General features: G+C 71.2%; 103 protein-coding genes, 2 tRNA genes, 1 other RNA gene, 3 pseudogenes and 1 riboswitch (2 of these 110 running past the window's edge). Of the genes and pseudogenes, 37 read left to right on the top strand and 72 right to left on the bottom strand.

All coding sequences use genetic code 11. The features are described from left to right. On the top strand, positions 1-13 hold the end of the coding sequence (locus ACYQ8Q_RS17980; protein ID WP_460066135.1) for a very short patch repair endonuclease. The gene continues 458 nt to the left of window position 1, outside the view; 13 of the gene's 471 nt are visible here — the last part of the coding sequence; its start codon lies beyond the left edge, outside the window; it ends in the stop codon at positions 11-13. Between the two features lie 13 nt (positions 14-26). Here the strand turns inward: ACYQ8Q_RS17980 and ACYQ8Q_RS17985 are convergent, their stop codons facing one another. Next, complete coding sequence (locus ACYQ8Q_RS17985) at positions 27-1,079, bottom strand: DNA cytosine methyltransferase (RefSeq protein WP_460073365.1); 1,053 nt, start codon at positions 1,077-1,079, stop codon at positions 27-29. 170 nt (positions 1,080-1,249) lie between these two features. Here ACYQ8Q_RS17985 and ACYQ8Q_RS17990 point away from each other — a divergent pair, with 170 nt between their 5' ends. Further along, the gene (locus ACYQ8Q_RS17990; protein ID WP_460066138.1) at positions 1,250-1,999 is read left to right on the top strand and encodes an HNH endonuclease; all 750 of its coding nucleotides are present in this window, start codon (positions 1,250-1,252) and stop codon (positions 1,997-1,999) included. On the opposite strand, the gene ACYQ8Q_RS17995 is transcribed toward ACYQ8Q_RS17990, so the two are convergent. Next, complete coding sequence (locus tag ACYQ8Q_RS17995; RefSeq protein WP_460066140.1) at positions 1,996-2,628, bottom strand: ATP-binding protein; 633 nt, start codon at positions 2,626-2,628, stop codon at positions 1,996-1,998. The genes ACYQ8Q_RS17990 and ACYQ8Q_RS17995 overlap by 4 nt on opposite strands. A gap of 216 nt (positions 2,629-2,844) precedes the next feature. Here ACYQ8Q_RS17995 and ACYQ8Q_RS18000 point away from each other — a divergent pair, with 216 nt between their 5' ends. The 7 genes from ACYQ8Q_RS18000 to ACYQ8Q_RS18030 all read left to right on the top strand — a co-directional run bounded on the left by ACYQ8Q_RS18000 (position 2,845) and on the right by ACYQ8Q_RS18030 (position 8,316). Further along, complete coding sequence (locus ACYQ8Q_RS18000) at positions 2,845-3,690, top strand: helix-turn-helix domain-containing protein (protein WP_460066141.1); 846 nt, start codon at positions 2,845-2,847, stop codon at positions 3,688-3,690. Continuing rightward, positions 3,691-3,888: a DUF397 domain-containing protein gene (locus tag ACYQ8Q_RS18005; protein ID WP_460066142.1), complete on the top strand. Its 198-nt coding sequence runs from the start codon at positions 3,691-3,693 to the stop codon at positions 3,886-3,888. Positions 3,889-3,954: 66 nt separating this feature from the next. Then, positions 3,955-5,190, top strand: coding sequence for a helix-turn-helix domain-containing protein (locus ACYQ8Q_RS18010; RefSeq protein WP_460066144.1), 1,236 nt, complete (start codon positions 3,955-3,957; stop codon positions 5,188-5,190). A gap of 29 nt (positions 5,191-5,219) precedes the next feature. Then, positions 5,220-5,750 (top strand): flavoprotein, encoded by a 531-nt coding sequence (locus ACYQ8Q_RS18015; RefSeq protein ID WP_460066147.1) that lies wholly within the window; start codon positions 5,220-5,222, stop codon positions 5,748-5,750. 315 nt (positions 5,751-6,065) lie between these two features. Continuing rightward, the gene (locus ACYQ8Q_RS18020) at positions 6,066-6,233 is read left to right on the top strand and encodes a hypothetical protein (RefSeq protein ID WP_460066148.1); all 168 of its coding nucleotides are present in this window, start codon (positions 6,066-6,068) and stop codon (positions 6,231-6,233) included. Between the two features lie 95 nt (positions 6,234-6,328). After that, the gene (locus ACYQ8Q_RS18025; protein WP_460066149.1) at positions 6,329-7,525 is read left to right on the top strand and encodes a JmjC domain-containing protein; all 1,197 of its coding nucleotides are present in this window, start codon (positions 6,329-6,331) and stop codon (positions 7,523-7,525) included. Further along, positions 7,459-8,316 carry an aldo/keto reductase gene (locus tag ACYQ8Q_RS18030; protein WP_460066151.1) on the top strand — a complete coding sequence of 286 codons (858 nt, stop codon included), beginning with the start codon at positions 7,459-7,461 and terminating at the stop codon, positions 8,314-8,316. The genes ACYQ8Q_RS18025 and ACYQ8Q_RS18030 overlap by 67 nt, the downstream gene beginning before the upstream one ends. On the opposite strand, the gene ACYQ8Q_RS18035 is transcribed toward ACYQ8Q_RS18030, so the two are convergent. Together ACYQ8Q_RS18035 and ACYQ8Q_RS18040 are read right to left on the bottom strand one after the other, a co-directional pair. Then, positions 8,304-9,161, bottom strand: a complete 858-nt coding sequence (locus tag ACYQ8Q_RS18035) for a hypothetical protein (protein WP_460066154.1) — start codon at positions 9,159-9,161, stop codon at positions 8,304-8,306. The two genes, ACYQ8Q_RS18030 and ACYQ8Q_RS18035, sit on opposite strands and share 13 nt — an antisense overlap. 237 nt (positions 9,162-9,398) lie before the next feature. Further along, positions 9,399-9,818, bottom strand: coding sequence for a nuclear transport factor 2 family protein (locus ACYQ8Q_RS18040; protein ID WP_460066156.1), 420 nt, complete (start codon positions 9,816-9,818; stop codon positions 9,399-9,401). Between the two features lie 206 nt (positions 9,819-10,024). On the opposite strand from ACYQ8Q_RS18040, the pseudogene ACYQ8Q_RS18045 reads away from it, so the two are divergent. Next, positions 10,025-10,368: pseudogene (locus tag ACYQ8Q_RS18045) on the top strand (MerR family transcriptional regulator); the annotation flags it as partial. Positions 10,369-10,481: 113 nt separating this feature from the next. Here ACYQ8Q_RS18045 and ACYQ8Q_RS18050 read toward each other — a convergent pair. After that, complete coding sequence (locus ACYQ8Q_RS18050) at positions 10,482-11,684, bottom strand: serine hydrolase domain-containing protein (RefSeq protein WP_460073367.1); 1,203 nt, start codon at positions 11,682-11,684, stop codon at positions 10,482-10,484. 327 nt (positions 11,685-12,011) lie between these two features. On the opposite strand from ACYQ8Q_RS18050, the gene ACYQ8Q_RS18055 reads away from it, so the two are divergent. Continuing rightward, complete coding sequence (locus ACYQ8Q_RS18055; RefSeq protein WP_460066158.1) at positions 12,012-12,314, top strand: hypothetical protein; 303 nt, start codon at positions 12,012-12,014, stop codon at positions 12,312-12,314. Positions 12,315-12,334: 20 nt separating this feature from the next. Here the strand turns inward: ACYQ8Q_RS18055 and ACYQ8Q_RS18060 are convergent. The 3 genes and pseudogenes from ACYQ8Q_RS18060 to ACYQ8Q_RS18070 form a co-directional block, all read right to left on the bottom strand. Then, positions 12,335-12,465 (bottom strand): annotated as a pseudogene (locus ACYQ8Q_RS18060) (helix-turn-helix domain-containing protein). A 41-nt stretch (positions 12,466-12,506) separates the two neighbouring features. After that, positions 12,507-13,004: a DUF2975 domain-containing protein gene (locus tag ACYQ8Q_RS18065; protein ID WP_460066160.1), complete on the bottom strand. Its 498-nt coding sequence runs from the start codon at positions 13,002-13,004 to the stop codon at positions 12,507-12,509. Between the two features lie 52 nt (positions 13,005-13,056). Further along, positions 13,057-14,043, bottom strand: a complete 987-nt coding sequence (locus ACYQ8Q_RS18070; RefSeq protein WP_460066162.1) for a GlxA family transcriptional regulator — start codon at positions 14,041-14,043, stop codon at positions 13,057-13,059. Between the two features lie 154 nt (positions 14,044-14,197). Between ACYQ8Q_RS18070 and ACYQ8Q_RS18075 the strand changes: the two genes are divergently transcribed. Both ACYQ8Q_RS18075 and ACYQ8Q_RS18080 read left to right on the top strand, forming a co-directional pair. Further along, complete coding sequence (locus tag ACYQ8Q_RS18075; RefSeq protein WP_460066165.1) at positions 14,198-14,647, top strand: hypothetical protein; 450 nt, start codon at positions 14,198-14,200, stop codon at positions 14,645-14,647. Between the two features lie 45 nt (positions 14,648-14,692). After that, positions 14,693-16,162 (top strand): alginate lyase family protein, encoded by a 1,470-nt coding sequence (locus ACYQ8Q_RS18080; protein WP_460066168.1) that lies wholly within the window; start codon positions 14,693-14,695, stop codon positions 16,160-16,162. A gap of 23 nt (positions 16,163-16,185) precedes the next feature. Here the strand turns inward: ACYQ8Q_RS18080 and ACYQ8Q_RS18085 are convergent, their stop codons facing one another. Next, on the bottom strand, positions 16,186-17,496 hold the full coding sequence (locus ACYQ8Q_RS18085; RefSeq protein WP_460066171.1) for a DUF445 domain-containing protein: 1,311 nt from the start codon (positions 17,494-17,496) through the stop codon (positions 16,186-16,188). A gap of 183 nt (positions 17,497-17,679) precedes the next feature. Here ACYQ8Q_RS18085 and ACYQ8Q_RS18090 point away from each other — a divergent pair, with 183 nt between their 5' ends. Continuing rightward, on the top strand, positions 17,680-19,026 hold the full coding sequence (locus ACYQ8Q_RS18090; RefSeq protein WP_460066173.1) for an SGNH/GDSL hydrolase family protein: 1,347 nt from the start codon (positions 17,680-17,682) through the stop codon (positions 19,024-19,026). Between the two features lie 22 nt (positions 19,027-19,048). Here the strand turns inward: ACYQ8Q_RS18090 and ACYQ8Q_RS18095 are convergent, their stop codons facing one another. The 4 genes from ACYQ8Q_RS18095 to ACYQ8Q_RS18110 all read right to left on the bottom strand — a co-directional run bounded on the left by ACYQ8Q_RS18095 (position 19,049) and on the right by ACYQ8Q_RS18110 (position 22,432). Further along, positions 19,049-19,753, bottom strand: coding sequence for a DUF1707 SHOCT-like domain-containing protein (locus tag ACYQ8Q_RS18095; RefSeq protein WP_460066175.1), 705 nt, complete (start codon positions 19,751-19,753; stop codon positions 19,049-19,051). A gap of 9 nt (positions 19,754-19,762) precedes the next feature. Beyond that, positions 19,763-20,788 carry an ABC transporter ATP-binding protein gene (locus tag ACYQ8Q_RS18100; protein WP_460066177.1) on the bottom strand — a complete coding sequence of 342 codons (1,026 nt, stop codon included), beginning with the start codon at positions 20,786-20,788 and terminating at the stop codon, positions 19,763-19,765. A gap of 2 nt (positions 20,789-20,790) precedes the next feature. After that, on the bottom strand, positions 20,791-21,567 hold the full coding sequence (locus ACYQ8Q_RS18105) for an ABC transporter permease (RefSeq protein WP_460073369.1): 777 nt from the start codon (positions 21,565-21,567) through the stop codon (positions 20,791-20,793). 64 nt (positions 21,568-21,631) lie between these two features. Continuing rightward, the gene (locus ACYQ8Q_RS18110; protein WP_460073371.1) at positions 21,632-22,432 is read right to left on the bottom strand and encodes an ABC transporter permease; all 801 of its coding nucleotides are present in this window, start codon (positions 22,430-22,432) and stop codon (positions 21,632-21,634) included. 213 nt (positions 22,433-22,645) lie between these two features. Between ACYQ8Q_RS18110 and ACYQ8Q_RS18115 the strand changes: the two genes are divergently transcribed. Continuing rightward, positions 22,646-25,045: a transglycosylase domain-containing protein gene (locus ACYQ8Q_RS18115; RefSeq protein ID WP_460066179.1), complete on the top strand. Its 2,400-nt coding sequence runs from the start codon at positions 22,646-22,648 to the stop codon at positions 25,043-25,045. On the opposite strand, the gene ACYQ8Q_RS18120 is transcribed toward ACYQ8Q_RS18115, so the two are convergent. The 3 genes from ACYQ8Q_RS18120 to ACYQ8Q_RS18130 all read right to left on the bottom strand — a co-directional run bounded on the left by ACYQ8Q_RS18120 (position 25,042) and on the right by ACYQ8Q_RS18130 (position 26,274). Further along, a complete protein-coding gene (locus tag ACYQ8Q_RS18120) occupies positions 25,042-25,362 on the bottom strand; it encodes a DMT family transporter (RefSeq protein WP_460066181.1) in 321 nt (106 codons plus the stop codon). The two genes, ACYQ8Q_RS18115 and ACYQ8Q_RS18120, sit on opposite strands and share 4 nt — an antisense overlap. A gap of 36 nt (positions 25,363-25,398) precedes the next feature. Continuing rightward, a riboswitch (guanidine-III (ykkC-III) riboswitch) is annotated at positions 25,399-25,461 on the bottom strand. A 73-nt stretch (positions 25,462-25,534) separates the two neighbouring features. After that, positions 25,535-25,837: a GroES family chaperonin gene (locus ACYQ8Q_RS18125; protein WP_162252535.1), complete on the bottom strand. Its 303-nt coding sequence runs from the start codon at positions 25,835-25,837 to the stop codon at positions 25,535-25,537. Positions 25,838-25,944: 107 nt separating this feature from the next. Next, positions 25,945-26,274 carry a DUF3618 domain-containing protein gene (locus ACYQ8Q_RS18130; protein WP_460066182.1) on the bottom strand — a complete coding sequence of 110 codons (330 nt, stop codon included), beginning with the start codon at positions 26,272-26,274 and terminating at the stop codon, positions 25,945-25,947. A gap of 108 nt (positions 26,275-26,382) precedes the next feature. On the opposite strand from ACYQ8Q_RS18130, the gene bcp reads away from it, so the two are divergent. Together bcp and ACYQ8Q_RS18140 are read left to right on the top strand one after the other, a co-directional pair. Further along, entirely contained in the window at positions 26,383-26,850 is a 468-nt protein-coding gene (gene bcp, locus ACYQ8Q_RS18135) for a thioredoxin-dependent thiol peroxidase (protein ID WP_460066183.1), read from the top strand. A gap of 171 nt (positions 26,851-27,021) precedes the next feature. After that, positions 27,022-27,105: transfer RNA gene (locus tag ACYQ8Q_RS18140), tRNA-Leu, on the top strand. Between the two features lie 54 nt (positions 27,106-27,159). On the opposite strand, the gene rdgB is transcribed toward ACYQ8Q_RS18140, so the two are convergent. The 4 genes from rdgB to ACYQ8Q_RS18160 form a co-directional block, all read right to left on the bottom strand. Beyond that, positions 27,160-27,762, bottom strand: coding sequence for an RdgB/HAM1 family non-canonical purine NTP pyrophosphatase (rdgB, locus tag ACYQ8Q_RS18145; RefSeq protein ID WP_460066184.1), 603 nt, complete (start codon positions 27,760-27,762; stop codon positions 27,160-27,162). A gap of 33 nt (positions 27,763-27,795) precedes the next feature. Then, a complete protein-coding gene (locus ACYQ8Q_RS18150; RefSeq protein ID WP_460073374.1) occupies positions 27,796-28,209 on the bottom strand; it encodes a hypothetical protein in 414 nt (137 codons plus the stop codon). Positions 28,210-28,338: 129 nt separating this feature from the next. Then, the gene (gene rph / locus ACYQ8Q_RS18155) at positions 28,339-29,076 is read right to left on the bottom strand and encodes a ribonuclease PH (RefSeq protein ID WP_460066185.1); all 738 of its coding nucleotides are present in this window, start codon (positions 29,074-29,076) and stop codon (positions 28,339-28,341) included. 77 nt (positions 29,077-29,153) lie between these two features. Next, a complete protein-coding gene (locus tag ACYQ8Q_RS18160) occupies positions 29,154-29,387 on the bottom strand; it encodes a glucose PTS transporter subunit EIIB (RefSeq protein WP_067243776.1) in 234 nt (77 codons plus the stop codon). A 294-nt stretch (positions 29,388-29,681) separates the two neighbouring features. On the opposite strand from ACYQ8Q_RS18160, the gene ACYQ8Q_RS18165 reads away from it, so the two are divergent. Continuing rightward, positions 29,682-30,932: a PTS transporter subunit EIIC gene (locus ACYQ8Q_RS18165; protein WP_460066186.1), complete on the top strand. Its 1,251-nt coding sequence runs from the start codon at positions 29,682-29,684 to the stop codon at positions 30,930-30,932. Between the two features lie 107 nt (positions 30,933-31,039). Here ACYQ8Q_RS18165 and ACYQ8Q_RS18170 read toward each other — a convergent pair whose 3' ends face one another. From ACYQ8Q_RS18170 to ACYQ8Q_RS18200, 7 genes are all read right to left on the bottom strand, one after another. Then, positions 31,040-31,792: an MBL fold metallo-hydrolase gene (locus ACYQ8Q_RS18170; RefSeq protein ID WP_460066187.1), complete on the bottom strand. Its 753-nt coding sequence runs from the start codon at positions 31,790-31,792 to the stop codon at positions 31,040-31,042. Between the two features lie 242 nt (positions 31,793-32,034). After that, positions 32,035-32,505: a hypothetical protein gene (locus tag ACYQ8Q_RS18175; RefSeq protein WP_460066188.1), complete on the bottom strand. Its 471-nt coding sequence runs from the start codon at positions 32,503-32,505 to the stop codon at positions 32,035-32,037. Positions 32,506-32,612: 107 nt separating this feature from the next. Next, positions 32,613-34,661, bottom strand: a complete 2,049-nt coding sequence (locus ACYQ8Q_RS18180; protein WP_460066189.1) for a putative Ig domain-containing protein — start codon at positions 34,659-34,661, stop codon at positions 32,613-32,615. Between the two features lie 262 nt (positions 34,662-34,923). Then, positions 34,924-35,874 (bottom strand): PLP-dependent cysteine synthase family protein, encoded by a 951-nt coding sequence (locus ACYQ8Q_RS18185; RefSeq protein WP_358986315.1) that lies wholly within the window; start codon positions 35,872-35,874, stop codon positions 34,924-34,926. Positions 35,875-35,889: 15 nt separating this feature from the next. After that, entirely contained in the window at positions 35,890-36,168 is a 279-nt protein-coding gene (locus ACYQ8Q_RS18190) for a MoaD/ThiS family protein (protein ID WP_055638087.1), read from the bottom strand. A gap of 100 nt (positions 36,169-36,268) precedes the next feature. Continuing rightward, positions 36,269-36,364 carry a putative leader peptide gene (locus ACYQ8Q_RS18195; RefSeq protein WP_020132206.1) on the bottom strand — a complete coding sequence of 32 codons (96 nt, stop codon included), beginning with the start codon at positions 36,362-36,364 and terminating at the stop codon, positions 36,269-36,271. Between the two features lie 83 nt (positions 36,365-36,447). Then, the gene (locus ACYQ8Q_RS18200; protein ID WP_460073376.1) at positions 36,448-37,470 is read right to left on the bottom strand and encodes a LacI family DNA-binding transcriptional regulator; all 1,023 of its coding nucleotides are present in this window, start codon (positions 37,468-37,470) and stop codon (positions 36,448-36,450) included. Between the two features lie 107 nt (positions 37,471-37,577). Between ACYQ8Q_RS18200 and ACYQ8Q_RS18205 the strand changes: the two genes are divergently transcribed. Further along, a complete protein-coding gene (locus ACYQ8Q_RS18205) occupies positions 37,578-38,051 on the top strand; it encodes a hypothetical protein (protein ID WP_460066190.1) in 474 nt (157 codons plus the stop codon). Here ACYQ8Q_RS18205 and ACYQ8Q_RS18210 read toward each other — a convergent pair. The 4 genes from ACYQ8Q_RS18210 to clpS form a co-directional block, all read right to left on the bottom strand. Continuing rightward, positions 38,045-38,467, bottom strand: coding sequence for a M67 family metallopeptidase (locus ACYQ8Q_RS18210; RefSeq protein ID WP_055638084.1), 423 nt, complete (start codon positions 38,465-38,467; stop codon positions 38,045-38,047). The genes ACYQ8Q_RS18205 and ACYQ8Q_RS18210 overlap by 7 nt on opposite strands. 145 nt (positions 38,468-38,612) lie before the next feature. Then, entirely contained in the window at positions 38,613-40,052 is a 1,440-nt protein-coding gene (locus ACYQ8Q_RS18215; protein WP_460066191.1) for an amino acid permease, read from the bottom strand. A gap of 321 nt (positions 40,053-40,373) precedes the next feature. Continuing rightward, positions 40,374-40,982 carry a DUF2017 domain-containing protein gene (locus ACYQ8Q_RS18220; protein WP_460066192.1) on the bottom strand — a complete coding sequence of 203 codons (609 nt, stop codon included), beginning with the start codon at positions 40,980-40,982 and terminating at the stop codon, positions 40,374-40,376. 11 nt (positions 40,983-40,993) lie between these two features. Then, positions 40,994-41,311 (bottom strand): ATP-dependent Clp protease adapter ClpS, encoded by a 318-nt coding sequence (gene clpS / locus ACYQ8Q_RS18225; protein WP_358986298.1) that lies wholly within the window; start codon positions 41,309-41,311, stop codon positions 40,994-40,996. Positions 41,312-41,369: 58 nt separating this feature from the next. Here clpS and ACYQ8Q_RS18230 point away from each other — a divergent pair, with 58 nt between their 5' ends. Then, positions 41,370-42,707 carry a nicotinate phosphoribosyltransferase gene (locus ACYQ8Q_RS18230; protein WP_460066193.1) on the top strand — a complete coding sequence of 446 codons (1,338 nt, stop codon included), beginning with the start codon at positions 41,370-41,372 and terminating at the stop codon, positions 42,705-42,707. Positions 42,708-42,824: 117 nt separating this feature from the next. Then, positions 42,825-43,412 (top strand): isochorismatase family protein, encoded by a 588-nt coding sequence (locus ACYQ8Q_RS18235; RefSeq protein WP_460066194.1) that lies wholly within the window; start codon positions 42,825-42,827, stop codon positions 43,410-43,412. On the opposite strand, the gene ACYQ8Q_RS18240 is transcribed toward ACYQ8Q_RS18235, so the two are convergent. Further along, positions 43,409-43,741, bottom strand: coding sequence for a hypothetical protein (locus tag ACYQ8Q_RS18240; protein ID WP_460066195.1), 333 nt, complete (start codon positions 43,739-43,741; stop codon positions 43,409-43,411). The genes ACYQ8Q_RS18235 and ACYQ8Q_RS18240 overlap by 4 nt on opposite strands. A gap of 133 nt (positions 43,742-43,874) precedes the next feature. Beyond that, a complete protein-coding gene (locus ACYQ8Q_RS18245) occupies positions 43,875-46,220 on the bottom strand; it encodes an immune inhibitor A domain-containing protein (protein WP_460066197.1) in 2,346 nt (781 codons plus the stop codon). A 367-nt stretch (positions 46,221-46,587) separates the two neighbouring features. Between ACYQ8Q_RS18245 and ACYQ8Q_RS18250 the strand changes: the two genes are divergently transcribed. Further along, positions 46,588-46,884, top strand: coding sequence for a hypothetical protein (locus ACYQ8Q_RS18250; RefSeq protein WP_460066198.1), 297 nt, complete (start codon positions 46,588-46,590; stop codon positions 46,882-46,884). Positions 46,885-46,947: 63 nt separating this feature from the next. Here ACYQ8Q_RS18250 and ACYQ8Q_RS18255 read toward each other — a convergent pair whose 3' ends face one another. After that, a complete protein-coding gene (locus ACYQ8Q_RS18255; RefSeq protein WP_460066199.1) occupies positions 46,948-47,637 on the bottom strand; it encodes an RDD family protein in 690 nt (229 codons plus the stop codon). 81 nt (positions 47,638-47,718) lie between these two features. Next, a complete protein-coding gene (locus tag ACYQ8Q_RS18260) occupies positions 47,719-49,167 on the bottom strand; it encodes an RDD family protein (protein WP_460066200.1) in 1,449 nt (482 codons plus the stop codon). Positions 49,168-49,420: 253 nt separating this feature from the next. On the opposite strand from ACYQ8Q_RS18260, the gene ACYQ8Q_RS18265 reads away from it, so the two are divergent. Further along, on the top strand, positions 49,421-49,834 hold the full coding sequence (locus ACYQ8Q_RS18265) for an SsgA family sporulation/cell division regulator (protein ID WP_460066201.1): 414 nt from the start codon (positions 49,421-49,423) through the stop codon (positions 49,832-49,834). Between the two features lie 43 nt (positions 49,835-49,877). Here ACYQ8Q_RS18265 and ACYQ8Q_RS18270 read toward each other — a convergent pair whose 3' ends face one another. Then, the gene (locus ACYQ8Q_RS18270) at positions 49,878-51,284 is read right to left on the bottom strand and encodes an FAD-binding oxidoreductase (protein ID WP_460066204.1); all 1,407 of its coding nucleotides are present in this window, start codon (positions 51,282-51,284) and stop codon (positions 49,878-49,880) included. Between the two features lie 92 nt (positions 51,285-51,376). Here ACYQ8Q_RS18270 and ACYQ8Q_RS18275 point away from each other — a divergent pair, with 92 nt between their 5' ends. Beyond that, positions 51,377-52,783, top strand: coding sequence for a tetratricopeptide repeat protein (locus tag ACYQ8Q_RS18275; protein WP_460066206.1), 1,407 nt, complete (start codon positions 51,377-51,379; stop codon positions 52,781-52,783). 37 nt (positions 52,784-52,820) lie between these two features. On the opposite strand, the gene ACYQ8Q_RS18280 is transcribed toward ACYQ8Q_RS18275, so the two are convergent. Together ACYQ8Q_RS18280 and hppD are read right to left on the bottom strand one after the other, a co-directional pair. After that, the gene (locus ACYQ8Q_RS18280) at positions 52,821-53,675 is read right to left on the bottom strand and encodes a phage baseplate protein (protein WP_460066208.1); all 855 of its coding nucleotides are present in this window, start codon (positions 53,673-53,675) and stop codon (positions 52,821-52,823) included. Positions 53,676-53,714: 39 nt separating this feature from the next. Next, on the bottom strand, positions 53,715-54,860 hold the full coding sequence (hppD, locus tag ACYQ8Q_RS18285) for a 4-hydroxyphenylpyruvate dioxygenase (protein WP_460066210.1): 1,146 nt from the start codon (positions 54,858-54,860) through the stop codon (positions 53,715-53,717). A 122-nt stretch (positions 54,861-54,982) separates the two neighbouring features. Between hppD and ACYQ8Q_RS18290 the strand changes: the two genes are divergently transcribed. The 3 genes from ACYQ8Q_RS18290 (at position 54,983) to ACYQ8Q_RS18300 (ending at position 56,313) form a co-directional block, all read left to right on the top strand. Next, entirely contained in the window at positions 54,983-55,456 is a 474-nt protein-coding gene (locus ACYQ8Q_RS18290) for an Lrp/AsnC family transcriptional regulator (RefSeq protein ID WP_460066212.1), read from the top strand. A gap of 63 nt (positions 55,457-55,519) precedes the next feature. Then, on the top strand, positions 55,520-56,119 hold the full coding sequence (locus ACYQ8Q_RS18295) for an ArsR/SmtB family transcription factor (protein ID WP_460066213.1): 600 nt from the start codon (positions 55,520-55,522) through the stop codon (positions 56,117-56,119). Next, complete coding sequence (locus tag ACYQ8Q_RS18300; protein WP_460073378.1) at positions 56,119-56,313, top strand: hypothetical protein; 195 nt, start codon at positions 56,119-56,121, stop codon at positions 56,311-56,313. The genes ACYQ8Q_RS18295 and ACYQ8Q_RS18300 overlap by 1 nt, the downstream gene beginning before the upstream one ends. Here the strand turns inward: ACYQ8Q_RS18300 and ACYQ8Q_RS18305 are convergent. The 6 genes from ACYQ8Q_RS18305 to ACYQ8Q_RS18330 form a co-directional block, all read right to left on the bottom strand. Beyond that, the gene (locus ACYQ8Q_RS18305; RefSeq protein WP_460066215.1) at positions 56,303-57,094 is read right to left on the bottom strand and encodes a S16 family serine protease; all 792 of its coding nucleotides are present in this window, start codon (positions 57,092-57,094) and stop codon (positions 56,303-56,305) included. The genes ACYQ8Q_RS18300 and ACYQ8Q_RS18305 overlap by 11 nt on opposite strands. Positions 57,095-57,144: 50 nt before the next feature. Then, positions 57,145-57,786 (bottom strand): IclR family transcriptional regulator, encoded by a 642-nt coding sequence (locus ACYQ8Q_RS18310; RefSeq protein ID WP_460066216.1) that lies wholly within the window; start codon positions 57,784-57,786, stop codon positions 57,145-57,147. Between the two features lie 322 nt (positions 57,787-58,108). Further along, positions 58,109-59,911, bottom strand: coding sequence for a DEAD/DEAH box helicase (locus ACYQ8Q_RS18315; RefSeq protein ID WP_460066218.1), 1,803 nt, complete (start codon positions 59,909-59,911; stop codon positions 58,109-58,111). A 144-nt stretch (positions 59,912-60,055) separates the two neighbouring features. Then, entirely contained in the window at positions 60,056-60,457 is a 402-nt protein-coding gene (locus ACYQ8Q_RS18320; protein ID WP_460066220.1) for a type II toxin-antitoxin system death-on-curing family toxin, read from the bottom strand. Next, on the bottom strand, positions 60,454-60,729 hold the full coding sequence (locus tag ACYQ8Q_RS18325) for a hypothetical protein (RefSeq protein ID WP_460066222.1): 276 nt from the start codon (positions 60,727-60,729) through the stop codon (positions 60,454-60,456). The genes ACYQ8Q_RS18320 and ACYQ8Q_RS18325 overlap by 4 nt, the downstream gene beginning before the upstream one ends. 70 nt (positions 60,730-60,799) lie before the next feature. Beyond that, positions 60,800-62,296 (bottom strand): MFS transporter, encoded by a 1,497-nt coding sequence (locus ACYQ8Q_RS18330; protein ID WP_460066224.1) that lies wholly within the window; start codon positions 62,294-62,296, stop codon positions 60,800-60,802. Between the two features lie 207 nt (positions 62,297-62,503). Between ACYQ8Q_RS18330 and ACYQ8Q_RS18335 the strand changes: the two genes are divergently transcribed. Further along, positions 62,504-62,575 (top strand) — tRNA-Cys (locus tag ACYQ8Q_RS18335). A 516-nt stretch (positions 62,576-63,091) separates the two neighbouring features. Beyond that, positions 63,092-65,473, top strand: coding sequence for an endonuclease/exonuclease/phosphatase family protein (locus ACYQ8Q_RS18340; RefSeq protein WP_460073380.1), 2,382 nt, complete (start codon positions 63,092-63,094; stop codon positions 65,471-65,473). A gap of 30 nt (positions 65,474-65,503) precedes the next feature. On the opposite strand, the gene ACYQ8Q_RS18345 is transcribed toward ACYQ8Q_RS18340, so the two are convergent. From ACYQ8Q_RS18345 to ACYQ8Q_RS18380, 8 genes are all read right to left on the bottom strand, one after another. Then, positions 65,504-66,700, bottom strand: coding sequence for an SUKH-4 family immunity protein (locus ACYQ8Q_RS18345; protein WP_460066226.1), 1,197 nt, complete (start codon positions 66,698-66,700; stop codon positions 65,504-65,506). Between the two features lie 125 nt (positions 66,701-66,825). Continuing rightward, entirely contained in the window at positions 66,826-67,356 is a 531-nt protein-coding gene (locus ACYQ8Q_RS18350; RefSeq protein WP_460066227.1) for an AAA family ATPase, read from the bottom strand. Between the two features lie 123 nt (positions 67,357-67,479). Beyond that, entirely contained in the window at positions 67,480-69,789 is a 2,310-nt protein-coding gene (locus tag ACYQ8Q_RS18355) for a xanthine dehydrogenase family protein molybdopterin-binding subunit (protein WP_460066228.1), read from the bottom strand. Beyond that, positions 69,786-71,492, bottom strand: a complete 1,707-nt coding sequence (locus ACYQ8Q_RS18360) for a (2Fe-2S)-binding protein (RefSeq protein WP_460066230.1) — start codon at positions 71,490-71,492, stop codon at positions 69,786-69,788. The genes ACYQ8Q_RS18355 and ACYQ8Q_RS18360 overlap by 4 nt, the downstream gene beginning before the upstream one ends. After that, complete coding sequence (locus tag ACYQ8Q_RS18365; protein WP_460066231.1) at positions 71,489-72,382, bottom strand: FAD binding domain-containing protein; 894 nt, start codon at positions 72,380-72,382, stop codon at positions 71,489-71,491. Before ACYQ8Q_RS18365 ends, ACYQ8Q_RS18360 begins: the two co-directional genes overlap by 4 nt. 253 nt (positions 72,383-72,635) lie before the next feature. Continuing rightward, positions 72,636-74,294 (bottom strand): beta-N-acetylhexosaminidase, encoded by a 1,659-nt coding sequence (locus ACYQ8Q_RS18370; RefSeq protein ID WP_460066233.1) that lies wholly within the window; start codon positions 74,292-74,294, stop codon positions 72,636-72,638. Between the two features lie 513 nt (positions 74,295-74,807). Continuing rightward, positions 74,808-75,095 (bottom strand): DUF3039 domain-containing protein, encoded by a 288-nt coding sequence (locus ACYQ8Q_RS18375; RefSeq protein ID WP_358986208.1) that lies wholly within the window; start codon positions 75,093-75,095, stop codon positions 74,808-74,810. A gap of 29 nt (positions 75,096-75,124) precedes the next feature. Next, positions 75,125-75,697, bottom strand: a complete 573-nt coding sequence (locus tag ACYQ8Q_RS18380) for a YqgE/AlgH family protein (protein WP_358986206.1) — start codon at positions 75,695-75,697, stop codon at positions 75,125-75,127. Positions 75,698-75,987: 290 nt separating this feature from the next. Here ACYQ8Q_RS18380 and murA point away from each other — a divergent pair, with 290 nt between their 5' ends. Continuing rightward, the gene (gene murA / locus ACYQ8Q_RS18385) at positions 75,988-77,334 is read left to right on the top strand and encodes a UDP-N-acetylglucosamine 1-carboxyvinyltransferase (RefSeq protein ID WP_460066235.1); all 1,347 of its coding nucleotides are present in this window, start codon (positions 75,988-75,990) and stop codon (positions 77,332-77,334) included. 181 nt (positions 77,335-77,515) lie between these two features. Here the strand turns inward: murA and ACYQ8Q_RS18390 are convergent, their stop codons facing one another. The 12 genes from ACYQ8Q_RS18390 to ACYQ8Q_RS18445 form a co-directional block, all read right to left on the bottom strand. Beyond that, entirely contained in the window at positions 77,516-77,797 is a 282-nt protein-coding gene (locus ACYQ8Q_RS18390) for an HU family DNA-binding protein (protein ID WP_004000874.1), read from the bottom strand. A gap of 286 nt (positions 77,798-78,083) precedes the next feature. After that, the gene (locus tag ACYQ8Q_RS18395) at positions 78,084-79,502 is read right to left on the bottom strand and encodes a malic enzyme-like NAD(P)-binding protein (RefSeq protein WP_460066237.1); all 1,419 of its coding nucleotides are present in this window, start codon (positions 79,500-79,502) and stop codon (positions 78,084-78,086) included. A 318-nt stretch (positions 79,503-79,820) separates the two neighbouring features. Then, entirely contained in the window at positions 79,821-82,238 is a 2,418-nt protein-coding gene (locus ACYQ8Q_RS18400; protein WP_460066239.1) for a HelD family protein, read from the bottom strand. Between the two features lie 106 nt (positions 82,239-82,344). Further along, the gene (locus ACYQ8Q_RS18405) at positions 82,345-83,121 is read right to left on the bottom strand and encodes an anti-sigma factor family protein (protein ID WP_460066240.1); all 777 of its coding nucleotides are present in this window, start codon (positions 83,119-83,121) and stop codon (positions 82,345-82,347) included. A gap of 50 nt (positions 83,122-83,171) precedes the next feature. Continuing rightward, positions 83,172-83,693, bottom strand: a complete 522-nt coding sequence (locus ACYQ8Q_RS18410) for a sigma-70 family RNA polymerase sigma factor (protein WP_010039908.1) — start codon at positions 83,691-83,693, stop codon at positions 83,172-83,174. Between the two features lie 337 nt (positions 83,694-84,030). Then, the gene (locus tag ACYQ8Q_RS18415) at positions 84,031-84,651 is read right to left on the bottom strand and encodes a CGNR zinc finger domain-containing protein (protein WP_460066243.1); all 621 of its coding nucleotides are present in this window, start codon (positions 84,649-84,651) and stop codon (positions 84,031-84,033) included. Positions 84,652-84,783: 132 nt separating this feature from the next. Next, the gene (locus ACYQ8Q_RS18420) at positions 84,784-85,959 is read right to left on the bottom strand and encodes a uroporphyrinogen-III synthase (RefSeq protein ID WP_460066245.1); all 1,176 of its coding nucleotides are present in this window, start codon (positions 85,957-85,959) and stop codon (positions 84,784-84,786) included. Between the two features lie 109 nt (positions 85,960-86,068). Then, complete coding sequence (locus ACYQ8Q_RS18425) at positions 86,069-87,475, bottom strand: nitrate/nitrite transporter (protein ID WP_460066246.1); 1,407 nt, start codon at positions 87,473-87,475, stop codon at positions 86,069-86,071. Between the two features lie 120 nt (positions 87,476-87,595). Next, entirely contained in the window at positions 87,596-88,792 is a 1,197-nt protein-coding gene (locus ACYQ8Q_RS18430) for an acyltransferase family protein (protein ID WP_460066248.1), read from the bottom strand. Then, positions 88,789-90,954 (bottom strand): polysaccharide deacetylase family protein, encoded by a 2,166-nt coding sequence (locus tag ACYQ8Q_RS18435; RefSeq protein ID WP_460066251.1) that lies wholly within the window; start codon positions 90,952-90,954, stop codon positions 88,789-88,791. Before ACYQ8Q_RS18435 ends, ACYQ8Q_RS18430 begins: the two co-directional genes overlap by 4 nt. A gap of 514 nt (positions 90,955-91,468) precedes the next feature. Continuing rightward, positions 91,469-92,116, bottom strand: coding sequence for a hypothetical protein (locus tag ACYQ8Q_RS18440; protein ID WP_460066253.1), 648 nt, complete (start codon positions 92,114-92,116; stop codon positions 91,469-91,471). Between the two features lie 322 nt (positions 92,117-92,438). Further along, on the bottom strand, positions 92,439-93,416 hold the full coding sequence (locus ACYQ8Q_RS18445) for a LysR family transcriptional regulator (RefSeq protein WP_460066254.1): 978 nt from the start codon (positions 93,414-93,416) through the stop codon (positions 92,439-92,441). Between the two features lie 84 nt (positions 93,417-93,500). Here ACYQ8Q_RS18445 and ACYQ8Q_RS18450 point away from each other — a divergent pair, with 84 nt between their 5' ends. The 3 genes from ACYQ8Q_RS18450 (at position 93,501) to ACYQ8Q_RS18460 (ending at position 95,740) form a co-directional block, all read left to right on the top strand. Then, positions 93,501-94,778: an MFS transporter gene (locus ACYQ8Q_RS18450; RefSeq protein WP_460066256.1), complete on the top strand. Its 1,278-nt coding sequence runs from the start codon at positions 93,501-93,503 to the stop codon at positions 94,776-94,778. A gap of 77 nt (positions 94,779-94,855) precedes the next feature. Continuing rightward, entirely contained in the window at positions 94,856-95,278 is a 423-nt protein-coding gene (locus ACYQ8Q_RS18455) for a hypothetical protein (RefSeq protein WP_460066257.1), read from the top strand. A 3-nt stretch (positions 95,279-95,281) separates the two neighbouring features. Next, positions 95,282-95,740 carry a hypothetical protein gene (locus ACYQ8Q_RS18460; RefSeq protein WP_460066259.1) on the top strand — a complete coding sequence of 153 codons (459 nt, stop codon included), beginning with the start codon at positions 95,282-95,284 and terminating at the stop codon, positions 95,738-95,740. Positions 95,741-95,845: 105 nt separating this feature from the next. Here ACYQ8Q_RS18460 and ACYQ8Q_RS18465 read toward each other — a convergent pair whose 3' ends face one another. After that, positions 95,846-96,013 carry a hypothetical protein gene (locus ACYQ8Q_RS18465; RefSeq protein ID WP_460066260.1) on the bottom strand — a complete coding sequence of 56 codons (168 nt, stop codon included), beginning with the start codon at positions 96,011-96,013 and terminating at the stop codon, positions 95,846-95,848. Between the two features lie 74 nt (positions 96,014-96,087). On the opposite strand from ACYQ8Q_RS18465, the gene ACYQ8Q_RS18470 reads away from it, so the two are divergent. Further along, positions 96,088-96,528 carry an ATP-binding protein gene (locus ACYQ8Q_RS18470; RefSeq protein WP_460073383.1) on the top strand — a complete coding sequence of 147 codons (441 nt, stop codon included), beginning with the start codon at positions 96,088-96,090 and terminating at the stop codon, positions 96,526-96,528. A 37-nt stretch (positions 96,529-96,565) separates the two neighbouring features. Next, positions 96,566-97,453, top strand: a complete 888-nt coding sequence (locus ACYQ8Q_RS18475; RefSeq protein ID WP_460066261.1) for a hypothetical protein — start codon at positions 96,566-96,568, stop codon at positions 97,451-97,453. Positions 97,454-97,468: 15 nt separating this feature from the next. Here the strand turns inward: ACYQ8Q_RS18475 and ACYQ8Q_RS18480 are convergent. Next, positions 97,469-97,763, bottom strand: a pseudogene (locus tag ACYQ8Q_RS18480) (hypothetical protein); the annotation flags it as partial. Between the two features lie 67 nt (positions 97,764-97,830). After that, positions 97,831-98,181, bottom strand: coding sequence for a hypothetical protein (locus tag ACYQ8Q_RS18485; RefSeq protein WP_460066263.1), 351 nt, complete (start codon positions 98,179-98,181; stop codon positions 97,831-97,833). A gap of 374 nt (positions 98,182-98,555) precedes the next feature. Between ACYQ8Q_RS18485 and yicI the strand changes: the two genes are divergently transcribed. Together yicI and ACYQ8Q_RS18495 are read left to right on the top strand one after the other, a co-directional pair. Further along, positions 98,556-100,811: an alpha-xylosidase gene (gene yicI, locus ACYQ8Q_RS18490; protein WP_460066265.1), complete on the top strand. Its 2,256-nt coding sequence runs from the start codon at positions 98,556-98,558 to the stop codon at positions 100,809-100,811. Continuing rightward, positions 100,811-101,812 carry a LacI family DNA-binding transcriptional regulator gene (locus tag ACYQ8Q_RS18495; protein ID WP_460066267.1) on the top strand — a complete coding sequence of 334 codons (1,002 nt, stop codon included), beginning with the start codon at positions 100,811-100,813 and terminating at the stop codon, positions 101,810-101,812. The genes yicI and ACYQ8Q_RS18495 overlap by 1 nt, the downstream gene beginning before the upstream one ends. A gap of 3 nt (positions 101,813-101,815) precedes the next feature. On the opposite strand, the gene ACYQ8Q_RS18500 is transcribed toward ACYQ8Q_RS18495, so the two are convergent. From ACYQ8Q_RS18500 to ACYQ8Q_RS18520, 5 genes are all read right to left on the bottom strand, one after another. Continuing rightward, the gene (locus ACYQ8Q_RS18500) at positions 101,816-103,087 is read right to left on the bottom strand and encodes a hypothetical protein (protein ID WP_460066269.1); all 1,272 of its coding nucleotides are present in this window, start codon (positions 103,085-103,087) and stop codon (positions 101,816-101,818) included. A gap of 72 nt (positions 103,088-103,159) precedes the next feature. Next, complete coding sequence (locus ACYQ8Q_RS18505; RefSeq protein ID WP_460066270.1) at positions 103,160-108,115, bottom strand: ricin-type beta-trefoil lectin domain protein; 4,956 nt, start codon at positions 108,113-108,115, stop codon at positions 103,160-103,162. Between the two features lie 309 nt (positions 108,116-108,424). Beyond that, positions 108,425-108,819, bottom strand: a transfer-messenger RNA (tmRNA) gene (gene ssrA / locus ACYQ8Q_RS18510). A gap of 92 nt (positions 108,820-108,911) precedes the next feature. After that, positions 108,912-109,454, bottom strand: a complete 543-nt coding sequence (smpB, locus tag ACYQ8Q_RS18515) for an SsrA-binding protein SmpB (protein ID WP_460073385.1) — start codon at positions 109,452-109,454, stop codon at positions 108,912-108,914. Between the two features lie 80 nt (positions 109,455-109,534). After that, a protein-coding gene (locus ACYQ8Q_RS18520) for a S41 family peptidase (protein WP_460066273.1) crosses the window boundary here: on the bottom strand, positions 109,535-110,087 show its end. The gene runs 614 nt beyond the window's last position; 553 of the gene's 1,167 nt are visible here — the last part of the coding sequence; the start codon falls outside the window, past its right edge; its stop codon occupies positions 109,535-109,537.

Consider the following 110,087-nt stretch of genomic DNA (forward strand, 5'->3'; position numbering starts at 1 on the left):
GACCAAGCGCTGATCCAAGCCGCTGCTCAGCCTCTCTGTGCCTTCTCGGCGGCTTCGAACGCCGCGAAGATCTGTTCGCCTACAGCCTTGGCCACTGGCGGCGGGAACGCGTTCCCTACCTGCCGGTAAGCAGCCGTCTTACGACCGGAGAACTTCCAGTCGTCGTCAAAGCCCTGGATCAGGGCGGCCTGCGTCACTGTGAGCTTCGGGCCTGCGGCCGCGAATAGATCGCGTTCCACGTCTTTCATCTCGTGAGGCTCGTTGGCGACTCCCAGCCCGCACACACCTAGGTCAGCCCAGGCGCGCTTCGCGCGAGTTGGCCCGAGATCGGCGCCGCCGTGCTTCTTAGAACCACCGACAACGGTGGGAGCGACGCCCTCTAGCGCCCTCTCATACCACCGATTGAACGCCTGCTCGGCCCTGGGGTCAGCTGTGGCGTCGTACCGTGCACGCATGGAGTCATACAAGGCCTCCCCCACGCTGACCTGCTTGGATTCCGTCGGCTTCTTGTGCTCAAAGTGCTGCGCATACTCCGGCTTCATCGCAACCAGGATGGCCCGCGGACGCAGCTGCGGCACACCGTAATTTTTCGCTTCCAAGATGTCCCAGTAGCACTCCTCGTACCCCATGGACTCCAGACGCTTGATGATGTCCTGCCGGTACTCAGCGAACTTCGGATCTAGCAGGCCGCGCACGTTCTCGATCATCACGGCCTTGGGGTCGAGCTCATCGACAAGATCAAGCATCGTCGGGAAGAGATCACGTTCATCATCCCGCCCGAGCTGCTTGCCTGCAGCCGAAAACGGGGGGCAGGGCACCCCGCCTGCGAGAAGATCAAGCTCTCCGGGCTCCAGCCCCAGTTCTGCCGGATCAAAGCCTCTGAGGTCAGCCTCGATGACCTTGCAGCCGTCCCACTCTGAACTGCGCTCGATGTTCTTCTTCAGGGTTTGGCAGGCATCCTTGTCGATCTCGATCAGGGCAGTGTGCTTGAAGCCCGCGTTGTGCAAACCAACGGCCTGCCCGCCCGCCCCAGCGCAAATCTCCACTGAGGTGTACTTGAGCTCGTTCGTGCGGACCATGCGGGTCATGCCCCCTCCTTGCAGCCGTACAACGGCAGACACATCTTGCAATCCACCATCACTGAGGGTGACAGACCCCACTGACAACGCGACTCACCCAAGTGTGCAGTACACCCCCGGGTTCGATGAACGCACCCTCCGCCACACCGAACACTCATACGATATGGCTCATGCGGATACCCTCGTGGACTGAGGACGAGCTTCTGCTCGCCGGTGCGCTCGTCGTGAAGAACGGCTGGCGCGAGCTGCGCACCAACGACCCGGAGGTGCAGGAGCTGTCGGAGCTCCTCCGCTCGCTGCCGATCCATGAGGCGGACGTACTCTCCCTGCCCAGTTTCCGGTCCCCCGACAGCGTCAGCCGCAAGACCTCGGACTTTGCGAGCAACCACACGCACTACACCGGCAAGGCCACCCGGTGCGGCAAGCCCACGCTGCTCATGATCGACGCCTTCACTGAACGTGAGGCCGAGATGCTCCAGGCCGCCCGAGCCGTCGAAGACGGCATCAGTTCGGGTGAGCTCCATCTCATCCCCCCACAGCCCGACGAAGTCGACGAGATGGGGGCGAGTGCCATCGAGGGACGCCTTCTCGTCCGCTGGGCCCTCGCACGCGAGCGGAACCCGAAACTCCGCGCTCGGAAGATCGACCAGGTGCGGCGGCGCGGAGGACCTCTCCGGTGTGAGGTCTGCAACTTCGACTTCGCCCACACCTACGGAGAGCTGGGCGAGGGATACATCGAGGTGCACCACGTCACTCCCCTCCACATCTCTGGAACACGGGAGACCAAGCTCGACGACCTCGCATGCGTCTGTGCCAATTGCCACCGCATGTGTCACAGGTGCCGTCCCGGAGAATCCTGGCGCACCCCGGCCGCTCTGCGGGAGTGGATGCGCAAGTCCGCATCGGATGGCACCCACTAGGCCGCGTCCTCTTCGGCTTCGTAGTGCATCTGCGCACGGTCGAGGATGTCATCCGGGTCGAGGCCTCGGGCAGCGGTCCAGTGGAGCAGGTCTGCGATCAGCTCGACGGCTGGCTCGGCAAAGCCCGCGTCCCGCCCTCTCCTCTGCGGCGCGCCGCCCCTACCGTTGCCTTGATAGTTCTCAAGCGCAGCCGCGGCCCGCTCGATGCGCCGGCAGGCAGATCCCGTCTCCACCGCGATCTCACACCAGACCGCTTTCCCTGCCGCGGTCAGCGCTGTGCCCCAGTCAACAGCCAGTGACGCCAACAGGTGCAGGCCTCTGCCACACACGTCATCGCTGCCAGGCGTCCTCGCTGAAGGCGGTGTCCGGCTCTTGTCATGGACTTCGAGTCGGAGCCGCTCTCCTTTCCACTCAAGGATCAGGACTGCCGACACGCCTTCGCCGACGTGCTTGACGACATTGGTGGCCAGCTCCGTGACGAGCAGCTCGGCCTCGTCGACTGCGACCGGCATCCCCCATCGGCTCAGCTGCTTCGCGGCCGCTCTCCGAAGAAGACCCACTTCCGCCGGCACCGCTTCGAAAGGCAGAACGCAGCGGAGTCGGGGCTCGGTGACCTCATAACCGGACACGACTATTCCTCCCGCCCAGGCCACGCACGTGCTGCGCCTGCCGTATCCGTACGACTGCACTGCGTAGCGATCTGAGAGCGAGCATGGCACGGAGAAGTCTCGTTATGTAACTTCTCACGAGAATCCATCGAGTGAATCTGACGCCGCCTGGCACCTCGGCTGCCTAGCCTGGGGATCTCCGGGCCGCCGCCCGGCGGCCCATGGCTAAGGAGCCGCATGTCCGAACGGACCACAACCCGCCGTCGCCAACTGGGCGCGATGATGCGCAAGTTGCGCGCCCGCAGAGGGCTGACCCTGGAGGAGGCCGGGCAGCTCGTTGGCGTGTCGAAGGCGACGGTCAGCCGGTACGAAACCCAGGCCGGACCGGTCAAGTGGCTCGTCGTCGATGCGTTGTGCCGTGAGTACGGGGCAACCGATGCCGAGCGCAACGCTGTTGTCGGCATCGCCAAGAACGCTAAACAGCAAGGCTGGTGGAGTTCCTTCGCGGACTCCATCCCAGAAAGCATGAACTTGCTGCTCACGCTTGAGGACGAAGCTGTGCGCGAGAGTCACTTCGGCTGTGTCTACGTCCCTGGCCTTCTGCAGACGCGCGCGTACAGCACGGCGCTTCAGAAGGCCAACGAAGTACCCCTGGAGCAGCCGGAGATCGAGCGCCTAGTCGACATTCGTATGAAGCGGCAGGAGATTCTGATCCGTCCGAAGCCGCTGAGGCTGTGGGCGATCCTCGACGAGTCCGTGATCCGGCGCGTCGTCGGTTCACCTCAGATCATGCGGGAGCAGCTCGACCGGCTTCTCGAAGCGAACGAGTCTCCTCACATCACGCTTCAGGTACTGCCCTTCGCCAAGGGGGCCCACGCCGCGGCGCTGGGCAGCTTCGTCATCATCGGTGGCCCCGAGCCGGCGCTGGATGTGGTCTACGTCGACTTCCACACTGGTTCCCTCTTCCTGGAAAAGGACGAGGAACTGGAGCGATACAGACTTGCGTTCGAGTACCTCCAGGCGCAAGCGTTGGATATGGAAGCTTCCTCTGCCATGATCCACCGCGCCCGCAAGGAGCTGTGAATGTCCGCCGACCCTCAGCCCGTGTCAGAGCCCGTCTGGTTCAAGTCGTCGTACAGCGGCGGGAACGCGACCGAGTGTGTGGAGGCCGCGTTCGTTCCGACAGCTGTGCTTGTGAGGGATACGAAGACTCGGGGCAGTGGCTGCATATCGGTGTCGGATGACGCCTGGTCCCAGTTCGTCGACGCCTTGGGACAGTGATCCGCGGTGCTGAACCGGCTGTGACTCTGGGCAGGGCTCCTTCCAGCAACGAAGGAGAAGATACGAGTGCATGGGCTCGGCGATCATCTGACCATCGGTGAGCGCATCGCCTTCCACCGGCGACGCCGCGGCTACACCCAGCAGGTGCTGGCCGGACTGGTGGGCCGTAGCACCGACTGGCTGGCCAAGGCGGAGTCGGGTCGGCGCAAGCCTCCCCGGATCGACATGCTCGCCGAGTTGGCCCGTGTGCTCCGGGTACCGCTCGGTGACTTGCTTGGGAAGCCCGTGTTGGTGGAGGACGAACGGGAGCAGGATGACGTGCCCGCTGTCCGGGACGCGTTGATGAGCCCGCGGCGGCTGTCCCGGCTGCTGTTCGGGCCGGAGGCCGAGAGTCAGCTCCCGACACCGGGGCCGGTGGCACCTCGCGTCGAGGAGGCGTGGGACGACTACCAGGCCGGTCGGCTCGGCAAGGTCATCGCCGCCCTGCCCGGACTTCTTCAGACCGCCCACGGGCTTGAGGACCGGGCTGTTCGTTCCGCCACCGAGCGCACAGCTTCCTGGGCGGTCTCTGCGCGTGTCCATCACCTCGCGGCGACGACGCTCGCCAAGGCGGGAGAGTCCGACCTCTCGTGGCTCGCGGCCGAGAGGGCCATGAGGGCTGCGGACGAATCGGAGGATCCGCTCGTCCTGGCCTCCGCGGCACGGTCGGGCACTCATGCGCTGCTGGCCAACGGCCGGTACGACGACGCCCTTGAACTGGCGATGGCAGCATCGGGTTGGCTCTCCAGCCGAGTCGAGGAGAGCGATCCGGCCGCGCTGAGCCTGCTGGGCATGATCCACCTTCGGGCGGCCATCGCGGCGGCCCGGCACCAGGACCGTTCGACGGCCATGAGCCTGCTGAGGCGTGCCGGAGAGCTGGCCGACCGGCTCGGCTCCGACTCGAACCACTGGCACACCAGCTTCGGCCCTACGAACGTACTGCTGCACCGGCTGTCAGCGGAACTGGATCTCGACAACGTCTCCTACGTGGTGGAGCACGGTGACATAGACGTGGACCATGTGGCGGCGGAACGGAGCGTCTCGCACCGGATCGACTACGCCAGGGCGCTCTCACTGACCGGCCGCGTGGACGACGCCTTCATGCACCTGCGCACGGCCGAGTCCACATCGCCGCAGCTCGTGCGGAACAATCCTCGTGTCCGTGACACACTGCGCGACCTGATCAAGCAGGCTCCGGTCACGGGCGGCGCTCCCTCGTCGGAGCTGTTCGTGATGGCTCAACGATGCAGGGCGGTGCAGTGAACGTGGGCGAGAGCCGGGTCCTTGGAGTCGTGGGCACCGGCGCCGGCGGGGTGGAGACCTTGCGCAGCGGGCTCGTGGAGCCGGCTCTGGCACGGGGCTGGCGTGCGGCGGTGACCCTCACGCCGACGGCGGGCCGCTGGCTGCGTATGAGCGGCGAGGTCGACCTCCTGGAGCAGCTGACCGGTCTGCCCGTGCGGGACGAAGCCCGGCTGCCCGGCGACACGAGCCCACACCCGAGCGTGGACTGCTACGTCGTCGCCCCCGCGAGCGCCAACACGGTGGCCAAGCTCGCGACCGGCATCGCCGACAACCAGGCACTGACGCAGGTGGGGGAAGCGATCGGCACTCTCGGACTCCCCGTCGTGGTGTTTCCCAGGGTCAACGCGGCACATGTCCGCCACCCGGCCTGGAAACGGCACATCGCAACGCTGCGAGAAGCCGACGTGCACCTGGTCCACGGCCCGGATGTCTGGCCTCTTTACGAGCCGCGGGATGCGCCTGTGGGGCGTGAACTTCCTTGGACCGCCGTGCTCGACACTGTCGCACACCTTATCGGCTGACATGATGCACGACTTCTGAGCTGGGATGACGACGGACCCGGACATTTTGTCAGGGCTGGGGGTCCGTCAGGTAGCGAAGCTTTCCCTTGCCGGACCAACCCGTACACACAGGTCAGCCGTAAGCACGCGGCAACCGTCCATACGGGTGCTCGTAGATCCCGTAGTCGTCACAAGTCGCTCGGCCGAGCGCGGTCTCCGGCATGGCATCAGAGCACATCACCACCCAACGGCTGCGTCGCCCGACCCAGCCGAGTACCTCGTATGTCTTCGGCCTCGGCTTCGGCTTCGAGATGCCTGAACAGGAAGGAGCACAAGGTGGCAGAGAGCACGACGCCGCCGCAGGCCCGGAGCGGCCTTCTGGTGGCTGTGGAAGAGCTGGCAGCCGTCCACGACCGCTACGACAGCCTCCGGTCCGACAACGCCGGAAGTTCCGGCGACGCACCGTGGCCAGGCGGTGACGGCAACCTCCACGGCAGCGAGTAGCGCCGAACGGCAGGGGGCCCGCGCGGTCCGCCACGCCGGCCCCCTGCCGCACCGCGCCACGCAGTCGAACTCACAACGAGACTGAGGAGGAAGTGATGAAGCATCGGTTGATCGATGCCATTGAGACGGCGCTCGGTTGGAGCGGCGTGGATGATCTCGGCAAGAGCTTCGTGCGCGGAAGCACTGATGCCCCGGACCTGATGTCCCGCATCCTGACCCCGAACCGCCTGCTCGACATCGCCATGCGCAGGAGCCTGAACCGCCCGCAGTTCCGGGTCTTCCGTGAGGGCGAGGAGGTGCACCCGGCCGTCTATTTCACCGACAGCGTGAGTCCCAGGGGCCAGAGCATCCCGATGGTCAACATGCACAGCCTTGGCACGCTTCTCCGGGACGGCGCGACCGTGATCCTCGACCAGGCCAACGTCTTCGATCCGACGATGGAGGTCGCCTGCCGGGGTCTGCAGTGGTGGTCGCGTGAACGGGTGCAGGTCAACGCCTACCTGACCACGAACGAGGCATCCGGCTTCCCGCTTCACTGGGACGACCACGACGTGGTGATCGTCCAACTCGCCGGAGAGAAGGAGTGGGAGGTGCGCGGGACTTCCCGATCAGTGCCCATGTACCGCGACACCGACCCCAACAGCACGCCGAGCGAAGAGATCATCTGGTCCGGGGTCATGAAGACCGGCGACGTGATGCACATTCCGCGAGGTCACTGGCACCAGGCGACGCGCAACGGTCACGGGTCCGGCAAGAGCCTTCACGTCACGTTCGGCATCACCAAGCGCACGGGGGCGAGTTGGCTCGCCTGGTTGGGCGACTGGTGTCGCGAGAGCGAGGTGTTCCGACACGACCTCGAACCCCGGCACGGGGCTGACGACCGGGCCCTGACCGATGCTGCCGCCCAGCTGATCGTCGAGCGGCCTCCAGCCGAGTTCCTGGCCTCGTACGAGCAGGCGATGCCGCTTCCGAGGCAGGTGCCCTTCCTGGACGTCTTCGGAAGGCTCGACGCCGTGGTGTGCACCACGCACTTCCCTCCCCGGATCCAGGACAACGGCGAGACGGTCGATGTGTCGGCCTCCGGCAAGAAGCTCACGTTCAAGGCCAAGGCCCTGCCCTCGCTGCGGCTGCTCCTGAGCGGCCGTCCGGTCCATCTGGACCAGGCGGTACCAGCCGTCGGAGCCGAGGTGGTGGACGTCGCGGAAGTGCTGGTGAAGGAGGAGATGTGCGCGCCGCTGACCCCCGAGTTGTCCTCGGGTTACACCGGTCTCGTCACGACCGCCGACTCCTGACCGGCGCCCTGGACCTGGGCGTCACCGAGCTCGACACGAGCTCCAACTATCTCGGCTTCCTGTCGCATGAAACCTTGGCGAGGACAGCCGCGGATCTGCTGCCGAGGTTCACGGTCTCCACGAAGGTCGGCTACTTCCGGACGCCGCATGGGGCGGAACACTCACTCGACGCCCCTCGTCTGCGTACGGCCGTGGAGCAGGCCGCCCGGGACCTCGGGAGGGAGCCGGACCTGGTGTTCCTGCACAATCCTGAGCACTCGCTCCGACATCCTGACGGTCGTGGGAGGGACGCCTTGGCCCACGCGTGCGCCGCCCTGGAGGAGGCCACCGCGAGGGGGCTGTGCGGTGCCTGGGGTGTCGCCTCCTGGGATCCGTCACCGCTGTCGGGGCTGGTCGCGCCGGGCACACCGAGACCCTCCGTACTCATGGTCCGGGCCGGTCTGTTGGTCGGCGTCCGTACGCTCGTAGCCTCAGACGCTCTCGCCGCGGCCTGGGGCCTGCACGACAGCATGCTGTGGGGCATGAGTCCGTTCGGAGGCAGCACGAACGCGCCCGTATGGGACCGGGTCGACCCGCGGATCTTCCTGCGGGACGGTGACGGAGCCTCGCGTGTACAGGCGGTCTTTCGGGCTTCCTACCATGTCCCGCGGGTACGCGCGGTTGCCGTGGGAACCGATGAGCCGGCCCATCTGGGCGAACTCGTCAATGCTCTGGCCTGTGAGGTCGACGAGTGCGCGATCCGCGAATACCGGAAGCTTCTCTCAAGTCGGCAGCGTGTTCAGCCCGCCTGAAGCTCCGAGACGACCTGCTCCGCCATACGGCGGGCTGAGTCCAGACGTGGGTCTTCAGGATGCGCACCCGGGCCGAGGATCTTCGAGCAGGTGAAGAGGGTCATCAGCTTGCCGTCCCGGCTCTCGAAGTCGTGGCGCCGTGCGTGCAGTACGCGGTCGGCCAGGGCCGGGACGGCGAGGGAGCTTCCCCACAGGGTCGCGGAGTCCAGTCCTCGCGGGGCGTTCCCCCAGTCCTCCCAGTCGAAGAGGCAGAACGTCGGGGCGGTCATGTTGGCCCAGTTCAGATCGGCGTGCGCCGGTACCCACCGGTCGACGGTGGTGTCGAAGTCTCCGGTGAACGCGGTGCGGATGGTCTCCGTGACCAGGGTCTGAGTGATCGTGACGGTGTCCGGTGTTGCGACGCGGCCGGTGTGCTGCGCCGCGAGGGCGTCCAGCGAGTTGTTGAGCGCCCGCCACCAGGTGTGGGACAGCTTGGGGTCGTCACTCAACACGGCGGAGCCGATGGGGCTCCCGGGCAGGATTCCGGTCTCGTCCGCCCGCCACATCACAGGTTCATCCGGATCCTGCCAGACGACACAACCCCGCCATTCGGGTTGGGCGACTCCCTCCAGCCGTGCGGCGCACTCGGTTCCGTTCCAGCCCTGATCACCGATCTTGTCGATCACGCGGCGCTCCACCCGGATCCATGTGTCGCGGTCCGTCCGGGCTCCCACTGAGCGACGCTTGCGCACAACGGTGTTCAGGTCCAAGCGCGTCTGGAAGGAACGTCCGACGCGATCAAGGGTTTCGTCGACCGGTTGAACGCGGAGATCAACGGAGTGAACAGAGGCCACCGGGAGCGTCATGCCAGGACCGTAGCAGCAGGGCGAACTGTTGGCAGGAAACAGTAGATGAGCCCTCGTTCAACGGTAGGTACGGGTTTCTGCCATGCGCGATGGCGGTCCTGGCCCCCGCAGAGCCGCGTCTCGATCGGGTGCGGTTCCCCTGAAGGGAAGGGCTGAGTATGAGCGCCTTCCAGCCGCGAAATAACCGATTGATGCAAGGAGTCACGTAGGGCAAAATTCCCCGCTCAGCTGCCTTGATCATCCAAGTTTCGGCTTACCCGGTTCTCCGAGTGCTCTCGATATCAGATCGGTGTCGCAGTACTCGGTGAGTGCTTGCAGCATTCCGTCTTTGATGTGGCAAACCCAGCAGTACGTGTTGTGGTAGGGCTTCCCGTCGATGGTTGTGGCGCGGCCACGGCACTCCACCACCACGTATTCACCGGCGGCTATGAAACGTTGCGCCGTGTTGGTGTAAGTGTCTGCAAACTGGGCGAGCAGCGGACGGAAGAGTTCATTGAGGACAGCCTGTTTGCCCTCGTAGGTCCCGGACCACTTGGTCGTGCCGATGATCGTCCAGCGGAAGTCGTCGGCGAGGCTCTCGGCGAGGGGCCTACCGTCCCCTTCGGCCAGCCCTGCGCAGATGTGCTGCATCAGTCGCGTGTTCTCTGTCTCGCCCATGACTGCTCCGTCACCTCGCGCCTCAAGATCTGGCCTGCAATTCAACAGGCTGCGGTGCTGTTTCGGACCGTGATGGGCAGGCTCCTGGTCCGCGGGGCAGAGCACAGGGGCCCAGCCGCGAAGCCTCAAGGTGTCGGCGCCCTTGCGAGGCATGGCGCGTGCCAGGAACAGGTCCTCTTCGCCAGTGGCCGGGGAACGCCTGGCTGTTGCGGATCCGGCCCGCGACGCCACGAGCGTGGGAGCGGGCCGGGTGGTGCGGCCGGGGGGATCCGCGGACCGGGTACCGGGTACCGGGTCCGCGGCGACTCTGACGCCGACGCCGACGCCGACCTACGGGACGCCCGGCTGGCCCATCAGCTCAGGCTCGGCGGTCATCCGCTGGAGCAGATCGCGCCGTTGATCGCGCAGGTGCGGGCGGCCGACGGGCTGGAGCCGCCGGAGTCCGCCCTGCGCGGCTGGCACAGGCGGCCGGCACGGGCGGCTGGCCGCCTGCGGGCGGGCGCTGGTGGCCGGGGCCGCCGAGCTGGACGCCTACCTCCCGCGTGCTGGACGCCTACCTCCGCGCCCTGGACGCCTACCTCCGCGCGGGCGGCTCCGGGAGCTGATCAGCCTGACAGCCGCCCTCCCACCGCGCCCCCGCCAAAGACGCCGCCCGGGAGCGGATCAGCCTGACAGTGACCTTCCGACCGCCTCGACCAGGGACGCCGCCCGGGTGTCGGTCGGGTTCTCGGCGATGTGGTTCATGACGTAGCCGAAGGCGAGGTCGTGGTCCGGGTCGGCGAAGCCCAGGGAGCCGCCCCGGCCCGGGTGGCCGAACGCCCGCGGGCCGGTGAGGGGGACGCGGTCGGTGGGGAGCATGTAGCCGGAGGCGAAGCGCATCGGGAGCATGAGGACGCGGTCCTGGCCCGCGGCCTGTTCCTTCGTCGCCGCGGCGACCGTCTCGGGGGTGAGCAGGCGTACGCCGTCGACCTCGCCGATGAGGGCGGCGTACATGCGGGCCAGGCCGCGGGCGGTGCAGATGCCGTTGGAGGCGGGGATTTCCGCCGCCTGGACCTCGGGGGAGTTGAAGTCGATCTCCGGTGGGTCCGTGATCGCGAACGCCCTGTTGGCCAGGGAGTCCGGGTCGAGCATCGCGGCCACCGCGTCGCGGTACTCCTCCGGGATCGCCTCCAGGGGGATGGTGGAGAAGTCGGCTGTCGGCTGCTGATGGACCATGCGGGTCACCCGGGCGCGTTCCGTCTCCGGCAGGCCGACGAAGAAGTCCCGGTCCAGGCCCAGGGGGGCGGCGATCTCGTCGGCGAAGAAGCGGCCCGGGGTGCGGCCGGACACCCTGCGGATCACCTCGCCGACCAGCCAGCCGTAGGTGCGGCCGTGGTAGCCGTGGGCGGTGCCGGGGGTCCAGACGGGGCGCTGGGCGGCCAGGGCGGTGACCATCGGGTGCCAGGCGAGCGCGTCGGCCAGGGGCACCGGCCGGTCCAGCGCCGCCAGACCGGCCTGGTGGGACAGGAGCCACCGCACCGGGATGTCGGCCTTGCCGTGCGCGGCGAACTCCGGCCAGTACGCGGCCACCGGCGCGTCCAGGTCCAGCTCGCCGCGCTGGGCCAGCAGATGCGCGGCGGTCGCGGTCGCGCCCTTGGTCGCCGAGTAGACCAGCTGGAGCGTGTCCCGGGTCCAGGGGCGGTCGGTGACGGGGTCGGCGGTCCCGGCCCAGAGGTCCACCACCGGGCGGCCCCGGTGGTGGACGCACACCGCCGCGCCGATGTCGTCGTGCCGTTCGAAGTTCGCGGCGAACGCCTCGCGCACCGGTTCGAAACCGGGCGCGACCTCGCCCTGAATACCCTCGATCGTCGTCGTCATGCCGCCCATCCTGGCAGCGCGGGTCATGCGCGGTGGCTGGTTTTTCGGGGGGGGGGAGGGAGAAGGGAGGAGCGGCGGGCCTCGGGGGCGCTGTGAGCCACGCCACGGGAACCGGTCCTGCGGCCCGGAGAGGTACGAACGTGAGGCGTTCGCCGAGCTGTACGAGCTGTACGCCACGGCCGTCCATCACCATGCCCTGCGGCTGACCGGCGACTGGTCGGCGCCACCGATCCGGCCGCGCTGCTGAAGCCGGTCGAGGTCCGGGCGTACGCGTCGAGTGCGGGTGGTTAGCCTCGTAGCGAGAAAGCGAGAGACGCAGGACCGGAGGAGGCAGGTATGGCGAGGGTTCCCAGCTCGGTGATCGCGGCCGGCGGGCTCGTAGGTGGGTACGGGGTGGCCCGGTGGACGAAGAAGCGGCAGCTCGGCGGGGTGGTGCTGGCCGCCGCGGGCGCGGCCGCCGCGCAGCAGTGGCGGGAGCGGGCGGGCGGGAAGGCCGCGGGGGCGCTGGGCGCCGCGTATGTCGCCGCCTTCGCCGGGTCGCATCCGCTGGCGAAGAAGGTGGGCGCCTGGCCGGCCGTCCTCGGTGTGGCGGGTGCGGTCGCGCTGGCCTCGTGGGCGGTGGCGGACCGGCAGGGCTGAGCGGGGAAACCCTCAGGGGCTCAGATCGCGTCGAGGGTGGTGAAGCGGACCGCCTTGGCGCGGCCGTTCTTCCCTACGGCGACATGGGCGGGGTGATGCCGACGGCCTCGGCGAACTCGCCCACCGCCAGGCCGCGCCGGGCCGGCAGCAGGTCGAGGGAGAAGTCGAGGCCGAGGTCGACGACGGTCGCCGTCAGATGACCTCGGCGATCTCGGTCTGCAGGTCGGTCGCCTTGCGCAGCAGTCCGCGCATCACGACGACGAGCATCGCGAACGCCGCCCCCACGCCGACCGCCAGCGCCGCCGCCCCGAGCGCGCCGATCAGCTGCATGGCGCCGTCGGGGGCCGGGATGTCGGCGAAGGCCAGATGGCCGGTGACCCCGAGCGCGAGCAGGGTGGCGGCGACCGCGGCGCCGATGATGACGTCGACCCAGCGGAAGGCCCGCGCGGTGAAGATCGCGTCGCGTTCGATCATGCCGAGCAGCATCCACATCGCCACGAGCACGACCTGGACGCACACGATCCCGAGGATCGCCACCGTGGCGTAGGGCAGGGCGAAGGGCTCGTACGGCGGGAACCGGTCGACCTCGTCGGCCGCGGTACCGGGGATGACGACGATCTGACCGAAGAGGCCGCCCAGGAAGGCGGCGGCGATGCCGGCGCGCAGCGCGGCGACGAAGAGTCGATGCATGTATTGATTGTCGATCGAGACCTATCGATAATCAATAGCTTTCTATCGGAACTCAAGAGGCCGGATATACGTCCGCCTCCGCCTCTCCCGCACCCACCTGGAACGACCTGCGGTATCCCTGCGGGCTCGTGCCCACCACGCGGCGGAAGCGTTCCCGGAACGCCGTCGGGGAGCCGAAGCCCGCCTGGGCGGCGATCCGTTCGACCGGGTGGGCCGTCGTCTCCAGCAGGTACTGCGCGCGCCGCACCCGCGCCCGGTGCAGCCACTGCAACGGGGTCGTGCCGGTCTGTTCGCGGAAGCGGCGGTTGAGGGTACGGCTGCTCATGCCGGCCCGCTCCGCGATCTGCTCCAGCGTCAGGTCCCGCGCGCAGTGGTCCTCCAGCCAGGACAGCAGCGGCTCCAGGGTCGCCCCGGCGGGCGTCGGCGGCAGGTCGTGGACGATGAACTGCGCCTGGCCGCCCTCCCGTTCGAGCGGCATGACGGACATCCGGGCCGCGTGGGCGGCGACCGCCGAGCCGTAGTCCCTGCGGATCATGTGCAGACACATGTCCAGGGCGGCGGCAGCGCCCGCCGAGGTGAGGAACTGGCCGTTGTCGACATAGAGGACGTTCGGGTCGACGGTGACCCGCGGATAGCGGGCCGCCAGGTCCGCCGCGGCGATCCAGTGGGTCGTCGCGCGCAGGCCGTCCAGCAGACCGGTCGCGGCGAACAGGAACGCGCCCACACAGATCGAGGCGATCCGGGTGCCGTGCGCCGCCGCCTCGCGCAGCGCCTCCGCGACGCCCGGCGGCAGCGCCTGCGGCGGCTGCGCGACGCCCGGCAGCACGATCGTGTCCGCCTCCGCGAGCGCCTCCAGGCCGTACGGCGCGCGCACGGTGAACGCCCCCGCCCGCACCTCCCCGCCCGGCTCGGGCGAACAGACCCGCACCCGGTAGGCCTCGCGGCCGTCGGGCAGCCGGGCCCAGCCGAAGGTGTCGATCGGTGCGGACAGGTCGAAGGGGACGACCCCGTCCAGTGCCAGGACGACCACGGTGTGCATGGCGAGAGGGTAGGCCTACGACGGTCTCTCGCCAAAGGAGGGCCGGCACATCCCGCGATCCGCGTCATCCGATGGCGAGACGATGGCGAGAATCCGTTGGCCCCTGGCAGTCCCGCCACTTCTCCGTGATCACGGGGCCGCCTAGCGTCGGGCCGTGACCAAGTTCCTGCTCGCCGTCCATGTGCTCGCCGCGATCGTCGCCGTCGGTCCCGTCACCGTCGCCGCCAGCATGTTCCCGCCCGCCGCCCGCCGCTTCCTCGCGGCGCCCGACGACGCACGCGCGGGCTCGACCGTACGGCTGCTGCATCGCATCTGCCAGGTGTACGCGGCCGTCGGCATCGCCGTCCCCGTGTTCGGGTTCGCCACGGCGGGCGCGATGGGGGTGATGGGCGACGCCTGGCTGATCGCGTCGACCGTGCTGACCGTGCTGGCGGCCGGGGTGCTGCTCGTGCTCGTCCTGCCCCGGCAGGAGGTTCTGGCCGAGGGCGGGGGCGGGAGGGAGACCACCGTCCGGCTCGCCATGTTCACCGGGATATTCAACCTGCTGTGGGCGACGGTGACGGTGCTGATGATCGTACGACCGGGGTCGACGACCGGGGCGTAGGGCCGGTTTTCGTTATCCCGTGGTGGGCCGTCCGTCTCCTCGGGCATGCACCTGACTCGACCTCTCCAGATCAGCCGCCGCGGGATGCTGAAGGCCGCCGGGGCGGCCGCCGGGGCCACCGCCCTCGGTGTCACTGCCGCGCCCTCGGCGAGCGCCGCGGGCTACGCCCACCCCGGGCTGCTGCACACCCGTGCCGACCTGGAACGGATGGCCGCGAAGGTGAAGGCGGGCGCCGCGCCCTACACCGCCGGATACGCCAGACTGACCGCCAACGGGCGGGCGCAGAGCGGCTGGACGCCCCGCCCGCAGGCGACCGTGTACCGGGGAGCGGGCTCGCCGGAGAACTACGCGCTGCTCTACAAGGACCTCGCCGCCGCCTACCAGAACGGGTTGCGCTACCACGTCGGCGGCGACACCGCGCACGCCGACACCGCCGTCGCCATCCTCAACGCCTGGTCCGGGACGCTCACCTCGCTCGCGGGCTCCGCCGACCGGTTCCTGGCCGCCGGGCTGTACGGCTACCAGGCCGCCAACGCCGCCGAACTCGTCCGGGACCGGCCCGACTTCGAGCTCGAACGCTTCCAGAAGATGCTGCGGACGGTGTTCTCGCCGCTCAGCGAGAGCTTCCTGGTCGGGCACAACGACGCCGTCGTCACCAACTACTGGCCCAACTGGGACCTCACCGCCATGGCCTGTGTGCTCGCGACCGGGATCTTCTGCGACGACGGCGCGAAGGTCGAGCAGGCCGTGGAGTACTTCCAGCGCGGCGCCGGGCTCGGCTCCGTGAAGAACGCCATCCCCGTCGTCCACGAGGACGGCCTCGCCGAGTGGCTGGAGGCCGGCCGCGACCAGGGGCACGCGCTGCTCGGGGTGGGGCTGATGGGGACCGTGTGCGAGATGGCCTGGAACCAGGGCATCGACCTGTACGGGTACGACGACAGCCGGTTCCTCAAGGGCGCGCAGTACGTGGCCAAGTGGAGCCTGGGCGGGAAGGTCGGCTACACCGCCAACACCCGTCGCAAGGGGGCGGTGCACGGGTGGTCCGGGAGCGAGACCGCGTCCGCCGCGGCCGGGGTGGACCCGGCGATGACCCGGCCCATCTGGGCGATGATCGCCAACCACTACACCAAGCGGCGGGGCCTGTCGGCGCCCTATCTCACCCGGATCGCGGCGAAGGCGGCGCCCGAGGGCGGGGGCGGGGACTACGGGCCGAACAGCGGGGGCTACGACCAGCTCGGCTTCGGGACGCTGGCGTTCACGAGGGACAAGGTGAGCGGCGGCGCCTCCGGCGGGGCTTCGAGCAGCCCGGCGGCGTCCGCCTCCCCATCCGCGTCCGCCTCCCCATCCGCGTCCGCCTCCCCCGCCGGTGGGAAGAGCGCGCAGGGAAAGAGCGGTGACCTCGCCGCCACCGGGTCCGGGGACGTAGTCGGCTGGACCGCGGCCACCGGGATCACCGCTCTCGCCGGGGGACTGCTGCTGCTGCGCCGGCGCAACCGGAACACCACGGACAGCTGAGTCGGATCCCCCGGCCGGACGGCCTACGCCCCCAGTGCCCGTGCCACCGTGTAGATCAGCAGGCCCGCCAGGGAGCCCACCACCGTGCCGTTGATACGGATGAACTGGAGGTCGCGGCCGATGTTGGCCTCGATCTTGCGGGTGGTGTGCTCCGCGTCCCAGCCCGCCACCGTGTCGGTGATCAGGGAGGTGATCTCCTTGCGGTACGTCGTCACGACGTGCACCGCCGCCCCCTCCACCCAGCGGTCGACCTTCTCCTGCACCTTCGGCTCGGTGGCCATCCGCGCGCCCAGGGTGAGCAGCGAGGCCCGCACCCGCAGCCGCAGCTCGCTGCGCTCGTCCTCGGCCGCCGCGACGATCATGGAGCGTACGGCGGTCCAGGCGGACGCGATCAGGTCCTGGACCTCGCCGCGGCCCAGCACCTCGCCCTTGAGCCGCTCCACCCGCGCCCGGGTGTCCGTGTCGGACTGGAGGTCGGCGGCGAAGTCGCCGAGGAAGCGGTCCAGGGCGCCGCGGGCCGGGTGGGAGGGCATGTCCCGCATCTCGGCGCAGAAGCGCAGCAGCTCCTTGTAGACGCGCTCGCCGATCCGCTTGTCGACGAAGCGGGGCGTCCAGCCGGGGGCGCCGCCCTCCACCGCGTCCACCACCGAGTCGCCGTGCAGCACCAGCCACTCGTAGGCCCGCGCCACCACCAGGTCCACCGCGCGCCGGTGCCCGCCGTCCGCGACGATCTTCTCCAGCATCTTGCCCATGCCCGGAGCTATCTCCTGGGCGTCGGCCCGCCGGGTGATCGCCTCGCCGACCACCGCCTGGACGTCGGTGTCGCGCAGCACGGTCAGGGCGCCCCTGAGGGCGGTCGCCAGCTCGGCCGTGACCCGGTCCGCGTGCTCCGGCTCGGCCAGCCAGGAACCGAGCCGGGTGCCGATGCCGACGGCGCGCAGCCGCTGCCGTACGACGTCCTCGGAGAGGAAGTTCTCCCCGACGAACTCACCCAGCGAGACGCCCAGCTGGTCCTTCTTGTTCGGGATGATCGCCGTGTGCGGGATGGGCAGGCCCAGCGGATGCCGGAAGAGGGCGGTCACCGCGAACCAGTCGGCCAGCGCGCCCACCATGCCGGCCTCGGCCGCCGCCGCCACGTACCCCGCCCAGGGGCCGGCGCCCTCGTGGGACGCCCACTCCGCGAGGCCGTACACCACGGCGACGAACAGCAGCAGCCCGGCGGCGGTCAGTTTCATCCGCCGTACGCCGCGCCGCTTCTCCTCGTCGGCGGCGCTGAAGACGGTCATCGCGCGCGCCGGGGTCTTCCCGGTCGGTACCGCGTCCCTTGGCTCCATCGACTCCACCCGTTCCCCGTTCCCCGGTCCCCCGTGTCCCGCACGCAAATATTGTCCCTGCTTGACCGACTCCCGGAACGGAACAAGAGTTCCCGACGTCATTCGTACGGGGGATGTCGACGGTGACCTCCTGCGCTGTCCGCCGGAGCCGCACGCTCCCGCACCGAGGAGAACCAGACCCGCATGACCAGGCACAAGGGCTATGCGCTGCTGTGCGCGGTCGTCGCCCTCGTGGTGGCCCTGTCCGCCGCGATCTACGCGGTCGCCGCCGCCGACCACGGCCCCGGCCCGCGCACCGGCAGCGCCCTCGCCGTCCCGGCGTCGCCGCCCGGCGGCGCCGGGTCCGCCGCCCCCGCCTCGACCGGGGTGTGGGTCGGCACCTGGGGCGCCTCCCCCGTCGGCGGCGAGCCGGGCACCGGGACCACCGGCATGGCGGGCCGCACGGTCCGCAACATCGTGCACACCAGCGTCGGCGGCACCGGCGCCCGGGTCACGCTGTCCAACCTCTACGGCACCCGCCCGCTGACCGTCACCCACGCCACCCTCGCCGTCGCGGCCGGCGGACACGGCCCCGCGACGGCCCCCGGCACCCTGCGCCGGCTCACCTTCGGCGGCGCCGCCACGGTCACCGTCCCGCCCGGCGGCGAAACCGTCAGCGACGCGGTCGCCCTCGCCGTCCCGCACGACTCCGACGTCGTCGTCAGCACCTACTCCCCCACCTCCTCCGGACCGGTCACCTACCACCCGCACGCCCGGCAGACCAGCTATGTCGCCGACGGCGAGCACACCGGGGACGAGACCGGCGCCGCCTACACCGGCACCACCGTCCACTGGCGCTACCTCACCGCGCTCGACGTCCTCGACGCGGAGGCCGACGGCACCGTGGTCGCCCTCGGCGACTCCATCACCGACGGGGTGACGGCCACCGCCGACGCCGACCGGCGCTGGCCGGACGTCCTCGCCGACCGGCTGCGCACCGCCGCCCGCTCCGGCGCGGACACCCCCCGCTACGGCGTCGTCAACGAGGGCATCAGCGGCAACCGGGTCCTCGCCGACGACCCCCGCCGCGGCGCGAGCGGACCGCACCGGTTCGCCCGGGACGTCCTCGGCCGGCCGAACGTCAAGGTCGTGATCATCGACCTCGGCGTCAACGACATCCTCCGCGACCCGGGCCGCGCCGACCCCGACGCGATCGTGGCCGGACTGCGCACCCTCGTCGAGCGCGCCCACGCCCACGGCATCAAGGTCGTCGGCAGCACCCTCACCCCGTTCCACGGCCACCGCGGCTACAGCGCGGACCGCGAGGACGTCCGCCGGCTGGTCAACGACGCGATCCGCGAGGGCGGGGTGTACGACACGGTCGTCGACTTCGACAAGGCCCTGCGCGACCCGTACGACCCCCGCAGCCTGCGCCCGGAGTACGACTCGGGGGACCATCTGCACCCCAGCGACCTGGGCTACCGCACGATGGCCCGGACACTGGACCTGGCGGATCTGGGGGACTTGAAGGGCTCGGCCGTCAGGACCTAGGAGACGGTCGTGCCTCCCGGGCTCAGTGCCCCAAGTGCCGGTCGCGACGCCCCTCGCGCAGCTCCGCCCGGGCGGCCCTCCGCTCCAGCTTCGCCTGCTTGCGGGCCGCCCGGCTCAGCTTGCGCTCCACGCCGACACCGCCCCAGAACGCGAACCCGCTCACGATCACCCGGGGCGCCCCCGGCTCGCCCGGCACCCCCGTCTCCCGCTGGTCGAAGCCCCCCATGATCCCGATGCCCCGGACCACGACCTCCACCCCGGGCGGCACCACGATCTGGATCCCGCCCATGAGGGCGACACAGGTGATCTCGACCTCACCGGCCGCGAAGTCCGCCTCGCGCAGATCGATCTCCCCGCCGCCCCAGAAGGCGACCGCGGTGAACCGCCGGGGCACGATCCAGCGCCCCTTGCGCTGGAACCCCGACAGCACCGCGACGGCCCAGCTCGACGAACCCTCGCCGCCCACCGTCCGCCCGGCCCAACTTCCCTCCGGCACCGGCTCCTTGCGCAGCGAGACCGCGGGCGTGGTCCCGGCGCCGGCCGGCAGGTCCCGGGTGATCGGCGTCAACTCGCCGTACGTCCGCGCCCGGTACGTCTGCTCCAGCCGCTCCTCAAACTCCGCCATGTCCAGGCGCCCCTCGGCGAGGGCGTCCCGCAGGACCTCGGCGACCCGTTCGCGGTCGGCGTCCGATGCTCTCAGGTCCGGGACTGCGGCGTCGTCGGTCATGCCTGCAGCCTACGAGCTCTGGGCCCCCGGCACCACGGCCTCCCGTTCCCCATACATCCGTGCGATGACGGCCTCGATGTCGGGCTCCCGCACCGACAGGTCCACCAGCGGATACTCCGCCGCGATCCGCGCCACCAGCGGGGCCGCCGACGCCGACGCCGGGAACGCCAGCCACTGCCGGGGCCCCTCCACCTTCACCACCTGCGCGCCGACCACCTCGATCGGCGGCAGCTCCCGCTCCAGGTCCACCACCAGGGTCCGCTCGCTCTCCCCCGCCTCGTGCAGCCCGGCGAGCCCGCCGTCGTAGACCAGCCGCCCGTGGTCGATGACCATGACCCGCGAGCACAGCTGCTCGATGTCCTGGAGATCATGGGTGGTGAGCAGGACCGTCGTGCCGCGCTCGGTGTTCACCTCCCGCAGGAACTCCCGCACCCGCGCCTTGGAGACGACGTCCAGACCGATCGTCGGCTCGTCCAGGTAGAGCACGTCGGGGTCGTGCAGCAGAGCCGCCGCGATGTCGCCGCGCATCCGCTGGCCGAGCGAGAGCTGACGCACGGGGACGTCCAACAGGGCTTCCAGCTCCAGGAGTTCCACCAGCCGGTCGAGGTTCTCGCGGTAACGGACGTCCGGGATGCGGTACATGCGGTGCATCAGCCGGTAGGAGTCGATCAGGGGGAGGTCCCACCAGAGGGTCGTCCGCTGGCCGAACACCACCCCGATGCGGTGCGCCAGCCGGGTCCGCTCGCGGGACGGGTCGATGCCCGCCACCCGCAGCCGGCCGCCGCTCGGCACCAGGATGCCGGTCAGCATCTTGATCGTGGTCGACTTCCCCGCGCCGTTCGGCCCGATGTAGCCGACCATCTCCCCGCGCGCGACGGTGAACGAGATCGCGTCGACCGCCCGCACCCGCCGCACCTCCCGCTTCAGGAAGCCGGTCTTCTTCCGCACGTCGAAGACCTTCTCCACCCGGTCCAGTTCGATGAAAGCGTCCACCGTCGACCCGCCGTCCACCGCCAGCTCCCTGTCCACCGACACCCTCAACTCCCTGTGCTCCGATACGACCTGAGGCCTGCCCGCCACGCCAGCCCGGCCAGTACCCAGCACGCCACCGCCACCAGCGGCGGGGCGAACGCCGCCCACTGCGGCAGCCCCAGCGGATACGGCCGGTCCAGCACATAGGCGGCGGGCACCCAGTTGACGAAGGCCAGCGGGAACAGGAACGTCACCCCGCGCACCAGCTCCTTGCCGAACACCGTCGGCGGATACTGCAACAGCGTCTGGCCGCCGTACGTGAACGCGCTCTGCACCTCGGCGGCGTCCTGCGCCAGGAACTGGAACGACGCGCCCGCCACGAACACCGCGGAGAAGATCACCCCACCGCACACCACCGTCACCGGCAGCAGCACCGCCTTCGCCGCCGTCCAGTGCACGTCCAGGGCGAGCAGGGCGTACCCGAGGACCACGGCCCCCTGGGTGATCCGGCCCAGCCGGCGCAGCGCGAACCGGTCCGCGGCGACCTGCGCCAGCACCGGCGCCGGCCGCACCAGCAGCGTGTCCAGCGTGCCGTCGCGCACCCGGGTGCCCAGCCGGCCCGCCGACCCCATCACCAGGTCCGCGATCCCGAAGGAGGTCGCCGACAGCCCGTACAGCAGGGCGACCTCGGGCAGCGTGTAGCCGCCGAGGCTGTCCACCCGGGAGAACATCAGCAAGATCGCGACAAAGTCCAGCCCGGTCACCAGGGCCCCGCCGAGCGCCGTCATCACGAACGACGCCCGGTAGGCCATCGTGGAACGGATCCACATCCCGGCGATCATCCGGTAGGTCCGCAGCCCCTCCAGGACGGCCGCGGGCCGGCCCTGTTCGGCGAACCGCAGGTCCTCAGCCACCCTGCACCACCACCCGTCGCGTCGCCGCCGACTGCAGCAGCCGCCCCGCCGCCAGCAGCGCCACCGCCCAGGCCGCCTGGAAGGCGAACACCGGCAGCGGATCCGCCTCGCCCATCAGCACATCGGCGGGCATCTGCAGCTGCGCCGCCCACGGCAGCACCCGTACGGCCTCCCCCAGCACCCCCGGGAACGCGTTCAGCGGCAGCGTCATCCCCGAGCAGAAGATCCCCGTGACCATCAGCACCTGCAACGCGCCCGTGCCGTCCATCAGCCAGAACCCGCTCAGCGCCACCAGGAACCGGATCCCGAAACTGACGATCATCGCCAGCACCAGCGTGACCAGGAAGGCCAGCCAGGTCCCCGGATCACCCGGCAGCGCCGTGGGAAAGCACAACACCCCGAACATGAAAGGGATCACACCGCGCCCCAGCAGCTGGAACACCGCCCGCCCCATGTCGTTCGCCAGCCACCAGGCCTGGAGATCCGCCGGACGGTAGAGGTCGATCGCGATGTCACCCGTACGGATACGTTCCATGAGATCGATCTCGAAACCACCGCCCTGGATCGCCAGCGTCGCGTACAACGCCTGCCCCAGCCACACGAACGTCACCGCCTGGGCCTGGTCATAGCCCCCGAGGTGCGGCCGCTCGTCCCACAACGCCAGGTATGTGTAGACGAGGATCAGGCCGAAAACCGTGTTGGTGAACACCCCCGCGGCCGTGGCCGCCCGATAGGTCGCGTACCTTCTGAAACCCCCCGCTGCGACGGCCGCGTACAACCGCGCCGAACCCACGGCAACCTTCCTCCTCGCCCGCTCGTCCACCTCTACGACACCGAAGCGCAGGAGCCTAGCCCGCAGGCACAGTGACGTGCCACGCGTTTTCCGGCACAACGCGTGCCGATTGCCGGGAACGGAACGCTTGGTGCGAGAGTCTCCAACAGGGGGCACAGATGGCGTACGAGGCGTACGGGAACGTACGACGCGAAACAGGAGTCCGAGCAGCACATGAGCGACGAGCCGCAGCCGCAGCAGCCGACCGAGGGCTGGGCACCGAGTGAACAGCCGGGGGAGGCCAAGATGCCCAAGCGCCCCAAGCGCACCGGCTGGCGGCGGCTGATCCCCACCTGGCGGATGGTGCTCGCCACCTTCGTCCTGGGCGTGCTCCTGCTCGTCGGCCTGTTCTACCTGGGCTACTCCACGGTCAAGATCCCGCCGGCCAACGCGCTCGCCACCAAGCAGTCCAACGTCTACCTCTACGCGGACGGCAGCGAGATCGCCCGCGACGGCGAGATCAACCGCGAGAACGTCGACCTCTCACAGATCTCCAAGGACGCCCAGCACGCGATCCTCGCCGCCGAGGACCGCGACTTCTACACCGAGTCCGCGGTCGACCCCAAGGCCATGCTGCGGGCCGGCTGGAACACCGCGACCGGCAAGGGCAAGCAGTCCGGCTCCACGATCACCCAGCAGTACGTGAAGAACTACTACCTCGCGCAGGAGCAGACCGCCAAGCGCAAGGTGAAGGAGTTCTTCATCGCGATCAAGCTGGACCGCGAGAAGTCCAAGGACGAGATCCTCGAGGGCTACCTCAACACCAGCTACTTCGGCCGCAACGCGTACGGCATCGAGGCCGCCGCCAAGGCCTACTACGGCATCGACGCCTCCGGACTGACCCCCGAGCAGGGCGCGTACCTCGCCGCGCTGGTCAACGCGCCCAGCGAGTACGACGTGATCGCCCACCCCGAGAACAAGAAGGCCGCCGAGGCCCGCTGGAACTACGTCCTGGACGGCATGGTCACCAAGGGCTGGCTCGACGAGTCCAAGCGCGAGGGCATGAAGTTCCCCACGCCGAAGGAGACCTCGGGCGCCGCCACCGGCATGTCCGGTCAGCGCGGCTACCTCGTCAACGCCATCAAGGACTATCTGCTCGACAACAAGATCGTCACCTCGGACCAGCTCGACGCCGGCGGCTACCAGATCACCACCACCATCCAGAAGAAGAAGCAGAACGCCTTCGTCGACGCCGTCAACGACAAGCTGATGGACAAGCTCGACAAGAAGAACCGCAAGGTCGACACCTACGTCCGCGCGGGCGGCGCCGCCGTCGACCCCAGAACCGGCAAGATACTCGCCATGTACGGCGGCATCGACTACATCAAGCAGTACACCAACAACGCCACCCGCCAGGACTTCCAGGTCGGCTCCACCTTCAAGCCGTTCGTGTTCACCTCCGCCGTCGAGAACGACTCCACCACCCAGGACGGCCGCACGATCACCCCGAACACGGTGTACGACGGCACCAACAAGCGCCCCGTGCAGGGCTGGAGCGGCGGCAGCTACGCCCCCGAGAACGAGGACTACGTCAACTACGGCAACATCACCGTGCGCCAGGCCACGGACAAGTCCGTGAACTCCGTGTACGCGCAGATGGCCGTCGACGTCGGCCCGTCCAAGGTCAAGCAGACCGCGATCGCCCTGGGTCTGCCCACCGACACCCCCGACCTCCAGCCGTACCCGTCGATCGCGCTCGGCACCGCCACCGCGAGCGTCCTCGACATGGCCGAGGCGTACGCCACGCTCGCCAACCACGGCAAGCACGGCACGTACACGATCATCGAGAAGCTCACCAAGGACGGCAAGACGGTCGAGCTGCCCAAGCGCAAGACCACCCAGGCCGTCAGCCGCGAGGCCGCCGACACCACCACCTCCGTCCTGCAGAGCGTGGTCAACCAGGGCACCGCCACCGCCGCCCTCGCCGCCGGCCGCCCCGCCGCCGGCAAGACCGGCACCGCCGAGGAGGACCAGGCCGCCTGGTTCGCCGGGTACACCCCCGACCTCGCCACCGTCGTCGCGGTGATGGGCCAGGACCCCGAGACCGCCGCCCACAAGTCCCTCAAGGGCGCCATGGGCCTCGCCCGCATCAACGGCGGCGGCGCGCCCACCGAGATCTGGGCGCAGTTCACCAAGGAGGCGCTGAAGAACACCGAGGCCCACTCCTTCGACCTCGACCTCCAGCCCGGTTCCGCGGACACCGGTCTCCCCTCCGGCGCCTCCTCGCCGAGCGCCACCACCGGCAGCGACGACGCCACCCCCGGCGGCCAGGACACCCAGGGCCAGACGCAGGGCCAGACCCAGGGCCAGACCAGCGGCGGCACCACGGACGGCGGCTCGACCACCTCCGGCACGACCGACGGCGGCACGACCGACGGCAGTACCTCCACCGGCACGACCGACGGAGGGACCACCGACGCCGGCACCACCACCGGCACCGGCGACGCGGGCACCACCACCGGTACCGGGGACGCGGGCACCACCACGGGCACCGGCGACACCGGCACCCCGGGCTCACAGGGCACGACGACGGGGACGGGGACGCAGCTCACGACCCGCAGAGAGATCGACTAGTGCCCGCTGGTCGCCTTGAGGCCGATCACGGCGACCAGCAGCAGGGAGACGAAGAAGATCCGGGCGGCGGTGACGGGCTCCCCCAGCACCGCCATCCCGAGCACCGCCGCACCGGCCGCCCCGATCCCCACCCAGACGCCGTAGGCGGTGCCGATGGGCAGGGAACGGGCGGCGTACGACAGCAGCAGCATGCTGGCGACGATCCCGGCGCCGGTGAGCACACTGGGCACGAGCCGGGTGAAACCGTCGGTGTACTTCATACCGATCGACCAGCCGACTTCGAGCAGACCGGCGAGGACGAGCAGGACCCAGGCCATGGGGCACCTCCGAGACGCGAGCGTTCTGTCTTCACGGGTGCGTCGTCTTTTCTTCCGTCCCGGTACGGCGCGTCTCGTCGGGCGCCTTCAAAGCTAGCAAAGGAACGGCAAAAGGGGCTGGTGACGATGGTCACCAGCCCCTTTCGGCCAATCATTCAGAGGTACACCTCGTTCAGAGGTACAGGCCGGTCGTGTCCTCCGAGCCCTCGAACCGGTCCGCGGCCACCGCGTGCAGGTCGCGCTCGCGCATCAGGACGTAGGCCACGCCCCGCACCTCCACCTCGGCCCGGTCCTCCGGGTCGTACAGGACCCGGTCGCCCGGCTCCACGGTCCGTACGTTCTGCCCCACGGCGACGACCTCCGCCCACGCCAGACGCCGGCCCACCGCCGCCGTCGCGGGGATCAGGATCCCGCCGCCGGAACGCCGCTCACCCTCGCTGGTGTCCTGCCGTACGAGGACACGGTCGTGGAGCATCCGGATGGGAAGCTTGTCGTGCTGAGGACCGCTGTGGTCGCTTCTGTTACCGCTCACGACTCGAACCTACCTGCCTTCGCCGTACGGGAGGGCTACCGGGTGGCTCCTCACGCCTTCCGTCGTCGGCCGCTCAGCGCGAGCAGGCCGACCACACCGACCACGACGAGCGCCACCGGCACGACCCGCTCCAGACGCGGCGCGCCGTCCTCGTCCACGAACTGCGCCCTGACGTCCGTCACCACCCGGTTGACCTGGACGTAGGCCTTGCCGAGGGTGTGGTCCACGTTGGCGACGACCTTGGCCTTGGCGTCCCCGACGATGGTCTTGGGGTGCACCCGCACCCCGATCTCGTCCAGTGTCTCGGCCAGCTTCGCACGGCGGGCCCTGATGTCCGCCTCGATCTGCGCCGGGGTTCTGGTGTCCGACGTGTCCGCCACGGTGAGGCCTCCGAAGTCAGCCGATACGTTGTTGCCGATACCTGTTCTGGACAGTCTGTCAGCTCTGCCCGCGACCGCACTGTCAGGACCCCCGGTTACGCTGGACCGATGAGCGAGCGACTCCAGCCCGGGGACGTGGCCCCCGCCTTCACCCTCCCCGACGCCGACGGCAACGAGGTGTCCCTGTCGGACCACAAGGGCCGCAAGGTCATCGTGTACTTCTACCCGGCGGCCCTGACCCCCGGGTGCACCAAGCAGGCCTGCGACTTCACCGACAACCTCGACCTCCTGGCCGACGCCGGCTACGACGTCATCGGCATCTCCCCGGACAGCCCCGGGAAGCTCGGGAAGTTCCGCGAGAAGGAGTCCCTGAAGGTCACCCTCCTGGCCGACCCCGAGAAGACGGCACTCGACGCGTACGGGGCCTTCGGCGAGAAGAAGAACTACGGCAAGACCTACCTCGGCGTCATCCGCTCCACGATCGTGGTCGACGAGGAGGGCAAGGTCGCCCACGCCTTCTACAACGTCCGCGCGACGGGCCACGTGGCCAAGATCATCAAGGACTTGGGGATCTGAGCCCCCGCTTCTGCGGCCTGCGCCGGGGTGACCCCGGCGCAGGCCGCTTTACGTTTCGGACGTGACTGTCCGACAAACGGTTCGCTACCCCAACTGGCATGCGGTCACCAGTACCTGGTGCAGGGGAGGCAGAAGGCGGCAAGCAACTCCCGGTACGATGGCAGACGGCTGGCGGCGGTGGTGCAATGGCGACACAGCAGACTTAGGATCTGTGGCCCTTGATCGGGCTTGAGGGTTCGAATCCCTTCCGCCGCACCTGAACGGCCTGCGCATCGAAGGATCGATACGCAGGCCGTTTCCATGCGCGAGTCAGCCCAGCAGCTCCCGAACCACCGGCACCAACCCCCGGAACGCCTTCCCCCGGTGGCTGATCGCGTTCTTCTCCTCGGCCGTCAGTTGCGCGCAGGTGCGTGACTCGCCGTCCGGCTGGAGGATCGGGTCGTAGCCGAAGCCGTTCGTGCCGGTGGGGGTGTGGCGCAGGACGCCCCTCAGGCGGCCCTCGACCACCCTCTCCGTGCCGTCCGGCAGCGCGAGCGCCGCCGCGCAGGCGAAGTGGGCGCCGCGGTGTTCGTCGGCGATGTCGGAGAGCTGGGCCAGGAGGAGTTCCAGGTTGGCCTTGTCGTCGCCGTGGGTGCCGGACCAGCGGGCGGAGAAGATGCCCGGGGCGCCGTTCAGGACGTCCACGCAGAGGCCGGAGTCGTCGGCGACGGCAGGCAGGCCGGTGGCCCGGGCGAGGGCATGGGCCTTGAGGAGGGCGTTCTCGGCGAACGTCACGCCGGTTTCCTTGACGTCGGGGATCTCCGGGTAGGCGTCCGCGCCGACGAGGTCGTGCGGGAGACCTGCGTCGGCGAGGATCGACCTGAGTTCGGTGATCTTTCCGGCGTTGCGGGTGGCGAGGATCAGGCGGGTCATGTCCCCAGTATCCCGAGCCCCACCACCGGTTTGTTACGGCGTGCAGACCTTGGTCAGTTCGCCGGCCGCGTCGGTGACCGGGCTGAGGTCGGGGGTGGCGTCGCCGTTGTCCACCGCCGTGCGGACGTTCTTCACGGCCGTGCCGAGGTCGTCGACGGCCTTGTTGACGTCGGCGTTGTCCGTCTTGTCGCCGATCTGGTCGAGGTCGTTCTCGATGGAGGTGAGGGACTCGTCGAGCTGGGTCGGGTCGTTCGACGCGTTCTCCACGGCCTGCTGGAGGTCGGTGACGCTGTCGGCGATGGCGTCGGCGGTCTGGACGCAGTCCAGCGCCTTGTTGACGGCGTCGCAGCCGGTCACCGTGAAGCCCAGGGTGAGGGCGACGGCCGCGGCGCTCGCGGCGATGGCGGTACGGCGGCCTCGGCCCCGGTGTCGGCGGCTCGCGGACATGGCCATTGCTGTGGTCCTCCCCGTTGGTGCACTGCTGCACATCCCGGCGCCGCGTACGGCGCGTACTGGCCAAGACGCCGCGGCGCGCGGTGAGGTTGCCACCGCACGCCGTTCCGCTTGGTTTCCCCTTTACTTTTCGAGGACGGTATCAAGTGCCGCGCGCTGCAGGGCGGTCAATTCCTTGCAGCCGGAGACCGCGAGGTCCAGCAGGGAGTTGAGTTCCTCGCGGGCGAAGGGTTCGGCCTCGGCGGTGCCCTGGACCTCGACGAAGCGGCCGTCGCCGGTGCAGACGACGTTCATGTCGGTCTCGGCCTTGACGTCCTCCTCGTAGCGGAGGTCGAGGAGGGGGACGCCGCCGACGATGCCGACGGAGACGGCGGAGACCGTGCCGACGAGGGGCTGGCGCCCGGCCCGGATCAGCTTCTTGCCCTGGGCCCAGGCGACGGCGTCGGCGAGGGCGACGTAGGCGCCGGTGATGGCGGCGGTGCGGGTGCCGCCGTCGGCCTGGAGGACGTCGCAGTCGAGGACGATGGTGTTCTCGCCGAGCGCCTTGTAGTCGATGACGGCGCGCAGGGAGCGGCCGATGAGGCGGGAGATCTCGTGGGTGCGGCCGCCGATCTTGCCGCGGACGGACTCGCGGTCGCCGCGGGTGTTGGTGGCGCGGGGGAGCATGGAGTACTCGGCGGTGACCCAGCCCTCGCCGCTGCCCTTGCGCCAGCGGGGGACGCCTTCGGTGACGGAGGCGGTGCAGAAGACCTTGGTGTCGCCGAAGGAGATGAGGACGGAGCCTTCTGCGTGCTTGCTCCAGCCGCGTTCGATGGTGACGGGGCGGAGCTGTTCGGGGGTGCGGCCGTCGATGCGTGACATGGCGCCGAGCCTAGCCGTACGGCGGGAAGGGGCTCCTCCCGTGGTGGGAGAAGCCCCTGACAGGTGACGCGGGGCGGTCACATCATGTCTTCGATCTCCGCGGCGATCGGGTCGGCGTCGGTGCCGATGACGACCTGGATGGCGGTGCCCATCTTGACGACGCCGTGGGCGCCGGCGGCCTTGAGGGCGGCGTCGTCGACGAGGGAGGGGTCGGAGACCTCGGTCCGCAGGCGGGTGATGCAGCCCTCGATCTCCTCGATGTTGTCGATGCCGCCGAGTCCGGCGACGATCTTCTCTGCCTTGGTGGCCATGTCGGTCTCCTCACGCACAGGTGGCCCAGCTTCGCGAGCGATTGTGTCGTGCGTACCGAAGGATGACGTCACAGCAACCCGATCGACAGCAACCCAATCGTCGGTAACTGGTCTACACCACAGGACAGGCGGTCGCCAACCCATGAGTTCACGCCCGGTCGGGAGCGTGAGGAAGAGTACGAAGACGTCACAAAGACATAGCGCCCGCACAGTGGGTTCCTTATGCGTTCTTCATCTGCTACAACATGGTCTACACCACTGAGTGGTGTAGACCATCACCCAGATGGAGGAACCATGACCACCGCCACCGCGCCATCGGCGGCCCCCGCGAAGAAGCGGGGATCCGGCCTGCTCCAGGGCCTGCAGAAGGTCGGCCGCAGCCTTCAGCTCCCCATCGCCGTCCTTCCGGCGGCGGGCATCCTGCTCCGCCTCGGGCAGGCGGACGTGCAAGACAAGCTCCACCTGCCCGACAAGGTCACGGCGGTGTTCGGCACGGCCGGCGGCGCCATCTTCGACAACCTCCCGATGCTGTTCTGCATCGGCGTCGCCATCGGTTTCGCCAAGAAGGCGGACGGCTCGACCGCCCTCGCCGCGCTGGTGGGCTTCCTGGTCTACAGCAATGTGCTGAAGGCGTTCCCGGTCACCGAGGCGAAGGTCCAGGCGGGCGCCGACATAGCCGCGACCTACAACAACCCCGGCGTCCTCGGCGGCATCCTGATGGGTCTGCTGTCGGCCGTGCTGTGGCAGCGGTACCACCGCAAGAAGCTGGTCGACTGGCTCGGCTTCTTCAACGGCCGCCGGCTGGTGCCGATCGTCATGGCCTTCGTCGGCACGCTCATGGGTGTCTTCTTCGGCCTGGTCTGGAAGCCGATCGGCGAGGGCATCTCGGACGTCGGCGAGTGGGTCACCGGTCTCGGTGCCTTCGGCGCCGCCCTGTTCGGCCTGATCAACCGTGCGCTGATCCCGGTCGGCATGCACCAGTTCGTGAACTCGGTCGCCTGGTTCCAGCTCGGTGACTTCAAGGAGGCCTCCGGCGACATCGTCCACGGCGACCTCACCCGCTTCTTCGCCGGGGACCCGACCGCCGGTCAGTTCATGTCGGGCTTCTTCCCGATCATGATGTTCGGTCTGCCGGCCGCCGCGCTCGCCATCGCCCACACCGCCCGCCCGGAGCGCCGCAAGGCCGTGCTGGGCATGATGATCTCGGTCGCGCTGACCTCGTTCGTGACCGGTGTGACCGAGCCGATCGAGTTCTCGTTCATGTTCATCGCCCCGCTGCTGTACGCCATCCACGCGGTGCTCACCGCCCTGTCGATGGCGGTCACCTGGGCGCTCGGCGTGCACACCGGCTTCACGTTCTCGGCGGGCTTCATCGACTACGCCCTGAACTGGAACCTGGCCACCAAGCCCTGGCTGATCATCCCGATCGGTCTGGTGTTCGGCGCGATCTACTACTTCGGGTTCCGCTTCGCCATCACGAAGTTCAACCTCCCCACCCCGGGCCGGGAGCCCGAGGAGGAGATCGAGGACATCACCAAGGCGTAAGCCGCGTCCCCCAAGGCGCGTGCCGCGCCGAGAAGGCCCCGGAGCAGCGTGCTCCGGGGCCTTCTCGTCCGCCGTGCGCCTGAACCTCGTACGGCAGGAGGGTGGATCTAGATCTCGTACGACACCCTCGGCGCCGCCAGCTCCACCGGGCCGTCGAAGACCTCCCGGGCGTCGGCGAGGTTGACCTGGGGGTCGGTCCACGGGGGGATGTGCGTCAGCACGAGGCGTCTCGCGCCGGCCCGGGCCGCCGTCTCGCCGGCCTCGCGGCCGTTGAGGTGGAGGTCGGGGATGTTCTCCTTGCCGTGGGTGAAGGCGGCCTCGCACAGGAAGAGATCGGTGTCGCGGGCGAGTTCCTCCAGGGCCGGGCTGAGGCCGGTGTCGCCCGAGTAGGTGAGCGACCGGCCGCCGTGCTCGACGCGGATGCCGTACGCCTCGACGGGATGGGCCACGCGTTCGGTGTGCACGGTGAACGGGCCGATCTCGAAGGTGGACGGCTTGACCGTGTGGAAGTCGAAGACCTCGCTCATCGAGGAGGCGGAGGGGGTGTCGGCGTAGGCCGTGGTCAGGCGGTGTTCGGTGCCTTCGGGGCCGTAGACCGGGATGGGGTCGCAGCGCCCGCCGTCGTGGCGGTAGTAGCGCGCGACGAAATAGGCGCACATGTCGATGCAGTGGTCGGCGTGCAGATGACTCAGGAAGATCGCGTCGAGGTCGTAGAGACCGCAGTGGCGCTGCAGCTCGCCGAGGGCGCCGTTGCCCATGTCGAGAAGCAGCCTGTAGCCGTCGGCCTCGACGAGGTAGCTCGAGCAGGCCGATTCCGCGGACGGGAACGACCCCGAGCAGCCGACGACGGTGAGCTTCATAAAGCAGAAACCTCCGCTGGCGGGATATGAAAGTGATGCGAGGGATATGGGGCGACGGGGGTCGTGCGGTTTGTCGAGCGTAAGGCGCAAAACCCCGGGTCGCTCCTCCGCCAGGGGCTGTTGTGGGCGAACTCACCTGCGCTGTCACCGGTTCGGCTGGACCAGGGGTGCGTGAGGCGCGAACGAGGGCGCGCGATGCCGTGCGCGCGCCGGTAACGTCGTGCGGTGGCCTGGGACGCGGGTCACTTCTCGCTCGGTCCGCCGGTCACCCGGACGGTGACCGCCCATTCCTGGATGCCCTTGCACGCGACCTGGCTCGGTCCGGTGGGGACGGCGCACAGGGGGCGGGAGGCGCTGAGGCGGGAGGTGCCGGCGGTCACCGCGTCATAGGCGGCGACGGCGTCGCCGGGCAGGACGACGATGCCGGCGTTGGTGGGTTCGAGCACGTCACCGGTGGTGGCGACGGCCGACCAGGGGCGTTCCTTCGTGCCGTCCAGGTTCAGGCGGAGCTGTCCGCCGACGGTCAGGCAGAAGGTGCGGCCGTCGTCGGCGGCGGTGAGTTCGGCGGGCGGGGTGGCGGTGCAGTCCTCGCCGGTGGCCGCCGCCGAGGAGGGCGGGGGTGCCGCGGCGCCGTCGCTCCCGGTGCCGCAGCCGGCGAAGGCGAGCGTCAGCACCATGAGGGCGAGGGCGGTGGTACGGGTCGTACGGCGCATGGGGGCCTCCTTTCTCCCCCTTCGACGTACCACCCGTACCCCCGGATCCGTGCCGGGCGTACGGGTGATATCGGTGATACGGGTGATACGGGTGACGTCGGTCCGGGTCAGCTGGTCGTGACGGCCGTGTCGTCGAGGACGAAGCTGGTCTGCAGGCTGGAGTCCTCGACACCGCTGAACTTCAGGGTGACCGTGGAGCCCGCGTAGGCGGACAGGTCGAGGGACTTCTGGGTGTAGCCGGTGGCGGCGTTGAGGTTGGAGTAGGTGGCCAGGGTCGTCGAGCCCGCCGTGACGGTGAGCTTGTCGTACTGCGTGCTGGTGGAGGTCTCGGCGGTGTCGACGTGCAGGTAGAAGGTGAAGGCCGCCTTGCAGCCGCTCGGGACGGTCACCGACTGGGAGAGCGTGTCGGTGTGCGAGGAGCCGTAGCCGTCCAGCCAGGCGTAGGAGGAGCCGGCGTGGGCGGACTCGCTGCTGGAGTTGGTGATGACGCCGGAGCTGGCGGTCCAGGTGGTGTTGCCGGACTCGAATCCGGGGTTGCCGAGCAGCTGGGCGGAGGTGCAGGTGCTGCTGGAGGAGCCGACGGTCCAGGTGAAGGAGGCCGAGCCGGAGGCGCCGGTGGAGTCGGTGGCGGTGACGGTGACCTGGTAGGTGCCGGCGGTGGAGGCGGTGCCGGAGATCTTGCCGGTGGAGCTGCCGATGGACAGGCCGGTGGGCAGGCCGGAGGCGCTGTAGGTGAGGGTGGCGCCCGCGCTGTCGGTGGCGCTGATCTGGAGGCCGGCCGAGCCGCCGGTGGTGGTGGACTGGCTGCCGGGGTTGGTGACGGTCACCGTGTTGCCGGCGGTGGTGCCGGCGGTGAAGGCGGTGGTGCCGTTGGGGGTGCCCCAGCCGGTCGGGCCGTCGTAGCCGGTGGTCGCGGTGCAGAAGTACGAGGTGGAGCAGGAGCCGTTGCTGCCGCTGGTGACGTCGTACAGGTTGCCGGTGTGGGAGTAGGGGTACTTCGCCGGGTAGTCACTGGAGCCCGGGGTGCCGGCCAGGGCGTAGACCCCGGCGATGATCGGGGCAGAGGCGCTGGTGCCGCCGTAGACCGCCCAGCCGGAGCCGCCGTAGGTGTCGTAGACGGCGACGCCGGTGGCCGGGTCGGCGACGGCGGAGACGTCGGACTCCATGCGCTTGGTGCAGCCGGTGTCGGTCTGCCAGCTCGGCTTGGGGTCGTAGGAGGAGCAGCCGGAGCCGGTGCCCTCGGTGCTGGAGGTCTTCCAGACGGACTCGGTCCAGCCGCGGGAGCTGGAGGACGTGGAGAGCGCGGTTCCGCCGACGGCGGTGACGTACTGGGAGGTGGCGGGGTACTCGGCGCCGTAGCCGGAGTCTCCGGCGCTCACCGTGATGGCGACGCCGGGGTGCTTGAAGTAGGAGGTGTCCTCGCCGGTCTGGGAGGAGGACTCGTCGCCGCCCCAGCTGTTGGAGACGAACTTGGCGCCGAGGGCGACGGCCTCGTTCTCGGCGGTGCCGAGGTCGGAGTCGGTGGCGGAGTTCGCTTCGACGAGGGTGATGTTGCAGTTGGGGCAGACGGCGCTGACCATGTCGAGGTCGAGGGCCTCCTCGCCGGCCCAGCCGCTGTCGTTGGTGGGCAGCGAGGTGGTGGAGCCGGTCTGGCTGACCTGCTTGAAGCAGCCGTTGGCCTTGGTGCAGGCGGACAGGCCGTAGGTGGAGCGGTAGGTGGCGAGGTCGGACTCGGCGTTGGGGTCGTTGTAGGCGTCGACGACGGCGACGGTCAGTCCGGAGCCGCCGGTCGAGGGCAGGTTGTAGGCGCTGTGCAGGTTGGCGGGGCTCAGGCCGGAGGGCGCGGCGGCCGCGGCGGCGAGGGCGGAGGCGAGGCGCTGCTTGATGTCGGTGCGGCGCTGGGCGAAGCAGGCGGCGTGGCCGGGGGCCGGGTCGGAGCACAGATGGGTGGTGGGGACCTTCTGTCCGGCCTTGCCGGTGGTGTGGACGGTCTGCCGGTCGGGGGCGGTGAGGGCCTTCGCGTTCTGGGTGGTGCGGGAGGTGGTCTGGGCACCGGGCTGGGCACCGGCCGCGGGGGCCGCGAGGAGTCCGGCGACGGTGAGGGTGAGGGCGGGGACGGCGACGCTCAGGAGTCTTCGCAGGCGTGACTCACGCATGGGTACTGCCTCCATCGGGAGTGGGGATCTCGTATGGGGTGCAGGCACGTGACGCGCGTAGCGGCGGACGGAGGCGCGGTCATGGGCATGACACTCAGGGGGACACAGATGACGACTGCGCGCAGAACGTAGCCCCGCCGGTCGGGCCACCGGCAGTACCCTCCGGCGTTCTTTGCCGCCCCATAGGAAGCGTTTAGCCCCCTCATAGGAGGGGGCTGGCGCGTGGTTGAGGAGTCCTATGCCGGACCTATGCCTGACCGGTTCATGCCCAGAGCTGACCCTGGAGCGTCTCGATGGCCTCCTCGGTGGTGGCCGCCGTGTAGACACCGGTGGAGAGGTACTTCCAGCCGCCGTCCGCGACGACGAACACGATGTCCGCGCTCTCCCCCGCCTTGACGGCCTTCTTCCCGACGCCGATCGCGGCGTGCAGCGCGGCGCCCGTGGAGACACCGGCGAAGATGCCCTCCTGCTGCAGGAGTTCACGGGTGCGGGTCACGGCGTCCGCCGAGCCGACCGAGAACCGGGTGGTGAGGACGGAGGCGTCGTACAGCTCCGGTACGAAGCCCTCGTCGAGGTTGCGCAGGCCGTACACCAGGTCGTCGTAGCGCGGCTCGGCGGCGACGATCCTGACGTCCGGTTTGTGCTCGCGCAGATAGCGGCCGACGCCCATCAGGGTGCCGGTGGTGCCGAGGCCCGCCACGAAGTGGGTGACCGAGGGCAGGTCGGCGAGGATCTCCGGGCCGGTCGTCGCGTAGTGGGCGCCGGCGTTGTCCGGGTTGCCGTACTGGTAGAGCATCACCCAGTCGGGGTGCTCGGCGGCGAGTTCCTTGGCGACGCGCACGGCGGTGTTGGAGCCGCCCGCGGCCGGCGAGGAGATGATCTCGGCGCCCCACATCGCGAGCAGGTCCCGGCGCTCCTGCGAGGTGTTCTCGGGCATCACGCACACGATGCGGTAGCCCTTGAGCTTGGCCGCCATGGCGAGCGAGATGCCGGTGTTGCCGCTCGTCGGCTCCAGGATGGTGCAGCCGGGGGTGAGCCGGCCGTCCTTCTCCGCCTGCTCGACCATGTGCAGGGCGGGGCGGTCCTTGACCGAGCCGGTGGGGTTGCGGTCCTCCAGCTTGGCCCAGATGCGGACGTCGGCGGACGGCGACAGCCGCGGCAGGCGCACCAGAGGGGTGTTGCCCACCGCGGCCAGCGGGGAGTCGTAACGCATGCCGGGTCTGCCGGCCTAGGCCATGCCGCCGGCCACGGCCGGCAGGATCGTCACGGTGTCGCCGTCGGACAGCTTGGTGTTGATGCCGTCGACGAAGCGGACGTCCTCGTCGTTCAGGTAGACGTTGACGAAGCGGCGCAGCTTGCCCTCGTCCACGATCCGGGCGTGGATGCCCGCGTGCCGGGTCTCGAGGTCGTTGAAGAGGTCGGCGAGGGTGTCACCGCTGCCCTCCACCGCCTTCTGACCGTCGGTGTACTGGCGGAGGATGGTGGGGATGCGGACCTCGATGGCCATGGCTCAGGGCTCCTGTCGGAAGGAAGGTGTGGGCTGCGCGGGATACGTGCGTGGTGAGACATCGCCGCGGCTCACGGCCGTACGGCGGCAGGGGTCTGCGTCAACAGATGGCGCTGGCCAGCCTGCACAGGTCGACGTGCAGCCGCGCCACGAGCAGTGCGCCCGGCGTCTTCTCGCTCACGTCGTTCAGAACCATGGGCTCATCGTATCGATTCCCGTCCCGGCTTCCGGAATGTGATCCCACATGGTGGACGGAATCGGGCCGGTGCGTGAGATCGGTCAGGCGGAGCTGCGGCGGACCAGCCGGGTCGGCACCACGACGGACGCCTCCGGACCGGTGTGCTCGAACAGCAGCCGGGCCATGAGGCGGCCCATCTCCGGCACGTCCTGGTGGACGGTGGTGAGCGGCGGGTCGGTGGTCTCGGCGATGGACGTCAGATCGTCGAAGCCGACCACGGCCACGTCCTCCGGCACCCGCCGCCCGCGCTCGCGCAGCGTCTGGAGTGCTCCGGAGGCCATGAAGTCGGAGGCGACGAAGACGGCGTCCAGATCGGGCCGGCGGTCCAGCAGGGCGGCCATCGCCCCGGCGCCGCCCTCCCGGCTGTAGTCGGCCTTCTGCACGAGGTCGGACGGGGCGCCGGGCAGGACGTCCCGGTAGCCGGCGAGCCGGTCGGCGGCGGAGGTCTCCTGGTCGTAGGGGCCGGCGACGGTCGCGATCCGGCGGCGGCCGAGGCCGGCCAGGTGCCGGACGGCCAGCCGGGCTCCCCCGCGGTTGTCGCCGTCGACGTAGGCGTGCCCCGGGACGGTGGCGCCCTCGCGCAGCAGGGGGCGGCCGCCGAAGACGGCGGGGAGGTCGAGCCGGTCCATCATCGTGTGGAGGCGGTCGCCGGGGCGCAGCGAGAAGAGCACGGCGCCGTCGACATGGCCGCCGGCGAGATAGGCGGCCACGCGCGCGTAGTCGTCCGGTTCCTCCAGGAAGAGCAGGACGGCCTGGGCGCCGTGCGCGGCGAGCTCGCGGCGCACCCCGCGCAGCAGGAGGTCGAAGAAGGGGTCGAGGAAGAGCCGGCCCTCGGGCGGGGTGGCGACGACCGCGATGGCGTCGGTGCGGCGGGTGACCAGCTGGCGGGCGGCCTGGTTGGGGACGTACCCCAGCTCGCCGATCACCTCGGTGACCCGTGCGATCACCTCGGCGCTCACCCGGGCCTCCCCGTTCACCACCCGCGACACGGTGGACCGCGACACCCCCGCCCGCCGTGCGACGTCCTCGAGCGTGGGGCGCCGTGCGTTCGTCCGCTGGGTCAACACCGTCTCCGTGAGCGTGAGTTGAAGGGTCACCTGGCGGAAACGGTAACGGTGGTGAAGCCCGTCCCCGAGTTCTTTTCGACGTGTTCTCCCGAAGGAGGAAACCCTTGCTCCTCAGCGATGCCGACGGTCTGTTCGCCACCCTGGCCGCGCTGCGGCTGCCCCGTGGCGAGTACGTCGTCTGCGGGTCCGCCGCCCTCTATGTGCGCGGGCTGCGGGCGCGGATGGGAGACCTCGACGTGCTCGCGCGGGGCGCGGCCTGGGAGCGGGCGCTCGCTCTGGGCGCGCCCGGGCCGACGGTCTCGGGGTACGGGCTGAGGGTGGTCCATCCCACGGCGGCGATCGAGATCATGGACCGGTGGACGCCGGGCTGGTCGACGGACCGGCTCATCGACGACGCCGACGTCATCGACGGGGTGCCGTTCATGCGGCTGGGCGATGTGCTGCGCTGGAAGCTCGCCGCCGACCGGCCGAAGGACCGGGCCGACATCGCGGCGATCCGGCATCTGCACCGGGTGTGGGCCGGGGCGGCGGCACCGCTGGCGCCGCCGGGTCCGGGGGCCGGCGAGGGGGGTCAGTAGGCCTCGACGATCCGGACCTCCTCCTCGGTGACCTCGCCCTCCACGATGCGGAAGGAGCGGAACTGGAAGTCGCCGAGGCCGTCGGTGTCGCGGGTGGAGACGAGGACGTAGTGGGCGCCGGGTTCGTTGGCGTAGGAGATGTCCGTGCGGGAGGGGTGGGCCTCGGTGGCGGTGTGGGAGTGGTAGATGACCACCGGCTCCTCGTCGCGGTCGTCCATCTCGCGGTAGAGCTTGAAGAGGTCCCCGGAGTCGAACTCGTAGAACGTGGGAGACATCGCCGCGTTCAGCATGGGGATGAAGCGCTCGGGGCGGTCGGAGCCGGCCGGCCCGGCGACGACGCCGCACGCCTCGTCGGGGTGGTCCTTGCGCGCGTGGGCGACGATCTGGTCGACGAGGGCCTGGGTGATGGTCAGCATGTTCGTCAGGATAGACAGAGGGGCCGTTCCGTACCGGGGTGCGGTACGGAACGGCCCACATGGCGGACGCCCTGAGCGACAGCCGCCGGGGGCGCCACGAGTGCTCCCTACGGCCGGACGTCCTGGAGTGGATCGGCGGAACGGCTCAGCCGATCTTCTCGAGCTCCGGCTCGCGGCGGCTCGTGACCTCCGGGTTGCGGCCCTTGAGGACCGCCCAGCCGACGCCGAGCGCGGCGGCCCAGCCGGCCATCACGTACAGGCAGATCCGGGAGTCGGCGTCGTAGGCGATCAGGCAGGTGACGAAGAGCAGGAAGGCGATGGCCACCCAGCTGAACACCGCGCCGCCCGGCGCCGGGAAGGAGGAGGCCGGCAGCCGGCCCGCGTCGACCGCGCGGCGGTAGAGGACATGGCTGACCAGGATCATCAGCCAGGTCCAGATGCCGGCCGCGGTGGCGACGGAGGTGACGTAGGCGAAGGCCTTCTCCGGGACGACGTAGTTGAGGAGCACGCCGATGCCCATGAAGAGGACCGAGACCGTGATGCCGAAGGCCGGGGTCTTGGTGGCGGACAGCTTGCGGAAGGCCGCCGGGGCCTCACCGCTGTCGGCCAGGTTGCGCAGCATGCGGCCGGTGGAGTACATGCCGGAGTTGCAGGAGGACAGGGCCGCGGTCAGGACGACGAAGTTGACGATGCCGGCGCCGGCCGGGATGCCGATCTTCGCGAAGGCCTCGACGAACGGCGAGACGCCCGGGGCGAACTCGGTCCACTTCACGACGCACAGGATGACGGTGAGCGCGCCGACGTAGAACAGGGCGATGCGCCACGGGAGGGTGTTGATGGCCTTCGGGAGCGTCTTCTCCGGGTTCTCGGACTCGCCCGCCGTGACGCCGACCAGCTCGACCGCGAGGTAGGCGAACATCACGCCCTGGAGGGTCATCAGGGAGGAGCCGATGCCCTTGGGGAAGAAGCCGTCGAACTGGTAGAGGTTCGCGACCGACGCGGTGTCACCCGCGCTGCTGAAGCCGAAGGTCAGCACGCCGAGACCGATGACGATCATGCCGATCAGGGCGGTGACCTTGACCATCGAGAACCAGAACTCCAGCTCGCCGAAGAGCTTCACGGAGATCAGGTTCACCCCGAAGAGGATCACCAGGAAGACCAGCGCGGTCACCCATTGCGGGACGGCCGGGAACCAGTAGTTGACGTAGATCGCGGCGGCCGTCAGCTCGGCCATGCCGGTGACGACCCACATCAGCCAGTACGTCCAGCCGGTGAAGTAGCCGAAGAACGGACCGAGGAACTCGCGGGAGTACTCCGCGAAGGAGCCCGAGACCGGGCGGTACAGCAGCAGCTCACCGAGCGCCCGCATGATGAAGAAGACGATCGCGCCCGCGAGGGCGTACATGAGGATGAGGCTGGGACCGGCCTTGGCGATGTTCGCGCCGGCGCCCAGGAAGAGCCCGACGCCGATGGCGCCGCCGATCGCGATCATCTGGACCTGGCGGCTGCCGAGTCCGCGTTCGTACCCCTCTTCGGGCGCCGTGTCGGCGCCGTTGCCGTCCGTGTCGACCTGAGCGGAGGTCATGTGTGTGGTGCGCCTTTCTCCATGCCGACCCGGGCCTCTCGTCGGCCTCGGATCGGGTTTCGATCCCCCCGGATTGATGGAGCGGTGCCTGGCCGATGGTGGTCGGCTCGGTGGCGCACCCGGCGGAACATACGGGTGGTGTTCGCCGGGCGGTCGTGAAGATTTATCACGCCTGTAACAGTGATCGCCTCGGGATCATGTGGCGCACGACACGAGAAGAAGCGGACGAACATGACACAAAGAGGACACTCCCGGCCGTCGCGGTGATGCGATCGTTATCCGGATTTGAGCGTCCTCTGAGCGAACAAGAATGCGTACGAACTACGGCATAAGGGTCGTCACCAGGGTCTCCTGGAGCCCGCCCAGCCACAGGTACGCCATCACCATCGGCTTGCGCGGGTCCTCGTCCGGCAGCCGGTACAGGACGTCGGTGTCGTCCTCGTCGGTGATCTCCAGCCGGGCGCCGATCGCCAGCCGCAGGTCGTTGAGCGCGCCGAGCCACTGCCGGGACTCCCCGGGCGCGAGCTTCAGCACCGCGCCGCCCTCGCCGGCCGCCTCGGAGGCCAGCGCGTCCAGGGTGCGGACCACCGCGAGGGCGTTCTCGCGCTTGCCCGCCCTGAGGTCGTTCTCGGTGTAGCGGCGGAACTCGGCGGAGTGCGCCTTCTGCTCGTCCGCCTGCCGCGGCCCCGGGGTGCCCTCCGGGTCGGTGTAGGCGTCCGGGAAGAGCCGGCGGAGCACCGGGTCGGCGGGGGGCTCGCTCGGGCCCTCCGCGAAGAGCTCGGCGAGCGGGTCGTCGGAGGCGTCCTCGGCGGGGCCGGGGCCGATCAGTTCCAGCAGCTGCACGGCCAGCGACCGGATGATGGAGATCTCGACGTCGTCGAGCGCGACGGCCGCGCCGCCGCCGGGAAGCGGTTCGAAGTGTCCAGGCATCAGTGAGGAGGCTACTTCCGGTCCTGCTGAAGGGTGGCCCACAGCCCATAGCCGTGCATGGCCTGCACGTCGCGTTCCATCTCCTCGCGAGAGCCGCTGGAGACGACCGCCCGGCCCTTGTGGTGGACGTCGAGCATGAGCTTGGTGGCCTTGTCCTTGGTATAGCCGAAGTACGTCTGGAAGACGTACGTCACATAGCTCATGAGGTTGACCGGGTCGTTGTGGACGATGGTGACCCAGGGGACGTCCGGCTCGGGGACGGCGTAGACCTCCTCCGCCGACTCGGTGCGTTCGATCTCAAGGGGAGCGGGTGACGTCACAAGGCCCATGCTGCCACGGGCCCCACAAATCGTCACACTGACACAAAGGGGTGTAGCATCTGTCGTCATGAACACAGCGGACCTTGGGCTGCCGGTGGACGTCCCCTCTACGGCGCTCTTCACGGACCAGTACGAGCTGACCATGCTGCAGGCCGCGCTCAAGGCCGGCACGGCCGAGCGGCGCAGCGTGTTCGAGGTCTTCACCCGGCGGCTGCCGGAGGGGCGGCGCTACGGCGTCGTCGCGGGCACCGGGCGGGTCCTGGACGCGGTCGAGAACTTCCGCTTCGACCAGGACGTCCTGCGCTTCCTGCGCCGCCGCTCCATCGTCGACGACGAGACACTGGACTGGCTGGCCGCCTACCGCTTCTCGGGTGACATCTGGGGCTACCCGGAGGGCGAGGTCTACTTCCCCGGGTCGCCGATCCTGCGGGTCGAGGGGTCCTTCGCCGAGTGCGTGCTGCTGGAGACGGTGGTCCTGTCCATCCTCAACCACGACTCCGCGATCGCGGCGGCCGCCTCCCGGATGTCCTCGGCCGCCGGCGGCCGGCCGCTGATCGAGATGGGCGCCCGCCGCACCCACGAGCTGGCCGCGGTCGCCGCGAGCCGCGCCGCGTACGTCGGCGGCTTCACCTCCACCTCCGACCTGGCCGCCGGTTTCCGCTACGGCATCCCGACCGTCGGCACCAGCGCCCACGCCTTCACCCTGCTGCACGACAGCGAGCGGGACGCCTTCCGGGCCCAGGTCGACTCCCTCGGCGGCGGCACCACCCTGCTCGTCGACACCTACGACGTCGCCGAGGCCGTCCGTACGGCGGTGGAGGTGGCCGGGCCCGAGCTGGGCGCCGTCCGCATCGACTCCGGCGACCTGCTGCTGGTCGCCCACCGGGTGCGCCAGCAGCTCGACGCGCTGGGCGCCACCGGCACCCGGATCATCGTCACCTCCGACCTCGACGAGTACGCCATCGCCTCGCTGGCGGCGGCGCCCGTGGACGCGTACGGCGTCGGGACGCAGCTGGTGACCGGGTCCGGGCATCCCACCTGCTCGATGGTCTACAAGCTGGTCGCGCGCGCCGAGTCCGCCGATCCGAAGGCGCCGCTGGTGCCGGTCGCGAAGCGGTCGACGGGCGGCAAGACGTCCATCGGCGGCCGCAAGTGGGCGGCCCGGCGGCCGGACGCGGACGGGGTGGCCGAGGCCGAGGTCGTCGGCACCGGCCCGGTGCCGGCCGGCCTCGCGGACCGGCAGCTGCTGGTGGAGCTGGTCAGGGGCGGCGCCGTGGTCGGCCGCGAGCCGCTGGACGCCGTACGCGACCGCCACACGGCGGCCCTCGCCGACCTGCCCCTGTCCGCCACCCAGCTCTCCCGGGGGGAGCCGGTGCTGGCGACGGAGTACTTCCAGGAACGCTAGAAGGGCCCCAGGGCGTGTTCCCCCGGCGGCGGGGCCCTGTCGCCGGGGGCGGAAAATCTCTAGGCTTGCTTACTTCATCCGACAGTCGACTTCATCCTCAGTCGAAGGACACCGACCATGCGCCGCGCCTTGATCGTCGTAGACGTGCAGAACGACTTCTGCGAGGGGGGCAGCCTCGCGGTGGCCGGGGGTGCCGATGTCGCCGCCGCGATCACCGAGCTGATCGGGCAGGCCCCCGCCGGATACCGGCACGTCGTGGCCACCCGGGACCACCACATCGCGCCCGGCGGCCACTTCGCCGACAACCCCGACTTCGCCCGGTCCTGGCCCGCGCACTGCGTCGCCGGCACCGAGGGCGTGGGCTTCCACCCGAACTTCGCCCCGGCGGTGGCCTCCGGCAGCATCGACGCCGTCTTCGACAAGGGCGCCTACGCGGCCGCGTACAGCGGGTTCGAGGGCGCCGACGAGAACGGCGTGAAGCTGGGCGCGTGGCTGCGGGCCCGGCAGATCGACGAGGTCGACGTCGTCGGGATCGCCACGGACCACTGCGTCCGGGCCACCGCGCTGGACGCGGTCCGCGAGGGGTTCCGTACGACGGTCCTGCTCGACCTGACCGCCGGGGTGGCCGAGGAGACCACCGAACGCGCGCTGGAGGAGCTGCGCACGGCCGGCGTGCAACTGACGGGCAAGCCGGTCGTGGCCTAGGCCGCCGCTCCCCGGAGCAGTGCTCTGATCGGTCTCCAGAGTTCCGGGACCGTCGGGGGGACAGCGTTGTCGGGGGTGGTCCGCCAGATCAGGCCGTCCGGGTGATGGAGTACGGCGGTGATCTCGTCCGGGGTCGGCGGGGCCGCGTTGCCGCGGAGGTAGACGGCGCGCAGGCCGAGGTTGCGGAGCCTGGTCAGGGCCCTCGCCCGGTTCTGGGCGTGGACGAGGAAGCGGACGGCGGCGTCCGGGTCCGCGGCGCTCGGGCTGGGCAGGTTCAGGGCCACCACGACCCTGCCGTTCGGCAGCTTGCAGAAGCCTCCTGCGGCCATGCGGTCACACCCCCGTGCGAGTCGGTATCAAGGTCGGCGTCAATAACGGAGTCACAGGAGGCACCTAAACACGACCGGCGGCAACCCGCCAAGGGGTTGCCGCCGATACGCTTCTGACCTGCGGTTTCTCAGATCACTTGGCCGAGGGGCCGACCTTCACCGTGATCGTCGAGCCGTTCAGCGGCTCGTTGACGATCTTGATCGAGGTGTTGGTGTCAGTGACCTTGACGCCCGCCAGCGGGTTCGTGGCGTCGTAGTACGCCGACTTCCCGTCGTCGAAGACCGGGACGCCCGGACGCGACTTGATCTTGGTCGCGACGTCCGCCTTGTGCAGCGTGATCGCGTCCGTCGGGTACAGGCTGAAGGTGGAGTCGTAGGACTGGATGCGGTTGCGCATCAGCGTGCCGTCGGTCCACTTCAGGGCCGTCGGGTGCGAGTCGATCGGGAGGATCAGACCCTCACCCGGGTGGGCGCTGGTGTTGTCGTCCGCCTGGGAGGTGTCCCACTTCCAGATCAGCAGACCGTTCTGGTAGGCGTAGTGCTCCACCCAGTCCGGACGGGTCGTCGAGAAGCCGAAGTTGTACGGGCCGACCTTGAGGGTCTTGTCGTACGACACGTACTGGCGGTTCTCGGCGATGTAGTACTGCGCGTAGTCGTCCGTGATGGCCGAGCCGATGCGGGAGAACCCGTTCGCGGTCCAAGCGGCGTCCGCCGCCTCCGCGTTGTCGGAGAACAGGGTCGCGCCGTCGGCGGTCACCGTGATCTCGTCGGCCGCGAAGCCCTTCTGGGCCACGCCGCCGTCGGTGGCGTAACGGAAGCGCAGGCTGATCTGCTTGCCGGCGTAGGCGTCCAGCGGGAACGTCAGCTTCTGGTAGGCGGCCACCGTGCCGGTGAGGGCGGGCTTGTCGCTGCCGTCACGCGGGATGGCGGTGCCGTCGGCGAGGGTGCCGTCGATCGGGGTGTAGCTGGCGCCGCCGTCGGTGGAGACCTCGGTGTACAGGTAGTCGTAGTCCTGCTCGATGTCCCACCAGCCGTCCAGGGTGAGGGACGCGGAGGTCTTGCCCGTCAGGTCGACCGTGCGGGTCAGCGTGTTGCGCAGGTCGTCGCCGCTGCCGCTCCACCACTGGGTGGAGCCCTGCGCCGGGGTGACGACCTCGGTGGTGACCGTCTTCTCCGGCAGCTGCACCACGAGCGCCTGGGCGTTCTTGGTGTTGTACTCCGCCACGCCCAGCTTGTGGGTGGACTTCTTGCCGGCGAAGGCGACGTCGTAGTCCAGCCAGCCCAGCTGGAGCTTGTCCCAGGCGTTCATGTCGCCGGGCAGGTCGCCGATGGACTCCTTGCCGGTGCCGAGCCAGGAACCGGAGGACATCAGGGTCCAGAAGCCGGTGGAGTTCTCGCCGCCGCCGGAGGTGTCGTACTCGTCCGGCAGGCCGAGGTCGTGGCCGTACTCGTGGGCGTAGACGCCCAGGCCGCCGTTCTCCGGCTGGATGGTGTAGTCGCCGACCCAGATGCCGGTGTCGCCGATCTGGGTGCCGCCGAGCTTGTTGGTGTCCGGGCCGGTGGAGCCGGCGTCGGTGCCGAAGGCGTACCAGCGGTGGGCCCAGATGGCGTCCTCGCCCTGCGCGCCGCCGCCCGCGGACTCGTCCTCGCCGGCGTGCACGATCTGGAAGTGGTCGATGTAGCCGTCGGGCTCGTTGAAGTTGCCGTCGCCGTCGTAGTCGTAGCGGTCCCACTGGTCGAACTCGGCCAGCTCCGCCTTGATCTCGGCGGCCGTGTCACCGGCGGCCTCCCGCTGGGCGACCCAGGCGGTGACGCCGTCCTGGACCGCGTACCAGGCGCCGGTCGGAGCGTCGTTGGAGCCGTAACGGGCCTCGTTGTACGGGACCTTGACCCAGTCCGTGACCTCGCCGTCGACCGAGTAGCGGCCCGAGGACTGCTTCTCGTAGTACTTCTTCAGCGACTCGGTCTTCTTGCCGGTGCCGAAGTACAGCTCCTGGAAGTGCGCCTGGTTGTAGTCCGCCTGCCAGGCCGTGGAGTTGTCCTTCGCGCGGTCCGGCGCGGCTATCTGGTTGTGCAGCGGGCCGGTGGTGCCGCCGTAGCGGGGGTCGACCTGGTCGCCGAACTCGACCAGGATCGTGAAGATCTTGTCGGTCTTCTCGCGGCCCAGTTCGACGTACTTGCTGTCGCCCTTGCGGCTGTCGAGCTTGACCACCTTGGAACCGTTGCGGTCCTTGACGGCGGCCTCGCCGGAGATGACCTGCTTGAGGGCCTCCTCGCGCTGGGCCTCCTGGGTCTTGCTGAGCGGGCCGTCGAAGTCGTGCTCCTTGGCCTTGGCCGGCTGCGGGTCCTGCCGGTCCACCGCCGCGCCCGTGTCACGCTCCGCGGCCTGTGCCACGGCGAACGTGGTGAACGTCGTCGTGGCCGCCGCAAGGGCGACGACCGTCGCGGCCGTTCTGAACGTCCAGGATCTACTGGTCAACTTGGTTGTCCTCCCCTAACGCGACCGCCCGCGCGGAAGGGGGGTCCTTGTCAGGGGTCTTGTCAAGGAAAGTCCGCGCGCGGTTATACGCGTGTAGTCAAGTGACGCCATTTGACTACTGGTTTACGAGAAAAGACAGACCTTGACTTGGACAGATCAAGTGCATTATTGAGAGCGGGTGTTCGCATTACGGACACATGACTGTAACCCGAACAGGCGCGCGGGACCGTCCACTTGGTGGACGTCATGACTCCGTGCGCCCCCTGTGCACCGGCACCGTGGGTTAGGTCACGCTTACCGTTCGTTCCCCTCGGGCATGCAGGCCAATAGAGTCGAGATCTCCCCCGCTTCCGAGGACACGATTGCCATGCCTCGTCCGACTGTCGCACAGCTCACGTACGGTTCCTGCACCGTCATCTTCTCGACGCTCGCCATGCTGCTGCTGTCACAGACGAGTTCGGGACCCGGGATCGCCGTCGTCGCCGTCGCCGCGCTCGCGCTCGGTGTGCTCGTCGCCCTGACGGTGCCGGTGACGCGGTCGTCGCCGCCCGCCCCCGTGCCGCAACCGCGGCCGGAGCAGCAGGCGGTGCCCGAGCCGGTGCCGGTCCCCGTACCCGTCTCCGTGGCCGCAGCGCCCGAGCCCGTCCGAGAACCGGCACCCTGAACGAACGGCGAGAAGGAAGGGCCCGAGCCCGACGGCTCGGGCCCTCCTTCGTGCCGCGCGTCCTCAGGTGAGGCCGACCACCACCGTCTTGGCCGCCTTGTCGTGCAGGCCCTGCTTGTAGGGCTTGTCGAAGTAGCTCCAGCCGCCCGCGATCGCAGTCCACACACAGGCGCAGCAGAACGCGAACGGGATCCACAGCACCAGGGCGCGGACCAGCGAGGTCTGCATGGAGGGCGTGGAGCCGTCGTCCAGGTTGGCGACCCGCATGCCGAACCACTTCTTGCCGAGGGTCTGGCCGGTCCGCGCGATCAGGATCGTGTCGTACGCGACGTAGAGGACGGCCGTGATGATCTCGCGCCCGAGGGTCTTGCCGAACTCGATCTTGTCGGCGTCGACCGTGTACTGGTCGACCCGGAAGGCCCACACCACCAGCGCCACCACGATGTACACCAGCACCATGTCGATGATCCGGGCCAGGGTGCGCCGGCCGCTCTCGGCGAGCGGCGGCATCCCGGCGAGCGGATCCTGCGGGTAACCGCCGTACGCGTCATCGCCCCGGCCGCCGTAGGGGCCGCCGCCGCCCGAGTACGGCGGGGGCGGCTCCCCGTCGTACGGCGTGTCGTACGGCGAGCCCCGCGGCGGCTCCCGCGGCGGCTCCCCCGGGGTCTCGTGCGGCGGTTCCTGCGGGGGGTGTTTCCGGAGCGGATCGTCCTCCGGCGGGCCGCCAGAGCCGGGGGGCGGTTCGGTGGTCATGGCCCGAGTGGACCCCGCGGCCCGGACCACCGCATCCGGCGCGCGGCCGTACGGGTGTCGGTCCGGCCGGGGACCCGGGTGTCAGCCCGCCACGAACGTATGGGCGGCCTTGTCGTGCCAGCACTGGCGCCACGGCCGGTCGAACGCTCCCCAGAGGACGCCCACGACCCCGATCACCAGCAGCCCGGGCACGCTGTAGACGAGCCAGCGCAGCAGGGCCGCGCCGAAGGTCGGGGGCTCGTGGCCCTCGATGTCCCGCACCTGGAGACCCAGCAGCTTCTTGCCCAGCGTGCGCCCCCACTTGGCGGTGGGCAGGGCCTCGTACACGATCCCGAAGACCAGCAGGACGGCGAGGACGATGCCGAGGTAGACCGAGGTCGTGCCGTCCAGCAGCCAGACCGTGACGGTCCGTCCGGTGAGCTCCGCCTCGTCGATCTTCTCGTTGACGTGGTCGAGAGCCTTCACCCCGAGCGGTACGGCGGCGGCGGAGGTGACGGCGGCGAGGACGAGGGTGTCGACCAGCCGGGCCGCGAACCGCTTGCCGAGCCCCGCGGGCCGGGCCGCCGCCTGTCTGCGGGCGGCCGCCTGGAAGATGTCCTCGACGGGCGGCTTCCAGGGCGGGGGCTGCTCGTCGGGCCCCGCCAGCCGGTGCACCTGCTGCGCCCACGAGGACTGTCCCCCGCCGGGTCCGGCGGCCATCGGGGCGGACTGCTGCGGGACGCCCGGCGCGGGCTGCGGCGCCGGCGCGGGCCCGGCCGTCTGCCCGGCGGCGGGCGGGAAGGCACTGGGGCCCTGCTGCTGGGCGGGGGGCGGTACGGCGGGCGTCTGTACGGCGGGAGGCGGTACGGCGGGAGGCTGGGCCGCTGGGCCCTGCTGGGCCGGCATCCGGGCGGCCGGGCCCGGGAGGCCGGGGGCGCCCTGCGCCTGCGCGGCGGCGGCCCGCTCGGCGGCCGCCTTGCCCGCGCCGAAGCCGGGCTTGGCGTTGCCCGCCGCGGCGGCGCCCCCGGCCGCGTCCCGTCCGCCGGGACGGCGGAAGACGAACGTCCCGCCCGAGGCCACGTCACCGGTCTCCGGCTCGGCCGGCGGGATGGTCGCCGTCCCGTCCGTGCTGGCGGACCAGCCGTCGGGCTGCGCCGGGGACCCCGGACCGCCCTGCTGGGCCGGCACGCCCGGCTGCGCCAGCGCCCTCGGATCGGCGCCCTGCGGTGCTCCCCAGGACACCCTGCGGTCCTGGTCGCCGCCGAAGCCGGACTGGTGGGCGCGGTCCGCGCCCCAGGCCGAGGCGGGCTCGGGGCGGCCGCCGCCGACCTGGTCGGCCGGGTTCGGATCCTCGTCGAAGAAGTGCGGGCCGGTCTCCTCCACGGGTGAGGCCGGAGGAGTGAGCGGCGTACCGTCCGACGGGGCCGGGCGGCTGGTGCCCGGTACCCACGCGGAGCCGTTCCAGTACCGGACGTATCCGGGGATGGACGGGTCCGGGTAATACCCCTCGCGGGGCCTGTCGTCGCCGGGGGCCGGGGTTGGGGCGCTCATGTCCGTCGTCCCGTATCTGCTCGGAGGTCGGATGGGGGCATCCACATCTATCAGACGGACGCAACCCCCACCGCCAGTCCCGCCGTACCCACCCCTTTCCGGGCAACCCCGTGCACACGCTTCACACGTTCGGAACCGTCCGTCACGGCTGTCCGACCGAGTTCGTGGAAAAAAGTTCTCCGAACCCGCGTAATGCTCCGCATCCCTTCCGCTCTCTCCCTGCGTACACATCCGTACGGAGAGGAGAACGACCATGCATCACACCGTGGTGGAGCGCGAACTGGAGCTCCAGCTCATCCTGTCGCCGGAGCGCAGCATCCCCGTCCCGGCCCGGCTGGGCTACCGCAGCGACGACCCGTTCGCCGTGCACGTCTTCTTCCACATCAACTCGGAGCAGCCCGTCCACTGGACGTTCGCCCGGGAGTTGCTGGTGGAGGGGGTGTTCCGGCCCTGCGGGCACGGGGACGTACGGGTGTGGCCGACGAAGTCGCAGGGGCGCAGTGTCGTGCTGATGGCGCTCAGTTCGCCGGACGGCGACGCGCTCCTGGAGGCGCCCGTCGCACAGGTGTCGGCCTGGCTGGAGCGGACGCTGCGGGCGGTGCCGCCGGGCACCGAGGGCGAGCAGCTCGGTCTGGACGAGGGTCTGGCCGAGCTGCTCGCGCAGTGAGCGGGCCCGTGCGCGCGGAGGGGCGCGCGGAGGGGCGCGCGGGTCAGAACAGCTTGCCCGGGTTGAGGATGCCCAGCGGGTCGAAGACCTGCTTGACGGCCCGCTGCATCTCCAGCCCCACCGGGCCGATCTCGCGCGCCAGCCACTCCTTCTTCAGGACGCCCACGCCGTGCTCGCCGGTGATGGTGCCGCCGAGTTCCAGGCCGAGCGCCATGATCTCGTCGAAGGACTCCCGGGCGCGCCGGCACTCGTCGGGGTCCTGGGCGTCGAAGCAGACGGTGGGGTGGGTGTTGCCGTCCCCGGCGTGGGCGACGACGCCGATGGTGAGGCGGTGCTTGCCGGCGATCGCCTCGACGCCCTCGATCAGGTCGCCGAGGCGGGAGCGGGGCACGCACACGTCGTCGATCATCGTGGTGCCCTTGACGGCCTCCAGGGCGACGAGCGACGAACGCCGGGCCTGGAGGAGGAGTTCGGACTCCGCCGCGTCGTCGGCCGGGACGACCTGGGTGGCGCCCGCCTCCTCGCACAGCGCGCCGACGGCGGCGAGGTCGGCGGCCGGGTCGGTGGTGTCGAAGGCGGCCAGCAGGAGGGCCTCGGTGGTCTCGGGCAGGCCCATCCGGGTGAGGGCGTTGACCGCCTTGACGGTCGTGCGGTCCATCAGCTCCAGCAGGGACGGCACATGCCCGCCGGCCATGATCCGGCAGACCGCGTCGCAGGCGGCGGCCGCCGACGCGAACTCCGCCGCCAGCACGAGCTGCTGCGGCGGTTTCGGCCTGAGGGCGAGGACGGCGCGGACGACGATGCCGAGGGAGCCCTCGGAGCCCACGAACAGCCGGGTCAGGTCGTACCCGGCGACGCCCTTGGCGGTGCGCCGGCCGGTGGACATCAGCCGCCCGTCGGCGAGGACGACGTCGAGGCCGAGGACGTACTCGGCCGTCACCCCGTACTTCACACAGCACAGCCCGCCCGAGGCCGTGCCGATGTTGCCGCCGATCGTGCACATCTCCCAGCTGGAGGGGTCGGGCGGGTAGCAGAGGCCGAGTGCGTCCACCGCGCGGGAGAGGGTCGCGTTGACGACCCCCGGTTCGACGACGGCGATGCGGTCGACCGGGCTGATCTCCAGGATGCGGTCCATCTTCGTCAGGGACAGCACCACACAGCCGTCGGTGGCGTTGGCGGCGCCGGACAGGCCGGTGCGGGCGCCCTGGGGCACGACGGGCAGGCGCAGCTCGGTGGCGGTGCGCATGACGTGCTGGACCTGTTCGACGGTACGGGGCAGCACGACGACGGCCGGGGTGCCGGCCGGGCAGAAGCTCGCCATGTCGTTGGCGTACGCGGCGGTGACGTCGGGGTCGGTGAGAACGGCGTCGGCGGGCAGGCCGGCGAGCAGACGGTCGAGGAGGTTGCCCGTGACCTCGTCGCGTGGCGCTTCGATACGGCTCATGATCAAAGGTTCGCACCCGGGGCCATCGGTGTGAACCCCGTCCTCGGCGGCCGTCACCTGCCCGGGCGCTCCCCGCGCGCTGGCGCACAGTGAGCGCCATGGAGGACAACGACGATCACAGGATCTCCTGGTACCGGCGACGGGCGGCGGTCGGCTCGCTCGTGGGGGGTCTGGTGCTGGCCGGCGGGGCGGTGCTGCTGTGGGTGCCCGGGGAAGGGCCGGAGCGCGGGGCGGCGCCGGCCGCGGGGGCGCAGGCGGGCGCGGCGGTGGGGGCGGGGGTGCCGGCGGCGCTGCCCGGGCTGGCGGAGCTGATCCGGGCGCGGGAGAGCCGGGTGCGGGAGCATCCCCGGGACGCGGGGTCCTGGGCGGTGCTCGGGGCGGCGTACCTGGAGCGGGGGCGGCGTACCGCCGGGGCGGACGTCCTCTATCCGAAGGCCGAGCGGGCGCTGCGGACCTCGCTGAAGGTGCGGCCGCGGGGCAACGCCGAGGCCCTGGACGGGCTGGCGGCGCTGGCCACCGCGCGCCGGGACTTCCCCGCGGCGCTGGAGTGGGCGCAGGCCGCGCGCAAGGTGTCTCCGGCGCGCTGGACGGCGTACGGGCAGCTCGTCGACGCGTACACGGGCCTGGGCGACCACAAGAAGGCCCGCGCGGCGCTGGAGCGGCTGCGGAAGCTGCGGTCGGGTCCGGTGGTGCTGGCGCGGGCGGCGGGCGTGTACTGGGATCAGGGGCTCCGGGAGGACGCGCAGGCGGCGCTGGCCGACGCGGTGGCCGGGGCCTCCTCCCCCGCCGAGGAGGCCGCGTGGCTGGAGCGGGCCGGGCAGCTGGCGTTCGAGCGCGGGGAGCGGGAGAGCGCGCTGCGGCACTTCCGGGCGGCCCTGCGGCTGGACCCGGACCAGTGGGCCGCGCGGGCGGGGCAGGGGCGGGCCCTGGCGGCGCTGGGCCGGACCGGGCCGGCGGTGACCGCGTACCGCGCGGCGCTGGCCGGGCAGCCGCTGCCGCAGTACGCGCTCGAACTGGGCGAGCTGCAGGAGTCGCTGGGGCGCGGCCGGGCGGCGCGGGAGCAGTACGCGCTGCTGCGGGAGCGGGTGCGCCGGGACGCGGCGGGCGGGGTGGACGGGGCGCTGGTGCTCGGGCTGTTCGAGGCGGATCACGGCGATCCGGCGGCGGCGGTACGGCGGCTGCGGGCCGAGTGGGAGCGCCAGCCGGGCATCGCGGTGGCGGACGCGCTGGGCTGGGCGCTGCACCGGGCGGGAGCGGACGAGGAGGCGCTGAAGTTCGCGATGACCGCCACCGACCGGGTGCATGGCGGGGCGGTGCTCAGCGCGTCGTACTCCTACCACCGGGGCATGATCGAGCGCGCGCTGGAGCGGACGGCGAACGCCCGCCGGCATCTCGCGGAGGCGCTGCGGCTGAACCCGTACTTCTCCCCGCTGCACGCCCGGACGGCCCGGGCGGCGCTGGCGGGGCTGGGCGAGGTGCCGGACGAGCCGCTGCCGGAGTCCTGACGGGAGTCCTGATGGCTCGTCACCCACCGTGCCGCGTCTACGACTTCTTCTTCGCGGCCTTGTAGTAGAGGGAGAACCGGCGGGCGCCGGCCGTGCCGGAGGCGAAACCCAGGTAGAGGCGGGTGCCGCGGACGGCGAGGCCTTCGGGTTCGCGGTAGGCGAGGCTCTGGCCGGCTCCGGTGCGGGTGCGCTGGAGGAGTTCGCCGGTGCGGACGTCGAGGCAGGAGAGGTAGGCGTTGCCGCGCTGGGCGGGCGGGTTGGTCACGGGGTCGTAGGCGGTGCCGGCGAGCTGGTAGACGTGGTCGCCGTGCAGGGCGTACCCCTGGAAGGGGATCCGCGGGTCGGGGTGGGCGCCGGTCTGGGCGAAGTCGGCGACGGGGTCGTCGTAGTCGCGGTCGACGAAGGACTCCAGGTCCCAGACCCGGTAGCGGGCCTTGCCGTTCATCCGGTAGCGGACCGAGAGGCGCTTGGAGGTCATGCAGACCGTGGGCTGGTTGTTGGTGGATCCGGGTATCGGCTTGCGGATCCTGACGTCGGCGGCGGTGCGGACGGCGCCGGGGGTGAAGCGGAAGCGGGTGACGCCCTGGCCGTAACCGCCCTGCGAGTCGGCCTCGGTCCAGATCCAGACGGTGCCGTCGGGGGCGTTCTGCACGCCCATGCTGACGCCGTGCCCGAATCCCTGGAGATACATGTGGCCGAGCGCGTTGCCCTGGTAGTCGAGGCGGTTGAGGCACAGGTTGCCGGCCGCCTCGCCGCCCTTGCGGACCTGGAGGACGTACAGGTGCTTGTGGCTTTCGTCGAAGGCGAAGGACTGCAGGACCGTGCCCTGCGACAGGGCCTTGCCGGCCAGCCAGCTCACGGCCGGTACGGCCAGGTCGAAACGGTCGGCCACGGTCCACCCTCGCTTTCGGCGGGGGCCCTGTCGCCGTGACTACAGGTTGCCCCGCTTCGCCTGCTCACGCTCGATCGCCTCGAACAGGGCCTTGAAGTTGCCCTTGCCGAAGCCCATCGATCCGTGGCGCTCGATGATCTCGAAGAACACCGTAGGGCGGTCCTGCACCGGCTTGGTGAAGATCTGGAGGAGATATCCGTCCTCGTCGCGGTCGGCGAGGATCTTCAGCTCGCGCAGGGTCTCCGCCGGCACCCGGGTGTCGCCGACCCATTCGCCGAGTGTGTCGTAGTACGAGTCCGGGGTGTCGAGGAAGCGGACCCCGGCCGCGCGCAGGGTGCGGACCGTCTGCACGATGTCGTCGGTGGTGAGCGCGATGTGCTGGACGCCCGCACCACCGTAGAACTCCAGGTACTCGTCGATCTGCGACTTCTTCCTGCCGATCGCGGGCTCGTTGATCGGGAACTTGACCTTCAGCGTCCCGTCGGCGACGACCTTCGACATCAGCGCGCTGTACTCGGTGGCGATGTCGTCGCCGACGAACTCCTTCATGTTCGTGAAGCCCATGGCCTTGTTGTAGAAGCCGACCCAGTCGTTCATGCGGCCGAGCTCGACGTTGCCGACGCAGTGGTCGATCGCCCGGAAGGTGCGCCGGGCGGGCGGCTCGACGATCGGGTCGGCGGCGACGAAGCCCGGGAGGTAGGGGCCGTCGTAGCCGGAGCGGTCGACGAGGGTGTGGCGGGTCTCGCCGTAGGTGGCGATCGCGGCGAGGACGACCGTGCCGTGCCCGTCCTTCAGCTCGTACGGCTCGGCGACGGACCGGGCGCCGTGCCCGATCGCGTAGGCGTACGCGGCGCGGGCGTCCGGGACCTCGATGGCGAGGTCGACGACGCCGTCGCCGTGCTCGGCCACATGCCGGGCGAGGAAGTGGCCCCAGGTGGTGGCCGGCTTGACGACGGAGGTGAGGACGAACCGGGCGGAGCCGTTGGTGAGCACGTACGACGCGGTCTCACGGCTGCCGGTCTCCGGGCCCGCGTAGGCGACCAGTTTCATGCCGAAGGCGGTGGAGTAGTAGTGCGCCGCCTGTCGCGCGTTGCCCACGGCGAAGACGACCGCGTCCATTCCCCTGACCGGGAAGGGATCGGCCTGCCGGGCGGCCCCGGGAGCGCGGTGTGTGATCTGCGTCATAGCGGAAGCCTCACCCCGGGGCGCAAGGTGCGCAACAGTTCGCCTTCCGGCTGGACAATGTGTTGGGTGATACGGCGGTTTCGGCGGGCTTTCCGCGCAGGGTGACCATGACGGAGGCGGGCGTGGCGATCGATCATCTGGACGGCCGGATCATCGTGCTGCTGGCACGGGAACCGAGGATCGGGGTGCTGGAGATGTCCCGGCGGCTGGGGGTGGCCCGGGGGACCGTGCAGGCCCGGCTGGACCGGCTCCAGGCGAACGGGGTCATCCGGGGCTTCGGGCCGGAGGTGGACCCGGCGGCCATCGGCTATCCCGTGACGGCCTTCGCCACCCTCCAGATCCGCCAGGGGCGGGGACCGGACGTACGGGCCCACCTCGCGACCGTCCCCGAGATGCTGGAGCTGCACACCACCACCGGCAGCGGCGACATGCTGTGCCGGCTGGTGGCCCGCTCCAACGCCGATCTCCAGCGGGTCATCGACCGGGTCGTCGGCTTCGAGGGGATCGTCCGGGCGTCGACGGCGATCGTGATGGAGAACGCGGTGCCGCTGCGGATCATCCCGCTGGTGGAGCAGGCGGCTTCGGAGGGGGGTTGAGGGTGGGGGCGAGTTACAAAGAAGACGTTGCAAAGAGTTCTTTGCAACGGTACTTTTGCATGCATGACCGAGTCTCGGGATCCACAGGTCCGCCAGCTCGACGCGCGCTCCCTGCGCGGGCTGGCGCATCCCCTGCGCATGCAACTGCTCGACGCCCTGCGCTTCGGCGGGCCCGCTACCGCCTCTCAACTCGCCGAGAAGCTGGGCGAGTCCAGCGGGGCCACCAGCTACCACCTGCGCCAGCTCGCCGCCCACGGCTTCGTCGAGGACGATCCCGAGCGGGGCAAGGGCCGGGAGCGGTGGTGGAAGGCCGCACACCGCGGTCTGCAGTTCGACGACTCGCTGCTCATGGACACCGACCCCGCCGTACGCGGAGCGGCGGACCTGTATGTGCACGAGGTCGCGACGACCCAGACCCGCGACCTGTCGACCTGGCTCGGCAACCGCGCCTCCTGGCCCAAGGACTGGAACCGCTCCTGGGACATGAGCAGCGCGACGCTACGGCTCACTCCTCAACTCACCCGCGAACTCACCCAGAAGATGCACGAATTGATCGAGACGTACCGAGACCGCTGCGCCGACGCGGACGACCCCGACGCCGCGCAGGTCCGCCTGCACACGCACGCCTTCCCGCTCACCACGGACCAGGAGAGGCCCCGATGATCACCCCCGAGACCCACCTCGCCCTCCACCACGCCCGCGCCGCCGAGCTGCACGCCTTAGCCGCCGCCCACCGTCTCGCCACCTCGGCCGTCGGCCGCCCCCGCGCCCTGCGCGCCCGGCTCGGCTGGACCCTCGTGGAAGTGGGACTGCGGCTGGCCACGCAGAGGCCGGCCACCCTGGCGCCTAGCAGCTAGGCACGGACCCCTTGCCGCTCTCCAGAGCGGTGAGCGCGTTCACCGCGCCCTTGAGGGTGGTCACCGGAATCAGCCGGAGCCCCTTGGGCAGCTCGGACTTGGCGTCGCCGCACTCGTCCTTGGGCACGAGGAAGACGGTCGCCCCGTCCCGGCGGGCGGCCTGTGTCTTCAGGGAGACGCCCCCGACCGCGCCGACCGTCCCGGCCGCGTCGATGGTGCCCGTACCGGCGATGGTGCGGCCGCCGGTGAGATCGCCGCCGGTGCCGTCGCCGTCGAGCTTGTCCACGATGCCCAGCGAGAACAGCAGACCCGCGCTGGGACCGCCGACGTCGGACAGCTTCAGCGTGACCTTGATGCCGTCGTCCGTACGGTCGAGGTAGCGCAGGGCGGCCTCGGTGGCCGCGTCCTGGGACTCCTCCATCTGCTCGGTGTTGTGCTGCTCGATCTCCTTGGTGGACTGCCCGCTGGGGTAGACCGAGTCCCGCGGCATGATCGCCTGGTCGGTGCGGAACCAGCCGTCGATCACATCGCCGAGCCGGACGTCGGCGTCGGGGCCGGTCGCCTCGATCGTCGTCATCCGCAGCTGCCCCGACGTGTCCCGGGTGGGCGCGCCGGAGATGGTGATCACCTCGGTGCCCTGGTTCTCGCCCAGCACGTTGGCCGTCATGCCGGGCTGCGCCACCGAGAACGGCAGCGGCGCGAACACCGCCGCCCCGAGCAGCCCCACGAGGGGCACAGCACAGACGGCGACGGCCTGGAAACGCGTGAGACGAGAGAGCACGGGGTCAATGTAACCGGCGAGGGTGTGGACACCGCCGCGGAGGTGATCCCTCAGCGCAACGCCTCCGCCACCTCCCGGGCCGCGTCCACCACCCGCGGCCCCACCCGCTCCGGCACCGCGTCCGCCAGCATCACCACACCCACGCTGCCCTCGACCCCGGTCACCCCGAGCAGCGGCGCCGCGGCCCCGCTCGCTCCCGCCTCCAGTTCCCCGTGGGTCAGCGTGTACCCCGGCTCCCCCGCCAGTCTCTGCCGCGCGGCGAGAATCGCCCGCCCCGCCGCCCCCCGCTCCAGCGGATGCCGGAACCCGGCCCGGTACGCCACGTGATAGTCCGTCCACGACGGCTCGACGACGGCCACGGCCAGCGCGTCCGCCCCGTCCACCAGCGTCAGATGCGCGGTCGCCCCTATGTCCTCGGCCAGCGACCGCAGCGCGGGCAGCGCCGCCTCCCGGACCAGCGGATGCACCTGACGGCCCAGCCGCAGCACCCCGAGGCCCACCCGGGCTCGCCCGCCCAGATCACGCCGTACGAGGGCATGCTGCTCCAGCGTGGCGAGCAGCCGGTACACGACGGTCCGGTTCACCCCCAGTTTCTGGGAGAGCTCGGTGACGGTCAGCCCGTGGTCGGTGTCGGCCAGCAGCTTGAGGACCTTCAGTCCCCGGTCGAGCGTCTGGGAAGTCTCCGCGGTCACGACGCCCACTCCTTCAGTGGTGAGGTCGGCGGCCCCCGTCGCGGCGGATGCGTCACCGAGTCCCGTCAGTGACGCGCTTGAGAGGCCGCCGATCGGCAGAGGGGCCCGGCATGTCCGGGCCCGGTCGCTTCACGGCTGCGCTCCGCGGCGGCGCTGCCACGGGGCGTGTGCGTAGCGGGACAGTAGCGAAGCAGGTTCGCTGAGCGGAAGAGAACGTCCAGAATCCGGTCAATGGCCGGTATGGACTACTAGCATTTGCCGCACTTTTGCCGTGATATGTCGGACCGCGGAAAGCCCGGGCGTCGCCCGCCGGGAGCGCGCCTCACTTCATGCGGGTGGCCCACTCCTGGACCTTGGCGATGCGCTGCCGCAACTGTCCCGCCGTCGCCTCCGCGCTCGGCGGTCCGCCGCACACGCGCCGCAGCTCGGTGTGGATCACCCCGTGCGGTTTGCCGCTCTGGTGGACGTACGCGCCGACCATCGTGTTGAGCTGCTTGCGCAGCTCCATCAGCTCCTTGTGCGAGACGACCGGCCGCCGCTCGGCCGGCAGCTCCAGCAGATCGGCCTCGGTGTCCGGCTTCTTCCTGCTGTGCGCGATCTGCTTCGCCTGCCGCTTCTGGAGCAGCAACTGCACCTGCTCGGGCTCCAGGAGCCCCGGGATGCCGAGGTAGTCCTGCTCCTCCTCGCTCCCCGGGTGGGCCTGCATGCCGAACTCGCCGCCGTTGTACATGACCCGGTCGAAGACCGCCTCGGACTCCAGCGCCTCGAAGGCGAACTGCTCCTGCTCGCCGGTGTCCTCGTCCTGCTGCTTCTCCGCCTCCTGGAGGAGCTTGTCCTCCTCGGCGTACGGGTCCTCCTCGCCCTCCTTCCTGGGCTTGTCGAGGGCGTGGTCCCGCTCGACCTCCATCTCGCCTGCGAAGCCCAGCAGATCGGGCACGGTCGGCAGGAACACGGACGCGGTCTCGCCGCGCCGCCGCGACCGTACGAAGCGCCCGACGGCCTGGGCGAAGAAGAGCGGGGTGGAGATGGTGGTGGCGTACACCCCGACCGCGAGGCGGGGCACGTCGACGCCCTCGGACACCATCCGCACCGCGACCATCCACCGGTCGGTGCTGCCGCTGAAGTCGTCGATGCGGCTGGAGGCGCCGGTGTCGTCGGAGAGGACCAGGGTCGCCCTGCTGCCGGTGATCTCCCGGATCAGCTTGGCGTACGCCCGTGCCGAGTCCTGGTCGGAGGCGATGACGAGGGCGCCCGCGTCCGGGATCGACTTCCTGACCTCGGTGAGCCGCTGGTCGGCGGCGCGCAGCACGCTCGGCATCCACTCACCGCGCGGATCCAGGGCCGTACGCCACGCCTGGCTGATCGCGTCCTTCGTCATCGGCTCGCCGAGCCGCGCCGCGATCTCGTCACCGGCCTTGGTCCGCCAGCGCATGTTGCCGCTGTAGGAGAGGAAGATGACCGGCCGCACGACATGGTCGGCGAGCGCGGAACCGTAGCCGTAGGTGTAGTCGGCGGAGGACCGCCGGATCCCGTCGGTGCCCTCCTCGTACGTCACGAAGGGGATCGGGTTGGTGTCGGACCGGAAGGGCGTACCGGTGAGCGCGAGGCGCCGGGTGGCCGGCTCGAACGCCTCCAGGCACGCCTCGCCCCAGGACTTGGAGTCACCGGCGTGGTGGATCTCGTCGAGGATGACGAGGGTCTTGCGCTGCTCGCTGCGGTTGCGGTGCAGCATCGGCCGTACGCCGACGCCCGCGTACGTCACCGCGACGCCGTGGTAGTCCTTGCTGAGCGGTCCGGCGCTGTACTCGGGGTCGAGCCGGATCCCTATCCTCGCGGCCGCCTCCGCCCACTGCTTCTTCAGATGCTCGGTGGGCGCGACCACGGTCACCTGCTGCACGACATGGTGGTGCAGCAACCAGGAGGCGAGGGTGAGCGCGAAGGTCGTCTTGCCGGCGCCGGGGGTGGCGACGGCGAGGAAGTCGCGCGGCTGCTCCTGGATGTACTTCTCCATCGCCCCCTGCTGCCAGGCCCGCAGTTTGCTGGCGGTGCCCCAGGGGGCGCGGCCCGGGAAGGCGGGAGAGAGGTGGTGGGAGTGCGAGGTGGAGGTGGCGGCGGTGGTAGTCACGGTCTCCGGGTTCGGGGGTCGGGCGGCTCGGTCACGGCAACGGCGGCTCGGTCACGGCAACGTATGACAACCGGGCCACCCTACCGGCGGCCCGGGACCGGCAGCGCTCGAACCGGGCCGGGGCGGCGCGGGGTGGGACCCACGTCACAGCGTCCGCAGCCGCTCCGCGATCACCCCGATCTCGGCCTCCGCGCCGGAGGCGACATCGATGACCAGGTCGTACGCCGCCTCCTGGTCGCAGCCGGCGAGGTCCACGCCGTGCAGGGCGAGAAAGGTCACGGCGGCGAGCCAGGCGGCGCGTTTGTTGCCGTCCACGAGGGGGTGGTTCGTGGCGAGGGCGTGCAGCAGCGCGGCGGCCTGCTCATGGAGGTCCTCGTAGGCGACCGTGCCGAACATCCGGGCCCGCGGCCGGTGCACGGCGGAGGCGAGCAGCCCCGGCGCGCGGGTCTCGGGGGCCCGTCCGCCGAAGGCGATCCGGGCGATGTCGGTGACCTCGGCCACGGTGAGATGCCGTGTCGCCGCCGGTGGGGTGGGCCGTGCGGTCATTCCCCGAGCCTCCGCAACAACTCGGCGTGGGCCCCGGCCAACTCCTCGGCGACCTCCCGCACCCTGGCCTCCTCCGCACCCAACCACGCGCGTACGGCGTCCAGCACGATGTCCTCCGCCCCGCACCCGGCGGCGTCCGCGAGGTCCACGAGGGCGCGATGGAGATCGGGCTCGAGGGGGAGCGAGAGCACGGTGGTCCTAGCCGGGGGCGGGGAGGGGGCCGGGGCGGGGGCCGGGGCCGAGGCGGGGGCCGCCGGGGTGAAGGGCTGCATGGGGTGAGGTTAGGAAGGGGCGGGGCCGGCGGGCGAGGGGTTTACGGGGCGGCGCTCCCCGCCGTACCGCTCAAGCCCCCGCCCCTGCCCCCGCCGGGCGCCGTTCGCGCAGTCGTGTGGTGACCCAGCCGCCGACCAGGGCCACCACGGCCATCGGCAGGAAGACGGCGGCGAAGGCGGCCGGATGCGAGGACCCTGCCGCGGAACCCCCGGCCGTGGCGGCCCCGGCGGCCGTGTGCGCGACGCTTCCGCCGCCGAGTGCCGCGAAGGCCGCACCGCCCGCCGCGAGCAGCAGCGCGTTGGACAGGCCGTCCGAGATCTGGAGCGCGGCGGAGTTGGCGCCGGCCTCCTCGGGTGCCGACAGCTTCAGCAGCAGCACGCTGGTGGAGGAGATCACGAGGCCCATCCCGAAGCACCCGATCCCCCAGGCGACGGCCACGGTCCAGGCGGGCACGGAGTGCACGAGCACACCGGGCGCGGCGGCGATGGCCGCGGCGACCAGCACCATCCCGGCCGTCATCAGCCGTTCCCGGTACGGCTCCGCCCAGGCCCGGGTCTGCACCCACGAGCCCAGCGCCCAGGTCCCGCCGGACGCGGCGAGCGAGAACCCGGCGAGGGTCGGGCTCAGCCCGCGCTCGGTGACGAGCATCAGCGGGACGAAGGCCTCGGCGGAGATGAAGGCCCCGGCGGCGAGCCCGCGCAGCAGCACCACCGACGGCAGCCCGCGGGCCGCCCGCCAGGTCCCGCGCGGCAGCAGCCCGAGCACGGCGGGCACGAGCAGCGCGAGCCCGGCCGCGAGGGGGAGGAGGGAGAGGGGCCGCAGTTCCTGGGCGCCGTACTGGAGCAGTCCGGCGCCCAGGGAGATCATCAGGGCGAGCCGGATCCGCCGCCGGTCGAAGGCGGGCGCGGGCCCCTCCCCCACGGCTCCGCCGGCCCGCCGCCGTATCTGCGGCAGCGCGAGCGCCAGCGGGGGCAGCACGAGCACGGGTATCCCGAGGAACACCCACCGCCACCCGAGCTGTTCGGTCACGGCCCCCGCCGCGAGCGGCCCGACGATGGACGGTACGACCCAGCAGGCGGCGAAGGAGGCCATGATGGCCGGCCGCAACCGCTCCGGATAGGCCCGTCCGACGACCACGTACAGCGCGACGATGACCAGCCCGCCACCGAGTCCCTGCACGGCCCGTCCCAGGATGAACACCCACATGCTCGCCGCGGTGCCCCCCACCACCAGCCCGGCGCCGAAGGCCGCGATCCCGCTCCCCAGCGCGCCCAACGGCCCCCGCCGGTCCGACCACTGCCCGGCGAGGACCATCCCGAACAGACTGGTGGTGAAGTACCCGGAGAAAGCGAAGGCGTACAACGACACCCCGCCGAGCTCCCGGGCCGCGACCGGCATGGCGGTCCCCACCGCCGTGGCCTCGAACGCGATGAGCAGCACCACCGAGACGATCCCGACGGTGAGCGCCCGATAGTCCCGCCCGAGCACCCGCTCCCCCTCGGGGGCGGCGGCACTCGCACACGCGTCGTCCACGACCTCGGCGTCGCGGGGTTCCAGGGCTGTCATGCCCGCAAGCGTAAGGTCCGCCCATGACATTGACCCCTGTCAAAAGACGGACCTCGGTCTCCCCCCTTGGTCGTACGTCTCCCCCCGTTCATGAACGCAGCATGGCAGCCTCGTTGCAGCGCCCCCGTCCCCCTTGAGCCGCCCTCCACCCCGCCCGTACGGTCATCCCACCGAGACGGAACGGGCCTCCACCCCCGCTCCCGACCCGGCCGTGTGCCCGAGTGGCTTAGGGACTCGCCTGCAAAGCGAGGTACGTGGGTTCAATTCCCGCCACGGCCTCTGGTGTTCGACCAGGGAAAGCAACAGGGCGGCACCCCGCGCGGGGTGCCGCCCTTCCGTCGTCCGTGTCGGCTCAGCCCACGTCCGGCAGTACTTCCGGGACAGCGTCCAGTTCCAGGCCCGGGCAGGCGATCCGGTGCGGGATCCGGCACACAGCTCCCGGCTCGGGCTCGTCCGCCCGGCTGTTCCAGACGGGCGGACCGGGCGGCTCGGGTCCGCTGGCGCCCTCCAGAAGGACGGGTCACACCCGCACGGACCGAGACCCACGGGGTGTACGCCGCGCCGGCCCGACATGCACAACCGCCTTTCCGTTCCCCGGATTTAACCTACGCCCCCTTGGCGAGTTCTTCTCTACGCGCGTAACTTGTTGCGGCCTCCCCCACACCACACCGGCCGCACCCGACGACGTACGAGGAGACCGCCAGCGTGTCCAGTCCCGCAGGTAGCAGAGCCCCCAGGTCCACCGAAACCCCCGCCGCCCGCAGCTCGCGCCGTACCGCGCACGCCCTGATATCCGTGGGTGTGGCCGGCTCGTTCGCCATCATCTCCCTTCCCGCCGCGTACGCGACGCCGTCCGCCACAGCGGTGATCTCCGAGGTGTACGGCGGTGGCGGCAACTCGGGGGCGACCCTGACCCGGGACTTCGTCGAGCTCGGCAACGCGGGGTCGGCGGCCTACGACCTGAGCGGGTACAGCGTGCAGTACCTGCCCGGTTCGCCGTCCTCGTCGTCGACGTGGCAGGTGACCGCGCTCAGCGGGTCCGTCGCGCCGGGCGGGCGGTTCCTGGTCGCCGAGGCGGCGGGCTCCGGGGGGACGACCGCCCTGCCGACCGCCGACGCCACCGGCACCATCGCCATGAGCGCCACCAGCGGCACCCTCGCCCTCGTCTCCGGCACCACCGCGCTGACCTGCAAGACCGCCGCCGACTGTGCCGCCGACAGCCGGATCGTGGACCTCGTGGGGTACGGCACCGCGGTCGTCCGGGAGGGCAGCGGGCCGGTCACCGGGGCCTCCAACACCGCCTCCGTGGCCCGCGGCGCCACCCTCGCCGACACCGACGACAACGCCGCCGACCTCACGGCCGGGACGCCCTCTCCCGTCAACGCGGCGGGGCAGACGCCCGGTTCGGGCGATGGTGACGGGGGTGGCGGAGGAGACGATCCCACCCAGCCGGGCACCGTCCGCATCCATGACATCCAGGGCACCACCCGGCTCTCCCCGCTCGCCGGACAGACCGTCACCCGGGTCCCGGGCATCGTCACCGGCGTCCGGACGACCGGGTCGAAGGGGTACTGGATCCAGGATCCGGCCGCCGACTCCGACCCCCGCACCAGCGAGGGCGTGTTCGTGTACACCGGGTCCGTCACGCCCACCGTCGCGGTCGGTGACTCGGTGCTGGTCAGCGGCAAGGTGAGCGAGTACTACCCGAGCAGCACCAGCCAGTCCGTCACCGAGCTCACCGGTGCGACGGCGACCGTGCTGTCCAGCGGCAACGCCCTGCCCGCCGCCGTGACCCTGGACGCCACGAGCGTGCCGTCCGCCTACATCCCCACGGCCGGCGGCGGCAGCATCGAGTCCCTCGCTCTCGAACCGACCGTGTACGCCCAGGACTTCTACGAGGCGAACGAGGGCATGCGGGTCGCGTTCTCCGACGCGCGGGTGGTCGGCGCCGCCAACTCGTACGGCGAGATGTGGGTGACCGTCAAGCCGGACGAGAACCCGACCGTGCGCGGCGGCACCCTGTACTCGTCCTACGACCAGCCGAACACCGGGCGGATCGAGGTGATGTCGCTCGACACCGCCGCCGCCAACCCGGCCGCCAACGTCGGTGACGAACTGTCCGGCACCACCACCGGGCCGCTCGACTACTCCACCTACGGCGGCTACACCGTCCAGGCCACCCAGCTCGGCACCCGCGTCGACCACGGGCTGAAGCAGGAGGTGACGCGCCGGCAGAAGGGCGACGAGCTGGCCGTCGCCACCTACAACGTGGAGAACCTGGACGCGCTGGACGACCAGACCAAGTTCGACCGGCTCGCCCAGGGCGTCGCGGTCAACCTCAGCTCCCCCGACATCGTCGCCCTGGAGGAGATCCAGGACGACAACGGCGCCACCGACGACGGCACCGTCACCTCCGAGGCCACCCTCACCCGCTTCACCGACGCCATCCGCGCGGCCGGCGGCCCCCGCTACCGGTGGCGCTACCTCTCCCCCGCCAACGACCAGGACGGCGGCGAGCCCGGCGGCAACATCCGTCAGGTCTTCCTGTTCAACCCCAAGCGGGTCTCCTTCACCGACCGGGCGGGCGGGGACGCCACCACCGGCACGAGCGTGGTGAAGTCGCGCAAGGGCGTGCACCTCACCTACTCCCCCGGCCGGATCGACCCGACGAGCGACGCCTGGAGCAGCAGCCGCAAGCCGCTGGTCGGTGAGTTCGTCTTCCACGGCGAGTCCGTGTTCATGATCGCCAACCACTTCACCTCCAAGGGCGGCGACCAGCCCCTGCACGGCCGCTACCAGCCGCCGGCCCGCAGCTCCGAGACCCAGCGTCAGGCGCAGGCGGCCGAGGTGAACACCTTCGTGAAGTCGCTGCTCGCCGCCGACAAGAACGCCAAGGCGGTGGTCCTCGGCGACCTCAACGACTACGAGTTCTCCACGACCGTGAGCACGCTCACCGAGGGCAAGGTCCTCACCCCGCTGATCACCACCCTGCCGGCCGCCGAGCGCTACACCTATGTGTACGACGGCAACTCGCAGACCCTGGACCACATCCTGACGAGCCCGGCGGTCACCCGCTTCGACTACGACGTGGTGCACCTCAACGCCGAGTTCGCCGACCAGGCCAGCGACCACGACCCGCAGATCGTGCGGATCGACGTCGACAGGTGCCGCCGCTAGCGCCTGTCACCAGGGCCTGGGCGCCGGCGCCTAGACGTCGGCGCAGAGTCCGCCGCCCGGCTCGTCCTCGAACATCCCCGGCCAGTAGCGCCAGCCGTCGTCGGTCGGGGTGTTCGGGGTCGGGTCGCAGGCGACCGGGTCCACGGCGGCCAGGGTGCGGCACATCGTCTCGGCGAGCTGGTCGTAGGCCTCGGTGAGTTCGTGGACCGCGTCCAGGGCCTTCTCCCGGCGTATCAGCCAGAGGGTGAACGCCAGGGTGGAGACATCGGCGTTCAGCGGGCGCAGGGCGAGGTCCGGCTCGCTCCAGCTGAGCACCGCGCCCGAGTCGCCGTCGACGACCAGGCTGGTGTCCTCCAGGAGGTGGCCGAGGCGGATCAGCCGGTCCGCGTTCAGCGGGAGCCGCTCGTCGGTGAGGACGCCCTCGTAGGCGTCGGCGCAGTACTCGGCGAGGGTCTGCAGCGGCATGTCCGTCTCCAGCGAGAACCAGACGACCTCCTCCGGCAGGCCCACCTCGCACAGGAAGCGGCGGGTCGGGGCGTGGGTGAGGGCCTTGGGGCAGTCGACGTCCTCGAAGCGGGCGATCTCGCCGCCGCCGAACTCGTCCTCCAGGAGGCGGGGCGGCAGGTCCAGGGCCAGTCCGGACGCGGTGCCGGGGCCGGCCACCAGGGCGAGCGGGCGGATCACAGCGGCCAGCTTCCAGAACAGACCGGTCCCGTCGCCGGCCGCCCCCGCCTCGAACACGGCGAGGAGCTGCCGGCTCGCCTCGGCGACCGCCTGCGGGCCAAGCCGGCCCGCGTAGGAGGCGAACTGGCCGCGCAGAGCGGCGAGTTCGTCCACCGCCGTGGCGAAGCGCAGCAGCTTCTCCAGGGAGGGCGCCAGCGGGCGGGTGTCCATCAGGTCGGGGCGGTCGTGCAGGAAGTACGTCGTGGAGATCTCGCCCGTCGCGCCGTCCAGCAGGACGGACTCCCGCTCGCGGCCGTCGGTGCCCAGGATGCCGCCTATCACCAGGCGGTCGCGCAGCTCCGCAGCCAGCCGGCCCCCGGGGTCGCCGGTGGAGTCGGCGACCGTGCGCAGGCCGTCCGTGCGCAGCGCCTCGAACGTCAGCAGGCCGCCCTCGCCCGGCAGTCCGGGGCCGGTCAGCCAGCGGCGCGTCGCGGCATGCGTGACGTACGGGTTCAGCTCGTCATCGGTGAAAACGATCGTGGTGGTGCTCCTGGTCGTGCTCATCGGTCCCCCGTGCGTGAAAGGTGCGTGCGCCGTCCCACTGCTCCGCAGCCTACGCGGGCCCACTGACAATGGCCCCGACCTGCGACGACGCCCCGGCGGCGGCAGCCGCCCCCACTGAAGAGACGTCAAACCACCCTGGCGCGTTCCCTTCCCGCCAGAATCGCCTCGACCGTCTCCCCCACCGTCCACGCGGTGGTGTCCAGCCACAGCCCGATGCGCGGGGTACGGGCCCGCAGCTCCTCGTCGAGCCCCGCGACCGTCCAGCCGGCCCCGTACCCGGTCTTGTCCCGGCCGGCCTCCCTCGCGGCCACCGCGGCGGCGTCCGGCGCCAGGACGACCACGTACAGCGGGCGGGTGCGGACGAGTCCGGCGTAGGCGGGCAGGGCGGGGCCGAGGACCACGTCCTGCACGACGGCCGTGAAGCCCGCCTCCGCGTACACGTCCGCCGTCGCCGCCGACAGTCCGTACCGCAGCCGGAGCTGGGCCTCCGCCTCGCCGCCGGCCCCGGGGACGTACTCCTCGCGGCCGGAGACGATCATGCGGCGGAAGACGTCCCCGCGCACATGGGCGGCCCTCGGCAGCCGGGCGGCCAGCGCCTCGGCAACCGTGGACTTGCCGGACGCCATCACTCCGGTGACGAGCACGACACCCCTCACCGCGGGACGCTCACGTGAAGTAGACGCCGCCCAGCACCACGGCCAGTGCCGCCACCGCGAACACCACGATCCACAGCAGCAGTTTGCCGACGCTCGGCGGGGGTTCGTAGCGCTGCGGATCGCTCACTGGCCCGTCACCACCGCGGCCTGGGGGCGGATCGGGAGACGGTTGACGGGGCGGCCCGTGGCGGCCCGCACCGCGGAGGCGATGGCCGCCGGGGACGTCACCACCGGGACCGCGCTGGCCGCCTTCGCCCCGAAGGGGGCGACCACGTCCCGTTCCTCGACCAGTCTGACGATCCGGATGTCCGGGGCGTCCAGGGCCGTGGGGAGGGAGTAGCCGGTGAGGTCGGGGTGGCGGATCAGACCGCGCGGGGTGCGCAGGTTCTCGGTGAGCGCGATGCCCACGCCCTGGGTGACGCCCGCCTCGATCCGCGCCGCCAGCTGCGCCGGGTTGAGGATCCGGCCGACGTCCTGGGCGACCGCCAGTTCCACGACCCGCACCGAACCGATCTCGATGTCGACGTCGACGACCGCGCGGACCGCGCAGAAGGCCATGCCCACGAACGCGTCGCCCTGGCCCGCGCCGTCCAGCGGCTCGGTGGGGTGCGGGCGGCACTGGGCCGTCGCCCACAGTTCCTTGCCGTGCAGTTCCTCGGCGACCGTCGTCGACAGCACGCCGTCGTACGAGGTGATCTTGCCGTCGGTGATCTGGAGCAGCTCGGTGGACATGCCGAACTTGTGCGCGAGGGGCTGGAGGAGCTGGGTGCGGACCATCCGGGCCGCGCGTTCCACCGCCCCGCCGGAGACCCAGGTGTGCCGGCCCCGGCAGCCCGCACCGGCCGGGGGCTGGTCGGTGTCCACGGGCGCGACGTGCACCTCTTCGACGCCGAGGGTCTCCTGGACGATCTGGCGGGCCAGGGTGGTGAAGCCCTGGCCGGTCTCCACCGCCGCGCACAGGACGGTCGCGATGCCGTCCTGAACCTTCACGGTCGCCGTGGAGACCTCGTCGGCGCCCTCCGCGCCGAGCATGTGCACCATGCCGAGGCCGTAGCCCACGCCCCGGCGCACCGCGCCCGGTTCACCCGCGCCCTCGGGGCCGCCGGGCAGCAGCCACTCCTCCTCGGGGGTGTCCTTGGGGAGCGGCGGCAGCGGGTACTCCTGGACGGCCTGGAGGAGCTCGGCCACCGGCGCCGGGCAGGTCACGGTCTGGCCGGTGGGCAGGACGTCGCCGGTCGCCATGACGTTGCGCATCCGCAGCTCGGCCGGGTCCAGCCCGAGTTTCTTCGCCAGCTTGTCCATCTGCGCCTCGTAGGCGGCGCAGACCTGCATCGCGCCCTCGCCGCGCACATGGCCCGACGGGGGGTTGTTGGTGCGCACGGCCCAGCCCTCGATGAAGGCGTTCGGGACGACGTAGGGGCCGCAGGCGAAGGAGACGGCGGCGGCGAGCGCCTCGGCGGAGGTGTCGGCGTAGGCGCCCGCGTCCAGCAGGATCTGGGCCTCGACCTTGATCAGCCGGCCCTCCGCGTCGGCGTGGTGGCGGTAGCGCAGCAGCGTCGGGTGGCGGTGGACGTGGCCGAGGAAGGACTCCTCGCGCGTGGCGGTGAGTTTCACCGGGCAGCCGGTCTTCAGGGCCAGCAGACCGAGCGGGAGCTGGAAGCCCTGGTCCTCGCGGTCGGCCGTCGCGCCCGGCACCCCGGTGACGACGATCTTCACCCGATCGGGTGCCAGGCCGTAGACGGCCGCGGCCGTGTCGCGGTCGGCGTGCGGGTCGGTGGAGGCCAGGTAGAGCTCGACGCCGCCGTCGGGGCGGGGCACGGCGAGTCCGGCCTCGGCGCCGATGGGGGCGGGGTCGGCGCGGCCGATGCGGTACTGGCCCTCGACGACGATCTCGCCGGCCGCGCTCTGGTCGCCGTGGTGCAGCGGGATGTGCCGGATCAGGTTGCCGTCGGGGTGCAGGGCGTCCGCCTCGAACGCCAGCTCGGGGTCGGTCACCGGGTCGAGCACCTCGTACTCGACGATGACGGCCGCGGCGGCCATCCGCGCGGTGTCCGGGTGGTCGGCGGCGACCGCCGCGATGGGCTCGCCGTGATGGCGTACGACCTCGGAGGCGAACACGGGCCGGTCGGCCTTGCCGCGGCCGTGCACCGGGCTGCCGGGAACGTCCTCGTGGGTGACGACGGCGCGCACGCCGGGCATCTCGCGCGCGTGGGAGGTGTCGATCGACACGATCCGCGCGCGGGGGTGCGGGGAGCGCAGCACGGCCGCCCACAGCAGGCCCTCGGCCCACAGGTCGGCCGCGTACGGGAAGGTGCCCTCCGTCTTGGCGCGCGCGTCGGCGGGCTGCAGGGAGGCGCCGAGACCGTGCGGGATCGGCTCGGGGGCCCCGGCGGCCTCCGCGGTGGTCGTCGCGGTGGCTGCTTCGTTGCTCACGCCTGGCCTCCGTCCTGGCCCTGTCCGTACACCGGGTCGTGCGGGTGGGGCTGTGCCGGGTTCTCGAACGCCGACGGGTGGACGCCGCCGGCGCCCGGGCCCGCCTGGTGCGGGATACGTGCCTCGTCGCCGTCCGTGTCCGCGTCGGCCTGGGCCTCGCGTTCGGCGACGACGTCCTTCACGGCCCGCAGGACGCCCTTGTAGCCGGAGCAGCGGCACAGGTTGCCGCACAGGGCCTGGCGGGTCTCCAGCTCGGTGGGCGCGGGGTTGCCCTCCAGCAGGTCGTGCACGGTCATCGCCATGCCGGGCACGCAGAACCCGCACTGCACGGCCCCGCACCGGGCGAGCGCCCGCTGCACGTCGGAGGGCTGTCCGTCGACGGCCAGGCCCTCGACGGTGCGGATCTCGCTGCCGGCGGTGGTGACGGCCGGGACCAGGCAGGAGGCGACGAGCCGTCCGTCGACCTGGACGTTGCAGGCCCCGCACTCGCCCTGGGAGCAGCCGTCCTTGGCGCCCGCGAGGCCGAGGCGCTCGCGCAGGACGTAGAGCAGCGACTCGCCGATCCAGGCGTCGGTGACGGGCCGGTCGGAGCCGTTGACGCGCAGGACGTAGGAGGCGAGGGGATGCTCCTCCGCCGGGGGCGGGGGCAACTCCTCGGACGCCGCTGCGGTGTCGTCGGCGGAGGCGTCGGTGTCGTCGGCCGTGTCGTCGGCGGTGTCGTGGCCGGCGGGAGGCTCGGCGGGGCGCTGAGCGGCCTCTGCGGGCTCGTGGGCGCCCCGGGCGCCCGCGGGGGCCCCGCCGGCCTCGGAGGCGTCCTCCAGGGCCTCCAGGGCCTCCCGGGCCTCTTCGGTGGGGGCGGACGCCTCCGGGGGTGCCTGCGCCACGGAGTCCGCGGGCGCGTGGTCGGCGGTGTGCGCCGAGCCGTGGTCCACACCGTGCGGGGGCGTGTGCTCGGTGCCGTGCGGGGGCGTGTGCTCGGTGCCGTGCGGAGGCGTGTGCGGGACGTCGTGCACGGGCGTGTGGGTGGTGCCGTACGCGGGCGTGCGGCCGCCGTCGTGCGCGCTCTCGTTCGGGAGCCCGTACGCGGTCCCGTGGCCCGTGTCGTGCCCCGCCTCGGCCATGCCGGGCTGCTGCGCCTGCTGGGCCCAGTTCTGGCCCGCGCCGTTGGTGGAGCCGGTCGCCCAGGGTGCGGCGGCGCCGCCCGGCAGGGTGGCCGGCGGGGTGCCTCCCCACTGCTCGACCAGCGCCGACGTGGTGAACTCGCCCGACTCGTCGGGCAGATCACCGCCGGCCACCGGGATCGACCACTGGCCGGTCACGTCGTGGCCCGGGCCGGACGAGGGCGGCCCCGCCGGGCCGGCCGAGGTGTCGGTGAAGCTCCACTGCCCGGTCGAGCCCGGGTTGTACGTGAACCGGTCGCCGCCGGAGGTCTCCGGCGGCAGCTGCGGCGCGGGCCACTCGGTGCCGCCTGCCGGGGCCGCCCAGGTGCCGTCCGTCGCGGGGGGCGCGGCCGCTATCTGCGGCGGCACGTACCCGTGGCCGGGCGCGGCGAGCGGGCTGTCGGCGGCCAGGAGCGCGTCGATGCCGCCCTCGGGGAGCTTGACGAACGCGGTGGCCCCGTCGTCGTAGTCGCCCTGGGGCAGCGGGTCCCAGCGGCCGCCGCTCCGGGGCTGCGCGCCCTCTCCGTGCTGGTCGTCGGTCACGACAGCGCCCTCCCCAGTGCTCGTCGGGCCAGCGCGGCGACGGTGCGCCGCAGGTGCAGTACGGCGGGCGGCAGCTCCGGTACGGAACCGTCCACGCCCGGGGTCGGGTCCGGGATGCAGGCGGCGGCGACGTACTCGCCGAACGCGGTCAGCGCCTCCGGGACGATCGTGCGGTTGTTGTCCCAGTCGATGAGCCGGGCGACCCACTGCTCGGCGTCGAGGGGCCGCAGCGGCATCGGCGCTATGGCGCCCACGGCGCACCGCACGCCGCGCCGGGCGGGGTCGAGGACCACGGCGACGGAGGCGACGGCGCGGCCCGGGCCGGTGCGGCCGGTCGCCTTCAGGAAGACCTGCGGGGCGTGCAGCAGCGGCACGCGCACGTACGCGATCAGTTCGCCGCCGCGCAGCATGTCCACGCCGGCCAGCAGGTGCGACACCGGGATCTCCCGGCGGGCTCCGCCCTGGCCCGCGATGATCAGCGTCGCCTCCAGCGCGGCCAGTACGGGCAGCGCGTCACCGGTGGGGGCCGCGCTGGCGATGTTGCCGCCCAGGGTGCCCGCGTTGCGGATCTGCGGCGGGCCCGCGGCGCGCGCGGCGGCGGCGAGCGCCGGGATGAGGGCGGCGAAGTCGGGGCGGCCCATGCGCGCGTGCGTGAGCCCGGCGCCGAGCAGCGCGTGCCCGTCCTGGTACTGCCAGCCGCGGATCTCGCTGATCCGGCCGAGGCCGACCAGTCCGCCGGGCCGGAGCTGCCCCGAGTTGACGGCGGCCATCAGGTCGGTGCCGCCGGCCACGGGCACGGCGGCGGGCATGGCCGCGAGGGCCGCCACCGCCTCGTCCAGCGTCGTCGGCAGCGTGACGGCCTGCGCCGCCTGCGGTGCGTGCGTGCTCAAAACCGGCTGCCCCTTCCCGCTGCCCCACGTGGTCCCACCTGTGCGCCGTACGGTACGTGCTGACAGGGCGGACGTGGCAACTCTGGCACATGTTCGCAACACCCGAAGACGGGGGTCCACTAGGAGGCATTCGCCCACCTCATCCAGGAGATGGTCCGTTTTCGTACGGCATCACCGGTGCGCGTGAATTGCCACTCTTCGGTGACAGTGCCGGGTTTTCCCCGTGACGCCGCACACCGCGCCGCCACGGCGGCTACCGGTGCGGGGGCGGGCCGTCGACCGGGCGGCCGAGGACGCCGGGCCGCCGCTGCCAGGGCCGGGGCCCCTCGGGCGGGCGGTAGCCGACCCCGAGGGCGTCGAGCCGGCCGTAGTGGGCCTCCATCCGCCGCTCGAAGTCCGCGAAGTCCCGTTCCCCGGGGGCGGGCAGGGCGCTCCAGGCGACCTCGGCGAACGCGGCGAGCCGGGGGAACGCCTGGTAGTCCACGCGCGCGTGGTCCTCCATCACCTCGGTCCACAGGTTGGCCTGGGTGCCGAGCACATGCGCCCTCTCCTCGGGTGTGAACTCCTCGGGAACGGGCTCGAACCGGTAGACGTCCTCCAGGGTGCGGACGTACCCGATGGGCACCGGCTCGTCCGGGCCGCCGTCCTGCCGGTGGTCGAGGTAGACGTGCTGCTCGGGGCACATGACGACGTCGTGGCCCGCGCGCGCGGCGGCGGTCCCGCCCGCGTAGCCGCGCCAGGACGACACGGCGGCGCCGGGCGCGAGCCCGCCCTCCAGGATCTCGTCCCAGCCGATCAGCCGGCGCCCGCGCGCGGCGAGCCAGGTGTCGAAGTGCCGGACGAACCAGGACTGCAGCGCGTCCTCGTCGGCGAGCCCGAGTTCCTTCATCCGCGCCTGCGCGGCGGGCGACTGACGCCACTGGTCCTTGGGGCATTCGTCGCCGCCGATGTGGAAGAACGCCGAGAACCCCGACAACGGGGCGGCGTCCGCCGGGAACAGCTCCAGGACCTCCTCGAACACCCCTTCGTAGAAGCGCAGGGTGCTGTCCGTGGGAGCGAGTACGTTCGGGTTGATGCCCCAGGTGTCCCAGACGGAGAGGCGGGTGGTGTCGATGACGTCGGTGTTGCCGAGTTCCGGATACGCGGCGATCGCGGCCTGCGAGTGGCCCGGTACGTCGATTTCGGGGACGACGGCGATATGCCGCTCGGCGGCGTACGCCACGATCTCCCGGATGTCGTCCTGGGTGTAGTAGCCACCGTGCGGCTTCTCGTCCCACAGGGGTGAGGCGCGATGGCCGAATTTCGTGCGGGCCCGCCAGGAGCCGACCTCGGTCAGCCGGGGATACCTCTTGATCTCGATCCGCCAGCCCTGGTCGTCCGTCAGATGGAAGTGGAAGACGTTCAGTTTGTGCGCCGCCATCAGATCCAGGTAGCGCAGGACGCCTTCCTTGGGCAGGAAGTGCCGGGCGACGTCGAGCATGACACCGCGCCAGCGGAAGCGGGGGGCGTCCTCGATGACCTGGTGCGGGATGCCGTAACGGATGCCGGGGCGCACGGGGGCGCGGCGGAAGGCGTGCCGGCCGAGGAGCTGACGCAGGGTCTGGGCACCCCAGAAGACACCGGCCGGGTCTCCGCCGCGGATCTCGACGCCCCGGTTCGCGACGACGCTCAGCCGGTACGCCTCCGGCCCCAGCGTGTCGTCCACGAGCAGTTCCACGGAGTCGCGGGCGCCCTGGGGGCCGGGCGGCAGGCCCAGCCCGAGGGCCGCGCCCAGGGTGGAGCGCAGCCAGCGAGCGGTGGTCCCGGTGCCGGGCCCGGCCCACAGCGTGGTGTCCTCGTCGAAGACGACACCGCAGCGCATGGGCCCCTCCACGGCGCGCGGCGCGGGAATGAGATCCGCCGGAGAAGTCACGTCAGTCCTTTGCCTGCGAAGTGCCGCTGATGACGGTCGAGTTGGCGAAGAGGAAGCCGTTCCGGGGCGAAAAGAATCCACCGCGGAAAGCGCGTACGGCCCGTCCCGTCGAGGTCGCGAACATGATCGGCAAGGCGGCCGGAAGCGAAAGCGGAATCGGGCAGCGGGGGCCGCGGAGGCCGCCGTGAGAAACACGGCCGGTCGACCGCCGGGGAAGTGGCCGGGGAAGTGGCCGAGGAAGTGACGGCCGAATTCCCGCCGCCCGAACACCCGCCGGAGGGAACGCCGGTCGCACCGCCGATCGCACCGCCGGTCGCTTCATGAGAGATGCCTCCGCCATCACATCGCGTTGCAACATGCGCAATGGAGGTTTCATCGCGCGCAACACCCGAGAGGCTACGGAGTCCATGGACACGACCACAAGAGGTCTCTACCACTCCGTGACACGACAAAGGCCCCCGGGGCGCGCCAGAACGCGCCCGGAGGCCTCAGGGATACAGAAGGACCGGAAGGCTACTTGCCGCCGCCCTTGCCACCCTTGTCGTCGCCGCCGATGCCCATCGACTCGAAGATCTCCTTGCACATCGGGCACACGGGGTACTTCTTCGGGTCGCGGCCGGGCACCCACACCTTGCCGCACAGCGCCACGACGGGCGTGCCGTCGAGGGCGCTCGCCATGATCTTGTCCTTCTGGACATAGTGCGCGAAGCGCTCGTGGTCACCGTCGCCGTGCGACACCTGCGGCGTCGGCTCGACGAGGGTCCCCGTACCAGTACCGCGCTCGGGCTCAAGAGTGCTCATGCGCCCAAGGGTACTGAAGGTCACAGCGATCAGTTGAGCGAAGGGTCGTCCGGGTACGTCGCCACCATCGCGAGTTCGCTGCGCTGGCGGCGCAGGACCTCGCGCCAGAGTCTTTCCGGGGACGGGGAGGACACGTCGCCGGGTTCGGACTCGACGACGTACCAGGCGCCCTCGACCAGTTCGTCCTCGAGCTGACCGGGGCCCCAGCCGGCGTACCCGGCGAAGATCCGCAGGGAGCCGAGGGCCGAGGCGAGGAGTTCCGGCGGGGCCTCCAGGTCGACGAGGCCGATCGCGCCGTGCACCCGGCGCCAGCCGAGCGGACCGCGGTCGCCCGAGGAGTCGCCGGGGATCACGGCGACGCCCAGCGCGGAGTCGAGGGACACCGGGCCGCCCTGGAAGACCACACCCGGTTCCCCGGTGAGGTCGGCCCAGCCCTCCAGGATGTCGCCCACGCCGACGGGGGTCGGACGGTTGAGGACGACACCGAGGGAGCCCTCCTCGTCGTGGTCGAGAAGGAGCACCACCGCACGGTCGAAGTTCGGGTCCGCCAGGGCGGGCGTGGCCACGAGCAGCCGCCCTGTGAGCGAGGACACCTCGGTCATGCCAGACATGATCCCGCATCTTCCCGTGAAGTGGGGAGCCAATGCGGACACCTGGGCGAGGGGCAGGTCGGGCGCACGGATGCGGTCCGGGCGCACGAACGGGAAAGGGCCTTCATGGTGACCGCACGTACCCGCCGCGGAACGGTTCGTGTTGTGACACAGCTATGACCTTCCTGGGTCGTCCTCGGGCTTACTTGAGGGGCCCTGGTGGCGATTACCCTGTCTGCTCTGGCCCTTGCCCCGATCCAAAGGCCCGTGCCCCAGTCCACCACCCATGGAACGCGAGATACATGACCGTCAACGGCTCTGACGACGTACTGCTTGTCCACGGCGGAACCCCGCTCGAGGGCGAGATCCGTGTCCGCGGTGCGAAGAACCTCGTACCGAAGGCCATGGTCGCCGCCCTGCTGGGCAGTGAGCCGAGTCGGCTGCGCAACGTTCCGGACATCCGTGACGTGCGGGTCGTACGCGGTCTGCTGCAACTGCACGGGGTGACGGTCCGTCCGGGTGAGGAGCCGGGCGAGCTGGTGCTCGACCCGACCTATGTGGAGAGCGCGAACGTCGCCGACATCGACGCCCACGCGGGGTCGAGCCGTATCCCGATCCTGCTGTGCGGTCCGCTGCTGCACCGTCTGGGCCACGCCTTCATCCCCGGCCTCGGCGGGTGCGACATCGGCGGCCGGCCCATCGACTTCCACTTCGAGGTGCTGCGGCAGTTCGGCGCGACGATCGAGAAGCGGGCGGACGGGCAGTACCTGGAGGCGCCGCGGCGGCTGCGCGGCACGAAGATCCAGCTGCCGTACCCGTCGGTCGGCGCGACCGAGCAGGTGCTGCTGACGGCCGTCCTCGCGGAGGGCGTCACCGAGCTGTCCAACGCGGCGGTCGAGCCGGAGATCGAGGACCTGATCTGCGTCCTGCAGAAGATGGGCGCGATCATCGCGATCGACACCGACCGCACGATCCGCATCACCGGTGTGGACAAGCTCGGCGGCTACACCCACCGCGCGCTGTCGGACCGTCTGGAGGCCGCGTCCTGGGCGTCGGCGGCGCTGGCGACCGAGGGCAACATCTACGTCCGCGGCGCTCAGCAGCGCTCGATGATGACGTTCCTGAACACCTACCGGAAGGTGGGCGGCGCCTTCGAGATCGACGACGAGGGCATCCGCTTCTGGCACCCCGGCGGCCAGCTGAAGTCCATCGCGCTGGAGACGGACGTGCACCCCGGCTTCCAGACCGACTGGCAGCAGCCGCTGGTCGTCGCCCTCACCCAGGCCACGGGCCTGTCCATCGTCCACGAGACGGTCTACGAGTCCCGGCTGGGCTTCACCTCGGCGCTGAACCAGATGGGTGCCCACATCCAGCTCTACCGCGAGTGCCTGGGCGGCTCGGACTGCCGCTTCGGCCAGCGCAACTTCCTGCACTCGGCGGTCGTCTCCGGCCCCACCAAGCTCCAGGGCGCCGACCTGGTCATCCCCGACCTGCGCGGCGGCTTCTCCTACCTGATCGCCGCCCTCGCGGCCCAGGGCACCTCCCGCGTCCACGGCATCGACCTGATCAACCGCGGCTACGAGAACTTCATGGACAAGCTCATGGAACTCGGCGCGAAGGTCGAACTGCCGGGCAAGGCGCTCGGCTGAGAACGTCCGCGCGAAGGCCGATGGGGCGGTCACCCGAGTTCGGGTGACCGCCCCATCGGCGTCAGGTTCGGCGCCCCTTCAGGGGCGCGGGGAACTGCGCGACCAGCCACGACGGCGCGGCAGTCACCCACGGCGCTCCAGCACAACGGCGCTGAACGCCACGGCCCTCCAAGCGGAGCGCTTACTTGCCCTTGGCCGCTTCCTTGAGCTTCGAGCCCGCGGAGACCTTCACGCTGTAGCCGGCCGGGATCTGGATCGGGTCGCCGGTCTGCGGGTTGCGCGCGGTGCGAGCGGCACGGTGGGTGCGCTCGAAGGTCAGGAAGCCGGGGATGGTGACCTTCTCGTCGCCCTTGGAGACGATGTCGCCGACGACCTCGGCGAACGCGGCCAGCACAGCGTCGGCGTCCTTGCGGGTCACCTCGGCGCGGTCGGCCAGCGCGGCCACCAGCTCACTGCGGTTCATGTTGTTACTCCCGTGTTCTTCTTGCCGTTGCGGCGTGCCACGCGGCGGAGCCGCATAGCGGGCACAGCGGAGTGCGATGTGCTCGCGCCCAGGGACGCATCCTGCCCCTACCTGCGGCGGGAAAGCCAATCCGGCACCCGCAGGAGTCGGGAGAACACCCTTGGGAGTCACCCGAAGCGCGCCTGTGGCTCTGGCCACGATAGACACAGCCCACCGACAGGGGTCCCGCGACGCGCCGGAGGCGGGGACCGTGGTGATCCTCACAGTCCCCGCGCGCCGGGCAGGGCTACGAGGCCGACGCGCCGGCCGCCTTCGCGGCGTCCCGGACGGCGCCCGCGACGGCGCCCGCGACCTTGTCGTTGAAGACGCTCGGGATGATGTAGTTCGCGTTCAGCTCGTCGTCGCTGACCACGTCCGCGAGGGCCTTCGCGGCCGCGAGCATCATCTCGGTGTTGACGGTGCGGGACTGGGCGTCCAGCAGGCCGCGGAAGACACCCGGGAAGACCAGCACGTTGTTGATCTGGTTCGGGAAGTCGGAGCGGCCGGTGGCCACCACGGCGGCCGTCTGGCGGGCCACCGCCGGGTCGACCTCCGGGTCGGGGTTCGCGAGCGCGAACACGATGGCGCCCTCGGCCATGGCGGCCACGTCGGCGCCGTCGAGGACGTTCGGGGCGGAGACGCCGATGAAGACGTCGGCGCCGCGCACGGCCTCCTTGAGGGTGCCGGTGAGGCCCTCGGGGTTGGTGTTGTCGGCGATCCAGCGCAGCGCCGAGCCGGGGGCGGCGTCGACCAGGTCCGCACGGCCGGCGTGCACCACGCCGTGGATGTCGGCGACGACCGCGTTCTTCACCCCGGCCGCGATCAGCAGCTTGAGGATGGCGGTGCCGGCGGCGCCGGCGCCGGACATCACGACGCGGATCGACTCGATGCTCTTGGCCGCCACACGCAGGGCGTTCGTCAGCGCGGCGAGGACGACGATCGCGGTGCCGTGCTGGTCGTCGTGGAAGACGGGGATGTCGAGGGCCTCGCGCAGCCGGGCCTCGATCTCGAAGCAGCGGGGGGCGGAGATGTCCTCGAGGTTGATGCCGGCGAAGCCCGGGGCGATGGCCTTGACGATCTCGACGATCGCGTCGGTGTCCTGGGTGTCCAGGCAGAGCGGCCAGGCGTCGATGCCGGCGAACCGCTTGAAGAGGGCCGCCTTGCCCTCCATGACCGGCAGCGCGGCCTTGGGGCCGATGTTGCCGAGGCCCAGCACGGCGGAACCGTCCGTCACGACCGCAACGGAGTTGCGCTTGATGGTCAGGCGGCGGGCGTCCTCGGGGTTCTCGGCGATCGCCATGCAGACCCGGGCCACACCGGGCGTGTAGACCATGGAGAGGTCGTCACGGTTGCGGATGGGGTGCTTGGACTGCATCTCGATCTTGCCGCCGAGGTGCATGAGGAACGTACGGTCGGAGACCTTGCCGAGCGTGACGCCCTCGATGTGGCGCAGCTGCTCGACGATCTCGTCGGCGTGCGCGGTCGAGGTGGCCGCGATGGTGACGTCGATGCGGAGCTTCTCGTGCCCGGAGGCGGTGACGTCGAGGCCGGTCACCGAGCCTCCGTGGGACTCGACGGCCGTGGTGAGCTGGGAGACCGCGGTTCCGCTCGCGGGCACCTCCAGCCTGACCGTCATCGAGTAGGAGACGCTGGGCGCCGTTGCCATGGCCGACTTCCTCTGCACTGCTGGGTGGGTCGCTGGATTGCCGTCCGATCGTCGCACCTACTGACGAGTACGGGAAAGTCGCCTCAAATTAAGGTCGTTTTGTTCGCGCGGGGCGCCACGCGAAGAGGCCCACATCACATCGGATGTGGGCCTCTCCGTCCGTTCATGACACCGACCCGCCATGCTCGCCTCGCGGCAAGTGGTCGCTCGTAGCGACGAAGGTTGGGCCCGGGGGCTTGGATCGAGCCGGTGTCACACCCAGGCTAACAAACGGATCCCCGAACACCATTCCCGTCCGGGGCGGTTCACAGGAAACCTTCAGTCCCTGAGGAGATCGGGCACTCCGTCCGCGTCCGGTTCGTCCCGCTCCCCCGACACCACCGTGAGCTGCTGGGTGGCCCGGGTCAGGGCGACGTACAGCACCCGCAGGCCGGCCGGGGACTCGTCGGCGATCTCGGCGGGCGAGACGACGACCGTGGCGTCGTACTCCAGTCCCTTGGCCTCCAGGCTGCCGAGGGCGACGACCCGGTCGCCGAGCCCGGTGAGCCAGCGGCGGGCCTCCTCGCGGCGCTGCATGGCGACGACGACGCCGACGGTGCCGTCGACCTGGCCGAGGAGGCGTTCGGCCTCGGCGCGGACGGTGGCGCCGAGGGTGTCCTTGACGGCGGTGCTGCGTCTTTGGTTCGTTCCCACGAAACGGGGGACGACCCCGGTGGAGCGGACCGCCGAGGGGGACTCGGCGCCGGGCAGGGCGAGGGCCAGCACCTTGGCGGCCAGCTCGGCGATCTCGGCCGGGTTGCGGTAGTTGACGGTGAGCTGGAAACGCCGCCGGGGCCGGGTGCCGAGGGCCTCGTCGCGGGCCTCGGCGGCCTCGTCCGGGTCGGACCAGGAGGACTGGGCGGGATCGCCGACCACCGTCCAGGTGGCGTGCCGGCCGCGGCGGCCGACCATGCGCCACTGCATCGGGGTGAGGTCCTGGGCCTCGTCGACGATGACATGGGCGTACTCGACGCGTTCGGCGGCGAGCCGCTCGGCGCGCTCGCGCTGGGACTCCTCGCGCACCGGCATCAGCTCCTCCAGGCCGGTGAGCTGGTCCAGCGGGTCGTACTCGCGCTTCTTGCGGGGGCGGGCCGGGGCGCCGAGGATCGCCTGGAGCTCGTCGAGCATCGCGATGTCATGCACCGAGAGGCCGTCCCGCCGCAGCGAGCGGGCGACCCTGCGGACCTCGCCGGGGTTGAGGATCCGACGGGCCCAGCGGCCGAGCCGGCGCTCGTCGGCCATCGCCGCGAGGACGCTCGCGGGGGTCAGCTCGGGCCACCAGGCGTCGAGGAAGGCGAGGAACGAGTCCTCGGTGGTGACGTCCTCGTCGAAGGAGGAGCGCAGTTCGGCGGCCAGCTCGGGGTCGGTGTGCCGGCCGGCGGCCCCGGAGCGCTCCCACAGGGCGTCCAGGAGGAGCTTGCGGGCACGGGGACGCAGCAGGTTGACGGGGGCGGTGCCGCCTAGGGCGCTCTGCCGGATCCGCTCCAGGTCGGCGGCCTCCAGCTCCAGCCGGCGCCCGAAGACGACGACCCGGAGGCGGGAGGGGGTGGTGGCCGCGGCGCCGGTGGCGGTGTCGTCGAAGGCGAGCTGTCCGCTGCCGTCGCCGTCGGTGTGGCCGGTGCCGCCGTTCGCCCGGGTTGCGCCCGATCCCAGCTCCAGTGCCCCCCGGGCCGCCTTGCGCAGCACCCGGAGCATGCGGGAGGAGCCCTTGGCGCGGGCCACGGACGGGGCGTCGTACAGGGTGGCCTCGGCGCCGTCGACGAGGGAGCCGATGGCGCGGATCGCGACCTGGCCCTCCTCGCCGAGGGAGGGCAGGACGCCCTCGGTGTAGGCCACCAGCAGCGGGGTGGGCGAGACGATGAGGATGCCGCCGGCGTATCTGCGGCGGTCCTGGTAGAGGAGGTAGGCGGCGCGGTGCAGGGCGACGGCGGTCTTGCCGGTGCCGGGACCGCCCTCGACGTAGGTCACGGAGGCGGCGGGGGCGCGGATGACCAGGTCCTGCTCGGCCTGGATGGAGGCGACGATGTCGCGCATGGTGTGGCCGCGGGCCTGGCCGAGCGCGGCCATCAGGGCGCCGTCGCCGATGACGGGCAGTTCGCCGCCGTCGAGGAAGGCCGTCAGCTCGGGGCGCATCAGGTCGTCCTCGACGCCGAGGACCCGGCGCCCCTTGGAGCGGATGACCCGGCGGCGCACGACCCGGCCGGGGTCGACCGGGGTGGAGCGGTAGAAGGGGGCGGCGGCGGGGGCGCGCCAGTCGATGACCAGGGGCGCGTACTCGGAGTCCAGGACTCCGATGCGGCCGATGTGGAGGGTCTCGGCGATGTCGGCGGTGTTGTCCTGCCGTACGGCGCCCTCGGCGGGTTCCACGGCGGTGTAGGCGCCGTCGGGGCCCTTCTTGCCGTCCTTGCCGAGGAGGAGGTCGATCCGGCCGAAGAGGAAGTCCTCGAACTCGTTGTTGAGCCGGTTGAGATGGACACCGGCCCGGAAGACCTGGGCGTCGCGCTCGGCGAGGGCGCCGGGTGTTCCCACCTGGCCGCGCTTCGCCGCGTCGTTCATGAGGAACTCCGCCTCGTGGATCTTCTCCTCGAGGCGTCGGTACACCCGGTCGAGGTGTTCCTGTTCGCCGCCGATCTCGCGGTCCCGGACCGTGTCCGGTGCGGCGCTGACCGCGGTTTCCTGCTGAGCCTGTGCGGCCACCGGGCCCCCTTCTGACGTGCTGGGCAGCCGTCAACCGTACGCGAAGGGGACCGGTGGAGGCGAGAGCCCGCCCGAAGGCGGGCCCGTCGAATACTGAAGAGTAGTGCTAGGCGTCGACCTGGACGAGCTTGTCGCCGTCGAAGGTCATGACCTCGAAGTGGTCGATCTCGTTCGGCTTGAAGGCCGCGCCGCCGACGACGTAGAGCGGGTTCTTGGCCTGCTCGGTCTTGGCGCCGGGGAGTCCGTAGCCCCACTCCGGGACGGACCAGGAGGAGACGGTCTCGCGCTTGCCGTCCTTGCCGACGGCGATCAGCGAGCACTTCTCGGGGCCCGAGACGTTCTTCAGTTCGACGCCGACCTCGGTGCCCCAGGCCTTCTCGCCCATGGCGACGGTGGCCGTCACCTTGGTGGCGGAGTCGGTCGCGGAGACCTTGTCGGAGAGCGTCTCGAAGGTCGACTTGGCGGGGTTGGTGGTGCTGCTGGCCACCGGTGCCTTGCCGCCGCTGTCGCCGCCGGTCGCGGCCATGACGCCGACCGGGCCGCCGATGATCAGCGCCGCCGCGGCCGCCACGAGGTAGAAGGAGCGGCGGCGCTTCTGGGCGCGCCGGTCGGACACCTCGTCGACCAGCTTCTCCACCAGGCGCGGGCTGGGCCGGGCGGACAGGGAGTCGCCGATCGCCGGCGTGCCGGAGCCGGGCAGGTCCGCGAGCGCGGCGAGCATCGGTTCCATCCCGGCGAGCTCGTCGAGCTGCTGCGCGCACCACTCGCACCCGGCGAGATGCGCTTCGAAGGCGGTCGCCTCGGCGTCGTCGAGGATACCGAGGGCGTAGGCGCCCACGGTCTCGTGTTCACTCGGGCTCGGAGATCCCACTGATCCCTGCATGGGGCCAGACATACCCGTACCACCTGATCCGAATCCCCCGTACATGCTCATCACGCCGTCACCCCCCGCTCCTCCAGAGCCAGCTTCATCGACCGCAGTGCATAGAACACCCGAGAACGGACGGTGCCACTGGGTATGCCCAGCGTCTCGGCCGCCTCATTGACGGTACGCCCCTTGAAGTACGTCTCGACGAGCACCTCCCGGTGGGCCGGGGTCAGGTCGTCGAGCGCGTCCGACAGCGTCATCAGCCACAGCGCCTTGTCGATCTCGTCCTCCGCGGGGATGACCTCCAGCGGCGACGGGTCGACCTCCTGCGGCCGGGCCTGCCGGCTGCGGTGGCCGTCGATGACGATGCGGCGAGCGACCGTCACCAGCCAGGGGCGTACCGATCCGGTCGCTCGATTGAGCTGGCCGGCGTTCTTCCAGGCACGGATGAGTGTTTCCTGCACCACGTCCTCGGCACGCTGGCGGTCTCCGGCAACCAGGCGCAGGACATACGCAAGCAGGGGTCCGGCGTGCTCCCGATACAGAGCACGCATCAGCTCCTCGTCGGGTTCCGAGGGCTGGGACATGCGATGTCGGGCCCTCGATCCATGTTCATTGGCCACGGCCGCATCCTTGCGCACGCCCACCTCCGGTGTCCGGGGGATCCCCCAGTCGGTCGCTCGGTGACAGGTACGGAAGGGGTGTTCGCCGTGTTCAAACCGGGGCGACAGTTTTCTTCGGGGTGTCATGACGAGGGGGACATGGCGGCACATTCCCACCGCTTCTTCTTCACATTTTCGCCACACGGGCGGAATCGCGCGGGCTGCCCTTACCCAGGCGTGGGCAAACATGATGTTGTCGAAATCACTTCGACAATTTTCCGGCCAGGCTACCGCGGGGCGCTGTGCAATTGCTGTCAGCTCATCAGAGAAGGCGTATACCGGGCAGTTGGTCACGTGCCAAGGCGGCGCGCCGCCGGTGCCGTGCGACGCGCTCCCGGTTGCCGCAGATCTCGCTCGAACACCAACGCCTGCGCCGGCCACGGGAGGTGTCCAGGTAGACGATCGGGCAGCTGTCCCCCGCGCACTGCCGCAGCCCCGCCCGCGCCACGGGATCCGTGAGCAGTTCGACGGCGTCCCGCGCGACGGCGGCGAGCAGCGCGGCACACTCCGGCGGACCGTCCAACTCCCGTACGAGGGTCCCGTCCTCGTCGCGTACGGCGCGGGGCGCGGGCGGCGCGACCCGGGCGGCGTCGTTGAGGCGGCCGAGGTCGACCTCGTAGAGGCCGGGGTGCGTACGGGCCAGCCAGTCCCGCACCAACCGGTCGACACCGGAGCGCAGTTCACGGAACGCCACCGGCCACGAGGCGTCGGCGTGGGCGAGCGGGGTGCCCGGCGGGACGAGTCCGGCACCGCGGATCCACGCGCACAACGGGCCGACCCCGTCGAGGTGTTCACGGGGATGGCTGGTCGCGAGGAGGTCGAGACAACTGCGTCCGGCGTCGAACCGCAGCTCGTAGGGGTCCGTGGCCGTGCCCAGTGTCATGCGCCACCGCCTGCACCGACAGAAGAACGAGAAGGAACGGAAGAGCGGGAAAAAACCTTCCCCTCACAGTGCCCTGCGTCCCGCCCCGGCCGGAACCCCCCGTACCACCGGTCCGGCCGGTTCAGTCGTGGCTCACACGTCCGCGTACTTCGCGTCGGCGGCGGGGTCGAGGGCCAGCCGGTAGCCGCGCTTGACCACCGTCTGGATCAGCTTGGGGGTGCCGAGGGCGGTGCGCAGCCGGGCCATCGCCGTCTCCACGGCGTGCTCGTCGCGGCCGGCCCCGGGCAGCGCGCGCAGCAGGTCGGCACGGGGGACGACCCAGCCGGGCCGCCGTGACAGCGCCCTCAGCAGGGACATCCCGGCGGGCGGCACGGGCCGTAGACAGCCGTCGACCAGCACCGCGTGCCCGCGGATCTCCACCCGGTGCCCGGCGACCGGCAACGCCCGTGCCCGGGACGGAAGTTCCTGGCAGAGCAGCTGCACCAGCGGGCCGAGCCGGAAGCGTTCCGGCTGCACGGTGTCCAGGCCGCGCGCCTGGAGCGGCAGCGCGGTGACCGGTCCGACGCAGGCCGGCAGCACGTCGTGGTGGAGCGCGGCGAGCAGCTCGGACAGCAGACCGCGCTCCTCGGCGCGGGAGAACAGGGACTGCGCGGCCGGCGCGCTGGTGAAGGTGATCGCGTCGAGGCCGCGCGAGACGGCGGCGTCCAGGAGCCGGTCGAGCGGTGCGATGTCCTCGGGCGGCATCCACCGGTACACCGGTACGCCCACCACCTCCGCGCCCCCGGCCCGCAGCGCCTCCACGAACCCGGGCAGCGGCTCCCCGTGGAGCTGGACGGCGACCCGGCGGCCCTCGACGCCCTCCTCCAGGAGCCGGTCGAGCACCTCGGCCATGGACTCGGACGACGGCGACCAGTCCTCGGTGAGTCCGGCGGCGCGGATCGCGCCCTTCACCTTGGGGCCTCGGGCGAGGAGTTCGACCTGGCCGAGCCTGCTGAGCAGCGGCTCGCCCAGCCCCCAGCCCTCGGCGGCCTCCACCCAGCCCCGGAAGCCGATCGCGGTGGTCGCCACGACCACGTCGGGGGCCTGGTCGATGAGGTCCTTGGTGGCGGCGAGGAGTTCACCGTCGTCGGCGAGCGGCACGATCCGCAGGGCGGGCGCGTGCAGCACCGACGCGCCGCGCCGCTGGAGCAGCGCGCCGAGCTCCTCGGCCCGGCGCGCGGCCGTCACGCCCACGGTGAAACCCGCCAGGGGGCCGTGTTCCACGGATCCCGGGGGTGTGGCGTCCGGTCGCTGCTGTTCCACGTACATCACTCTCGTCCCGCACTCGAGTCGCCCTGCACTTGCATGACCTACATGCCGACGAGCCTGTCAACGGTGCGTGACAGGCTCGGTTCGGCTTCATGTCGCCAGTGTTACGTCACACCTCGGCGTAGCTGAGCTGCGGCTTCGCCTCCGAGGAAGGGCTTGCGGCGGTGATCCTCCCCGCCGGGCGGCGAAGGTATACGGCCCACGTGACCACGAAGCAGGCCGCGTAGAAGGCGAGGAAGGCGACGAACGCGCCGGTGCCGGAGCCGTAGGAGAGGAAGGACTGGCGGAAGGCCAGGTTGATGCCGACGCCGCCGAGCGCGCCGACCGCGCCGATGAGCCCCATGGAGGCCCCGGAGAGCCGACGGCCGTACGCGGCGGCCTCCTCGCCCTCCAGACCCTTGGCGACGGCCTTCGCCTGGAAGATGCCGGGGATCATCTTGTACGTCGACCCGTTGCCGAGGCCGCTGAGCACGAACAGCACCACGAAGACGGAGACGAACAGCGGCAGCGACTTCTGCATGCTGGCGAAGACCAGGACCGCGGTCGCGGCGGCCATGCCGACGTAGTTGTAGAGGGTGATGCGGGCGCCGCCGTACTTGTCGGCGAGCCAGCCGCCCAGCGGACGGATCAGGGAGCCGAGCAGCGGGCCGATGAAGGTGAGGTAGGCCGCCTGCAGGGGCGTACGGCCGAACTGGTTCGTCAGCACCTGGCCGAAGGCGAAGGAGTAGCCGATGAACGAGCCGAAGGTGCCGATGTACAGGAAGGACATGATCCAGGTGTGGGCGTCCTTCGCGGAGTCGATCGCGGCGCCGGTGTCGTTCTTCACGGAGGACAGGTTGTCCATGTACAGCGCGGCGAGGGTCGCGGCGATCAGGATCAGCGGGATGTAGATCCCGAGCAGCACGCGCGGGCCGCCGCTCGCGCCGATCACGGCGAGGCCGGCGAGCTGGAGGACCGGCACGCCGATGTTGCCGCCGCCCGCGTTCAGACCGAGCGCCCAGCCCTTCTTCTTCAGCGGGAAGAAGGCGTTGATGTTGGTCATGGAGGAGGCGAAGTTGCCGCCGCCGATGCCCGCGAGCAGGCCGACCAGGAGGAAGGTGGAGAAGGAGGTCCCCGGCTCCATCACCGAGAAGGCGGCGACGGTGGGGATCAGCAGCAGCGCGGCGGAGATGATCGTCCAGTTCCGGCCGCCGAAGAGCGCGACGGCGAAGGTGTACGGCACCCGGACGACCGCGCCGACCAGCGTCACCATGGACGTCAGCAGGAACTTGTCGGCCGGGGTGAGGCCGTACTCCGGGCCCATGAAGAGCACCAGCACGGACCACATGGTCCAGATCGAGAAGCCGATGTGCTCGGAGAGGACCGAGAAGACGAGGTTACGGCGGGCGATCTTCTCGCCCTTCTCGTTCCAGAAGGCCTCGTTCTCGGGGTCCCACTCCTCGATCCAGCGGCTCCCCTTCTTCGTGGGGGAAACTGCGGGGGACGGGGGTGCGGTGTCTGTGCTCGGGGCTGTCATGACGCCTCCACGTGCTCCGGGCTCGGGCGGTTCGGGGGGATGAGCGGTGATGAGTCCCGAAGGTAGGGAGGGCGCGTTTCCGGTCCGGTGGCTGTCGGTGACCGGAAGGGAACGTTGCTCTCACCTCCGGCGGCGGCCGGGTGAGAGGTTTTGGGCAAGGTTACGCGAGCCGTCGGGCCACAGCCGGGGCCGGCGCCGGGCCGCGAGGTCCTCGGCCCAGCCGAAGCAGACCACGCACAGCGCGGTGAGGAGCCAGACGGCCGGGAGCTGCGGCCAGGGGCTCACCAGCAGCCAGGACGCGTGCTGCTCCAGCCCGGGGACGCCCCACAGCCGGTCCCACAGCCCCTCGACGGCGTCGATGCACACGTTGTGCCACAGATAGACGGTCACGGCGCGGGCGTTGAGGAGGGTGACCAGCCGGTCCCAGCGGCGCAGCGGGCGGGGCCAGTCGGTCCAGGACGGGCTGAGGTGCAGGAGCAGCAGGACCGTGGCGAAGGACCACAGGGACTGGGCGAACGGCATGTCGTCCAGGTCGTGGCCCGCCTCGAAGCCGTGCCCGAGGGCGTACCAGAGGGCGAATCCGGCCACCCCGGGCGCCAGCGACGGCACGACATAGCGGGGCAGGCGGCGCAGTACGCCCTCCTGGTGGGCCATGCCGAGCAGCCAGCACGCGCCGAAGGCACCGAAGTCGCTGAGGTTGGAGTCCAGCCGCCAGCTGGTCACCGCCACCACACCGGACTCCAGGGCGGCGGACAGCGCGAGCGGCGCGAGGACCGTCGGCCAGGGCGCGGCCCGCAGGGCGCGCAGCAGCAGCGGGGAGAGCAGGACGAACCAGAGGTAGGCGCGGAGGTACCAGAGGGGTACGGCGAGGTCGACGGCCCAGCCGTCGGCGATCAGCCCGTGGATCCCGGGGAGGTCCGAGCCGTACGGCGGGTCGCTGAGCGGGAGGATCCAGAAGGTGAGGTGGAGCCACCACCAGCCGGGGTGGCCCTCGTCGTCCGGTCCCCAGCCGGCCACGAGCATGCCGCTCACCCCGACCGCGCCGAGCAGCCACAGCGGGGGCAGCAGCCGGCGCATCCGGCCCCGGACGACCTCCAGGGCGGGCCGGCCGCCGAGGGAGCGGGCCATGAGGGTGCCGGCGAGGGCGAACATCACGCCCATGGAGGGGAAGACGACGGGCAGCCAGGCCCAGCCCATCAGGTGGTAGAGGACGACCCGGAAGAGGGCGATCGCGCGCAGCAGGTCGAAGTAGCGGTCGCGGCCGCCCTTGGGCGCGGGCGCCGGGGCGGTGACGTCGGCGGGCTGGACGGCGGTCATGCCGCGCTCCTCTCCGCGACCGCGCTCTCGCCGGGAGGCGCGGCGACCTGTCCCTTGCGGCGCAGCTTCTGCCAGCGGAGCCGGCCGCCGGTGAGGGCGGTGATCCAGGACTGGAGCAGGACGACGTACATCAGCTGGCGGTAGAGGATCTGCTGGAGCGGGAGGGAGATGAGCGGGGTGAGTTTCTCGCGGTCGAGGACGAAGGCGTACGCCGCGCAGCCCGCCTGGACGGCGAGGACCCCGAACCAGGCGGCGACGGTCCTGCCCGTCGGGCCGAAGAGCAGCCCGTAGACGAGGAACAGGTCGATCAGGGGGGCGAGGAGCGGGGCGAGGACCATGAAGAGGGAGACGAGCGGCAGCCCGACGCGGCCGAAGCGGCCGGAGGGGCCCTTCTCGACGACGGCGCGGCGGTGTTTCCAGATCGCCTGCATGGTGCCGTAGCACCAGCGGTAGCGCTGGGACCACAGCTGCTGCACGGACTCCGGGGCCTCGGTCCACGCCCGCGCCTTCTCGGCGTAGACGACCTTCCAGCCCTCGCGGTGCAGGGCCATGGTGATGTCGGTGTCCTCGGCGAGGGTGTCGTCGCTCATGCCGCCGACCCGGTTCAGGGCGCTTCTCCTGAACGCCCCGACCGCTCCCGGGATGGTGGGCATGCAGCGCAGGACGTCGTACATCCGGCGGTCGAGGTTGAAGCCCATCACGTACTCGATGTGCTGCCAGGCGCCGATGAGGGTGTCCTTGTTGCCGACCTTGGCGTTGCCGGCGACGGCGCCGACGGCCGGGTCGGCGAAGGGCTGGACGAGTTCGCCGACGGTGGCCGGTTCGAAGACGGTGTCGCCGTCCATCATCACGATCAGGTCGTGCCGGGCGTTGGCGATGCCGCGGTTGAGGGCGGCGGGCTTGCCCGCGTTGTGCTGCCGTACGACCCGCACGCCGGGCAGGGCGAGGTCCTCGACGATCCGGGCGGTGCCGTCCGTCGAGCCGTCGTCGACGACGACGATCTCGATCGGGTGCTCGCTCCTCATCAGTGAACGGACCGTGTTCTCGATGCACTTGGCCTCGTTGTACGCGGGCACGAGCACCGACGCCGGTGCGGTGACGGGCGCGTCCGGGCCCCAGCGGAAGCCCCGGCGGCGGGTGCGGCGGGTGTGGACCGCGGACAGCAGCAGCATCAGGCCGAAGCGGGCGAGGACGAGGAAGCCGATGGCGGCGAGGCCGACGACGAGGACGCCGGTGAGGTCGTCGGCCGCCGTCACCAGGAACACCCAGGCCCTGCCCTTCCACAGGTCCGCGCCGGTGACGGGGGTGTGCGCGCTGGGCGCCGCCAGGGCCTCGGTGAGGTTCTGGAAGGAGTACCCCTTCTTCCGGAGGTCGGGCAGGTAGGTGTCGAGGGCGCGGACGGTCTGGCCGCGGTCGCCGCCGGAGTCGTGCATCAGGACGATCGCGCCCCGGCCGGCCTTCGGGGTGGCGTTGCGGATGATCTGCCGGACGCCGGGCCTGCGCCAGTCCTCGCTGTCGGCGGTGGTGAGGACGGTGAGGTAGCCGCGGCCGCCGACGTAGCGGGTGACCGGCCAGGACGCGTTGTCGAGGGCGTCGGCGAACGAGGAGTACGGCGGCCGGAACAGCGAGGTGCGGATGCCGGCCGCGCCCTCCAGGGCGAGCTGGTTCTGGGTGAGTTCCCAGTCGATGCGTTTCTTCGACTGGTAGGAGAGGTCGGGGTGGTTGAAGGTGTGCAGTCCGATCTCGTGGCCCTCGTCCACCATCCGCTTCACCAGGTCGGGGTAGCGGGAGGCCATCGTGCCGGTGACGAAGAAGACGGCGTGCGCGTGGTGCTTCTTCAGCACGTCGAGGACCTTCGGCGTCCACTTCGGGTCGGGGCCGTCGTCGAAGGTGAGGACGAGCCGGTGGTCCGGCACGTCCAGGCTGGTGGTCCGGCCGCCCCGGGTGTCCACGACCGGCCCGCCGTCGAGGATCTGCCGTGGCACCCGGTCGGCGGGGGCCTCGGCGCGGATCCGGTGGTCGGCGAGGATCTCGCTGTGCACATAGCCGCGCAGCATGAGCATCGCCATCATCGCCAGCAGGAGGGCGAGCGGGAGCAGCCGGCGCAGCCGCAGCGGCGGCATCAGCCGCCGGGAAGAACGGTGGTGGGTGCGTGCAGGCATGAGAGGTCGTACTCCGGGGACGGGAAGGGACGACGGGAGACAGAGAGAAGAGAGAGAAGAGGGCGAACCGGGCAAGCGGGGCGCGGGAAACCAACGGGCCGGCCCACGGCCGGTCACACTCCCGGCCCGCGGTGACGGGGGCGGACCTCTGGGTACGCCCCCACGGGCCCCACGGCCTCCGGCACGGGACGGGTGCCGCAGGCCCAAGGCGCGGGACCCTGGTTCACGCCACCCCACGCCCCCGGCACGGGACAGGTGCCGCAAGACAGGGGGCGGGACCTCGGCTCACGACCCCCACGACCCCCGACACGGGACAAGTGCCGCAGGCCCAAGACGCGGGACCCTGGTCCACGACCCCCACGCCCCCCGGCACCAGACAAATGCCGCAGGACAGGGGGCGGGACCTCGGCTCACGACCCCCACGACCCCCGACACGGGACGAGTGCCGCAGGCCCAAGGCGCGGGACCCCAGTTCACGCCACCCCACGCCCCCGGCACGGGACGGGACCTCGGCTCACGTCCCCGGGGACGCCGCCGCGGGGGCCGGGTGTGGGGCGCCGGCGGCGACCGTGTCGGTGCCGCCCGCCGGGGACGAGGAGGAGTCGGGTGAGGGGCTGGTGGCCGGGGTGGACTCCGAGGGCTGGGGGCTGGCGGAGCCTCCCCCTACGGGGTTGCCGGGGTCCGGGTCGGAGGGGGTGGCGCTGGATGCCGTACTCGTGCGGGGGCTGCCGCTCGCCGAGGGGCGGGTGGCCGTGGAGCCGCTCGGCGCCGCGGCGCTGCCGGAGGCGCTGGGCCCGCCGCTCGCGCCGCCCCGGGACGGGGCGCCGGCCGAGGCGGAGACGCCGGGGCTGCGGGGCGCCGCGAAGCCGGGGGCGCCGGAGGCCGCGCCGGCGGACGCGCTCGGCGCCCGGCTGGTCTCGACCTGGCCGGCCGACGGATCGTCGTCCGGGCCCGGCACGGGCAGCCAGGGCGCGCCCGCGTTGCCGGACAGCAGGGTGGCGACGATGACGACGGCGTAGGCACCGCAGGCGAGGCCCGCGAGGATGCCGATCCGGCGGAAGGTACGGCTGCGGCGGCCCGACTCGTCGACGAACACGGGTGCGTCGGAGGCCGATTGCCGGGCCGCCCCGGCCGCGTGCGGGGTGTCGAGCTGGACGGTCACCTCGTCGGGGTCGTTGCCCCCACCGGGGTCGGCGGGGCCCCCTAAGGACCCGCTCGACCGTTCGTTTTCGGAAAGGGTGTTCGAGGCTGTCGCCGACCGGTGCCGACGGACCGCTTCCGGCCACCCCGAGCGCTCCGGCTGGGCGTCTTCTGGCCATTTCCTCACGTGCGCACTTACCCCCAAAGACCTGATCAGGGTGCGCCTACGACCTTGAGCGCACGTCGACGAGACCGGGCCCCGACCCGGAATCCGCGCCCCATTTACCCCACTGCGCTCAGGTCGACGAATCTAGCGCAGGTGGGGGACCCGTGTGCACGATGTGTCATTTGTGTGCAGACGTCATGCCCATGTCCATGGCTGGAATCCATCCGCCGGTGGGCCGCTGAAGCCACCCTTCCGCCCCGGCGATCTCGACCGCGGACCGTCGAAGCGCATCGAGCCCGGGATGGACCAGCCCCTTTCGCCACACCAGTGACACGGGCGACAGCGGGACCGGGTCGGTCAAGGGCCGCGAGACGGTCCCCGTCATGGCCTGAAAGCCCACCACGGCCAGTACAGGATTGCCCAGCTTTGTCGTGATCCGCCGGAACTCCTCCTCCCCCACGGCGAGCGGCGCGGGCGGGGCGAGACGGATCCCGCGCCCCTCGAACAGCCGCTCCGCGAGATCGGTCCACTCCGGCGTCCTGGGATTGCCGGCCCCTGCGTACACCGTCTCCCCGGCGAGCGCCGCGAGCGGCACCTCGGCCAGCCCCGCCAGCGGGTGCCCCTCGGGCAGCACCACCGCCATCGGCTCGTAGCGCACGAGCCGGTGCTCCAACTGCCCCCGCAGCACGGGGTCCAGCCCGGCGTACCGCCCGAACGACGCGTCCAGCCGGCCCGCGACGATCTCGGCCGCCGCACCCGTGAGCCCGCTCTCGTACCGGGCCATCAGCTCCAGCTCGGGAGCGAGTTCCCGGGCCCGGTGCAGAACGCGCCGCCCGGTGTCCAGGTTGGGCGAGTTCAGGTCGACCAGCAGCGGCCGGGCCCGCCCGAACGCGGCGACCAGGTCGTCCTGCGCCTGCAGCACCCGGCGCGCGAACGGCACCAGCCGCTCCCCGTCCGCCGTCAGCGTCACCTGCCGGGTGGTCCGGACGAACAGCTCGGCCCCGAGCTCGCGCTCCAGCCGCCGTACGTCCCGGCTGAGCGCCTGCTGGGCGACGTACAGCCGGGCGGCGGCGCGGGTGAAGTGCAGCTCCTCGGCGACGGCGAGGAAGGCACGCAGCAGACGGGGGTCGACGTGGGTACGGCCGGGTGCGGACATCCGGCGAACCTACAACGACGGTGCGTGAATCGGCACCGAGAAGGTGTTGGACCCCCTGTCCACCGGCGGGAGACGGTTTCCTCCATGCCGGACAGCCCACGACACCTCTTCACGGTCACCGCCGACACCCTGGTGATCGTCGACCTCGACCGCGGCACGCCCGAACCCCCACCCCACTCCTACCGCCGTCTCCTCGCCCTCCCCGGCGCCCGCGCCTTCACCGCCGGGAACCTCCTCGCGCGGCTGCCCATGGGCATGTTCAGCGTGAGCGCGGTGGTGATGATCGCCGGGGCGCGCGGCTCGTACGCCCTCGCCGGGGCAGTCACCGCGACCGGCCTCGCGGCCACGGCCCTCCTCGCGCCCTGGATCGCCCGGCTGGTCGACCGCCACGGACAGGCCAGGATCGCGGTGCCGGCCACCCTGTTCGCCGCGCTCGGCAGCCTCGCCCTGCTGCTCTGCGTCCACTACGGCGCCCCGGACTGGACCCTGTTCGCCGCGTACGCCGCCACCGCGACGACCCCCAACACCGGCGGGATGTCCCGCGCCCGCTGGAACCACCTCCTCGACGGCGACCCGGTCGCCCTGCACACCGCGAACTCCTTCGAACAGGCCGTCGACGAGCTGTGCTTCATGCTGGGCCCGGTGACCGCGGCCTTCCTGTGCGGCACCTTCTTCCCGGAGGCGGGCACCCTGGTCGGGGTGGTGCTGCTGGTCACGGGCATCCTGACGTTCGCCGCCCAGCGGGCGACCGAGCCGCCCCCGCACCCCCGTCCGACGGCCGCATCACCCCTGCGCAGCCCCGGCCTTCCCCCGCTCCTCGCCCTCTGCCTCGCCCTCGGCGCGGTGTTCGGGGCGACGGAGGTGGCGACGATCGCGTTCGCCGACGAGCACGGCCACCGTACGGCGGCCGGGATCGTCCTCGCCCTCCAGGCGGCCGGCTCCTGCGCGGCCGGTCTCGCCTACGGGGCGATACGGCCCTCCGGTCCCGCCGCCCGGCGCCACCCCTGGTGCGTGGCCACGATGGCCGCGTTCCTCACCCTGCCCCTGCTTGCGGCGACCGGCCCCGGCTCACTCCCCCTGCTGGCCGCGGCCCTCCTCGTCTCGGGTACGGCGACGGCCCCGACGATGGTCACCACCATGGCCCTGGTCCAGGAACGCACCCCGGTGGCCCGCCTCAACGAGGGCATGACCCTCGCGGTGACCGGCCTGCTCGGCGGCATCGCCTGCGGCAGCGCGACGGCCGGCTGGCTCGCCGACCACACCTCCCCCGCGACCGCGTACACGATCCCGGCCACCGCGGCGACCACGGCCCTGCTCCTCTCCCTCGCCACGGGTGAAAATGAGGGATGCTTGATGTGCTGACCCGCTTGTGTCCGCCTCCTGCGACGGCCCACGTCCGCCCTGCCGGCTCCACCGCGATCCCTCCCAGTCACTCCGAGATGACCGGGCTCTACGGACCTGGTTGTTTCAACGACTTCCTCTGGATCAACGAGGACGGATGTCCGAACCCCTGGCTGGACATCCAGAGCTGTAGCCGCAAGGCGTCCGAGATGCTTTCGCGGAAGAGGATCCCCGAACTGCGATCCGTGCTGGCAGACTTCGGGACCACCCCTGCGGACGTGATCCAGTGGGGGGCGACCGACAACGCGGACTCGTTGTACTGGATCCCGTCAGGGGCACCGGACGCGTGGCCCACGGTCATCGTCGAGGCGGGTCAGTTGAGGCTCCAGCTGATCGAGAAGCCGTCGCCGGACGTCGTACGGGGCTTGCTCGACGGGACGTTGAACTGCCCCCTCTTCCCTCCGGAGTTCTGGGAGCCTGTTCCTGTGTTCGAAAGGTGGACGGACGACAAGGAGGGCTAGCGCGTGTCTCTTCCCATGGTCCGCGGGCATCTTCTGCCCGCTCGGCTGGCGTCGCTGCTCTCCCGAGGCCGTTGGCGTCACCCCGGGGACGCGGAGCTGGCGAGGCTGATCCCGTGGTTCGAGGATCCGTTGGACTTCCTTCCGAGCACGGACCAGATGACCCGGGAATCCCGGTCCATGGACATGTTCGCCGACGATCCGCCCTCCTCCGAGCTCTTCCGCGAGGTACGGGGCAGTGAGCGGCAGGGACCGGTCGAACTGCCCTGGCTGGACGTCGACCTGGCGTTCCTCATAGCCGTCAACCGCCGGCCCGGTGACGACGTCGCCCTCGCTCTCGACTACCGCACCGATCCCGCCGACCCACGCGTCGTGGGCAGCGACTTCTGGACGAACCCCCGCCAGTGCGCGTGGCGCACAGTGACGCCTACCTTCTCGGCCTTCGCGGAGGCCCTGGGGCTTTAGAGCCGGGCCGGACCGAGGCCGATTTCGAACCCCGATGCACGCAGGGAGTTCGAGCGGACCGGCCTGACCGGAGTGGCCTGCCCGTCCGACAGGGCGGCACAGCACTCAGGCGGAGGCCGCCTGCAAGGGAAGTTCGACGATCGCGTAGGCGAGGAGCGCGCAGGGCACGGCTGCCGCCAGGGTGAGGGCGCGCTCCCGGTGCGTACGGGCCATGAGCAGGAGGACGAGGGCGAACACCGCGAAGCGCCTCGCGTAGTTTCCGCAGTTCAGCACCCAGGCGAGCCTGACGTGCAGTCACCTGTGTCCTGCGGGCCACGACGTCTTCCTTGAACTCGTTCGGGTAGCAGATTACGGCAGCGGCTTGCACGGTCCCAAATTATGGCCCTGAGAACGACTCCTGGGAGTACTCCCTCTACATCCCCACCGACCCCAGAGCCATCACCGTCTGCCGCCGCACCCTCCGCCTGATCCCCACCCTCCACGGCCTCGCCCACCTCACCGAGACCGCCGAACTCCTCGCCTCGGAGCTGGTCTCCAACGCCGTACTGCACACGAAGGGTCCGGCATGCCTGCGCGTCCGTCACCGGGACGGGACCCTGCAGATCGGAGCCTGGGACGCCGACCCCGCGCCCCCGGAACCGCCCGGCGACTTCACCGAACTCGCCAACGCCGAGAGCGGGCGCGGCTTCGCTCTCGTACGGGCCTGCTCCGACCTGTGGGGATGGCAGCCGCTGTCCCGGCTCGGACACCGGGGCAAGCTCGTGTGGTGCGAACTTCCGGCGGTGTAGCTCGTTGATCACGCCAGACAGAAAGACAGGAGAGCTGATGGTCACCTCGTCCCACGAGGCGCTGCACCGCATCTTCCAGAAGGACCCCGCGCTCCTCACCCGCGCCCTCCAGCAGGTGCTGCACATCCCCTTCCCCGAGCCCCGTGACTTCGCGGCCATGAACGTCGACCTCACCGAGATCGAGCCCGTCGAGCGGCGCGTCGACACGCTGCTGCGGGCCGAGACCGACGAGGGAACCTACCTGCTGGTCGTGGAGTCGCAGGGCAAGCCGGACGAGCGCAAACGCAGCAGCTGGCCCTACTACCTCAGCTACCTCCACGAGAAGTACCGCGGCGAACCCGTCCTGATCGTCGTCACCCAGAGCAGGGCCACGGCCCGCTGGGCGGCCGAGCCCATCCACCTCGGCGTACACGGCATGCCCTCGCTGACGGTCCGGCCGTTAGTGCTCGGCCCGGAGAACGTGCCGCTGATCGCGACCGAGCGGGAGGCCAGACAGGATCCACCTCTTGCGGTGCTCTCGGCCATGACGCACGGCCGTGGGCGGCAGGCCCCGGCGATACTGGAATCGCTGGAAGCCGCCCTGCGGACCCTGGACCGCGAGACCGCCGCGGTGCTCGCGCAGTTCGTCGACTCGTGCCTGGCAGATGCCCAGGCCCGGCAGATGTGGAGGGACCTGATGACGGCCATGCAGTACTTCTGGCGGCACCCGTGGGCCGAGGAAGGGCGGGAGGAAGGCCGCGAGGAAGGCCGGGTCCAGGATCGGGCCGAGATGGTCCTGAACATCCTGCGCTGGCGCGGCATCGACGTTCCCGACGAGGTAAGCGACCGCGTCGAGGCCTGTACCGACCTCGACCAGCTCACCACCTGGTCGGAGCGCGCCGTCCACGCCACCACCGCCGACGACCTCTTCACCGCCGCCGACTAGGGCTTGTCCGACCGATCATGTGCGGAGCCAGATAGTGAGTGCTGCGGCGGTGGCGGTGCCCAGGTAGACGTAACGACGCTTGTCGTAGCGGGCGGCCTGGCTGTCGGTCTTCTCCGGGATCGTGTGCCGGATGTCCCGGCGCCGCAGGTACTCACGGCATGGTCGGTTGCTGCAGGCCTTGTCGGCGGCGACGCTGTCGGGCTTCTTACGGGGCCTGCCCGGCCCCGGCTTAGGGACTCTGATCTTCTCGACCGTCCGCGCTCAGATGGCGCTTGGTGGTGAACCCGCCGCGCGAGCGGCCCAGGCCCTCACCTCCCGCACCACCTCCATGACAACGGCTTGGACAGGCAGTAGTCACACATTCGACCGGACAAGTCCTAGCCGGACGGCCGGATCGCAGCGAACCGTGCGCTCATGGCGGGACCAAGGTGGTCAACAAGGCTGTGTCCGGGCTGATCCGGCCATGGCAGATTGAAGAGGAACGAGGTGGTAACCACCTGGGCCACTTCCGGGACATCAAGTCCAAGCTGCTCCTCCAGAAACCGCAGCGTGACTCTCCAGTCCGTCTTGTCTCCTCCCAGGAACGACGCGACGGTCTCTTGAACGACATCCCAGAAGAACACGTGGGGCAGGACACCGTCCTCGTTGAAGACGTGCGCGCCGAACAGGTCCTCGAAGCCGGGCTCAGCCGCCACCAAGTCCCGCACCAGCTGGACATCTCGCTCCATGCCACCCCCTCCCCAAGCAGTACACCAGCCCCTCGTTCATGATCGGCCTGGACAAGTCCTAGCGAGCCCCGCCAGGGCCCCCAGACGCCGGTCAATTCCCACCCGCCCCATTGACGCGCGACACAGCCGCCCCCTACCTTCCCCCGTCGAAGCGCTTCGACGTCACGCATCGAAACGGTTCGACGACCTCGTCGAACGCCGCGTGACGGCTGTTCCTGCCCGAAGAACCATCCCGAACTCCCCCGGAGGCACAGGATGTCGGCGGCAAGAAGGCGTGCGGTGGCGAGTGCGGCGGCGGCCCTGGCGGGTGCCCTGCTGCTGGCCTCCTGCGGCGGCACGGACGACAGCGGCAGCTCCGAGGAGACCCCCCACCCATGAAGTTCTCCGACGGTTACTGGCTGCTGCGTGAGGGCGTCACCGCCGCGTACCCGGCCGAGGTCCTCGACGTCACCGAGTGCGAGGGCGCCGGCGCCCTGGAGATCCACGCCCCGACCCGGCCGATCCGTGGCCGGGGCGACCTGATGACGGGACCGGTCATGACGCTCACCGTCCACAGTCCCCTGCCGGACGTGATCGGGCTGACCCTGCGCCACTTCACGGGCGAGCGGCCGCGCGAGCCGGTCTTCGACCTCACCGGATCCGAGGCCTCCCCCCTCCTCTCCCACGACGACCACACGACCCTCACCTCCGGCGCGCTGTCGGTCCGGGTGGCCCGCTCCGGCCCCTGGCGGGTGGAGTTCCTCGCCCGCGGCCGCACCCTCACCACCAGCGGCCCCAAGGGCATGGCCATCCTGCGGGACGCGGCCACCGGCGGCCACTATCTGCGCGAGCAGCTCGACCTCGGGGTGGGCACCTCGGTCTACGGCCTCGGCGAACGCTTCGGCCCGCTCGTCAGGAACGGCCAGGTCGTGGACATCTGGAACGCCGACGGCGGCACGGCCACCGAACAGGCCTACAAGAACGTGCCGTTCTACCTCACCGACGCCGGCTACGGCGTCTTCGTCGACCACCCCGGCAAGGTGAGCTTCGAGGTCGGCTCGGAGGCCGTCTCCCGGGTGCAGTTCAGCGCGGAGACGCAGGAGCTGACGTACTACGTCATCCATGGGCCGACCCCCAAGGAGATCCTGCGCCGGTACACCGCCCTCACCGGCCGCCCCGCGCTCCCGCCCGCCTGGTCCTTCGGCCTGTGGCTGTCGACCTCCTTCACCACCTCCTACGACGAGGAGACGGTCACCTCCTTCATCGAGGGCATGCGGGAGCGCGAACTGCCGCTGTCCGTCTTCCACTTCGACTGCTTCTGGATGCGGGAGTTCCAGTGGTGCGACTTCCGCTGGGACCCCCGGGTCTTCCCCGACCCGGAGGGCATGCTGACCCGGCTGAAGGCCAAGGGCCTGCACGTCTGCGTCTGGATCAACCCGTACATCGCCCAGCGCTCCCCGCTGTTCGAGGAGGGCAGGACGCTCGGGCACCTCCTGCGCCGCCCGGACGGCAGCGTCTGGCAGTGGGACATGTGGCAGCCCGGCATGGCGCTGGTCGACTTCACCAGCCCCGCCGCCCGCGAGTGGTACGCGTCCCACCTGGAGGCACTGCTCGCACAGGGCGTCGACTGCTTCAAGACCGACTTCGGCGAACGGGTGCCGCTGGACGTGGAGTGGTCCGACGGATCCGACCCGGAGCGGATGCACAACTACTACACGTACCTCTACAACCGCACGGTCTTCGACGTCCTGCGCAAGCACCGGGGTGAGGGCGAGGCGGTCGTCTTCGCCCGCTCGGCGACCGCCGGCAGCCAGAAGTTCCCCGTCCACTGGGGCGGCGACTGCGAGGCGACGTACGCCTCGATGGCCGAGTCGCTGCGCGGCGGGCTGTCGCTCGGCCTGTCGGGCTTCGGCTTCTGGAGCCATGACATCGGCGGCTTCGAAGGCACCCCGACGCCCGCGCTGTTCAAACGCTGGCTGGCCTTCGGGCTGCTGTCCTCGCACAGCCGACTGCACGGCAGCTCCTCCTACCGCGTCCCCTGGCTCTTCGACGAGGAATCGGTGGACGTCCTGCGGCACTTCACCCGGCTGAAGCTGCGGCTCATGCCGTACCTCTACGACGTCGCCCGCGTCGCCCACGAGGAGGGGCTGCCGGTGATGCGGGCGATGGTGCTGGAGTTCCCCGACGACCCCGGGTGCGCGCAGGTCGAGCGGCAGTACATGCTCGGCCCGGATCTGCTGGTCGCCCCCGTCTTCAGCGACGAGGGGGACGTCGCCTACTACGTCCCCGAGGGCACCTGGACCGACTTCCTCACCGGGCGCACGGTGACCGGACCGCGCTGGGCGCGCGAACGGCACGGGTTCCGCAGCCTGCCGCTGCTGGTGCGGCCCGGCGCGGTACTCCCGGTGGGCGCGCACGCCGACCGGCCCGACTATCCGCACGCCGACGGGGTCACCCTGCGGACGTACGGCCTGGAGCGGGGGACGGAGGTGACGGTGCGGGTCGGCGACACGGTCTTCACCGTCGTACGGGAAGGGGACACCCTGCGGGCCTCCGCGGGCGACTCCCCGGCGCCCTGGGCGCTCGCGGCCGGGGACCGGGTGGCCCGGGCCGAGGCGGGCACCGGCTTCCTGACGCTGGAGCTGCGCTGATGGTGAAGATCACGGATGTGGCGCGGCGGGCCGGGGTCTCCGCCAGCACGGTGTCGTACGCCCTCAGCGGCAAACGCCCGATCTCGACGGCGACCCGGCGGCGCGTCGAGGCGGCCGCCCGCGAGCTGGGCTACCGCCCGCACGCGGGCGCCCGGGCCCTCGCCGGCCGACGCTCCAACGTGCTGGCGCTGGTCGCCCCGCTGCGGGCCGGCATCCATGTCCCGGTGGTCATGCAGTTCGTGGCGTCGGTGGTGACGGCGGCCCGGCGCCATGACCACGACGTCCTGCTCCTGACCCAGGAGGAGGGCGAGGACGGTCTGCGCCGGGTCGCGGACACCGCGCTGGTCGACGCGCTGATCCTGATGGACGTCCAGCTCCACGACCCCCGGCTGCCGTTGCTGCGCAGCCTGGACCGGCCCTCCGTGATGATCGGTTTCCCGCGGGACTCCGCCGGGCTGACCTGCATCGACCTCGACTTCCGGAGCGCGGGTGAGCGGTGCGTGGAGCATCTGGCCCAGCTGGGGCACCGGGTGGTGGCGCTCGTCGGGTCGCCGCCGGAGGTGTACGTGCGCGGGACGGCGTTCGCCCAGCGCGTCGTCCAGGGCTTCACCGCGGCCGCCGACCGCGGCGGGCTCGCCTCGGCCGTCCACCCCTGCGAGGCGACCCCGGCGGCGGCCCGGCGGGTGGCCGAGCGGCTGCTCCGGGAGCAGCCGGCCCTCACGGGCGTGGTCGTCCACAACGAGGCGGTCCTCGAGCCCCTCGTCACCGCCTTCGAACAGCTCGGCCTCCGCGTCCCCGGAGACCTCTCCGTGACGGCGATCTGTCCCGACGAACTCGCCGACCGCCTCCACCTCACGTCCGTGGCACTGCCGTCGGCGGAGGTGGGCGACCGCGCGGTGGACCTGCTGATGGAGAAACTGGGAGGTGACCCGGTACCGGAGGCAACACTGCTCCAGCCCCGGCTGACCGTCAGGAGGAGCACGGCGCCACGGGACGTCTGAGGCTCAGCCGTCCCGGAGGGAGTCGGTCAGATCGGCGATGTGGTGCGGGCCGTAGCCGAACTCGGCACCGAGTGCCCGGTAGCGCACGACGCGGTCGTCGCCCAGCGGTGCCGAATAGGCCCGGACGGCCCTGAGTAGCAGGCGGAAGCCGAGGTCGGGGTCGACGTGGCTCACCACCTCGGCCAGCACGGGGACCGCCTGCTCCGACAGGGCGAACCACGGGCTGGTGTCGGCGCCGTACCAGGGGCCGTCGTGCACCGCCCGGGTCAGGTCCGGGGCGATGTCGCCCAGTTCGCTCAGCACCCGGTCGCGCCGGTCCGAGGGGGCCGGTGCGGGCGGGATCGGGGAGAAGCCCGGGTCGGTCCGCCGCAGACACTCCACGCAGATGTCCGTGATCCGCCGCAGCCACTGCCGTACCCCCTGCCCGTCGACGTCGTGGCCACGGAACGTCGTCACCCGCCACAGCGTGGTCAGGGTGTCGTCGGACAACGGCGAGTTCAGCAGCCGCTGCGTGTCCTGGAGCAGGGCGAACGCCGATGCGCCGGGTACGAGTCCCACCTGGTCGGCGGCGACCCCGCGGACGCCCTCGTCGACCGTGTACGCGTGCTCCCACAGATCGCCGTGGAATCGCCCGGCGACGGCCGAGAACCCGAAGTCGAACGCGAACCGCCGCCCCGCCGAGGGGTCGTCGAAGCGTGGCCAGCGCACGGCGAGCCCCTCCGGGACCAGGTGGCGCGCATGGCCGAACCCGTCGGCGATCTCCCGGTAGTGGTCGTAGGCGTCCGGGGCGACGGGAGCCGCATGCGCCTTCAGCACCCGCAGGAACAGTCGAAATCCCAGGTCGGCGTCCACTTCGGCGACGACGCGCCCGAGCGCGGCCACGGCCTCGGGCCCGGCCGGGGTGCCGCCGACGGCGGGGAGCACGGCGCGTACGGCGTCCTTCATGGCGTTCTCGTCCACGACGACCGTCGCGGGAGCGCACGGATCGGGCTCCAAGGCATCGGCGGAGATCGTCTCCTCGCACGCCTCGGCGATGCCGCGCAACCGGGCGCGGGGATCGGCACCGGGATCCTGGCGGCCGGCCGACGCGGCGCGCCACACGGTGCGCAGGACCGTGTCCGGGAGGGAGGACTCCAGCAGCAGCCGGACGTCGTGCGCGAGGGCGCGGGCGTCATCGGCGTCCGCCGTGCGCCGGGCCCCCGGGCCGCCGGTCGACAGACTGAACCCGAAGTCCCCGTCGAACGTCCAGAAAGGCGCGGGGCGGTGTTCTGACATGGCTTTCCTCGTGGAACGCCGGGGGCGACGACTCGGTCGCCCCCGGCGGTCGGACAGTTGACGACGTGATGATCAGCCGGCGAGGTACGACGTGTAGACGACGTAACCCGACGGGTGCCCGCGTCCCACGTACCGCAGCTGGATCACCACCTTATTTCCGGCGTCGACCCCCTGCGCGCCGTTGCGCACCCACTTCCTGCCGAGGTTGCTCTGGTTCCTGAGGGTCCAGGTGATCTCCTTCAGATCCGTGCGGGGATCGAAGTACCCGCGGTCGCCGTTTCTGCCGAACTTGTTCCGCATCCGGCTCAGCCAGCTGTCCAGACCGGTGGGGTTGCGTGTGATCCACTCGTTGAACGCCTGGTTGACCGCGGCCTCGGCGGTCTGCGCGTCCTTCCACTTCGTGGCGACACCCGAGATGTTGCGCGGGTCCAGCGCCTTGGCCGCCATGTCCACGTCGGAGGGGTCGACATGGTCCCGCTTCGTGTGGGCCCCGCCGACGCTGTTGGCCTCGTCGTCGAGGATCTTCAGGCAGTTGTGGACGAGGACGTCCGACGGGGCCAGGCCCTGGGCGCGCACGAAGAAGGTGTGCAGGCCGTCGACCGTGAGGTCGAAGACCTCCGCCCGGCCCGGGCGGTCCGTCAGCCCGGTCACCGGGCTCCAGGTGCCGTCCGGGGCCCGCAGCCGGTCGCCCACCGCGAGGTCCGCGACCTTGGTCCAGCCGCGTCCGTCGACGTAGAGGCGGTGCCCCAGGGTGCTGGTGAGCAGACCGCCGGCCACGGCGATCTCCGTCATCCGCCCCGTGTCGTGGCGGAACGTGTCCGTCACCGGCTCCGGCCGCAGCCGCCCGGTGGCGGGGTCGGCGGCCATGACCACGTCACCCTCGCGGACGTCGCGGATCGCCCTGCGCGTACCGTCGCCCATCAGGACCCGGGTGTCGCCGGGGAAGCTGTCCCGGGTGCAGACCGCCACCGCGTCCTCGTAGACGTGGAGGCTCTCCTCGATCTTGGACAGGGTCGCCGGGTCCACGTCCAGGGCCTTGAGCGCCTTGAACGCGTCCTCGATCCCGACCCCGGTCGTCATCGCGGCGTGGAGGGCGCGGATCCCCTCGGCCACCTTCTCGAAGGCCTTGCCCGGGATGAAGTTGGACGCGAACCAGGCGCAGCCGACCTTGTCGCCGTGGTAGCAGCGGACCGCGTCGCCCAGCACGACCTCGTACAGGACCGCGCCGAGCGTGTCCCCGAAGAGGGCCTGCCAGCCCATGCGCGTGATGTCACCCGCGGTGAAGTGGTGGGTCCACTCCTGCTTCTGGTTCCGGAGGATCTCCGTCTTGAGGAAGACCGTGTCCCCCGCCGGGCAGCCCGACTCGGTGGCGGGGACGTCGGGGTTGGTGCAGAGGTAGTAGCTGACCGTGAGGTCGAGGTGCAGTTCGTACGTCACCGTGCAGCCCTGGAGCGTGTAGTCGCACGGGTTGAGCTGCTTGGCCGGGGCCGCGTCGGTCATCTTCTCGATGACGTAGAAGACCCCGTTGGTGCCGGTGCCGGCGCCCGCCTGCACCTGGCCGTTGGCCTCCTTGCGTTCGGCCGAGTCGGCCGCCTGCTGGGCGGACTCCGCGTACTTCTGGGCGTCCTTGGCGGCCTGTTCGGCGAGGGTGGCCTCGGCGTCGGCGCGGTCGGCCGCGGCGCGGGCGTCCTTGGCGGCCTGCTCGGCCTGGGAGGCGGCGCTGCGGGCGGCTTCGGCGTCCAGCGCGGCCTGGTCGGCCGAGGCGCGGGCGTCGCTCGCGTAGCCCTCGGCGCGGCCCGCGGCCTTGTCGGCGGCCGCCGCGTCGACGGTGGCCTGCTGGTCGTACTCGATGGTGCGGGCCAGCGAGGACTGCGCGTCGGCGGCGTACTGGGCGGCCTCGGCCGCGTAACCGAGCGCTTCCTTCGCCGACTTACGGGCCGTCGCGGCGAAGCCGGCGGCCTCGGCGGCCAGCGTGTACGCCGCCTTCGCGTCGCCCGTCGCCGCCGCGGCGAGGCTCGCCGCCTGGTCGGCGTTCTTCTGCGCGTTGGCGGCATGCGCCTCGGCCACGGCCTTCTGCTGCTCGGCGATCGTCTTCGACGACTGGCCCGTCAGGACCACCAGACCCGCGGTGGCGTCGGTGTCGACGTACGGGGAACCGAGCTGGACGGCGTCGTTGGCCGGCGCGGCGACCTGCTGCGCCGAGGCGCCGGCGTCCGCGGCGGCCTGGGCGGTGGTGTAGGCGTGCCCGGCCGCGTCGGCCGCCGAGGCGACCGCCTTGACGGACTCCGCCTTCGCCGCGTCGGCCTGGGCCTTGGCGTCGGCCGCGTGCTTGTCCGCCTCGTCGGCCAGCTTCACGGCCGTACGGGCGGCGGAGGCGGCGGCCTCGGAGGCCTTGATGGCGTCGGCGGCGGCGCTGGTCGCCGTACGCACGGCCGCGTCGGCCTTCAGCTTGGCGGCCTGGGCCGCGTCGGCGTCGGAGCGGGCCCGCTTCGCGGCGGCCTCCGCGCGGGTGGCGGCGGCGTCCGCGTCCGCGGCGGCCTGGGTCGCCGCGTTCGCCTCGGCACGCGCCGAGGTCGCCGCGGACTCCGCGTCGTCGGCCGCCGAGTCGGCGGCGTCGGCCGCGGCCCGGGAGTCCTTGGCGTCGGCGTCGGAGTCATGGGCCTCGGCGTAGGCGTCCTTGGCGTCGGCCTTGGCGCGGGCGGCGTTCGCCTTGCTCTCGGCGTCCCAGGCGTCGTCGCGCTTGCCCTTGGCCCGGTCCCGGGCGGCCTCGGCGTCCTGCCGCCTGGCCCGCGCGGTGGACTCGGAGGTCTCCGCGCGGCCCTTGGCCTCGTTCGCCGTCGTGGCGTAGCCCTCGGCGTTCTTCTTGTGCTGCGCGGCCTCGGCCTGCTTGGCGGCGGCGGTCTCCTTCTCCGCCTTCGCCGTGGCCTCCTCGGCCTCCGCCGCGAGCCGCTTGGCATGCGCGTCGGCCGCCGCGGCCTTGGCGTCCGCCTCGGCCTTCTGCGTCTCGGCGAGCTTCGCCTTCGCCAGGTCACGGGCGGCCTTGGCGGCCTGTGCCTGAACGGCGGCCGCGTCGGCCGCGGCCTTCGCCTGCGCACGGGCCTCGTTCGCCGCGGCCGTACGGAACGCCGCCTTCGACTGCGCGGCCTGCGTCAGGGCGCGGGCGGCGATGGTCTCGCTGTCGCCGACGGCGGCCTTGGTCGCGGAGTACGCCGTGTCACCGGCCTTGGCCAGCGCCTCCAGGGCGGCCGCCGAGGCCTTGGTGACCTGGGCCTTCTGCTGGGCGACGAGCAGGCCCCGGCCGCGCGGGGCGCCCGCCTTGTCGGCGATCGCGTAGGCGGCCTGGGTCGCGGTGTCCGTGTCGGTGGCGGCCTTCTTCGCGGCGGCGGCCTGCGCCTTCAGCAGGTCGAGCTGCTTCTTCGACGCGGCCTGGGCGTCGGTGACGCCCTTCTTCGCCTTGTCGAACTGCGCCTTGGCCGGGTAGTCGAGGTCGTCGGTGCCGTTGTGTCCGGAGGGCACGACGTCGAACTGCTGCGGGGCCTTGCCGGTGCAGTCCCACATCCGCCCGTCACGGCTGTTGGTGTAGTCGGCGAGGTCGAGGCAGTTGCCGGTCGCCGGGTTGTACAGCCGGCTCGTGCCGTGAGTGCCGTACTCCCAGTTCTGCGACGTGCTGTTGCCGCAGGTGGAGATCTGCACGGCCGTGCCGTTGGCGCTCGCGCCGCCCTTGACGGTCAGGCACTTGCCCGAGTTGGGGTTGACCAGGTGGTCACCGGAGATCTGCCACTTCTGCCCGGCGCCGCCGTTGCAGGTGTAGAGCTGTACGACCGTGCCGTTGTCCTTCTTGGCGCCCGCGACCTCCAGGCACTTGTCCGTGGCGCCGTGGGCGTGGATCACGAACGGGCTGTCGCCGATCCAGCCGGGGCCGCCGGCCGACCACCAGTCCTGCCAGCGGGCGAGGTGGTCGGCGATCCAGGACTGGCCCAGCATCTCGCCCAGCGCGGAGGCGCCGTCGGCGAGGGACTTGGTGGCGTCCCGGCTCGCGTTCAGGATCTGGTTGCGCTGGGTCGCCTGGGCGGCGATCTCCTGCTGCCACTCGGCGGAGGCGTCCGCGACCTCCTTGCCGAGGACCTTGTTCGGGTCCGCGGGGCTGTGCCAGTCGCAGGAGGCGAAGCGGGACTTCAGGTCCTCGACCGCGATGCGGTGCTCGACGCTGCCCGGCTCGGGCGCGGTGCGCGGGAAGCCCCCGGAGGAGAGGAAGATGCGGGCGTCGTCGGCCCACTGCTTGTGCATGAAGACGCGGTCTTCCCAGGCCCGCTGCTCGGCCAGGGCCCGGTTCCACTCGTCCCGCGGGAGGTGCGGATCGGGGTCCTTGCCGTAGAGCGGGGTGCCGAGGTCGGTGACCGCCTTCGCGGTCGCGTCGTCGGCCTTCGGGGTCGGGTCCTCGTAGTAGTCGCCCTCGCTCTTCCACCACTGCGCCCCCAGCCAGGGGGTGATGCCGACCTGCTGGAAGTAGTCCTGGCCGCGTCCGGCGAGGCCCGGCGGGTCGGCGAAGTCCGCGACGCTCTGGAAGCCGCCCGGGTAGGAGAGCCCGGACAGGGGCTTCTTCCACTCCCCGAGCCGCCCGTACAGGTCGATCTTGTCGATGTCGTCGCGGTCCTTCTGGAACGCGGTGCTCAGCGGGGTGGTGTTCCAGTACTCCCGGTTCGCCGCCGTGTGCAGCTGGTCCGGTGGCTGGTTCAGACCGTTCTGGGCGACGCCGTACATGGCGGGTCCGCCCATCCGCAGGACCTCGGTCATGAGGCACTGGTCCTGGCGGAGCTGTTCGGCCGCCTTCGCGTCGAAGCCGTCGTAGCTGTCGGCCACGGGCGCCATGTCGTCGGCGGCGTACCGGCCGAGCAGCGACGGCTGGACGGCGAGGCCGCCCAGGACGGCGGCCGCGACGGTGGCCGTCAGCAGTGTGGTGAGTGGCCCGGAGCGTGGTGATCCGGGCCTGATGAACCCTCGTACGGGGCGCAAGAGGCATCCCTTCATCGCATGGAGGCGACCGGGGGCCGCCCCGCGTCAGGGCATGCGTGAAGAGCCGGCTCGCGGCAGGACGCAACGGTCTGTCTCTCCCCGTGGCGACGGACATCCCCCCGGTCGCCTGTGGTCGCGCACGATGACGGAGTGGTCGGCTCCGTCGGGCGCGGCGAACACCATAGGCAGAGGTGACGGGTTCAGGACAAGAGATTTCTGAGAGAATTGTGAGAAACGTGATGATGCTGTGGCATCGGCCCGTGTGCCCGGACAGCACGAAGGCCCCGCCGCAGTGATGCGACAGGGCCTTCGTCCACATGGGATGAGTGGAGATGGCGGGAATCGAACCCGCGTCCAACGGTGCGGAACCAGGGCTTCTCCGTGTGCAGTTCGCTGCGATTTTCTCGGCCCCGGCGATCACGCGAACAAGTCGCCGACGGGCCCAGTCACTGTTTGATTTCCCTCTTCACCCCGTGACCGGGATCAAGGTTTAGTCCCCTAGCTGATGCCAGGAACCGGGTCGGGAACGAGCCCGGGCTGACACTCCCATGAAGGAGCTAAACGATCACTACCTGATCAGGCAGCGAGAGCGTAGAGCTCGGGAGAATCGCTCTTGGAATTGGCGATTATTTTTTTCGGCCTGTGGTTTACGAGATCATGGCCGCTTTCTCGACACGCTTCCCCTGCTTCGACAGCCGCTGTCGAAACCGATCATCCCCATGTTGTGTTTTCAATGCGTGCACCCTCTGTTGGGGTGCGATGCCATCGTACGTGACCAACGCACGCGGATGCCACCGTATTCCGCGCGGGGTCAGACGCCCCGCTGCTTCCGCTTCGCCGCCGCGATCGCCCGGTCCGTCTCCCGGCGGTCCTGCTGCTCACGCAGGGTCTGCCGCTTGTCGTACTCCTTCTTGCCGCGCGCCAGCGCGATCTCGGCCTTCGCCCGGCCGTCCTTGAAGTACAGGGCGAGCGGCACGATGGTGTGCCCCGTCTCCTCGGACGTCACCGCCAGCTTGTCGATCTCCTCGCGGTGCAGCAGCAGCTTGCGCTTGCGGCGCGCGGAGTGGTTGGTCCAGCTGCCCTGGCTGTACTCGGGGATGTGGGCGTTGTACAGCCACGCCTCACCGCCGTCGATCTGGACGAAGCCGTCGGTCAGCGAGGTCCGCCCCTGGCGCAGCGACTTCACCTCGGTGCCGGTGAGGACGATCCCGGCCTCGTAGGTGTCGATGATCGCGTAGTCGTGGCGGGCCTTCTTGTTCTGGGCGACGATCTTGCGCTTGCCGCCCTTCTCGCCGTCCCTGGCCTTGGCGGCCGCCCCGCCCTGCTTGGGCTGGGACTCCTTCGGTACGTACATTCCCTTGCTCATAGTCCCGCCATTTTCGCACCTGGAGGGGGTCGGAGGGAAAGCCGATTACGCGCGGACCGCGGAGGCGTTCAGGAGGGGTCCCCGAGGCCGCCGAGCACCGTCTCGGCCCGCTCCAGGGCCCCGTCGGTGACCTCCAGGTCGGGGGTGATGCCGGTGCCGTCGACCGCGCGGCCGGAGGGGGTGCGGTAGTGGCCCACGGTCAGCTCGGCGACCGAGCCGTCGGGCAGCTCGCTCGGCATCTGCACCGAGCCCTTGCCGAAGGTGCGCGAGCCCACGACGACCGCGCGGCCCCGGTCCTGGAGGGCGCCGGTGAGCAGCTCGGCCGCGCTCATGGTGCCGCCGTCGACGAGGGCGACGAGGGGGCGGGCGGTGTCACCGCCGAGGTCGGCGTGCAGGGCGCGCTGGTCGCCGTCCACGTCGTAGGTGGCGACGAGGCCGCCGTCGAGGAAGACGGAGGCGGTGGCGGTGGCCTCGGCGACCAGCCCGCCGGAGTTGCCGCGCAGGTCCAGGACGATCCCGGCGCCGGCCGGAGCCGCCCGGACGGCGGAGCGGACGGCGCTGCCGACGCCCTTGGTGAACGCGGAGATCTTGATGACGACGGCGCCGCCGGTGGCGTGGCGG

The sequence above is a fragment of the Streptomyces sp. YKOK-I1 genome, assembly GCF_054660435.1.

Excerpts from the sequence above, each read along its gene's own strand:
- ACYQ8Q_RS18055 (WP_460066158.1), top strand. The coding sequence starts at position 12,012 with ATGGCGAGGGTTCCCAGCTCGGTGATCGCGGCCGGCGGGCTCGTAGGT.
- ACYQ8Q_RS17985 (WP_460073365.1), bottom strand. The coding sequence starts at position 1,079 with ATGGTCCGCACGAACGAGCTCAAGTACACCTCAGTGGAGATTTGCGCT.
- ACYQ8Q_RS18495 (WP_460066267.1), top strand. The coding sequence starts at position 100,811 with ATGGTGAAGATCACGGATGTGGCGCGGCGGGCCGGGGTCTCCGCCAGC.
- rph (WP_460066185.1), bottom strand. The coding sequence starts at position 29,076 with ATGTCACGCATCGACGGCCGCACCCCCGAACAGCTCCGCCCCGTCACC.
- ACYQ8Q_RS18320 (WP_460066220.1), bottom strand. The coding sequence starts at position 60,457 with ATGACCGCACGGCCCACCCCACCGGCGGCGACACGGCATCTCACCGTG.
- ACYQ8Q_RS18170 (WP_460066187.1), bottom strand. The coding sequence starts at position 31,792 with ATGAAGCTCACCGTCGTCGGCTGCTCGGGGTCGTTCCCGTCCGCGGAA.
- ACYQ8Q_RS18375 (WP_358986208.1), bottom strand. The coding sequence starts at position 75,095 with ATGAGCACTCTTGAGCCCGAGCGCGGTACTGGTACGGGGACCCTCGTC.
- ACYQ8Q_RS18090 (WP_460066173.1), top strand. The coding sequence starts at position 17,680 with ATGACCAGGCACAAGGGCTATGCGCTGCTGTGCGCGGTCGTCGCCCTC.
- ACYQ8Q_RS18475 (WP_460066261.1), top strand. The coding sequence starts at position 96,566 with ATGGTCACCTCGTCCCACGAGGCGCTGCACCGCATCTTCCAGAAGGAC.
- ACYQ8Q_RS18105 (WP_460073369.1), bottom strand. The coding sequence starts at position 21,567 with ATGATCGCCGGGATGTGGATCCGTTCCACGATGGCCTACCGGGCGTCG.
- ACYQ8Q_RS18390 (WP_004000874.1), bottom strand. The coding sequence starts at position 77,797 with ATGAACCGCAGTGAGCTGGTGGCCGCGCTGGCCGACCGCGCCGAGGTG.
- ACYQ8Q_RS18230 (WP_460066193.1), top strand. The coding sequence starts at position 41,370 with ATGAACACAGCGGACCTTGGGCTGCCGGTGGACGTCCCCTCTACGGCG.
- ACYQ8Q_RS18455 (WP_460066257.1), top strand. The coding sequence starts at position 94,856 with ATGACCGGGCTCTACGGACCTGGTTGTTTCAACGACTTCCTCTGGATC.
- ACYQ8Q_RS18210 (WP_055638084.1), bottom strand. The coding sequence starts at position 38,467 with ATGCTGACCATCACCCAGGCCCTCGTCGACCAGATCGTCGCCCACGCG.
- ACYQ8Q_RS18325 (WP_460066222.1), bottom strand. The coding sequence starts at position 60,729 with ATGCAGCCCTTCACCCCGGCGGCCCCCGCCTCGGCCCCGGCCCCCGCC.
- ACYQ8Q_RS18150 (WP_460073374.1), bottom strand. The coding sequence starts at position 28,209 with ATGTCCGCGAGCCGCCGACACCGGGGCCGAGGCCGCCGTACCGCCATC.
- ACYQ8Q_RS18415 (WP_460066243.1), bottom strand. The coding sequence starts at position 84,651 with ATGACACTGGGCACGGCCACGGACCCCTACGAGCTGCGGTTCGACGCC.
- ACYQ8Q_RS18505 (WP_460066270.1), bottom strand. The coding sequence starts at position 108,115 with ATGAAGGGATGCCTCTTGCGCCCCGTACGAGGGTTCATCAGGCCCGGA.
- ACYQ8Q_RS18500 (WP_460066269.1), bottom strand. The coding sequence starts at position 103,087 with ATGTCAGAACACCGCCCCGCGCCTTTCTGGACGTTCGACGGGGACTTC.
- ACYQ8Q_RS18450 (WP_460066256.1), top strand. The coding sequence starts at position 93,501 with ATGCCGGACAGCCCACGACACCTCTTCACGGTCACCGCCGACACCCTG.
- ACYQ8Q_RS18065 (WP_460066160.1), bottom strand. The coding sequence starts at position 13,004 with ATGCATCGACTCTTCGTCGCCGCGCTGCGCGCCGGCATCGCCGCCGCC.
- ACYQ8Q_RS18160 (WP_067243776.1), bottom strand. The coding sequence starts at position 29,387 with ATGGCCACCAAGGCAGAGAAGATCGTCGCCGGACTCGGCGGCATCGAC.
- ACYQ8Q_RS17990 (WP_460066138.1), top strand. The coding sequence starts at position 1,250 with ATGCGGATACCCTCGTGGACTGAGGACGAGCTTCTGCTCGCCGGTGCG.
- ACYQ8Q_RS18125 (WP_162252535.1), bottom strand. The coding sequence starts at position 25,837 with ATGCTCCACGACCGTGTCCTCGTACGGCAGGACACCAGCGAGGGTGAG.
- ACYQ8Q_RS18195 (WP_020132206.1), bottom strand. The coding sequence starts at position 36,364 with ATGGTTCTGAACGACGTGAGCGAGAAGACGCCGGGCGCACTGCTCGTG.
- ACYQ8Q_RS18085 (WP_460066171.1), bottom strand. The coding sequence starts at position 17,496 with ATGGAGCCAAGGGACGCGGTACCGACCGGGAAGACCCCGGCGCGCGCG.
- ACYQ8Q_RS18255 (WP_460066199.1), bottom strand. The coding sequence starts at position 47,637 with ATGACCACCGAACCGCCCCCCGGCTCTGGCGGCCCGCCGGAGGACGAT.
- ACYQ8Q_RS18185 (WP_358986315.1), bottom strand. The coding sequence starts at position 35,874 with ATGCGTTACGACTCCCCGCTGGCCGCGGTGGGCAACACCCCTCTGGTG.
- rdgB (WP_460066184.1), bottom strand. The coding sequence starts at position 27,762 with ATGACCCGCCTGATCCTCGCCACCCGCAACGCCGGAAAGATCACCGAA.
- ACYQ8Q_RS18165 (WP_460066186.1), top strand. The coding sequence starts at position 29,682 with ATGACCACCGCCACCGCGCCATCGGCGGCCCCCGCGAAGAAGCGGGGA.
- ACYQ8Q_RS18000 (WP_460066141.1), top strand. The coding sequence starts at position 2,845 with ATGTCCGAACGGACCACAACCCGCCGTCGCCAACTGGGCGCGATGATG.
- clpS (WP_358986298.1), bottom strand. The coding sequence starts at position 41,311 with ATGGGCCTTGTGACGTCACCCGCTCCCCTTGAGATCGAACGCACCGAG.
- ACYQ8Q_RS18220 (WP_460066192.1), bottom strand. The coding sequence starts at position 40,982 with ATGCCTGGACACTTCGAACCGCTTCCCGGCGGCGGCGCGGCCGTCGCG.
- ACYQ8Q_RS18435 (WP_460066251.1), bottom strand. The coding sequence starts at position 90,954 with ATGCCTGCACGCACCCACCACCGTTCTTCCCGGCGGCTGATGCCGCCG.
- hppD (WP_460066210.1), bottom strand. The coding sequence starts at position 54,860 with ATGACGCAGATCACACACCGCGCTCCCGGGGCCGCCCGGCAGGCCGAT.
- ACYQ8Q_RS18190 (WP_055638087.1), bottom strand. The coding sequence starts at position 36,168 with ATGGCCATCGAGGTCCGCATCCCCACCATCCTCCGCCAGTACACCGAC.
- ACYQ8Q_RS18025 (WP_460066149.1), top strand. The coding sequence starts at position 6,329 with ATGAAGCATCGGTTGATCGATGCCATTGAGACGGCGCTCGGTTGGAGC.
- ACYQ8Q_RS18215 (WP_460066191.1), bottom strand. The coding sequence starts at position 40,052 with ATGACCTCCGCTCAGGTCGACACGGACGGCAACGGCGCCGACACGGCG.
- ACYQ8Q_RS18410 (WP_010039908.1), bottom strand. The coding sequence starts at position 83,693 with ATGTCCCAGCCCTCGGAACCCGACGAGGAGCTGATGCGTGCTCTGTAT.
- ACYQ8Q_RS18295 (WP_460066213.1), top strand. The coding sequence starts at position 55,520 with ATGACCGAGTCTCGGGATCCACAGGTCCGCCAGCTCGACGCGCGCTCC.
- ACYQ8Q_RS18120 (WP_460066181.1), bottom strand. The coding sequence starts at position 25,362 with ATGGCCTGGGTCCTGCTCGTCCTCGCCGGTCTGCTCGAAGTCGGCTGG.
- bcp (WP_460066183.1), top strand. The coding sequence starts at position 26,383 with ATGAGCGAGCGACTCCAGCCCGGGGACGTGGCCCCCGCCTTCACCCTC.
- ACYQ8Q_RS18005 (WP_460066142.1), top strand. The coding sequence starts at position 3,691 with ATGTCCGCCGACCCTCAGCCCGTGTCAGAGCCCGTCTGGTTCAAGTCG.
- ACYQ8Q_RS18430 (WP_460066248.1), bottom strand. The coding sequence starts at position 88,792 with ATGACCGCCGTCCAGCCCGCCGACGTCACCGCCCCGGCGCCCGCGCCC.
- ACYQ8Q_RS18260 (WP_460066200.1), bottom strand. The coding sequence starts at position 49,167 with ATGAGCGCCCCAACCCCGGCCCCCGGCGACGACAGGCCCCGCGAGGGG.
- ACYQ8Q_RS18330 (WP_460066224.1), bottom strand. The coding sequence starts at position 62,296 with ATGACAGCCCTGGAACCCCGCGACGCCGAGGTCGTGGACGACGCGTGT.
- smpB (WP_460073385.1), bottom strand. The coding sequence starts at position 109,454 with ATGTACGTACCGAAGGAGTCCCAGCCCAAGCAGGGCGGGGCGGCCGCC.
- ACYQ8Q_RS18395 (WP_460066237.1), bottom strand. The coding sequence starts at position 79,502 with ATGGCAACGGCGCCCAGCGTCTCCTACTCGATGACGGTCAGGCTGGAG.
- ACYQ8Q_RS18445 (WP_460066254.1), bottom strand. The coding sequence starts at position 93,416 with ATGTCCGCACCCGGCCGTACCCACGTCGACCCCCGTCTGCTGCGTGCC.
- ACYQ8Q_RS18070 (WP_460066162.1), bottom strand. The coding sequence starts at position 14,043 with ATGCACACCGTGGTCGTCCTGGCACTGGACGGGGTCGTCCCCTTCGAC.
- ACYQ8Q_RS18345 (WP_460066226.1), bottom strand. The coding sequence starts at position 66,700 with ATGAGCACGACCAGGAGCACCACCACGATCGTTTTCACCGATGACGAG.
- ACYQ8Q_RS18405 (WP_460066240.1), bottom strand. The coding sequence starts at position 83,121 with ATGCAGGGATCAGTGGGATCTCCGAGCCCGAGTGAACACGAGACCGTG.
- ACYQ8Q_RS18275 (WP_460066206.1), top strand. The coding sequence starts at position 51,377 with ATGGAGGACAACGACGATCACAGGATCTCCTGGTACCGGCGACGGGCG.
- ACYQ8Q_RS18380 (WP_358986206.1), bottom strand. The coding sequence starts at position 75,697 with ATGACCGAGGTGTCCTCGCTCACAGGGCGGCTGCTCGTGGCCACGCCC.
- ACYQ8Q_RS18080 (WP_460066168.1), top strand. The coding sequence starts at position 14,693 with ATGCACCTGACTCGACCTCTCCAGATCAGCCGCCGCGGGATGCTGAAG.
- ACYQ8Q_RS18235 (WP_460066194.1), top strand. The coding sequence starts at position 42,825 with ATGCGCCGCGCCTTGATCGTCGTAGACGTGCAGAACGACTTCTGCGAG.
- murA (WP_460066235.1), top strand. The coding sequence starts at position 75,988 with ATGACCGTCAACGGCTCTGACGACGTACTGCTTGTCCACGGCGGAACC.
- ACYQ8Q_RS18265 (WP_460066201.1), top strand. The coding sequence starts at position 49,421 with ATGCATCACACCGTGGTGGAGCGCGAACTGGAGCTCCAGCTCATCCTG.
- ACYQ8Q_RS18425 (WP_460066246.1), bottom strand. The coding sequence starts at position 87,475 with ATGACAGCCCCGAGCACAGACACCGCACCCCCGTCCCCCGCAGTTTCC.
- ACYQ8Q_RS18180 (WP_460066189.1), bottom strand. The coding sequence starts at position 34,661 with ATGCGTGAGTCACGCCTGCGAAGACTCCTGAGCGTCGCCGTCCCCGCC.
- ACYQ8Q_RS18420 (WP_460066245.1), bottom strand. The coding sequence starts at position 85,959 with ATGTACGTGGAACAGCAGCGACCGGACGCCACACCCCCGGGATCCGTG.
- ACYQ8Q_RS18240 (WP_460066195.1), bottom strand. The coding sequence starts at position 43,741 with ATGGCCGCAGGAGGCTTCTGCAAGCTGCCGAACGGCAGGGTCGTGGTG.
- ACYQ8Q_RS18040 (WP_460066156.1), bottom strand. The coding sequence starts at position 9,818 with ATGGGCGAGACAGAGAACACGCGACTGATGCAGCACATCTGCGCAGGG.
- yicI (WP_460066265.1), top strand. The coding sequence starts at position 98,556 with ATGAAGTTCTCCGACGGTTACTGGCTGCTGCGTGAGGGCGTCACCGCC.
- ACYQ8Q_RS18175 (WP_460066188.1), bottom strand. The coding sequence starts at position 32,505 with ATGCGCCGTACGACCCGTACCACCGCCCTCGCCCTCATGGTGCTGACG.
- ACYQ8Q_RS18050 (WP_460073367.1), bottom strand. The coding sequence starts at position 11,684 with ATGGGCGGCATGACGACGACGATCGAGGGTATTCAGGGCGAGGTCGCG.
- ACYQ8Q_RS18250 (WP_460066198.1), top strand. The coding sequence starts at position 46,588 with ATGCCTCGTCCGACTGTCGCACAGCTCACGTACGGTTCCTGCACCGTC.
- ACYQ8Q_RS18115 (WP_460066179.1), top strand. The coding sequence starts at position 22,646 with ATGAGCGACGAGCCGCAGCCGCAGCAGCCGACCGAGGGCTGGGCACCG.
- ACYQ8Q_RS18095 (WP_460066175.1), bottom strand. The coding sequence starts at position 19,753 with ATGACCGACGACGCCGCAGTCCCGGACCTGAGAGCATCGGACGCCGAC.
- ACYQ8Q_RS18035 (WP_460066154.1), bottom strand. The coding sequence starts at position 9,161 with ATGACGCTCCCGGTGGCCTCTGTTCACTCCGTTGATCTCCGCGTTCAA.
- ACYQ8Q_RS18485 (WP_460066263.1), bottom strand. The coding sequence starts at position 98,181 with ATGGAGCGAGATGTCCAGCTGGTGCGGGACTTGGTGGCGGCTGAGCCC.